This window comes from Terrabacter sp. FW104-15G4B (assembly GCF_058790095.1).
Window position 1 is genome coordinate 1 of record NZ_JBYTCI010000014.1, and the last position, 115,343, is coordinate 115,343.

The following is a 115,343-nucleotide window of genomic DNA, read 5'->3' on the forward strand; positions in this document are numbered from 1 at the left end:
CCCGTACCCTCACCGGAGCCGGTCCCCACGCCGGAGCCCGGCCCCGGACCGGTCGAGCCGATGCCCCCGGTCGAGCCGATGCCCCCGGTGGACCCATCCGACCCGGCGCCGGTCGACCCCGACCTGCCAGGCGGCCCTGGCCCGTCGGAGATCCCGCCCGCCGGTGGCCCCGCGGGCGAGCAGGACCTTCCGGGCGTGCCGAACCCCGACCTGCCGGCTGGCGAAGGCGACGGCGACATCACGCTCGGCGACCCGCCGCCGAAGCAGGGCTGACCCGGTCCGCCGTTCACGACCACGCACGAGGTACGACGAAGGCCGCCCCGCCAGCTGGCGGGCCGGCCCTCGTTCGTTGAGTGCCGCCGCGAGAACTCAGCCCTCGGCGGCGTCCGTGATCTCGGCGAGCACCGCGCCCGACGTGACGGTCTCACCGATCCTGGCCGTGAGGCCGGACACGACACCGGCCTTGTGGGCGGTGATGGGCTGCTCCATCTTCATCGCCTCGAGGACGATGACGAGGTCCCCGGCGGCGACGGTGGCGCCCTCCTCGACGGCGATCTTGACGATCGTGCCCTGCATCGGCGCCGTCAACGAGTCGCCGGAGGCCGCGCCCCCGGATCTGCCGCCACCGGACCTCTTCGGCGCCTTCTTCTTCGACGCCGCGCCACCGTTGCCGCCGCCGAGCGAGAGGCCGCCCGGCAAAGAGACCTCGAGGCGCTTGCCGCCGACCTCGACGACGACCGTCTGGCGCTCCTCGGCCTCGGCCGCCTCGGCCGAGCCCCCGGCATACGGCTCGATCGTGTTGTCGAACTCGGTCTCGATCCAGCGGGTGTGGATGGTGAACGGCGCCCCGTCGGCCGGCGCGAACGCCGGGTCGGACACGACCGCGCGGTGGAAGGGCACCACGGTCGGCATGCCCTCGATGACGAGCTCGGCCAGGGCCCGCCGCGAGCGCTCGATCGCCTGCTCGCGGGTGCGGCCGGTGACGATGAGCTTGGCGATCATCGAGTCGAACGCGCCCGCGACGGTGTCGCCCTCGACGAGGCCGGAGTCCCAGCGAACGCCCGGGCCGTGGGGCACGACCATGCGGCTCACGGTGCCGGGGGCCGGGAGGAAGCCACGGCCGGCGTCCTCGCCGTTGATGCGGAACTCGATCGAGTGGGCGTGCGGCTCGGGGTCGTCGTAGCCGAGTGCCTCGCCGTTGGCGATGCGGAACTGCTCACGCACGAGGTCGATCCCGGTGACCTCCTCGGACACCGGGTGCTCGACCTGCAGGCGGGTGTTGACCTCGAGGAAGCTGATGTCACCGGCCGGGCCGACGAGGAACTCGCACGTGCCCGCGCCGACGTAGCCGGCCTCCTTCAGGATCGCCTTCGAGGCCCGCAGCAGCTCGGTGTGCTGCTCCTCGGTGAGGAACGGCGCAGGCGCCTCCTCCACGAGCTTCTGGTTGCGACGCTGCAACGAGCAGTCGCGGGTCGAGACGACGACGACGTTGCCGTGCTGGTCGGCCAGGCACTGCGTCTCGACGTGGCGCGGGTGGTCCAGGAAGCGCTCGACGAAGCACTCGCCGCGGCCGAACGCCGTGACGGCCTCGCGCACGGCGGACTCGTAGAGGTTGGGGATCTCCTCGATGTCGCGGGCCACCTTGAGCCCGCGTCCACCGCCGCCGTAGGCCGCCTTGATCGCGACCGGGAGCCCGTGCTCCTTGGCGAACTCCACCACCTCGTCGGCGCCGGAGACGGGGTCCTTCGTCCCGGGCACCAGGGGAGCGCCGGCCTTGGTCGCGATGTGACGCGCCTTGACCTTGTCGCCGAGCGAGTCGATCGCCTCGGGGCCAGGGCCGATCCAGACGAGACCGGCATCGATGACTGCCTGGGCGAAGGACGCGTTCTCGGCGAGGAAGCCGTAGCCGGGGTGCACCGCGTCGGCGCCGGCCTGGCGGGCGATGTCGAGCAGCTTCTCCTGGACGAGGTAGCTCTCGCCGGGGGTGGAGCCGCCGAGCGCGTACGCCTCGTCGGCGACCTTGACGTGCAGGGCATCCCGGTCCGGGTCGGCGTAGACCGCCACCGAGGCGATCCCGCTGTCCGTGCACGCCCGCGCGATGCGGACGGCGATCTCACCACGGTTTGCGATCAGGACCTTCTTGATGGATGCCATGGCTCGGACTCTATCGGGATGGGCTCAGGCCGATTCGGCGTCCTCGGTTCTATTCCCGACTGTCTCGCAGTGAGGTCCGGCACACCGGCTGGTCGGGCCTCGACCTAGCGTGGCCGCATGACGACAGACCAGTCAGTGCCCCGTCTCGACCTCGGCCATGCCTCGACCCCCGGCCTGGCCATCCCGCAGATCGGCTTCGGCGTCTGGGAGGTGCCGGACGCCGAGGTGGACGGCGCATTCGGCCGTGCCCTCGACATCGGCTACCGCCACATCGACACGGCCCGGATCTACGGCAACGAGGACGGCGTCGGTCGCGTGCTCGCCAAGGGCGACGTCGAGCGTGACGACGTCTTCGTCACGACGAAGGTCTGGAACGACGACCACGAGAACGTGCCGGCTGCCTTCGACGCCTCGATGCAGCGGCTGGGGCTCGACGTCCTCGACCTCTACCTGATCCACTGGCCGGCCCCGGCGCAGGACGCCTACGTCGACGCCTGGAAGGCCATGCTCGACCTGCAGCGCGAGGGCCGGGTGCGCTCCGTCGGCGTCTGCAACTTCCAGGTTCCCCACCTGCAGCGCCTGCTTGACGAGACCGGCGTGCTGCCGTCGATCAACCAGATCGAGCTCAGCCCCTACCTCCAGCAGCGTGAGCTGCGGGCCTTCCACGCCGAGCACGGCATCCTCACCGAGGCCTGGAGCCCGCTTGCGGTGCGCGCCGGGCTGCTCGAGGACCCGGTCGTGGTGGACCTGGCCACCAAGCACGGCGTGAGTGCCGCGCAGGTCGTCCTGCGCTGGCACGTCGAGCTCGGCAACGTGGTGCTCACCCGGTCGGTGACCCCGGCGCGCATCGCCGAGAACTTCGAGATCTTCGGCTTCGCGCTCGGCGAGGACGACCTGCGGGCGCTGGAGCCACTGGACCGGGGAACCCGCACCGGCCCCGACCCGGACACCTTCAGCTGACCTGCTCTGGTCGCGTCCGAGCCACTACATTGGCGGCCATGGGACTGTTCTCGCGCAAGAGCAAGGACGACACCGCTGAGCTGACGGACGCGACCCCAGCGGTCGAGGGGGAGAGTGACGAGGCCCTGTCGTCCGACTTCACCGGACGACCCGTCGCCAAGCCGCTGGGCGACGACGAGCGCTCCCGCATCGCCGCGGCTCTCGAGCGGGCGGCCGCGGAGGGGGTGGACGTCGACGACCTGCAGTCCATCGGCGCCCGCTACGATGCGGCCTTTCGTCGGTGGGCGGAGGAGGGCGGTGACGGGCAGGGTCCCGACGTCATCGTGGAGACGTTTGCCGTCGCGATCGGCGAGTACCTCGCTCGCCACAGTGCGCGGGAGTGGGCCGTGGTGACCGACGTCTTCGGCACCGACCTCGGGCTCGTCGCGGCTCGCGCCGACACGGTCGTGGTGCCGCACAACCTGGTCGGGGCGCGCTGGATGCGCGGCGAGACGGGTTGGGTGCCGCCCGTCGTCTCGCACCTCGTGAGCATCCGGCCGCGGGGCGACTGAACCGGAGCCTAGGATCGCCGGCATGGACAGTGCCGCCCGCAATGGGCTCGACAAGCGGAGCAAGCGCAACCTGGAGGAGGGCATCCAGCGCGATTTCACGCGGAAGATGTCCTACGGCGACTACCTGCGCCTCGACACGCTGCTGAGCGCGCAGCAGCCGCTCAGCGATCCACCTCAGCACGACGAGCTGCTGTTCATCATCCAGCACCAGACCTCGGAGCTCTGGCTCAAACTGATGATCCACGAGCTGCGTTCTGCGAGAACGCTGCTGCGTGACGACGAGCTGGCGCCGGCACTCAAGCGGCTGGCCCGCGTCAAGCACATCCAGCACACGCTGACCGACCAGTGGTCGGTGCTCGCCACCCTGACGCCGAGCGAGTACGCCCAGATCCGCCCCTTCCTCGCCGCCAGCTCGGGCTTCCAGTCGGCGCAGTACCGCGAGGTCGAGTTCCTCCTCGGCAACAAGAACGTCGACATGGTGGCGGTCTTCTCCCACGACGAAGGCGCGCGTGCCGCCCTCGATGGGCTGCTGCGCGAGCCGAGCCTCTACGACGAGTTCCTCGGCTACCTCTCCAGGCGCGGGTATGCCGTCCCTCCGGCCCTGCTCGACCGCGACTGGACGCAGCCCTACCGCCTCGACCAGGGCCTTGTCGACGTCTTCGCCGGGGTGTACGCCGAGCCCAACGAGCACTGGGGTGTCTACGAGACGTGCGAGGAGCTCGTCGACCTCGAGGACAACTTCCAGCAGTGGCGCTTCCGTCACCTGCAGGTCGTCCAGCGCACCATCGGCCAGAAGACCGGGACCGGCGGGTCGACCGGCGTGGACTTCCTTCGCCGCGCCCTCGACCTGACCTTCTTCCCGGAGCTCTACGAGGTCCGCACCCGCATCGGGGGCTGACCGGCGCGAGGGGAGGTCAACCAGCGCCTGCCGAGGGAAAGCGTCGCCCGAAGCGGTCGACCCAAGGCTCGCACTGGCACGGGCACTGTGCCACGCAGACCTCCTCGAAGCAGGTGTCCAGGCAGCTGCACACCACATCGGGCGCAGGCCGTGCGTCCACGCGCGGCTGTCGTCCGCGCATGAGTCGGCGTCGGGCTGCCAGCTCGGCCTCGGTCGGATGGTCCGCTGGGCGGTCACGGTGCGGCAGCTGCTCGGCGAGCCCATCCCGCGTGGCTCGATGCCGAAACCACCCCTGAGCGTCCGGCCGGTCGTAGCGAGGGAAGGCCCAGCGCTCTAACGGCACCTCGTCGGGCGGAGCCACGTCCAGGTGTGCCGGAAACCGCCGCCCCTGGTTGTCACGGACCGTGTCGGGCGGCACCGGCGACACCTCGTTGCCCTCTCGGTCCACGACCACGAGCCGCAGGTCAGCCTGTCCGAGAATCGCGGCGAAGAGGCCGAGACCGGTGCCGGAGCGTCCCTGCTCGATCCGCCCGACAGCGGACTGGGACGATCCGACGCGATCGGCCAGATCACGCTGGCTCAAGTCCGCCAGGCGTCGAGCTCTCATGACGTACCGGCCCGTGACCGAGCCGTCAGACCAGTCGAGGGGCGGGTGCGCTGAGGACATGCGGCAAGGTTCGCAGGGGCCACCGACACCACCGGACGGCGCGGCGCACAAGATTGCCAGTCGTAGACACGATGGGCACAAGGACCCACGCGTGACTACGTCACTGACCCGCCTGATGGGTCACTGACGTAGGGGTCCGCGCCGGCGGGGGGCCGGACGCTACGTCAGTGACCCATTGACCGGGTCAGTGCCGCAGAAGGGTTGGGGCGACGGGTTCAGGTTGCGGTCTTGGCGCGGACCTGGCGCTTGATGCGGCCGAGCATGGCGACCATGCCGCGCATGCGCAGCGGCGAGACCGCCTCGGCGAGGCCGAAGCGCATCGGGGCGTCGTCGGGCACGGCGAGGACCTCGGCAGCCGAGAGGCCGTCGAGGCCCTCGTGGAGGATGCCGGCGAAGCCTCGCGTCGTCGGGGCCTCGGCGGGGGCGTCGAAGAAGAGGCTGACTGGACGGTCGTCGAGCGAGCTGCCGTCGGCGACCTCGACGGTCAGGAACAGGGGCGACTGGCACTCGTCGACGCGTTCGAGCTGGTCGAGGCGGCCGGCATACCGCTGGGGGAGCCCCGGCAGCTCGTCGCTGAACTCGAGGAGCAGCTGCAGCTTCAGGTCGTTGCTCGCCGAACGGAAGTCCTCGGCGATCTCGGCGAGGGTGGCCGGCAGGGGAGTGTCACTCACGAAAGGCTCCTGGGTGGATCCGTGTCACTTCTCGATCGGGACGCGCACCGAGTTGCCCCACTCGGTCCACGAGCCGTCGTAGTTGCGCACCACCTCGAAGCCGAGCAGGTGCGTCAGCACGAACCACGTGTGCGAGGAGCGCTCGCCGATGCGGCAGTACGCGACGACGTCGTCCGACGGCGTGAGGCCCTGCTCCTGGACGTAGATCGCCTCGAGCTCCTCGCGCGACCGGAACGAACCGTCCTCGTTGGCCGCCCGCGCCCACGGCACCGACTTCGCGCCGGGAATGTGCCCGCCGCGCATGGCGCCCTCCTGGGGGTAGTCGGGCATGTGGAGCAGCTCGCCGGAGTACTCGCCGGGGGAGCGAACGTCCACGAGGGGCTGGCCGAGGTGGGTCAGGACGTCGTCCTTGAAGGCGCGGATCGGTGCGTCGTCACGCTCGGCGACGGGATAGTCGACCTTGGTCGTGGCGGGGACCTCGCGCGTCAGCTCACGGCCCTCGGCGACCCACTTCGCCCGGCCGCCGTCGAGCAGGCGCACGTCCTCGTGCCCGAACAGGCTGAAGACCCAGAGGGCGTACGCGGCCCACCAGTTGCTCTTGTCTCCGTAGATCACGACGGTCGTGTCGCGGCTGATGCCACGGGCGCCCATCACCTCGGCGAACCGGGCGCCGTCGACGTAGTCGCGCGTCACGGGGTCGTTGAGGTCGACGTGCCAGTCGATCTTGAGGGCGCCGGGGATGTGGCCCGTCTCGTAGAGCAGGACATCCTCGTCCGACTCCAGCACGGCGACGCCGTCCGGGCCCCCGACGCGCCCGGCCGCGACCTGCTCCGCGAGCCACTCGGTGGTGACGAGCCGCTCGGGGTGGGCGTAGGCGGAGATCTTCATGTCGTCAGCGCTCATGGCCCCATCGTGTCACGCGAGCCTGTCGAGATCCTCACGGCATCGTCTCTCGAACTCGCCCAGCTCTGCGATGGCGTCCTGGACGTCCCGCAGCCGCTGCTCGAGGTCCGCCCGGCGCTCGTCGATCTGGCTTACGACGTACTCGAGCTGCGTTCGCCGACCGCGCGGCGCGTCGAACAGGTCGATGATGGTCCGGATCTCCTCGAGCGGGAAACCCAGGCGCTTGCCGCGCAGGATCAGGCTCAGACGCGTGCGGTCACGCCGGTGGTAGACCCGCTGCGTTCCGCGGCGCTCGGGGGAGATCAGGCCGAGGTCCTCGTAGTGGCGCACGGTCCGGTGCGTGACATCGAACTCCTCCGCCACCTCGGCGATCGTCCACGTCGGCGCACTTGTCATGGTGTCGATGGTGCTTTACGTTTACGTCAACGTCAAGCACGCGTCACGAGCGCGTGATGGCGACCAGCCCTCAGGAGAACAGTGATGTTCGAGCTCAGCCAGGACCACGAGGACTTCCGCATGGTGGTCCGCGACTTCGCCGAGAAGGAGGTCGCACCCAACATCGCCAAGTGGGACGCCGCCGCCTACTTCCCGACCGATCTCGTGCCGAAGATGGGCGACCTCGGGCTCTTCGGTCTCGTCGTCCCGGAGGAGTACGGCGGTGCGGGGGAGGCGGGTGACTTCACGAGCCTCTGCGTCGCCATCGAGGAGCTCGGCCGGGTCGACCAGTCCATCGGCATCACCCTGTCCGCGGGGGTCGGCCTCGGCATCAACCCGATCCTGACCTACGGCACCGAGGAGCAGAAGCAGCGCTTCCTGCCTGACCTCGTCTCGGGTCGCGCGCTCGCCGGGTTCGGGCTCACCGAGCCCGAGGCGGGCTCCGACGCGGGCGCCACGCGCACCCGCGCCGAGCGCGACGGCGACGGGTGGGTGGTCAACGGTGCCAAGTCGTTCATCACCAACTCCGGGACCGACATCACGTCGGTCGTCACCGTGACCGCCCGCACCGGCACCGCGGAGGACGGTTCGCCCCAGATCTCGGCGATCATGGTGCCGGCCGGTACGCCGGGCTTCATCGTGGAGCCCGCCTACCACAAGCTCGGCTGGCACGTCTCCGACACCCACGGCCTCACCTTCGAGGACTGCAGGGTGCCCGCCGACCACCTGCTCGGGCAGGAGGGCCAGGGTTTCAAGCAGTTCCTCAAGACCCTCGACGACGGCCGCATCGCCATCTCGGCGCTAGCGGTCGGCTGCGCCCAGGCGTGCCTGGAGCTGGCCACCGACTACGCCAAGACGCGTACGGCCTTCGGTCGGCCGATCGGCGTGAACCAGGGCGTCTCCTTCCAGCTCGCCGACCTCGCCGTCATGGTCGAGGCGGCCCGGCTGCTGACCTACAAGGCGGCGTGGCTCAAGGACGAGCTGCACGCCGGCAAGCGCTCCGTCAAGGAGGTCAAGAACGCCGCAGCCATCGCCAAGCTCTACTCCACCGAGGCGGCTGTCACCGGCACTCGAATCGCGACCCAGGTCTTCGGTGGCAACGGCTTCATGGAGGAGTACCCCGTGGCGCGCTTCTACCGCGACGCCAAGATCCTCGAGATCGGTGAAGGAACCTCCGAGGTGCAGCGCATGCTCATCGCGCGTGGGCTGGGGCTGCCGGCATGACCGTGGCGCCACCCGAGGGTGACCCCCGCGTCGCCGACGTCCGCGCCCGGTTGGCGGACGCCCACGCGGCCTCTGCCAGCGCGCCCGAGAAGGCCCGGGCCAAGCTCGACGCGCAGGGCAAGATCTACGTCCGCGACCGCATCGCCCTGCTCTTCGACGACGGCTCGTTCGTCGAGGACGGCCGCTACGCCAACGCCCTGCAGCCGGGCCTCCCGGCCGACGGTGTCGTCACGGGCCGGGGCACCGTCGACGGCCGCCCGGCCATCGTCATCGCCAACGACCCGACCGTGAAGGCAGGCTCGTGGGGTTCGCGCACGGTCGAGAAGATCGTGCGGGCCACGGAGATGGCGCTGCGGGAGGAGCTGCCGGTCTTCTGGTTCGTCGACTCGGCCGGGGCGCGCATCACCGACCAGGTCGAGATGTTCCCGGGCCGGCGCGGCGCCGGGCGCATCTTCCACAACCAGGTGGCGCTGTCCGGCAAGGTGCCGCAGATCTGCTGCCTCTTCGGCCCGAGCGCCGCGGGTGGCGCGTACATCCCCAGCTTCTGCGACCTCATCATCATGGTCGAGGGCAACGCCTCGATGTACCTCGGCAGCCCGCGCATGGCCGAGATGGTCGTCGGCGAGAAGGTCTCGCTCGAGGAGATGGGCGGCGCCCGGATGCACTGCACCGTCTCCGGTGTCGGTGACCTGCTCGCCCACGACGACGCAGAGGCCATCGAGCTGGCCAAGCTCTACTTCTCCTACGTCCCCGGCAGCTGGCGCGACCACCCGCCGACGTATGCCGCCGAGCCCCCGGCCACGCCGCTGACCCGCGACACCGTGCCCGAACGCGAGTCCGTGCCCTTCGACGTCCACGACGTCGTCGAGGGTCTCGTCGACGACGACTCCTTCTTCGAGCTCAAGCCGCTGTGGGCGGCCGAGCTCGTCATCGGTTTCGGCCGCCTCGACGGACAGAGTGTCGGCATCGTCGCGAACAACTCGATGGTCAAGGGCGGGGTGCTGTTCACCGACAGCGCCGACAAGGCAGCCCGCTTCATCTGGCTCTGCGACGCCTTCAACATCCCGCTCGTCTACCTCGCCGACGTGCCCGGCTTCATGATCGGCTCCGAGGTCGAGCGCGGTGGCATCATCCGCCACGGGGCAAAGATGGTCAGCGCCGTCTCGTCCGCGACGGTGCCGCAGTTCTGCGTGGTCGTCCGCAAGGCGTACGGCGCCGGCCTCTACGCGATGGGCGGCCCCGGCTTCGGGCCTGACGCCACGATTGCGCTGCCGACTGCGCGGATCGCCGTCATGGGCCCCGAGGCCGCGGTCAACGCGGTCTACGCGAACAAGATCGCCGAGATCGCCGATCCGGACGAACGGGCGCAGTTCGTGGCAGACCGCCGCCGCGAGTACGAGCAGGACGTCGACATCGAGCGCCTCGCTGCCGATCTCGTGCTCGACTCGGTCATCGAGGCGGATGAACTGCGCTCGGAGCTCGTCCACCGTCTGGCCTATGCTTCCCGGCGTGACCGTCACTTCAGCGAGCGCCGACGCTCCGTCCCGCCGGTCTGAGCCGCGCCTGGGTCACAAGCTCGAGAGTCCCGACCGCGTCGCCGAGGGGGCCCAGCCGATCTGGCGACGGTTCCCGGTCTGGTTCCCGCTCGCCGTCTTCGCGGTCTCGCGCCTCTTCGTGTGGGTGGCCGCCACCTACCTCTCGCGCTACCAGATCCCACTGCCCATCGGCACGGCGAACATCCGCATCTTCTACCCCTCGCCCGCCGACCCCGGCTACCTGGCGGTCATGACGGGGTGGGACGGCCAGTGGTACCGGGTCATCGCCGAACAGGGCTACCCCGCGGTCCTGCCTCGTGTCGGGTGGGGCGGCATCGACATGAACCCGTGGGCCTTCTTCCCGGTGTTCCCGATGACGACCGGCCTGATCATGAAGGTCACCGGGCTGCCCTTCGCCGCCGCCGCACCGCTGTTGTCCACGGTCCTCGGGTTCGTCGCGATGTACATGCTCTTCAAGCTCGTGGACCAGGCGGTGGGCCGCTGGGAGGCCATCGTCGCCGTCGTCGCGACCTGCTTCTTCATCGCCTCGCCGGCCTTCTCCGCCTCCTACACGGAGTCCACGGCGCTGCTCGGGGTCGTCACCGTGCTCTGGCTGCTGCGCAAGCGGAAGTACTGGTGGGTGGCGCTCGCGCTGCTCGTCCTCTCGCTCAGCCGCAATGTCGTCATCGCCATGGTGCCGGTGATCATCGCCCACGCGGTGGTCCGCTGGCGCCAGGGCGACGAGGGCGAGCACCCGGTGCGGCTTCGCGTCGGGCTGGCGGCCCTCGCGGCATACGCGGGTGCCCTGACGTGGCTGTGGCCGACGATCGTCACCGTCGCTACCGACACGCCCAACGCGTACAACGACACGATGCTCGCCTGGAACATCGAGACGAAGATCAAGCTCTACCTCTGGTGGGACCTGCTCTACGACTACTGGGGTGTCCTCGGCCAGGTCGGCGGAGTCCTGGGCGTCGCGGCCTTCGCGTGGTTCATGCTGACGAAGAACTCCTGGCGCTGGGGCCCGGAGATCTGGGGCTGGGCCGGTGCCTACCCGGCCTACATCCTGCTGGTCACGAGCACGACGCCGAGCCGCCTGCGCTACGCGATGCTCGCCTTCCCGATGACGCTCGTCATGGCGTGGTTCCTCAAGCTGCGGTGGTGGCGCCGCTACCGCTACTGGCTGCTCGGGCTCATCGTGGTTGTCGGCGCCGCGCAGATGTGGTGGTGGACGGAGCACTACCTCGTCATCGAGAACCTCACCGATGACCTCTACCCCTGACGGATCAGTGACGCAGGCTGCCCACGACGTCGAACCACCCGATTCCGGCGTCGGCAAGCAGCTCGCGCAGCAGCGGTAGCGAGAGGCCGACGACGTTGTGGTGGTCCCCCTCGACGGCCGTGACGAACGCCCCGCCGAGCCCGTCGATGGTGAAGGCCCCGGCCACCGTGAGCGGCTCGCCCGTCGCGACGTAGGCCTCGATCTCCGCGTCGGAGAGCTTCGCGAAGTGGACGGTCGTCGAGGCCGTGGCCCCGAGCGTCGCTCCGCCGTCACCCCGGTCGTCGATGAGCCAGTGGCCCGTGTGCAGCACGCCAGAGCGACCTCGCATCAGGCGCCAGCGGGCGGCGGCCTCCTCCGCGTGGGCGGGCTTGCCGTGGACCTCGCCGTCGAGCTCGAGCACCGAGTCGCAGCCGAGCACGACCATGCCGGGCTCGACCCGGGCCGCGACGTCCTCGGCCTTGGCTCGCGCCAGCAGGAGCGCGACGTCGGCCGCCTCCAGCGGTCCGTAGCGTTCGGTCGCCTCGGCCACGGCCAGGTCCTCGTCGACCTTGCTCACCATGACGATCGCGTCGATGCCGGCGGCCCTGAGGGTGGAGCGCCTCGCCGGGGAGGCGGAGGCGAGGACGAGCTGCACGGCAGGCACCTGAGGGAGGGGGCTGGGTGGCATGCGGTCATGGTAGGCGGCGCGGGTACGCCGACGGCGCCGTCCCCGGGAGGAGCGGCGCCGTCGCGGAGCCGGTCGGTCAGATCTGCTGGAGGACCGCCGCCCGGAGGGTGTCGAGCCCGACGCCACCGATGTCGAGGGCGCGGCGGTGGAAGGCCTTGAGGTCGAACGCGTCGCCCTCCTGCTGCTTCACCTCGTCCCGCAGCTGCAGCCAGAGACGCTCGCCGATCTTGTAGCTGGGCGCCTGGCCCGGCCACCCGAGGTAGCGGTTGAGCTCGAAGCGCAGGATCTTCTCGTCCATGAAGCCGTAGCGGGTCAGGTAGGTCCACGCCTTGTCGTAGTCCCAGGCGCCGCCGCCGACCTCCTCGGGCGCGTCGAAACCGCAGTGCACGCCGATGTCGATGACGACGCGAGCGGCCCGAAGGGACTGTCCGGCAAGCCAACCCATCCTGTTGCCAGGGTCGTCCATGTATCCGAGCTCGGCCGTCAGCCGCTCGGCGTAGAGGGCCCAGCCCTCCCCGTGACCGGATGTCCACGCCTCCAGCCGGCGCCACTTGTTCAGCAGCTCGGAGCGGTAGACGGTCTGGGCCACCTGCAGGTGGTGGCCGGGGACGCCCTCGTGGTAGACGGTCGTGAGCTCGTTCCAGGTGCGGAACTCGGTGTTGCCCTTCGGCACCGACCACCACATTCGCCCCGGGCGGCTGAAGTCGTCGGACGGACCGGTGTAGTAGATGCCGCCCGTCTGTGTCGGCGCGATCATGCACTCGATGCGCTGCACCGGGCCGGGGATGTCGAAGTGCACGTCCTTGAGGTCGGCGATGACCTCGTCGGCACGCTCCTGCATCCAGGCCTTGAGCGCGTCGGTGCCGTGCAGGGCGTAGCGGTCGTCGGCGTCGAGGATCTCGACACCACGCCGGACGCTCGCACCCGGCTCGAGCCCCTCGGCGATCTCGCTCATCTGGGCGTGCAGGCTCGCGACCTCCGCCTGCCCCCAGCGGTAGGTCTCCTCGAGGTCGACGGTTGCCCCGAGGAAGTAGCGCGACTCGAGGCGGTACCGCTCGAGGCCACACGCGTCCGCCTCGGGGGCGTGCGGCAGCAGCTCCTGCTCCAGCCAGTCGGCCATCTGGGCGTATGCCGTCGCAGCCGCCTGTGCGGCGTCGACGAGCCGCTCCCTCGCCTCACCGGCGAGCGGGGCGTCGTCCACCTTCGCGTCGGCCACGACCTTGGCGAAGTAGCCGTCCTCGGCCACGAGCTCACGCGACTGCTCGGCGCAGGCCGTGACCTGTCGGCGCGGCGACACCTGTCCGCGCTCGCGCGCCGTCAGCAGCGACTGCTGGTAGCCCTCGAGCGCCGCGGGGATCTTGGCCATGCGGGAGGCGAAGGTGCGCCAGTGCTCCTCCGTGTCCTGGGGCATGAGGTCGAAGACGTCGCGGACCGACTGCAGCGGGGAGGCGAGCACGTTGAGCGACATCTCGTCGAGCCCGGCGGCATACCGGTCCTCGGCCAGCTGGAGGCGCTCTGTCATCGCATCGACGGTGACGCGGTCGACGTCGTCGGTCGGTGTCGCGGCGGCGAGCCGGTCGAGGGTTGCGCGGCGCAGCTCGGAGGCGGCGGCGTTCCCCGCGGGGGAGAGGTCGTCGAGGTCCTCCTCGCGGCCCGGGACGCCGAGGAAGGTGGCGTTGATGGGGCTGAGGGCGACGGCGGCCTCGAAGTAGGCCTCTGCGATGTGGTCGACGTCGGTCTGCGGTCGCGCGGTCTGCGTGTTGGCGGTCACCCGGCGAAGGTAGACCAGCCCGGTGCCCGGTGCCAGTGCATTGCGGTGAGCACCGCGGCGCGGCGCGGCGACGCGCCGCCCCTCAGTCGTCCTTGGGGGAGGAGCCGCCCTTGTCTGCACCGCCGACCACCAGCACCACGACCCCGTCGGCCGTCGACGTGCCGGCAGAGGGCCAGGTGGTGATGACCCGTCCGCCGTCACCGGGCGCCGGGACGGTGACGCGCGTGACCCGGACGTCCTTGCCGCCGAGGCCCTTGGCCGCGTCCTGGGCGCTCGCGCCGACGAGACCGTCGGGCACGACGAAGGAGGAGTTGACGGAGTCGGGTGCGTGGCCCCGGCTCACGACGAGGGCCACGGTCTGGCCCTTCGTCATCGGCTCGCCCGGTGCCGGGAAGCTGCCCAGCACCGCGCCGTCCGGCTGCGTGGAGCGCACGAGGACCCAGCGCACGTCGACCCCGAGGCCGATGAGCTGCGCGACCGCGTCCTTGCGCTGCTGGCCCACCAGGTCGGCTGGCACGGAGCTGCCGTCGGACGGCGGTGCAGTCGTGGCTGGCGCAGAGGAGGGCGCCGATGCGCTGGACGACGTTGACGCCGCGGTCGCCGGGGTGGTCGCCGGGTCCCCGCCGGACAGCAGGACGAAGCCCAGCGTCGCCGCGAGTGCGACGACCACAGCCGCGAGCGCCCACACGACGGCACCCGGGCGGGAGCGGCGGCGCTCGTCGGCGACCGAGCGCCGCGTCCTCGCGGTGGGCGCGGTGTCCGCGCGCGAGGCGTCCCCGCGAGCCATGGCGGGGCGAGCCACGGCGGGACGGGATGCGGCGGGACGGGATGCGGCGGGGCGCTCGGGCGCCGGAGCCGTGGGCAGGACCGAGGTGCTGGTGGCAGGAGCGAGCACGGAGGTCGCCTCGGCGGTCGGCAGGGCCGCGGTGGCGTCGTCGGCCCGGCTCTCGTGCGCGCGCAGGGCGGCGCTCAGGGCTTCGGCGTCGGGGTAGCGGTCGGCCGGCGCCTTGGCCGTGGCCCGGACCACGACGTCGTCGAGGTCGGCGGGCAGGTCGGCGACGCGCGAGCTCGGCAGCGGTACCGGCTCGTCGAGGTGGCGCATCGCGATGGCCACCGGGGTGTCGCCCTCGAACGGGACGGCGCCCGTCAGCATCTGGAAGAGCAGGATGCCCACCGAGTAGAGGTCCGACGACGGGGTCGTCGCCTCGCCCCGGGCCTGCTCGGGCGCGATGTAGGCGGCAGTCCCCATCACCATGCCGGTGTCGGTCAGGGATGCCTGACCGAGAGCCCGGGCGATGCCGAAGTCGGTGACCTTCACGGTGCCGTCGGCCCGGACGATGACGTTGCCGGGCTTGATGTCGCGGTGCACGACGCCGGCGCGGTGGGCGGCGGCGAGCGCGGCACACACCTGCTCGGCCAAGCGAACGGCATCGGAGGGGGTGAGGCGGCCCCGCTCCCGGATCACGTGCGCGAGGTCGTGGCCCTCGGCATACTCCATGACGATGAAGTGGGAGGCCCCGTCGACGCCGTAGTCGTAGACCTGCGCGATGTTCGGGTGCGAGAGCGCGGCGGCGGTGAGCGCCTCACGGCGGAAGCGCTCGACGAAGTCGGGGGAGTCGGCATAGCCGGCAGCGAGGACCTTGACGGCGACCAGCCGGCCGAGCCGCTCGTCCGTCGCCAGGTGGACCTCGCCCATGCCGCCGACGGCGATGTGCCGGCGCAGCGTGTAGCGCTGGGCGATCCGGACGGCGGAGGACGACTCGACAGACATGGGCAAAAAGCCTAGGGCAGCAGGTGGGGTGTCGGCCAACCGGCGTCCGTCACCGACGCTTGGCGGAGGTCCTTCCGGCGTCAGCGCGGCAGGCCGGTGCGGCGCCAGCCGCCATGCCGGGCCGACGGCCCCACGAGGCGCCACGAGGGGTCGGACCACGCGGACCGGGGGTGCTCCGGCGCCGGCTCGTCGCCTCCGAGAGCCGAGAGCACGGTGACGAGTGCCGCCAGCTCCTCCGGGGTGGGGTTGCCGGACACGCGCAGGACGGGTACGGCGCCCCCGTCGGGGCTCGTCGGGCCGGTCACAGCGGGATGTTCCCGTGCTTCTTGGGCGGCAGCGTCTCGCGCTTGTTCTGCAGCGCCCGCAGCGCCCGCGTGACGTTCATCCGCGTGTTGGAGGGGCTGATCACGGTGTCGATGTAGCCGCGCTCCGCTGCGACGTACGGGTTGGCGAGGGTCTCCTCGTAGTGCGTGATGAGCTCCTGGCGCTGGGCCTCCACGTCGCCACCGCTCTCCGCCGTGTGCTTGAGCTCCTTGCGGTAGAGGATGTTGACCGCGCCCTGGGCGCCCATGACGGCGATCTGGCCGGTCGGCCAGGCCAGGTTGATGTCGGCGCCGAGGTGCTTGGAGCCCATGACGTCGTAGGCGCCGCCGTAGGCCTTGCGGGTGATCACGGTGATCTTGGGGACGGTGGCCTCGGCATACGCGTAGATCAGCTTGGCCCCGCGCCGGATGATGCCGTCCCACTCCTGGCTGGTGCCGGGCAGGAAGCCGGGGACGTCGACGAAGGTCAGGACCGGGACGTTGAAGCAGTCGCAGGTGCGCACGAACCGGGCGGCCTTCTCCGAGGCGTCGATGTCGAGGCAGCCGGCGAACTGCAGCGGCTGGTTGGCCACGATGCCGACGGACATGCCGTCGATTCGGGCGAAGCCGGTGAGGATGTTGGGCGCGAAGAGCGGCTGCACCTCGAGGAACTCGCCGTCGTCGACGACGTGCTCGATGACCTGCTTCATGTCGTACGGCACGTTGGGTGAGTCCGGGATGCACGTGTCGAGCCAGCGGTCGTCGTCGGTGACCGACAGGTCGGCGTCCCCCTCGCCGTACACGGGCGGGGTCTCCAGGTTGTTGCTCGGCAGGTAGGACAGCAGCGCCTTGACGTAGTCGATGGCGTCCTGCTCGTCGCTGCCCATGTAGTGCGCGACACCGGACTTGCTGTTGTGCGTCAGGGCGCCGCCGAGCTCCTCGAAACCGACGTCCTCGCCCGTCACCGTCTTGATGACGTCGGGGCCGGTGATGAACATGTGCGAGGTCTGGTCGACCATGACGGTGAAGTCGGTGATCGCGGGGGAGTAGACCGCCCCGCCGGCGCAGGGCCCCATGACGAGCGAGATCTGCGGGATGACCCCCGAGGCGCGCACGTTGCGGAAGAAGATCTCGCCGTAGAGCCCGAGCGAGACGACGCCCTCCTGGATGCGGGCACCACCGGAGTCGTTGAGCCCGATGACCGGGCAGCCGATCTTCATGGCGAAGTCCATGACCTTGACGATCTTCTCCCCGAAGACCTCGCCGAGCGAGCCGCCGAAGACGGTGAAGTCCTGGGCGAAGACGGCGACCTGCCGGCCGTCGACCATGCCGTAGCCGGTGACGACGCCGTCGCCGTAGGGCCGGTTCTTGTCCTGGCCGAAGTTGTTGCTGCGGTGTCGGGCGTACTTGTCCATCTCGATGAAGGTGCCCTCGTCGAGCAGCATCGCGATGCGCTCACGGGCCGTCTTCTTGCCCCGGGCGTGCTGCTTCTCGACGGCACGCTGCGATCCGGCGTTCGCGACCTCGGCGACGCGTCGCTTGAGGTCGGCGAGCTTGCCGGCGGTCGTGCTGAGGTCGGGAGCCGGGGCGACAGCCGCGTCCGGCGTTCTGCTCTGCTCCGCGGTGCTGGGAGGCTGCTCTGCCACGGCGTGATCGGTTGCCATGCTCGGCACTCTAGCCTTGACCCCGTGCGCGATTCGCTCGACTCGGAGACTGTCCGTGCGGCCTTGGTCACGTCCGGCCGGCCGTGGCGCGGCGTGGAGCTGCACCCTTCCCTGGGCTCGACGAACACCCGGCTGCGCGAGCTGCTGACCGGGGCGCCCCGGGCGCTGACGACGTGTGCCGTGGGCGCGCCGCCCGACGAGCGGGGCCTCTGGTGGGTGGTGCTGACGGACCACCAGACCGGCGGCCGGGGCCGTCTCGGTCGGGCCTGGACGGTGCCGGACAAGGCCTCCCTGGCGGTCAGCGTCGCCGTACCGGTCGCCGACCGGTTGCAGGCCGGGTGGATGCCGCTGCTCGCCGGGTTGGCGCTGGCCCGGGCGGTCGGCGAGGTGACCGAGGCCTCGGGGCGGCGACTGACCGCACGTCTCAAGTGGCCCAACGACGTCCTGCTCGCCGACGACGGCGACCGCAAGGTGAGCGGGATCCTCTGCGAGCTCGTCGGGACCGGCACCGATCCCACCTGGGCGGCCGTCGTCGTCGGGACGGGGGTCAACGTGGACCAGACCCGCGAGGAGCTGCCCGTCGACACCGCCACCTCCCTGGTCCTCGCCGGCGCGCCCGTGCGGCGCGAGGACCTGCTGACGGCCTACCTGGACCACCTCGTCGCCGTGCTTCCCGGCGCGGGCGTGCATGTCGGGCCGGATCCGGTGCGACCGGGCGACGTCGCAGCGGTGCGGGCGGCCTACCGCGAGGCGTGCTCGACCCTCGGGCTCGAGGTCCGGGTGCAGCTGCCCACCGGCGACGCGGCCACGGGGACCGCCGTGGACGTGGACGACGACGGCGCCCTCGTCGTGCGCACCGCGCACGGCCCGCGCAGCTTCGCCGCCGGTGACGTCGTCCACGTGAGGCCCGCCGCAGGCGGGCTGGCATGATCGGTCCATGACCGAGCCGGGCACCCCGGGCACCCCGGGCACTCCGGGCACTCCGGGCACCGAGCCTGCCGGGCGGGCGAGCGAGGACTTCACCGAGCAGCTGCTCGGCCGTCCCCTCGAGCTGCGCCGGCGCGATGTGAGCCGTGGCGCCGAGGTGTCCCTGCTGTCGGCGCGCAAGTTCTGGCACGCCCTTGGCTTCCCCGTCGTCGACACCGACGACGAGCTGTTCACCGAGGCGGACCTGAAGGCCCTGGCCGCCGTGGCCGGGATCGTGCGCGACGGCCTGCTCGACGAGCCGACGGCGCTCGCCATGACGCGCGCCTTCGCGAGGTCGGCCGACCGTCTCGCCGGCTGGCAGTCCCAGCTGATCGCCGAGGCCGTCGAGACCCACATGACGGCAGCCCTCGGCGGCGACGGCGAGCCGGACGAGGGCGAGACGCGGGCCGTGCCGAGCCTCGAGACGGCGACGGAGACGGCCAAGCGCCTCTCGGCGCTCACCGACCGCCTCGAGCCGCTGCTGGTCTACGCGTGGCGCCGGCACCTGTCCGCGACGGTCGCCCGCATGCTTGCCGACGCAGACCCCGAGTCCTACGGCATGACGAAGATGCGGTCCGTCGGCTTCGCGGACCTCGTCAACTTCACGGCGCTCGTGCGGCGCATGTCGGAGCGAGACCTGGCGCGCCTGGTCTCACGCTTCGAGGCACTGTCGGCCGACGTCATCACCGCCCACGGCGGCCGCCTCATCAAGACGGTCGGCGACGAGGTCCTCTTCACGACGGTGGGCGCCGCGCCGTCGGCCGCCATCGCCCTCGACCTCGTCGAGGCCATGGCGCAGGACGACCTGCTGCCCGACGTGCGCTGTGGCATGGCCCGCGGGCCGATCGTCTCGCGCCTCGGTGACGTCTTCGGAACGACCGTCAACCGGGCCTCCCGCCTCACCGCCGTCGCGCAGGCCGGCACCGTGCTCGTCGATGCCACGATGGCTCGCGAGCTGGCGAGCCTGTCAGGTTTCGAGCTGACCGGTCAGCGCCGGCGCATCCTGCGCGGGGTCGGGCCCGTGACTCCCTCGCTGCTGCGCCGCGCGACGTCGGCGGCCCGCCGATCCACCTCGCCCGAGGGTGAGCCCGCAGACCACCGACCACCGACCCGCGCCGACGCGTGAGCCCCGAAGGAGACCGACGTATGCCGTCAACGCCGACCGCAGCCGACGCCACCCCCAGCGACGGGTCGGCACCGCCTGTCCTCGTCCGTGTCGAGCGCTTCACCGAGCCCGAGCTGGCGCACGTCGCCGAGATCGTGCTCGACCGGCCCACGGCGCTGAACGCCGTGTCGACGGCCATGGCCCAGGCGATCGCGAAGGCGACAGCCGAGGTGGCCGCGGACGAGTCGGTGCGGTGCGTCGTGCTGACCTCCAGCCACGAGAAGGCGTTCTGCGTCGGTGCCGACCTCAAGGAGCGCAACACGCTCACCGACGCGGAGCTCATGGAGCAGCGCCCGGTGGCGCGGGCGGCATACGGTGGGGTACTCGGCCTGCCCATGCCCGCCGTCGCAGCGGTCGACGGCTTCGCCCTCGGCGGCGGCTTCGAGCTCGCCCTGTCGTGCGACGTGATCGTCGCGGGCGAGGACGCGCTCGTCGGACTGCCCGAGGTCGGCGTCGGCGTCATCCCCGGTGGTGGCGGCACGCAGCTGCTCGTGCGCCGGGTCGGGTGGTCGCGCGCCGCGAAGGCCATCTTCACGGCGGCCAGGATGCGGGCCCACGAGGCTCTCGAGCTCGGTGCCGTCGACGAGGTCGTGCCGGCCGGGACGGCGCGGGGGCGTGCGCTGGAGCTGGCTGCCACCATCGCGGCGAACTCTCCCGTCGGGCTGCGGAACGCCAAGCGGGCCATGCGCCTGGGAGCCGACGTCGGCCTGGACGCGGGCCTGGAGATCGAGGACGGCTGCTGGCGGGCCACGGCGTTCTCGGGCGACCGCCGCGAGGGCGTGGCCGCCTTTGCCGAGAAGCGCCGGCCCGTCTGGCCGGGACGCTGACGCGGTCCACGAGCCACGACGCCCCGCGGCCGCGGCGACGATCTCCCGTGTCGCGGGCCGGTCAAGGTGCATATCGGTCCGTAGTGGATAGGCTCACCACGGTCGGCGCGCCCCGGGCCGGCAGATCCTGAGGACGGTGACATGACCCGAGTGCTCCTGGCGGAGGACGACACAGCCATCTCCGAGCCGCTCGCGCGCGCGCTGCGGCGGGAGGGCTACGACGTCGACGTGCGCGAGGACGGTCTCGCCGCCCTCGACGGTGCCAAGGAGAACCCCGACCTGGTGCTGCTCGACCTCGGGCTGCCGAAGATCGACGGCCTCGAGGTGTGCCGCCGCATCCGGGCCGAGGGGCGCACCATCCCGGTGCTGATCCTCACGGCGCGCGCGGACGAGGTCGACACGGTCGTCGGGCTCGACGCCGGCGCCGACGACTACGTCACCAAGCCGTTCCGCCTGGCCGAGCTGCTGGCCCGCGTCCGTGCGCTGCTGCGGCGCACCCCGACCGAGGTGGCCGCCTCGGGCGAGCTGGTACGGATCGACTCCGAGGGGCGCCGCGCCTGGTTCAAGGGCGAGGAGCTGCAGCTGACCGCCAAGGAGTTCGACCTGCTCCGGGTGCTGGTTCGCGAGCAGGGCAAGGTCGTCTCCCGCGAGCAGCTGATGCGCGAGATCTGGGACACCGCGTGGTTCGGCTCCACCAAGACTCTCGACATGCACATCTCGGTGCTGCGTCGGAAGCTCGGCGACGACGCCACGTCACCGCAGTACATCGCCACCGTCCGTGGCGTGGGCTTCCGCTTCGAGCGACCCCAGGCCGACTGACCGTGCGGCGGGTCCTGGACCGGATGGCTCTGGTCGCAGCAGTCGTCTGCGGGGGGCTCTTCGTGCTGCTCTCGACCGCGGTCGTGACCTGGGCCGTCACGCAGCGACCCGCCTCGCTCACCGCCTGGGTGATGTCCGACCCGTCCGTCGGCATCGCGCGGTTTGCCGGTGCCATGCTCGCCGTGGGCGCCCTGAGCGCCGGAGCCGCCTACCTCGCCACCGCGCGTGCCCGGGCGGGGGTCCAGGCGAGCTCGACCGAGCTCGTCGCGCTCGCCACCCGGTTCGCGGCGGGCGAGGCACGCCTGACTCCCGTGCGCTCCGGCATCGAGGAGATCGACCAGGTGTCCGGCGTCATGACGCGCCGGGCCCACGACATGACCAAGTCGCTGGCCGCCGAGCGCGACTTCGCCGCCGACGCCTCCCACCAGCTCCGCACCCCCCTGACCGCCCTGCTGATGCGGCTCGAGGAGATCTCCGAGACCGACGACGCCGACGTCGTCAAGGAGGAGGCGACCATCGCGATCGCTCAGGTCGAACGGTTGACGCGCGTCGTGGACGATCTGCTCGGCCGCACGCGCGGGGCCGGCGGGCCCTCACCGGCTGTCTCCCTAGACTCCGTCATCGCCGCGCTCCAGCGAGAGTGGCAGCCGGCCTTCGAGCAGGCCCGCCGCTCGGTCCGGGTGCGCGGGGAGCGGGGCCTGTTCGTGCGCTCGACGCCGGTCGCGCTCTCCCAGGTGCTCTCGACGCTGCTCGAGAACTCCCTCGTCCACGGACGCGGCACCGTCGACGTGCACGCCCGACGGTCCGGCCCGTCCGTCATCGTCGAGGTGAGCGACCAGGGCGACGGCGTGCCGGCAGCGATGGCCCCACACATCTTCGAGCGTTCCGTCAGCAGCGGCGCCGGCGGCAGCACCGGCCTCGGCCTTGCGCTGGCTCGTGACCTGGCGGAGTCCAACGGTGGCCGGCTCGACCTCGTGCAGGCCCAGCCGGCCCGGTTCGCGCTGTTCCTCTCCGAGGCCGAGACCGACTGAGCCGAAGCTGCGCCGAGCCCGCGAAGGACGAGGCGCTGCCTGCCCAGCGGGGTAGGGTGCCCCGGTGAGGCGCCTGCACCAGTTCCTGTTCGTGCGCCATCGCCACAACTGGCTCCTGCTGTTCCGGTTCGCGGTGGTGGGCGCCTCGGGCGTGCTCGTCAACCTCCTGACCCTGGTCGTCGTCAAGAAGCTCGGTCCCGGTTTCAACCAGGCGATCGTCGGGCTGCCCGGCACGGACTTCAACGTCCGCTGGTACCACGTCTACTCGACGATCGCCTTCCTCGTCGCCAACCTCTGGAACTTCCAGCTCAACCGCACCTGGACCTTCCGCACCGGCACGCACGCGCCATGGTGGCGGGAGTACTGGCCCTTCCTCGCGGTCGGGCTGCTCGGCCAGGTGATCGGGCTCGTGCTGCTGACGATGCTCATGCACCTGAACTCCCCGATCCACCTCTCGCCCACCGTGCTCGACGACTCCACGGGCTTCCGGACCCGCCTCTACTGGGCGCAGCTCATCGTCATCGCCGTGGTCACGCCGCTCTCCTTCGTGCTCAACAAGCTGTGGACCTTCGCTGCCGTCCGCACCCACCACCCGGACCTCGCCGACCCGAGCCACGTCGAGGCCGTCCTGTCGGAGGACGCTCAGGCTCAGGCCGGGCTCACCGGTCCGGACCAGCCGGCCGCCGCCGCCCCGGGCCGCCCCGACCGCCTCGGCTGACCCCGACTAGATTGGCCGTCGTGAGCCAGCCCAAGCGCGCCCCCGGAGGATTCCCCGTCGTCGGCGTCGTCGGCGGCGGGCAGCTCGCCCGCATGATGCAGGGCCCGGCCGTCGAGCTGGGCGTGCAGCTGTCCGTGCTGGCCGAGAGCGACACCGCGGCCGCGGCCCTCGTCGTGCCGAGCTCGCCCGTGGGCGAGCACACCGACCTCGAGACGGTCCGCGCCTTCGCGCAGCACTGCGACGTCGTCACCTTCGACCACGAGCACGTGCCACCGGCCGTCCTCGAGGCCCTCGAGGCCGACGGGGCGGCGCTGCACCCGACGCGCTCCGCGCTGCACTTCGCCCAGGACAAGCTCGCCATGCGCGAGCGGCTCACCGCGCTGGGGATCGCCTGCCCTCGCTGGACCCGCGCCACGACCGCCGAAGACGTGACGGCCTTCGGTGACGACGTCGGGTGGCCGGTGATCGCCAAGACACCGCGCGGCGGCTACGACGGCAAGGGCGTCGCCGTGGCGCACTCCGCGGACGGTCTCACCGACTGGATCGCGCGCATCGGCGAGCCGGGCCCCCTCGAGGGTGGCCTGCTGCTCGAGGAGAAGGTCGACTTCGTGCGGGAGCTGGCGGTGCTCATCGCCCGGAGCCCGTCCGGTCAGGCCGCGGCGTGGCCGGTCGTCGAGACGGTCCAGACGGATGGTGTCTGCACCGAGGTGCTGGCGCCTGCGCCGGCGCTCGACCCCGACCTCGCCTCTGTCGCGACCGAGGCTGCCCTGCGCATCGCCGGCGAGCTCGAGGTGACCGGCGTGCTGGCCGTCGAGATGTTCGAGGTGCGACCCGGCACCGGCGGGCCTGCGGCCTACGTCGTCAACGAGCTCGCGATGCGCCCGCACAACAGCGGGCACTGGTCGATGGACGGCGCCGTCACCGGCCAGTTCGAGCAGCACCTGCGGGCGGTGCTCGACCTGCCGCTCGGCGATCCCCGCCCCCGGGCGCCGTGGACCGTCATGGCCAACGTGCTGGGCGGCGACTACGAGCACCTCTACCCGGCCTACCGCCACATCATGGCCCGGGACCCCGGCGCCAAGGTGCACGTCTACGGCAAGGGCGTGCGCCCTGGCCGCAAGATCGGGCACGTCAACGTCAGCGGAGCCGACCTCGGCGACGCCCGCGAGCGGGCAGGGCATGCCGCCGACTACCTCCGAGGAGTGATCACCGAGTGAGCGAGACCAATCCCGCCGTGCCCGTCGTACCCATCGTGCCCGTCGTCGGCATCGTGATGGGCAGCGACAGCGACTGGCCCGTCATGCGCGAGGCCGCCCGGGCGCTCGGGGAGTTCGGCATCCCCTACGAGGCCGACGTCGTCTCGGCCCACCGGATGCCCGACGAGATGATCGCCTACGGCCAGGGCGCCGCCGCGCGCGGGCTCCGCGTCGTCATCGCCGGCGCCGGGGGAGCCGCGCACCTGCCCGGCATGCTCGCGTCCGTGACCACCCTCCCGGTCGTCGGCGTCCCGGTGCCGCTGAAGTACCTCGACGGCATGGACTCGCTGCTCTCGATCGTCCAGATGCCGGCCGGGGTGCCGGTCGCGACCGTGTCGATCGGCGGCGCGCGCAACGCCGGCCTGCTGGCGGCCCGGATCGTCAGCACCGGCAGCGACGACCTCGCCGCCGACGTGCGCGAGCAGATGGTCGCCTTCCAGGCGGAGCTGCGAGACCAGGCGCACGCCAAGGGGGCGTCGCTGCGCGAGCACGTCGCCCGCGGGCTCACCGACTGAGCCGCCGCTCGTCTCGAGGGGCACGGCGGACCGCGCAGCCTGCATACGCCCCTCGATCAGCCGGGCAGCGCCAGGAAGCCGCGCACGGCCGCTGTGAACACGTCGGGCTGCCGGGCGTGCACGAGGTGCCCGGCGTCGATGCGCACGAGGCGACCGTCGGCAACGGTCTCGGCCATCTCCGTGACGTGCTCGGGCGGCATCGGGCTGCTCGGGCCACCCCACACCACGAGCGTCGGGGCCGTGACGGCGGCGACCACCTGCCGCCACTGCGGGTCCGGGTCGTCGATCTGTGCTCGCACCTGGAGCACCGCCTCCCAGTCGTAGGGGAGGTCTCCGTCGGGACGTTGCAGAGGGCGTGGCTCGCGCGCATGCGGTACGGGCACGTCCTCGAGGACGAGCCGCCGCACGAGGTCCGGCCGACGGCTCGCGAGCAGGCAAGCGACGAGGCCGCCGAGCGAGTGGGCGACGACGTCGGGCGGCCTGCCGTGCTCGGCTGCCAGGGCGGCGGCGACCACGACCAGGTCATCCGCTAGCTCGGCCAGCGCGTAGCTGCCGGGCCGGGGGCTCGCGCCGTGGCCGCGCAGGTCGACGGCGACGACGAGCCGGTCGGCCGCCAGACCGGCTGCCACCTCGGCCCAGTCCGCCGAGGTGTCCCCCGTGGCATGGACCAGCAGGACGGGCGGCAGCTCGCCCGGGCTGCCCCAGAAGCGGGCGTGGAGGTCGACCGCGGTCACGGTCGGGTCAGTCGGTGACGGCGTCTGCGCCGTCGCCGGGCCGGATCCGGGGGTACTCGATCTTCGGGCAGGTGTCCATGACGACGGCGAGCCCGGCCTCCTCCGCCCGCGCCGCAGCCTCCTCGTCGATCACGCCGAGCTGCAGCCACAGCGCCTCGATGCCCAGCCGCTCGCGCTCGGCGATGGCTTCGTCGACGACCGCGCCGACCCGCTCGCTGTTGACGAAGCAGTCGACGACCTTCACGACGGTGCCGTCGGGGATGTCGGAGAGGGTCTTGTAGCCCTGCGAGCCGTGGACCTTCGCCGCGCTCGGATGGACGGGCACGATGCGGATGCCCAGCTCGTGCTGCAACCACGAGGAGACCCGGTATGCCGTGCGGTCGGGGTTGTCGCCGAGGCCGACGACGGCCCACGTGGCCGGGGTGTGCAGCAGGTCCCGGATGACGTCGGCGCTGTTGCGGTGCTGGCTCATGCCGCCATCCTCACACGCCCGGAAACCCCGGACAGTGCCCATGCTGCTCCCATTCGGCCGTGGTTGGATGGATGGATGCGATTCGGAATGTTTGTTCCCCAGGGCTGGCGGATGGATCTCGTCGGCATCGAGCCGGCCCACCAGTGGGAAGCCATGGTCAACCTCGCCAAGCACGCCGACGACGGTGACGTCTTCGAGTCCATCTGGGTCTACGACCACTTCCACACCGTGCCGCAGCCCTCGGGCGAGGCGACCCACGAGGCGTGGTCGCTGATGGCGGGCTTCGGCGCCGCCACCTCCCGGGTGCGGCTCGGCCAGATGTGCACGTGCATGGCCTACCGCAACCCCGCCTACCTCGCGAAGGTGGCCGCGACGGTCGACGTCATCTCCGGTGGCCGCACCGAGATGGGCATCGGCGCCGGCTGGTACGAGCACGAGTGGCGCGCCTACGGCTACGGCTTCCCCAAGGCCGCCGACCGTCTGGGCGCGCTGCGTGAGGGCGTCCAGGTCTTCCGCGACATGTGGATGAAGGGCTCGGCAACCCTCGACGGGAAGTACTACCAGGTCGACGGCGCCATCTGCGCGCCGCGGCCGCTGCAGGGCACGTCCTCGCTGGGCAGCCCGCTCAACGGCATCCCCATGTGGATCGCCGGTGGAGGCGAGAAGGTGACCCTCAAGATCGCCGCCCAGTACGCCGACTACACGAACTTCGACGGCACGCCCGAGGGCTTCGACCACAAGAGCGAGATCCTCAGGGGCCACTGCGACAGCGAGGGCCGCGACTTCGGCGAGATCGTCCGCTCGGCGAACTACAACGTCGTCATCGGCGAGACCGACGCCGATGTCGAGGACCGCCTGAAGTTCTACGGCGAGCTGCTGCGCAAGGGCGGCGTGGCCGACGACAAGGCGGCAGCGGCGGTCGAGGACCTCCGCAAGCAGCCCGCGGTCGGCACCCCCGACAAGATCGTTTCCATGCTCAAGGACATGGAGGGGCGTGGCATGACGTACGCCATCACGTACTTCGCCGAGGCGGCCTACGACCGCTCGGGTATCGAGCTCTTCGAGCAGACGGTCGCCCCGGAACTCAAGGGCTGAGGACGCACGGCTGGACGGCCTGTCACCAGGCCGTCCAGCCGCCGTCGACGGCGACGACCTGGCCGGTGACGTAGGCCGAGGCGTCTGACGCGAGCCACGAGACGACCCCGCGGAAGTCGTCCTCGGTGCCCATCCGGCCCAGCGGCGTCAGGCGCTCGTAGCGCTGCACGAACGCGTCGTCCTGCCCGCGCGCGATGCCGCCGGGGGCGAACGCGTTGACCCGCACCTCGGGTGCGAGCACCGTCGAGAGGTAGCGGGTCAGTTGGGCGATGCCGCCCTTGCTCGCGGCGTAGGCGGCCGGGTTGCCCATCCGGGTGCCCTCGTAAAGGCCCATGTTCGGGCCGACGAGGCCGTAGATGCTCGACACGTTGACGACGCTGCCGTGGCCCGAGGCACGCAGGAGCGGTGCGAGCCGGCGCGTCAGGGAGAACGGCGCGGTGAGGTTGAGGGCCAGCGCCATCGCGAAGGCGTCGTCGGTCTGCTCGTCGAACGGCACGGCATACCCGGGGACGCCGGAGGTGCCGGTGAAAGCGGCGTTGTTGACGAGGACGTCGCAGGCGCCGAGCTCGGTGACGGCTGCGACGACTCGCGAGATGCCCTGCGGGTCAAGCAGGTCGGCGCCGAGAGGTAGGTGGCCCGTGCCCGGGAGTGCGCCGGCCGCAGCGGCGCAGGCCGACTCGTCGAGGTCGACCACGACGACGCGCGCGCCCGCCGTGGCCAGCGCGTCGGCGAGCACCGAGCCGAGTGGACCCGCGCCGCCGGTCACGACCGCCGTGCGACCGGCGAGGGATGTGAACTGGTCGGTCGTCACTGGAGCTCCTGGGTCGGGACGGCGGTCGGGGGCTGAGCCGGGTCGAGCCACGGCAGCGTGATGAGGCCGGCGCCGATGAGCGCCTCGATGAGCCGGAACTCGTAGTCGTCGTCGATGGAGAAGGCCTGTGCCTCGGGGATCTCCAGGCCGTCGTGGGTGCCCTCGTCGAACCACGACGCCTGGAGCCGCCGCACGAAGCCGGCACGCCACAGGTAGAAGTTGCCGTTGATCCGCAGGAAGCGGCCGACGTCCTGGCGCCGGGTGACGCCCGTGCCGGCCTCGAAGAACCGGGTGAGCGCGCCGCCGCGATCGTCGTCGGGGCGCACACCGACCCACACCGGGTTGAAGGTCGGCTCCGAGACGCTGATGACCCCGTCGAGCGTCGGTGTCGCGGTCAGTCGGCCTACCGCCTCGGTCAGCTGCGGCGGCACGCGAGCCGGGCTCGTCGGGTCGAGCAGCAGCACGGCGTCGTATGCGGCGCCCTCGTCGCGCTCGACCCACTCCAGGGCGTGCCGGACGACGGGCGCCATCGGGGTGTCGTCGGCGGCGAGCTCGGCCGGCCTGAGGAAGGGAGCCTCGCCGCCGTGCGCGCGCGCGACCTCGGCGATCTGCGCCGAGTCGGTGGTGACGATGCAGCGCGTCACCTCGGGCGTCAGGGCTGCGGCGCGGATGCTGTGCGCGATGAGGGGCAGTCCCCACAGGGGGCGGACGTTCTTGCCGGGCAGCCCCTTGGAGCCACCACGCGCGGGGATGACCGCGAGGACGCGGGGTGGGTGCTGGTCGCTCACAAGGGGTCCTCGGTGTCGGTGTCGGTCGTCAGCGCCCCCATGGCGCGGGCCTCGTCGCACAGGCGCACCGCGTCGATGCCCTCGGCGAGCGAGGCCGGGGCGCCGCGGGCGATGCGCTGCGTCGCCGGGGACCACGGCTTCAGGTCGAGTGCTGCGCGTGCCTGCGTGCCCATGACGATGTCGCGGTCGAGGTCGTGCTCGAAGACCTGCTCGCTGACGTCTCCGTCGGGCGTCGTGTGGCGCACGACGGCTCGCACGACGTCCCACTCGAGCAGGCCGTGCGGCGAGTGCACGACGACACCGCGCGACGTCGGTCGCGAGACGTAGTCGAGGCGCGCCGTGACGGTGAACGGGTGGTCGGTGACCCACAGCAGGGTGGCTGCCTGCTCGGCCTTGATGTCGAGCGGGCCCTCGATCTCGACGCCGGCGCCGAGGAGCGTGGCACGACCGAAGAGCACTGCGGCGTAGTCGATCTCGTGGACCATGTCGCGCAGCACCCCGCCCTCGTCGGGCCGGGCGGAGTAGGACTCGCGGTAGTCGCGGTCGGGCCGCCAGTCGGGCAGCCACGACTGCGACCACAGGTGTGCCGAGGCGGCCCCCTCGATGCGGCCCACGAGGCGGCGCAGGTGGCGGAAGGCCTCGTGCGCTCGCAGAGGAGCGGCGACCCAGACGTCCTGGGCCCGCGGGTGCTCGCGCAGCGCGATCGCGTCGCGGGCCGTCACGGCGACCGGCTTCTCGACGAGGACGGCGGTCGCCCCCGCGTCGAGTGCCTCGACGGCGTCGGCGACGTGGCGGGCCGTGTCGGTCGCGATGACGACGAGCGTGCCCGGCAGCGCCGACGCGGCGGTCTCGTCACCGAGGAGGCGCGCGCCGGTGACCTCGTCGACGGCGTCGGTCCCCAGACCACGGTCGCGCACCGGCCACAGGGAGACCTGGGCGCCCACCTGCCGGAAGACCCGGGCGTGGCGTTGCCCGATCGAGCCGGAGCCACGCACGACGACGTTGCCGCTCACGTCGCGCTCACCCGGCCCTCCCTTGCCCTAGTAGGTTTCCCATCGTGGCAGATCATCCCGACTCTCCCGTGCCCGAGGCGCCCGAGGCACGCGACATGCCCGGTGGGAGCGGCGCCCCCGCAGCCGGCTCGCTCGGTGCGCACTCGGTGGTCTACCTCGTCGGGACCGCGCTGCAGGGCCTCGGCGTCCTGCTCGTGCTCCCCTTCGCGACCCGCGTGCTCGGACCGGTCCAGTTCGGCCGCGTGGCCACCGGCCTTGTCATTGTCCAGATGGTCGGCACGATCGCGGCAGCCGGCCTGCCGCAGGTCGTCCTCCGGGAGCACCACCGCGGCGCCGAAGGCCCCCGGGTCGCGCGGGCGCTCGCCGGGATGATGACGCTCCTGGCTCTGGGGCTCGGCGCCGTCTGCCTCGTGCTGGCCCTGGTGCTGTCTGCAGCCGGGCATGCCGACCTGAGCCAGTGGGTGCCCCTCGTCGTGGCGGCGGTGGCGCTGACGACCGTCGTGGCCGGCCAGACCCTGATGCGTGCACGCCTGCAGCCCTGGGGCTTCCTCGCGCTCGCCGTGCTCGCCACCGTGGGGGCACAGCTCGCGGGACTCCACGCCGCGCGAGGGGAGCCCACGGCTGGGACGTACCTCACGGCATACGCGGTCGTCGTCGTCCTCGCTGCCGTCGTCGCGCTGGTGCTCGGGCGCCCGCTGCCGCCCACCGTCGAGCGAGATCGGGTCCGGGCGGGCCTGCGTCTGGCAGCACCGCTGCTGCCGCAGGCGGCCGCGATGCTCGGGCTGCTCTCCGGCGACGTGCTGCTCGCGCGGGTCCTCGTCGGTGAGGCGGGGGCGGGCAGCTACCAGGTGGCGCTCCAGCTCGGGAACATGCCCTTCGTCCTCGCCGTCGCGCTCTTCAACGCCTGGGGGCCGCTCGTCCTCTCGCACCCCCTCGAGCGCCGGTGGGTCTGGACGGCGCGCACCGGCACCGCACTGACGACCGTCGTCGCCGCAGGGGCGGCGGGCGTCGCGCTCCTCGGACCGTGGCTGGTCGCCGTCATGGCCGACCCCGGCTTCGACCGCGCCGCCATGGTCGGTGCCCTCGGTGTCATCTGCACCGTGTCGGTGTCGTACATGCTCTACCAGGGCTCCTCGCTCGCCGTCCTCGACGCCGAGCGCACCGGCCGGCTCGCGTGGGCCGCCCTCGTGGCCCTCACGGTGGTCGTGCTCGTCGCGCTGCTGCTCGCACCGGGCACCGGGGCGACAGGCGGGATCGTCGGGGTCGCCATCGCCAAGGCGCTCGGCTACGTGGTCCTCATGGCCCTCACGACGTGGTTCGCGCGCACCCACTCACCGCTGCGGTGGCCGCCACGGGTCGCCGCGGTGGCCCTGGCAGGCGTCGTGCTCGCGCTCGTCGGTGCGGTGCTGCCCCTCCACGGGCCGGCCGCGTGGGCCCGCCTCGTCCTCGCTGCGCTCGTCGCCGCAGGGGCCGTCGCCGTCGCGCCGCGGATCCTGCGCACCCTGCGCGGATAGGATGAGGCGCTCGCCCGGCCTGACCTGTGCCGGCCCGCACCGACATGCAGGAGACACGCTTCCGTGGTGACACCGCTCGTCCACATGGGCCTGGGCTACGACGACCTCCTCGTACCGGCTCTCGTGCACGCCGGCTTCGAGACGAAGGACCTCGTCCTCGTCGTGCGGACGGACGCCAACCTCGCCTGGGTGCGCAAGCACGCTCCGCGCGCCACGACCGTCCGGCTGCCGTATGCCGCCGCGCGCAAGGCGAACGTCGTCAGCGGCCTCGCGCCCCACGCAGCCCTCAAACGCGCCTGCGCCGGCGTGGGCCTCGAGCCGCTCGACCTGCTCGTCTCGGAGCGTGCGCTGCGCCGCAACCGCGTCGACACCGCGATGAACTTCCTCAACCTGGCCGCCGAGGAGCTCGAGGCCGCCATCGCGGGCCGCGGACCCGTGCTCGCCCTCGTCGAGTTCACCGTCACCTCCGAGCTGCTCACGGCCGGCCTCGTCACGCACCACGGCGGCCTCGCGACGTGGCCACGCGGCATACGCCTCCCGTCCGACCGCTTCGGCCTCATCGGCGCGCCCAAGGGGATCACCCTGTGGGAGCGGCAGGTCGAGGACCCGACGGCCGTCGCCGCGGGGCAGGCGTTCATCGACACGTGGCGGGCCGAGCACGGGCGCCCGATGGGCTTCGCACGCAACCTCAAGGTGGAGACCGGCCAGGAGATCTGGCGCCTCGCGAGCGACCGCATCAAGGAGTTCGCCGTCGACCGCGGGGCCAACCTGCAGCTGCCTCGCCCGTCCGACTACGCCCGGCTGCCGTGGCTCAACCCCGTCAAGGCGCGGCTCAACCTGCGCGAGTACCAGGACCGCCGCTGGGACCCCGTGCCCGAGAAGTTCGTCTTCCTGCCGCTGCAGGTGCAGCCCGAGTCGAGCGCCGACGTCATGGGGCAGGAGTGGCGCGACCAGGCCTACACCGCCCGCGTGCTCGCCGAGGCCCTCGCGCCGCTGGACATCGGTGTCGCCGTCAAGGAGCACGCGCACTTCATGTGGCGCCGGGACCCCGACTACTGGCCCCAGTTCGACGCCCACCCCAACATCGCGACGATCGACCCCTTCGCCGACTCCCGCGAGCTGATGAAGCAGGCCGTCTTCACCGTCACCGCGACCGGCACGGTCGGCCTCGAGGCCGGCCTGCTCGGTCTCCCCGTGGTCACCGGCGCCGAGATGCCGTGGAGCGGCCTCGGCAACGTCGCACGCCTCGACTCGCCCGACGACCTGACGCAGTTCGTCGCCGAACGCGGCTGGGAGTCGCTGCGCGCCGACCAGGCCGCCATCGACGAGTGGTTCGTCCACGACTACGTGCGCAACTCGTGGGAGGGCCTCGTGCTCGACCCGCCGCGGGTGCCGGCCGTGCTCGAGCCCGACAACATCCGCAAGGTCGGCGGCGCGCTCGGCGAGGCCGCCGGCTCCCTCGGTCACCAGCCGCCGGGTGCCGTCGGCCCGCGCGCGACCAGTGTCACCGGGACGGCCTGACGTGACGTCAGGGCCGGCCCCCGGCGCCGGGTGGGTGGTGCTCGGTGCGGGCGGGCACGCCCGGTCCGTCGTCGACGTCCTCGAGCGCGCCGGGCAGACCGTCGTCGCCGTGTCGGGCGAAGTTCCCGAGGGCGACGTGTGGCACGTCGACGTGCTCGCCGACGACCGCGCGGCCTTCGAGCTGATCGAGGCACAGGGGTTGCAGGCAGCCGTCGCCATCGGCGCCAATGCCGCCCGCGTGCGCGTCGTCCACGAGCTCACCCTCCGCGGGCTCTCCGTCCCGTCGCTGGTCGCCGCGACCGCCACCGTCGCGTCCCGCAGCGTCCTCGGGGCCGGCTGTGTGGTGCTGGAGCACGCCCACGTCGGGCCCGCCAGCCGGCTCGGTGACGCTGTCATCGTCAACACCGCTGCCGTCGTCGAGCACGACTGCAGCGTCCGTGCCGGCGCCCACATCGCTCCTGGCGCCGTTCTCCTCGGCGGCGCGTCGGTCGGTGAGGTATCGCTGGTCGGCAGCGGCGCGCGCGTCCTGCCCCTCGTGACGGTCGGTTCGGGGGCCACCGTCGGTGCCGGCGCCGTCGTCACGCGCCACGTGGCCGACGGCGAGACCGTCGTCGGGACGCCGGCAACGCCAGCCGCCGCGCCCGCCGCCCCACGAGACACTCGAAATACCCGAGACACCCGAGAGACCCGAAGCATGCGCACGCCTGGAGGTACCCCATGAGCGACCACCTGAACGCCGTCACCCCGGTCGCCATCGGCGCCGTCCAGGTGCCCACGCCGGGCGACGTCTACGTCATCGCCGAGGCGGGCGTCAACCACAACGGGGACGTCGCGCTCGCACACCGACTCGTCGACGTCGCGGCCGCGTCGGGCGCCGACGCCGTGAAGTTCCAGACCTTCTCGCCGGAGAAGCTCGTCTCGTCGACCGCGGCGACGACCCCCTACCAGCGCGACCGCGGCGGCAGTTCCGACCAGCGCAGCCTCCTCGAGGCGCTGACCCTGCCCAAGGAGGCGTGGGTCGAGCTGCGCGACCACGCCACCGAGGCGGGTACGACGTTCCTGTCGACGCCGTTCGACCTCGACAGTGCCGAGATGCTCGTCGACCTCGGGCTGCCGGCGCTGAAGGTGAGCTCCGGCGAGCTGACGAACCTGCCCTACCTGCGGGAGATGTCGCAGCTCGGCGTCGTGCTGCTCGTCTCGACCGGGATGGGCACCGAGGACGAGGTCGAGGCCGCCGTCGAGGCGTGCGCCGACGCGCCCGGACTCGTGCTCTTCCACTGCGTCTCGGCCTATCCGGCCCCGGTGGAGGAGTGCAACCTGCGGGTCATCCCACGCCTCACCGAGCTGCACGGCATACCCGTGGGGTGGTCGGACCACACGCCCGGCCTCACGACGGCGCTCGGTGCGGTGGCGCTCGGGGCGCCCATCCTCGAGAAGCACTTCACGAGCGACCGCACCCTCCCCGGCCCGGACCACCTCGCCAGCCTCGAGCCCGACGCCCTCACGGAGTACGTCGCGACGACCAAGCAGCTGGCCCGCGCCCTCGGCGACGGCGTCAAGGTGCGGATGCCGTCCGAGGAGGACAACGCCGTTCTCGTACGCCGCTCGTGGCACGCGGCGCGGGCCCTGCCCGCCGGCACGCAGCTCGCCGGTGACGACCTGCAGCTGCTGCGCCCCGAGGGCGGTGTCAGCCCGGCCGTCGACATCCGTGGACGGGTCCTGGCCCGCGCCGTCGAGGCCGGGGCACCGGTCACCGACGCCGACCTCGCAGGCTGAGACCCGCCGTGACCCCGCTGACGGTCGCCGTCTTCGTCGGCACGCGCGCCGACCTCGGCCCGCTGTCGCCGGTCCTCGAGGGTATGCAGGCGGCCGACGACGTGACGCTGCGCGTCCTCACCGGCGTGATGTATGCCGTCGACGACCTCGCGGCGGCCCTGCCCCCGGCCGCCACCCCCGAGGCGTGGCGGGCGGTGGTGGTGCCGCTGGCCGAGCCGATGACCGGCGTGAGCGTCGACGCCCAGCTCGAGCACGGCCCCGTGCTGGCGCGCGGCGCCGGCCGGGCGCTGCGCGACGAGCACGTCGACGTCCTGGTCGTGCTCGGTGACCGGTGGGAGCTGCTCTACGTCGTGCCCGCCGCCGTCCTGCTCGGCATCCCCATCGTGCACCTGCACGGGGGAGAGGTGACCGAGGGGGCGCTCGACGAGAGGGTGCGCCACGCGGTGACGAAGCTGGCCGACCAGCACTGCGTCGCGTCCGAGGACGCCGCTGCGCGGCTGCGCCAGCTGGGCGAGCCGGAGGACCGCATCCACGTGACCGGCGCCCCGGGCCTCGACCGGCTCGCGGCAGCAGCGCCCATGAGCGACGCCGACCTCGGCGACCTGCTGGACACCACCGTCGAGCGACCGCTCGGGCTCTTCACCTACCACCCGCCGACCGCCCACCGCGGCGCCCCGGTGGCGCAGTGGGCGCGCGAGGCGGCCGAGGCGACCCTGGCGGCGTGCGGGACCGTCGTCGCCACCCACCCGGGCATGGACGACGGTCGGGACGAGGTCCTCGCGGCCCTGACCGGGCTCGCGGACCAGGAGCCGCGGCTGCGCCTCGTCGCCGCCCTCGGGCACGACTACCCGCGCGTGCTCGCGGCGGCCGACGTCGTCATCGGCAACTCAAGCTCGGGAGTCATCGAGGCGGCCACCCTGCACGTGCCGGCCGTCGACATCGGCGAGCGCCAGCGTGGCCGACTCCGGGGGGAGAACGTCGTGCACGCAGCGGAGGGCCGCGCCGCCGTCGCGGCGGCGCTCCGCACCGCCTTGAGCCCCCGCTGGCGCGAGCACTCCGCCCACGTCAGCAACCCCTACGGCACCGGGGCGGCCAGCGCCCGCATCCTCGATATCGTTCGGACGGCGGCGCTCGCCCCGCGGGCCAAACGGTTCGTGGACCAGGGGCCGCCTGCACGTCCGTCCGGGGCGCGCGAGACGAAGGAGGAGCAGTGACGGCGCGAGACCTGCGCGCGGCGTGCGCGCCGACCACCGCGACGATCCGCGACGTCCTGGAGGTCGTCGACCGCACCGGCAACCTCGTGTGCCTCCTCGTCGACGAGGAGAGCCGCCTCACCGGCCTGCTCACCGACGGAGACCTGCGCCGGGCGTTCCTCAAGGGCACGAGCCTCGACAGCCCGGCGCTCGACCACGCCACCCGCGCGCCTCACTTCGTCGCTGCAGGCTCCCCGCGCGCCCTCGTGCTCGACCTCATGCAGGCGCTGCGCATCTCCGCGGTGCCCGAGCTCGCCGAGGACCGGACGCTGGTCGGGCTCCACACCCTCTCCGACGTCGTCGGTTCGGCGCCGCTGCCCAACGTCGCGGTCGTCATGGCGGGCGGGCGCGGCACGCGCCTCGGCCACCTGACCAGGGACACGCCCAAGCCGCTCATGACCGTGGCGGGCCGCTCGATCCTCGAGTGGATCGTGCTCGGACTCGTCGGTGACGGTATCCGCGAGATCTACGTCAGCGTCAACTACCTCGCCGAGCGGATCGAGGAGCACCTCGGGGACGGCACACGCCTCGGCTGCACGATCCGCTACCTGCGCGAGGACCCGGAGCTGCCCCTCGGCACGGCTGGCTCGCTCGCGCTGCTGCGCGAGGAGCGCCCCGACCTCGAGCACCCGGTCCTCGTCATGAACGGCGACCTCATGGTCGAGTTCGACGCGAGCGACCTGCTCGACGCCCACCGGCGCACCGGCGCAGCCCTCACGGTGGCCACGCGCACCTACCAGCACGAGGTGCCCTTCGGCGTCGTGGAGAGCACCGACGGCAGGGTCACCGGCGTCACCGAGAAGCCGACGCTGAGCTTCGACATCAACGCAGCCGTGTATGCCGTCGAGCCGAGGGCGCTCGCCTGGCTCCCGAGCGGCCGGGCGAGCACGATGCCGGAGCTCGTGCAGACGTGCCTCGAGCGTGGCGAGCCGGTGACGGCGTGGCCGATCCAGAGCGAGTGGATCGACGTCGGCACCCCGAAGGATCTCGCCCGCGCCAAGGGTGAGGCGTGATCCCGGCCGGTCCAGAGAGACTCGTAATCAGATGAAGACGACGAAAAGGCAATTGTGACAATAGAACTCACGCCCGTGCCGATGGCCGGGTCGATCGCCGGGAAGACGGTGCTCGTCACCGGCTCCGACGGCTTCATCGGCTCGCACGTCGTGGAGCGGCTCGTCGGGGACGGCGCGCACGTGCGGGCCTTCTGCCTCTACAACTCGAACGGCTCCACCGGTTGGCTCGACGAGTCAGAGACGTTCCGCACGGCGGTGCGCGACGGGCAGGCCGAGGTGGTCCTCGGCGACATCCGCGACCCCGAGCACGTCATGGCCTCGACCGAGGGCGTCGACGTCGTGCTCCACCTCGCGGCGCTCATCGCCATCCCGTTCTCCTACGTCGCGCCGCGCTCCTACGTCGAGACCAACGTCATCGGCACGCTCAACGTGCTGGAGGCCGTCCGCCGCCACGGCACCCCGCGGATGGTCAACACGTCGACGTCCGAGGTCTACGGCACGCCGGAGGAGGTGCCCATCACAGAGGCGCACCCGCTGCGCGGTCAGTCGCCCTACTCGGCCACGAAGATCTCGGCCGACAAGATGTGCGAGTCGTATGCGTTGTCATTCGAGACGCCGGTGACGACCCTCCGCCCGTTCAACACCTTCGGGCCCCGCCAGTCCACGCGCGCGGTCATCCCGACCGTCCTGTCGCAGCTGCTCGCCGGCGCCGCCGCGCTCAAGCTCGGCGACGTGACGCCCAAGCGCGACTTCACCTTCGTCACCGACACAGCCGACGGCTTCGTGCGCGCAGCGCTGGCCGACGTCGCCCCCGGCACGACGATCCAGCTCGGCACCGGCCGCACCGTCTCGGTCGGCGACGTCGTGCAGCTGTGCCGCAAGGTGACCGGCAGCGACGCCGAGATCGTCACCGAGAGCGACCGCATCCGGCCCGAGGGCTCCGAGGTGCAGATCCTGCTCTCCGACCCGACCCGCGCGAACGAGGTGCTCGGCTGGGCGCCGACCGTCTCGCTCGAGGAGGGCCTGGCGGCGACGGCCGAGTGGCTGCGGCCCCGAGTCGAGCCCGAGACCGCCGGGCGGTACCACCGATGACGGCGACCGGCGAGGCGCACGCGCCCGGAGCCCGCGGGCCCGAGGGCACCATCCCGCTCGCGGTGCCCAACATCGGCGAGCTCGAGCGCCGCTACGTCCTCGAGGCCGTCGAGTCCGGCTTCGTCTCGTCTGTCGGTCCCTTCGTCTCGGACTTCGAGCGCCGCTTCGCCGAGCGCGTCGGCTCCAAGCACGCGATCGCCTGCGCCACCGGCACGGCCGCCATCCACGTCGGCCTGCTCCTGCTCGGGGTCCGGCGGGGCGACGACGTCGCCTGCTCCGACTTCACCTTCGTCGGCTCGGTCAACCCGATCGCCTACTGCGGCGCCCGTCCCGTCCTGGTCGACTCCGAGACGACGACCTGGAACCTGGACCCCGCCCTGCTCGCCGCTGAGCTGGACCGGCGCGCAGCCGCCGGCGAGGCACAGCCCACGGTCGTCGAGATCGTCCACGTGCTCGGGCAGCCCGCCGACATGGAACCGCTCATGGACGCCTGCGACCGGCACGGCATACCCGTGCTCGAGGACGCCGCCGAGTCGTTGGGAGCGACCTGGACGGCGGGCCGGTACGCCGGGCGGCACACCGGCACGGTCGGCCGCATCGGCTGCTTCTCGTTCAACGGCAACAAGATCACGACGACCGGCGGCGGCGGCATGATCGTCACCGACGACGACGACCTCGCTGCACGGGCGCGGCACCTCACGACCCAGGCCAAGGTCCCCGACGTCGGCTACCTCCACGACGAGGTCGGCTACAACTACCGGCTCACCAACCTCGCCGCGGGGCTCGGCCTCGCCCAGCTCGAGCGCCTGGACGAGTTCGTCGCCGCCAAGCACCGCATCGCGGCCCGCTACGACGAGGCACTCGCCGACCTCCCGCTCGCCCTGCCGCCGCGGGTCGACGGCCTCGGCGCGACCTACTGGCTCTACTCGGTGCTCGTGCCGGAGACCGACGGCCGCGGCCGCGACGAGTTCCTCGAGCACCTCAACGGTCTCGGCGTCGGGGCGCGGGCGCTGTGGCGACCGCTGCACGCCCAGCCGCCGTTCCTCAGCGCGCCCGTGCTCGGGGGAGCGGTCGGCGACGGGCTCTTCGCCCGGGGGCTGTCGCTGCCCTGCGCGACCGAGCTGACCGACGCCGACCAGGACCGCGTCATCGCGGCGGTGCGCTCCTTCTTCGACTAGCCCGCCCAGGTCGGCGCGGCCCGGACGCCGCCCCCGGCCGCGGGCGGTCGAGACGTCGGTGTTCCCTGTGCGGCAGGATGTCGTCGTGGAGATCGCCATCGGGCTGCTCGCGATCGCGGCCGCTGTTCTCGGGGGGTCGTGGGTCGCCGACCGTTTCGACCTGCCCCCGCCGCTCGTCCTCATCGTCCTGGGCATCCTCGGGTCCTACGTGCCGTTCGTGCCCGAGGTGGCGCTCGGCCCGGAGATCGTCCTGCTCGGCATCCTCCCGCCCCTGCTGTATGCCGCCGCCATCCAGACCTCGCTGGTCGACTTCCGCAACAACCGTGGCGTCATCCTCAGCCTGTCGGTCGGGCTCGTCCTCTTCACGGCCCTCGGGGTGGCGATCTTCCTCCAGTGGGTGCTCGGCCTCCAGTTCGCGGTCGCCTTCGCGATCGGTGCCGTCGTCGCGCCACCGGACGCCGTCGCCGCCACCGCGGTCGGCCGTCGCATCGGGCTGCCGCGCCGTCTCGTGTCCATCCTCGAGGGTGAGTCGCTCGTCAATGACGCGACCGCGCTCGTATCGCTGCGCACGGCGCTGGCCGCCGCTGGACTCGCCACCGCGGTGTCGTCGGGCGGCGTCAGCTTCGGCGGGGTGGTGCTCGACTTCGCGTGGGCGTCCGTCGGTGGCGTCGCCGTCGGCTTCGCCGTCGCCCTGCTCGTGTCCGTGCTGCGCCGGTACTTCTCGACCGAGCCGGCCTTCGACACCGTGCTGTCGTTCATGGTCCCGTTCGCGGCCTACGTGCCAGCCGAGGAGCTGCACGCCTCGGGGGTCATCGCGGTCGTGACGGCGGGCCTGGTGCTGGGGCACAAGTCCCCGCGCACGCAGATGGGCGCCTCGCGCCTCAGCGAGCGGATCAACTGGTCCTCGATCCAGTTCCTCCTCGAGAACGCCGTCTTCCTCCTCATCGGGCTCCAGGTCTTCTACGTGCTCGACCGAGTCCGCAGCTCGCCTCTGTCGGCGGGCCAGATCGCGTTCGCGGCCGTGGGCACGCTCCTGGCGGTCCTGGTACTGCGACCGCTGTGGATCGTGCCCTTCCGTTTCATCAGCACGCGCGTCCTGCGCATCGAGGCGCAGGCGCCGTGGACGCACACGGTCGTCCTCTCATGGGCGGGCATGCGTGGCGTGGTGACTCTTGCGGCGGCGCTGCTGCTGCCTCCGCAGACGCCGTACCGGGACGTGCTCGTCCTCATCGCCGTGGTCGTCACCGTGGGTACGCTGCTCCTCCAGGGGACGACGCTGCCGGGCCTCGCCCGCCGGCTCGGGGTGCGCGGGCCCGACCCCCGGGAGGACGCGCTCCAGGCAGCCACGGTGCTGCAGGCCGCGACACGCTCGGGCCTCGACGTGCTCGACCGGATGGACGACGTCGACCAGACGACCCGCGAGGTCCTCCGCTCCCGCTCGGAGGACCGGCTGAACCAGATGTGGGAGCGGCTCGGTGCGCGCGGCGGCGACGTCGACGAGACGCCCAGCGCGCGGTACCGGCGGGCGCGCATGCAGATGCTGCAGGCGGAGCGCGAGGAGGTGCTTCGGCTGCGTGACGAGGGTCGGGCCGACCACGCCGTGCTCCGGGTGGTGCTGGGCTCGCTCGACCTCGAGGAGACCATGCTGGACCGGATCGACGACCAGGACAGCCGCCTGGCGGAGAGTGAGGTGTTGCCCGTGGACACGATCGAGGCTCCCTGCGAGCACCTGGAGCAGAGCGACTCGTGCGTCGCACCACGCACCCCCGAGGGGTGCGAGGAGTGCCTCCGCGACGGCACGACGTGGGTGCACCTGCGCCTCTGCCTCCGGTGCGGGCACGTCGGCTGCTGCGACTCCTCCGAGATGAGGCACGCGACCGGCCACTTCCACTTGACGCAGCACCCGGTGATGCGCTCGATCGAGCCGGGCGAGGCCTGGCGGTGGTGCTTCGTCGACGAGGTGGTCGGCTGAGCGCTCTCAGTCCAGGCGCTGCGTGATCGAATGCGTGTCGCCGTCGTGGACCACCGTCGTCGACGCTCCCTGGACGAGCGCGAGGAAGGGCTGCACGTGCCCGCACTCGACGTCGGCGACGACCGGCACGCCGAGCAGGCCGAGGGCGTCGACCACCGCCGCGTGCTGCGTGAATCCCTGGGGCTCCGGTGCGTGTGTGCGTGATACGAGCACCCCGTTCGCTGCGTCGAACCATCCGCGTAGCCGCATCGCGTGCAGGGCCCGGCAGATGTCGTAGGCGCCCCATTCGGCGATGTCGAGCAGCACGACGACGCCCTCGCGCGCATGGTCGCCCGCGAAGGCGCCGATGTCGGCGAACCGCCCACCGGCCAGGAAGCTCACCGTCTCGACGCACCCGCCGACGAGACGCCCGGAGAAGGTGACCGGCTCGTCCTCGTGGCCGGGGTCGAGGCGTGTCCACGTGCCGCGCCCGTCGAGGGTCATCTCGGAGACGCTGGGGTTGCCGGCGTAGTCGTCCCAGCCGCCACTGCGGAAACGGCCGGGGGAGTGCTGGCGCAGCTCGTCACCCACCGTGGCGCCGGCCACGTCGACCCAGTGGAGTATGCCGTCCGGCACGGCGTACGGGGTGTCCATGAGGTTCTGCCCGTGGATCGTCGCGATCCCCGTGGTGAGTGTGAGCGGCGTCAGCCAGGTCGAGGTGTCGGAGAAGCCGACGCACCAGGTGGGCTCGGCGGCGCCCACCGCGTCGAGGTCGAGCAGGTCGAGCAGGTCGATGGCGGTCTCGCCACCCCACGGCGGCACGACGGCGCGGATGCTCGGGTCGAGCAGCATCCCCATCAGCTCGGCGGCGCGTGCCTCGCGCGGCCCGCTGACGTGGCTCGGGGCGTGGTTGAGCTCGCCGACGACGACCTCGAAGCCGCGGTCTCGCAGGCACTGGACGGCATACGAGAACCGTCCCCAGAGTGCGTCGGAGACGCCCGAGCTCGGCGAGGTGACGCCGATCCGGTCGCCGGGGCGAAGGGGAGCGGGGTAGCGGATCGGCATGGCTGCCATCGTGCCAGCCATGCCGATCCCCGTTCACCCGCTTTGTGCCTCGAGGTCAGGCCTTCGCGGCGGTGAAGCCCTGCTCGAGGTCGGCCAGGATGTCGTCGATGTGCTCGAGGCCGACCGACAGGCGGACGAGCCCCGGCGTCACGCCGGCGGCGAGCCGGTCCTCGTCCGGGCCCTGCGAGTGCGTCGTCGAGGCGGGGTGGATCACGAGCGAGCGCACGTCGCCGATGTTGGCGACGTGGCTGTGCAGCGAGAGCCCCTCGACGAACTTCTTGCCCGCCTCGAGGCCGCCCGCGATCTCGAACGACAGCACCGCACCGGCCCCACGGGGGGCGTACTTCTGCGCCGTCGCGTACGACGGGCTGCCCGGTAGGGAGGCCCACACGACCCGTTCGACCTGCGCGTGGTCCTGGAGGTAGGCGGCCACCTTCGCGGCGTTCTCGAGGTGCCGCTCGATGCGCAGCGACAGCGTCTCCAGGCCCTGCGCGACGAGGAAGGCGTTGAACGGCGCGGCCGAGGGCCCGAGGTCGCGCAGCAGCTGGACGCGCGCCTTGAGGATGTAGGCGAGGTTCGCCCCGAGCGGGCTGCCGACGCCGAGGTCTCGGGCGAACACCAGGCCGTGGTAGCTCTCCTCCGGCGTGTTGTAGTTCGGGAACTTCTCGGGGTCCCGGGCGTAGTCGAAGTTGCCCGAGTCGACGATCACGCCGGCGATCGAGGTGCCGTGGCCACCGAGGTACTTCGTCGCCGAGTGCACCACGACGTCCGCGCCCCACTCGATGGGCCGGATCACGTACGGCGTGGCGATCGTGTTGTCGACGACGAGCGGGACGCCGTGCTCGTGAGCCAGCGCCGCGACGGCCTCGATGTCGAGCACCTCGGCCTTGGGGTTGGCGATGGTCTCACCGAAGAACGCCTTGGTGTTCGGCCGGACCGCGGCTCGCCAGGACTCGACCGAGGTCGGGTCCTCGACGAAGCTGACCTCGATGCCGAGCTTGGGGAAGGTGAACTTCAGGAGGTTGACGGTGCCGCCGTAGAGGCTCGGAGAGGCGACGATGTGGTCGCCCGCCTCTGCGATGTTGAGCAGTGCGAGCGTCGTCGCGGACTGCCCGGAGGCGACGAGGAGCGCGCCGACCCCGCCCTCGAGCGCGGCGATGCGCTGCTCGACCACGTCGGTGGTCGGGTTCATCAAGCGGGTGTAGATGTTGCCGAACTCCTTGAGCCCGAAGAGGTTCGCGGCCTGCTCGGTGTCGCTGAAGACGCAGCTCGTCGTCTGGTAGATCGGCAGCGCGCGGGCTCCCGTCGCGCTGTCGGCGCTCTGTCCGGCGTGGATCTGCTTGGTCTCGAAGGACCAGTTGGGCTCGGTCATCGGTCGTCCTGCTTCTGGGTCGAGTCGGTGACCGCGACCTCCGCGGGGAAGGCCGGCTGCACCGACGGGTCGGTGCGGGAGAGTGACTCTCCGCGCTTGCCCGCGCGCCGGATGGCGCCGACGGGCCAGGTCTTCACCCGGGGCACCCCACCGCGGTTGGAGGGTTGCCGGCCAGCGAGCCGGGGCTTGTCGCTGGCGCTCATGACCTACCGGTGAGTGTACGTATGCCGTTCGGTGCCTCGGGAGCAGGTGTCCTCATCGTGGGACGCGCCTTCGCGCTCGGCTGTTTCGGGGTGTGCACGGGCTGCGCCGACGAGTCGACTGATCCGGTGGGCGAGCCCTTCCTGAGGCACGGCCACGGAGGGCGCCAAAGTGCCGTGGCCTCGATCACTAGGACGTCCTAGTAATCCGAACTGGCGAGTAGGATCACTGTTCGTGAGCACGAACCCCGACTTCGACCTGTTCCGGACCAGCGAGGACCACGAGGCCCTCAGGGAGGCCGTCCGAGCGGTCGCCGAGGACAAGATCGCCCCGTACGCCGCTGCCGTCGACGCCGAGGCGCGCTACCCGCAGGAGGCGCACGACGCGCTCGTCGCCTCGGACTTCTTCGCCCCCCACGTGCCCGAGGAGTACGACGGCGTCGGTGCCGACGCGCTCGCCACCTGCATCGTCATCGAGGAGGTCGCTCGCGTCGACGCTTCGGCCTCCCTGATCCCCGCCGTCAACAAGCTCGGCTCGCTCCCGCTCATCCTCGACGGCAGCGACGAGGTGAAGGGCCGCTACCTGCCGCCACTGGCCAAGGGTGAGACGACCTTCTCCTACGGGCTCTCCGAGCGCGAGGCGGGCTCTGACACCGCGTCCCTGAAATGCCGGGCACGTCAGGACGGCGACGGCTGGGTGCTCTCCGGGCAGAAGTCATGGATCACGAACGCCGGCGTCTCGGAGTACTACACCGTCCTCGCCGTCACCGACCCGGACGGTCCTCGCGGCGCCAACGTGACCGCCTTCGTCGTCGAGAAGTCCGACGAGGGCTTCACCTTCGGCGAGAAGGAGCGCAAGCTCGGCATCAAGGGCAGCCCCACCCGCGAGCTGCACTTCGACAACGTCCGTCTCCCCGGCGACCGAGTCGTCGGGCAGGTCGGCGACGGGCTCAAGATCGCTCTGCGCACCCTTGACCACACGCGGGTCACCATCGGTGCTCAGGCGGTGGGCATCGCCCAGGGCGCCCTCGACCAGGCCGTCGCCTACGTCAAGGAACGCAAGCAGTTCGGCCAGCGCATCGCCGACTTCCAGGGCATCCAGTTCATGCTCGCCGACATGGCGATGGAGCTCGAGGCAGCGCGCCAGATGGTCTACGTCGCGGCCGCCAAGTCCGAGCGCGGCGACAAGGACCTCACCTTCTTCGGGGCGGCGGCCAAGTGCTACGCCTCCGACGTCGCGATGAAGGTCACGACCGACGCGGTGCAGCTGCTGGGTGGCGCCGGCTACACGAGCGACTTCCCGCTCGAGCGGATGATGCGCGACGCCAAGATCACCCAGATCTACGAGGGCACCAACCAGGTCCAGCGCCTCGTCATGGCCCGTCAGCTCCTCAAGTAGGCTGGGCGCCGCTCGAAGGGGGACGTCGGGCCGCCCCAGCCCGACAGCCTGACGACGACAAGGACCTTGCAGTGGATCTGACCCGTGACGCCCGGCCGGCGGTCAGCGTCATCATGCCGATCCTCAACGAGGAGAGGCACCTGCGTGACGCTGTCGCGATGATCCTGGCGCAGGACTACCCCGGCCGGCTCGAGGTGGTCCTCGCCCTGGGTCCTTCGACCGACCGCACCGACGAGGTCGCGGGACAGGTTGCCGCCGCCGACCCGCGCGTCCGGCTCGTGGCCAACCCGAGCGGGCGCACGCCGGACGGCCTCAACGCCGCGATCGGTGCCAGCAGCGGCGAGGTCATCGTGCGCGTCGACGGGCACGCGGAGATCCCCGACGACTACATCCGCGTCGCGGTGGACGAGCTGCTCCGCGTCGGCGCCGACAACGTCGGCGGCATCATGGACGCCCGCGGCACGACCGACTTCGAGCGCGCTGTCGCGGCCGCGATGCGCAGCCCCCTCGGCGTGGGCAGCTCCCGCTTCCACACGGGGGGCGAGGCCGGTGACGCCGACACCGTCTACCTCGGCGTGTTCCGTCGCGCCGCTCTGGAACGGGTAGGCGGCTACGACTCCCACTTCGCGCGCGCCCAGGACTGGGAGATGAACCACCGCATCCGCGAAACGGGCGGCAAGGTGTGGTTCACCCCGGCCCTCAGGGTCACCTATCGCCCCCGTGCCTCGGTGAAGGCCCTCGCCAAGCAGTACTTCCACTACGGCAGGTGGCGCCGGGTCGTCGCGCGACACCACGAGGGCACCATCAACCCGCGCTACCTCGCGCCTCCGACGATGGTCATCGTCACGACGGCCGCCACGGTGGCCGGGTTCTTCTGGCGCCCGGCCTGGGCCGTTCCCGCCGCGTATGCCGCCGGCATCGTCGCGGGGGGAGCCGCTATCTCCCGCGGTGAGTCCGCACGCAGCCGCGCCGTGACGCCGGTCGTCCTGGCGACGATGCACTGGGCATGGGGCGTCGGCTTCCTCACCAGCCCGCGACGACTGACCCGCTGAGCCGGACTCGTCGCGAGCGCTCACTCGGCTTGCGCGCAGCCGACCATCTCGTACAGCGTGTAGGGGGCCGCGGATGTCACCTCACGCCACGCCGGCGAGCTGCCGACACGGTCGATGCCGGCGTACTGCGCCACGCGGTTGCCGGCCCACGAGAACGGCAGTCCCCCGGTGATGGCGTAGGACACGCCCTGCCGCGTGGCCGCCTCGCACACCTTCGGATCGGTTCCTGCGCGGTCGAGGCCCGCGGCGAGCAGCTGACGGTCACCGGAAGTGTTGGTCTTCTCGGTCGGGATGAGCAGCTGTCGGCCGCTGACGACATACAGGTACGTGCCGCCGTTCCACGGGTTGGCGGCGACGACCGCATCCTCGGGCAGATGCGTCGACAGCCGCCGCAGCGCCTGCAGGTCCGGCCCGCTCGCCCACGAGTCGGCGGCCTGGGGGTGGAAGTAGCGGTGCAGGATGTGGCGGTGCGCCCCGGACTGAGCCCCGGCGTCGAGCAGCATGATCCCCAGCGCAACGCAAACCCCGAGCCCCACGCCGCGGGTGGCACCCCAGCGTTGCGGGGCCAGTCGGGTGACCAGGTCGCTGATCGCGAGCAGGCCGGCGGTCGCGGCGACGACGGCCGGGAGGATGGCTGCCGTGTGCAGCCGGACGGCGTTGTTGTACCAGGGCCAGGTGAACCACCGCACGACATCGGTGTCGACGGCGATGTTGAACCAGAAGAGCGCGAGCATTGCGACCAGAGCAGGGACGACCCACCGGGCGCCACGGTGGCGCACGAGCAGGGCGACCACGCCGACCGCGACCACGGCCGCGAGCACCGGCAGCGGTCGGGTCAGGCGCGGTGCGAAGTTGACCAGATCATGCCAGGCGAGGCCCGGCTCCCGCTCGGGACCGGCCGCACCAGTGGCGAACATGGAGGGCGACCGCAGGACGACCGACGCGGCTGCGACTGTCGCGACCGCCAGCACCGTTCCGGTCAGCACTGCGGCACGTCGGGGCCACGAGGGTTGTCGGACGGTGAGACCGATGACGCGCCCGAGGACGAGCAGCCCACCGAAGAGGCACAGGGTGACGAAGGCGTTGGGGTGGGCCATGACGACGCCCGGTAGCGCGGCGAGAAGGACCACGGCGGAGCGCAGACGGTCGGCGACGGCATACGGCGGTCGCCCGAGGGGACGGAAGAGCCCGGCGACGGCGGCGACGGCGGCCGGAACCAGGGCTTGGCCCAGCAGGTTGGGCCACAGCACACCGAAGCCCATGAGCATGTAGGGGTACGTCGTGAAGGCGATGCTCAGGAAGGCGGCTGAGAGGACGACGACCACGCGTCGCCCCAGCAGAGCCAGGGACAGCACGATGCACCCGAGCGGCCAGACCACTGCGACGAGCACGACGACGTAGACCGACGAGCAGACGACGACCGACGCACCCGTGAGCAGCGACGCAGTCGCCGTGAAGGCGTAGAAGGCTGCCGGGTAGAAGCCTGTCCACGTGGGGAAGTTGAAGCGCCCGATGTCGAACGAGGAGAGCGTCCCGTTCGCCAGGCCCCACTGGGGCGCAGCCACGTGGAAGATGGTGTCCGATCCCTGCGGCAGGGCCTCCGGTGTCCGCACCTCGGTGCGGATGGTGACGAGGACCACGGCGAGGGTCACGAACACGCTGGCGACGGTCCACCACGACACCGCGTCGAAGCGGACCCGGTCGCCGTGCTCGAGCCGGCGGGCCCACTCCGGCCGGCGGGCCGCCAGGTGGGTGTTGGCCCGAGTCGTGAGCACGCCGGCGCCGAGGGCGAGCGCGCACATGACGAGCGTGCCCACGACGAGCGGTGCGACTCCCCAGCGCACTCCGAGCGCAGCCGCTGCGACGGCAGTGACCGCCAGGCAGCTCGTCGACAGCAGCGGCGCCAGAGCGAGGGCGGCGAGCGGCCTCAGCCCGAGCAGGATCCCGGCACCGAGGCCGGGAAGGAAGGTGAGGGAGAGCACCACCAGGAAGACGGGGAGCGTGTCGCTCCACGAGGCGGTGTTGGGTATGAGCACCGCGCACATCCTCTCGCTCGACCGCTGTCAACTGCCCGGCAGAGCGTACTGAAGGGTGGCGGCCGGAACGCACGCGGGCCGGGTCCCATGCAGGCTGACGTCTCGGTCCCACGAGCGGTCACTACGATGGCGGGGCCACCGGGTACCGCCGGGACGCTGCACCCCGGAGACCAAGGAGTGAAGAGGTACATGTCACCGCGCCTTCCCTCGACGCGTATCGCCCGGCGCTTCGCCCGCAAGCTGGTCGGCGCCGGACCCCACGAGCTCAAGGCAGCTTTCGCATCGCTCCCGGTCCGCAAGGACCTGGTGGTCTACGAGTCGTTCGCCGGCAACGGCATGCTGTGCAACCCCGAGGCGATCTTCCGCGCCCTGCTCGAGGATCCCGACCAGCAGCACCTGCACCACGTGTGGGTCCTCGCCGACCTCCGGGCCTACGCCTCGACGGTGGCGGAGTTCTCGGACGACGACAGGGTGCGCTTCGTGCGGCGCGGGTCGCTCGCGTACCACCGGGCGCTGGCCACCGCGGGCCTGCTCGTCAACAACGCGACCTTCCCGCCGGACTGGGGGAAGCGACCTGGCCAGACCTACCTCAACACCTGGCACGGCACGCCCCTCAAGGCCATGGGCTACGACGAGTCGCAAGGCGGCTGGGGCGCCCGCAACGTGCTGCGCAACTTCATGATGGCGGACTACCTGCTGTCCACCAGCACGTTCATGAGCGAGCAGATGTACGAGCACGCCTACCGCCTCGTCAACGTCGCGCCGGGCGAGATCGTCGAGGTCGGCTACCCACGCACCGACCTGCAGCTCACGGCTGAGCGGGCGCGCGAGAACACGCTCACCCGGCTCCGGGCGGCCGGCGTGCGCGTTAGCGCGGACGACACACTCGTGCTCGTCGCGCCCACGTGGAAGGGCGAGTCCTTCCACAGCCCTCGCAACGACGCCGCGGATCTCGCCGCGCTCGCCCACGAGCTCGAACGCCGTCTCCCGCCCGGCCATCGGGTGCTGCTGAAGGTGCACCAGCAGGTCTACCGCTTCGCCGGCCGCGAGCCCCTGCTGGCAGGCCGGCTCGTGCCCAACGACGTGCCGACGAACGCGGTGCTCGGCGCCACCGACGTGCTCGTCACCGACTACTCCAGCATCTTCTTCGACTTCCTCTCCACCAGCCGCCCCATCCTCTTCCACGCCCCCGACCGGGACGAGTACGACGGCTACCGCGGGTGCTACCTGACGGTCGACGAGCTGCCCGGGCCCCAGACCGACTCCGCCCACGAGCTCGCCGAGAGGATCGCGGCCATCGGCACCGGCTCGGCGGACGACCCGCTGGTCACGCACGGCGCTCGGCGGGAAGCCGCCCGGGCCCGTTTCGCGCCCCACGACGACGGGGGCTCCACCCAGCGCGTGCTCGACGTGGTCGTGAGGGGTCAGCGCGACGGTCACACCGTGCGGCACACGCGACGGGACGGCCGACGCACGCTCCTGCTCTACCTGGGCGGGATGATGTCCAACGGCATCACGAGCTCGGCGCTCAACCTGCTGCGCACCATCGACCACACGCGATGGGACGTCTCGGTGGTCATGGGAGCCATCAACAACGACGACCGTCGCGCCAACGCTGCGTCGATCGACCCGCGGGTGCGCCAGTTCGTGCGCAGCAGCAACCCGTTGGTGAGCAAGACCCTGTGGCGCAGCCGGCGCCGGCTCATGCGCGGACAGATCGACCGTCTGGCCCCGGGCGCCCTCCAGCGCCTCGACGCTGCCCTCGCCCAGGACTGGCGGCGTCTCGTCGGCTCGGCCCGCTTCGACCACGTCGTGGACTTCAGCGGCTACTCACCGGCCTGGACCTTCCTTCTCGGGCACGCCCCCGCAGGCAGCCGGTCCGTGTGGCAGCACAACGACCTGCTGGCCGACCAGATGCGGGAGATCGCGGGGAAGCAGCCGCACGCCGCCAACCTCAGGGGCGTCTTCACCAGCTACGCGCGCTTCGACCACATCGTCTCGGTGTCCGAGGCGCTGCGTGACGTCAATGCCCGCTGCCTCGCCGCCTGGGCGCCGGCCGAGAAGTTCGTCTCCGCACGCAACACCATCGACAGCCAGCGGGTCGTCAGCGGCGCGGGCGACCCGCCGCCCCCCGAGGTGTTCGGTGCGCTGCGGCCGACGGATGACGGCGCCGACCCCTTCGTCTTCGTCGCCGTCGGACGGCTGTCCCCGGAGAAGAACCACCAGCGTCTCCTCGAGGCCTTTCGGATCGCCCGCCGCGCCCATCCGCAGATCCGGCTGCTCGTGGTGGGGGACGGGCCGCTGCGCGCCGACCTCGCAGCCCGCGCCGACCGGCTCGGGCTGTCCGGGATCGTCGTCTTCACCGGCCTCCAGCGCAACCCGTGGGCGATCATGGCGCACAGCCACTGCTTCGTGCTGTCCAGCGACTACGAGGGCCAGCCGATGGTGATCCTCGAGGCGCGGACCCTGGGCCTGCCCGTCGTCGCCACGTCGTTCGACTCGGTCGGCTCGGCGCTCGGCCCGGGCGAAGGGCTCGTGGTGGACCGGTCGGTGGACGCCGTCGCGGCCGGCCTCGTCGCGGCGGTCGAGGCGCGCGTCCCCTGGGCGCCCTTCGACCCCGACGTCTACAACAAGGTCGTGCTCGAGGAGTTCGAGCGCGCCGTGGGTGCCACCCCGTAGCGAGCGCTCGGGGTCACCTGGCCGACCGGTCTGCTCGGCCCGTCACCGTCCCCATACGGCGTCGACGACCCGAGCAGCCGCCTTGCCGTCGTCGCGCGGCGCGAACTGCTCCCGGAAGTCGTCGTAGCGCTCCCGGTACGTCTCGCCGACGGCGGGGAGCGAGCCGAGGGCCTGCAGCACGCTGTCGGTGGACGAGAGCAGCGGCCCGGGCGCGATCTCCGCGAAGTCAAGGTAGAAGCCTCGAGTCGAACCGGCGTACTCCGACACGTCGGGCGTCAGGAACAGCATCGGGGACCCGGTGCTGACGAAGTCGAACATGACCGACGAGTAGTCCGTGATGAGCACGTCGGCGACGAGCATCAGCTCGGTGATGTCGGGGTAGCGCGAGACGTCCACGATGTTCGGCGCCGAGCTGTCGCCCAGCCCGGGCGTGTTGCTGTGCCCGCGCACGAGCAGCACCGAGCCGGACCCGAAGGCGCGCGAGACCAGGTCGAGCTCGAGGTGGTTGACCATGGCGTAGCCACCCGAGGCCGTGCGCACGTTGTCGCGCCACGTCGGCGCGTAGAGCACGAGCCGGGCGTCGGCCGGGACCCCGAGCCGCGCCCGGACGCGGGCGCGGTCGGCCTCGGAGCCGGTGCTCAGCAGGTCGTTGCGGGGGTACCCGAGGTTGAGCACCTCGCCCTCGAAACCGAGGGCATCGGCCAGGACGGAACTGGCGAAGTCGTTCTGGGCCAGCAGCATGTCCCAGGCCCGGGCCTCCCGGCTCATCAGGTCTCGGTAGGACAGCGAGAGGTTCGCCGCGGGCACGTGCCGCCCGATCTTCTTCAGCGGGGTCCCGTGCCAGGTCTGCAGGTAGGTCTGGTCCGGGTGCTTGGAGTAGTAGAACGGGAAGTTGTTGTTCGCCACCAGCTGACGCGACGTGTGCAGCGCGTGCAGGTGCTCCCGGGTTCCGATGACCACCTTCTCGGCGCCCTCGGGCACGACGGAGGTGCCGTCCGCGACCTCCCACACGAGACGGTGGGGGTAGTCGCGCCGCACCAGCTCGTCGTAGACGGCGAGGGGCGAGTCGGCGGACGAGCGTCCCCCGAACGTCGAGAAGAGCACGGCCTCCTCGACCGGTGAGCTCAGCAACGCAGGTATGCCGCGTCGCTCCGCCCACTGGCCGGCGCGGGTCCAGTCCTCCTCCGGCACCGAGGACCGGGTGTTGACCCAGAGCGCCCGTGCCCGCGAGGTGACCGTGAAGCGGAAGGAGACCTCGTCGGTGCGGTGCCAGTGCAGGAACCGGGGGCTCACGTCCTCGACGGCGTGCGGCGCCACCGGCACCCACACGCTGCGCTCGACGACCCCCGGGCCGCGCAGCAGCCTCAGCGAGTAGCCGCCGGTGGCCTGGGCGACGGAGCTGCCCCAGCGCTGCCGCACGAGGTCGAAGTCGGCCTCGAAGCTCCCGGACGCCCGGTCGTGGCGCACGTCGGAGGGCGGCCAGGTCTCTTGGTCGGACACGAGCGCGAGGTGCAGCGCGACGCCGGCCGCGGCACACCCCTTGACGGTGAACGACCGGCGGTCGTCGGCCACCTCGACGGCGTGGATGGCGGCGTGCAGCTTCCGGTCGAGCATCCGCAGCCGGCCCGAGCCCACGAGCCGGAGTCGCAGGCCGCCGGTGTGGGGAGACCCGCCCGTCAGCTCCCCGGAGGAGCCACCGTAGACGACGGGGCGCGTGCCGCTCGACACCACGGCCCGAAGTCCCCAGCGGTGGTCGGTCGTCGGCGATGCGCCCGAGGGCAGCGGCGGGACGGTCACGGTCGCGGCATAGCCGCCCTCGACGGACCGCGCGGGGAAGCTGCGCTGGATGCCCACGGCGCCACACGAGATGGTGAACGCCGAGATCGGCTCCCCGTCGGTGGAGGCCACGAGGTCCAGCTCGCGCCCGACCAGCTGCGCCCGGGAGGCGACGACCCGGGGGGCGAACAGGTGGAAGTGCAGTCCACGCGCGGCCGAGTAGACCGGGACCACCCGCTTGCCGTCGTGCAGGGGCGAGACCTCGAGCTCGTTGCCGGTCCAGCGGCGGTCCCAGGAGGTGACCGGCGTACGCCACGAGCGGGCAAGCGTGCCGTCGCGATGCAGCTCCAGCGCGAGCTCGAGGTGCCAGCCCGGGTGCGACTCGACGACGTCGTCGACGGCCGGGTGCCGGGCCTCGAGGGCGGCGGCGAGGTCAGCGAGGTCGATGCGGACACGGAAGCCCGACGCGGCCTGGCTGGGTGAGGCCTGACCGGCCAGCTCGTCCAGGACCGCGTCCTCGAAGCGCTGGACGGACAGCACGAGGTCGGAGTCGGGCGTCGGCGGCCCCTGCACCGACTCGTCGACCAGGTGAGCCGTCAGCGTCGTGTCGCTGGCTCCGAGGTCGAGCCCCGGCACCCACGCCATGCCGGTGACGACGAGGTCGTCGTCCTCCACCTCGTAGCCGAAGACGGTCACGCGCATCCGGGCGTCGACCTCGGTCAGCGCGAGGTCGGCCGCCGTCGGACGGTAGGTCTGGAGGTCCTCGAGGTAGAGCGGACGGGCCTGGGGCGGCTCGACCGAGTAGTCGGCCACCCATGCGTCGCCGACCTCGCTGCGCCGGCGCAGGGCGACGCGGATGTCGTCGCGGTGTCCCTGCTCCACCATGCGGGCGAGAAGGCGGTCGTGCAGCCCCACCATCCCCCAGGTGTGGTCGTCCATGCCCTGGGCCACGGCCGCGACACCGGAGGCCAGCGCCTCCCAGTAGTCCTCGCCGATGCGCGGGACCTCGTTGTAGTAGGAGCGCAGGTCGAGGCCCAGCGACTTCGCCTGCCACCGGTGCAGCACGTCCCGGCTGGCCCGCTCGCGCAGCACGTCAGCCACGTTGGACATGACCGTGAGACGGTCGGTGAGGTCGGCGATGTTCGACTTCTGCTGCGTGATGGAGGTGCCGTCACCACGGACGTACCAGGAGTAGACGACCTCGTGCAGCACGTCGAACGCGTCGGCGCTGGAGTACGCCTTGGCGGACGGTTCCTGGTCCTCGTAGCGGATGCCCTCCGGGAAGGAGCCCACGGCGCGGTCGAAGAAGTCACGACGGAAGAGCTTGTTCCAGGCGAAGACGTCGGCCAGCACCTCCGGGAAGTCGTCGAGGCGCAGGCCGATACGGTCGCGGCGATGGACCTCCTGGGCCCAGACTGGCACCCAGGACCGGGCTTCGTTGCGACGCTCGAGGTTGCCCACGACGAAGTCCGAGCCGGACTCGGTCAGACACGACACCATCGTCTCGATCGCCTTGGCGGGCAGGGTGTCATCGGAGTCGACGAACGCGATGAACTCGCCCGTCGCGGAGCGAATTCCGGTGTTGCGGGCCGCCCCGAGGCCGGCGTTCGGCTGTTCGAGGACGCGGATCCGACGGTCCCACCGGGCGAAGCCGCGGGCGATGTCCACGCTGTGGTCGGGGCTGCCGTCGATGACGACGATGATCTCGAGGTCGCGGTACCTCTGGCGCACGATGCTCTGGAGGCAGTCGGCGAGGTACTCCTCGACGTTGTAGCAGGGGACGACCACCGAGACCCGTCCGAGGCTGGCTGGCGAGGGGCTGACGGCCGAGACGATCGTCTGGCGCAGGGCCGGGTGCACACGGTCGCGCAGGACCTCCCAGCGGTGGTGCGGGATGGAGCGACGCACCGCCTTCATCGCCCGGCTCGCCCGTCGCTTCAGTTCTGATCGGCCCAGCACGTAACAGCCCCTCGAATTCCCTGGTGGTCGGAGTGGACGACAGGCCCGCTCGCGCGTCCCGGAGTGCCAGCCTCCTCGTCGTCGGTGCCCCATTGTGGCATCGAGGAGGCAGGGAGGGGTCCCCGGCGACGCCCAGCACGGCGTGCGCCCGCACGAAGGGGCGGGGCCTAGACTGCCCCTCGGCGGCGACCGGAACGGTCACCGCCGGCCGCTCCGGAACGAGAAGGTAGGACCCGCTCGCATGATCCTGTTGCCCCAGGCACGAGGCGTCGTCGCGCGCAGGCAGGTGCTCGCCACCCTGGTGCGCCGCGACCTGCGGGTGCGCTACGCCGGCAGCCCCATCGGCTACCTCTGGACCATCATCGACCCGCTGGCCATGGCGCTCATCTACTTCGTGGTCTTCACCTTCATCTTCAAGGCGCGCAGCGTCGGCTACCAGCCGTACGTGCTGTTCATCGTCGTGGGCGTGCTGGCGTGGCAGTGGTTCTCGCAGTGCGCGACGGAGACCTCCCGCGCCCTGCTCGCCGAGGCGCGGCTGGTCCGCTCGACCAACCTTCCCCGCGAGCTGTGGGTGGTGCGCATCGTCGTGGCCAAGGGCATCGAGTTCCTGCTCTCCCTGCCGGTACTCGCCGGTTTCGCGATCTTCTTCATCGCGGCAGGCCAGACGACCCTGCACTACCGCATCCTGCTGTTCCCGTTCGCGATCGTGCTGCAGTTCCTCCTCTCGGTCGGTCTCGGCCTCATCCTCGCGTCCGTCACCGTGCTCTTCACCGACATGCCGAGGATCGTGCGCATCGCCCTGCGGATGGGCTTCTACGCCACGCCGATCATCTACGGCGTCCACGCCGCGCCGGCGTTCCTGCGCGACCTGCTGCTGCTCAACCCGATGGCCGGGATCCTGGAGATGTACCGTGCCGGCTTCTTCCCGCAGGAGCTGAACCTCCTTGCGATCCTGTCGTCCGTCGTCATCACGTTCGCCACCCTCGTCGTCGGGACCATCGTGTTCAAGCGGCTCGAGGCCTCCGTGCTGAAGGAAATCTGATGCGTCCCGTCATCGAGGCCCACGACCTGGGCATCGAGTTCTACCGGAGCAGGCGGCGCAAGATGTCGCTGCGCGAGATCGTCTTCAAGGGACGCAACAGCGCCCCCAAGGACACCTTCTGGGCACTGCGCAACGTCTCCTTCACCGTCAGGCAGGGCGAGGCGGTCGGTCTCGTCGGCGGCAACGGCAGCGGCAAGAGCACCCTGCTGAAGATGATCGCGGGCGTGATGATCCCCGACGAGGGCGGCGTCCGCGTCCGAGGCGGGGTGGCGCCGCTCATCGAGCTGACGGGAGGCTTCCTCGGGGAGCTCACCGCGCGCGACAACCTCTACCTGGCCGGCGGCCTGCACGGCCTCAACAAGGCGCAGATGGACGAGCGCTACGACGAGATCGTCGACTTCGCCGGGCCCCAGGTCAGGGCCGGCATGGACATGGCCTACCGGCACTTCTCGTCCGGTATGCAGGTGCGCCTCGCCTTCGCCCTGATCACCACGCTCGACGAGCCTGTCGTCCTCGTGGACGAGGTGCTCGCCGTCGGCGACCGCGCCTTCCGCGAGAAGTGCTACCAGCGCATGGAGAACATGCTGGCGGGCGGCAAGACGCTCTTCATGGTCTCGCACAGCGAGGCCGACCTGCGGCGCTTCGCCGAGCGGGGGCTCTACCTGCAGCAGGGCACCCTCGTGGGTGACGGGCCCATCGAGACGATCATCGACCAGTACAACTTCGACGTGGACGCCACGAGGTGACCTGGGGCGAGCCTCCCCTCGTCGGCAGCGCCCGCGCCCGGTCCCTGAAGGGGACCTCGGCGGGCGGCACGCTCCTGGTCCTTCCGGGAAACCACGAGCCGGCTCCCGGTGACGCCGCCACGCTGGCCGAGGCGTACGACCTGCACGCGCAGGCGGTGGGCGGGGACCTGGCCGACATGCTCGAGCACGTCGCCTCGCTCGCCGGGTCGGACGACGCCGCGCCGCTCGTTCTCATGGCGTCCGACCTGCGGGTGAGCCCCGTCGCCCTGCTCGACGTGCTTGACGGCTCCGACACGACCGGTGCGCTGGTCGTCGACGCAGCGGCCGTCGCAGACCGCACTGGCGCACCGGCCGCCGTGCGCGTGTCGCAGGCCCGCCGGGCCGTGGTCGGGGTCGCCGCCGCAGGGCGCCCGGTGGGGCGACCGACAGGGTATGCCGTGGGCGTCCTCCGCGTACGGGCTGCCGACCGTGCGGCGCTCGCCGGAGCCGTCATGGCAGTCTCTGACTCCGTGCGCAGGGGCGATGCCGGGGAGGAAGGCGCGGCAGTGGCCGATGCCTTCGACCTCGTGCTGCTCGCGCTCGTCCGGGCCGGCGTGGCGGTGCGGGCCGTCATCGTTGCCCACCAGCAGGTCCGGCGCGGCGCGTGGCAGGCGCCCGGCGTCCCCGGCTCTGCGTGGCAGCAGCGTCTGCGTGCGGCGTCCCGCGGCAACGACGGAGTCTTCTCCACGCTGGCGATCCGTCCGCTCTCGCGGCGGCTGACGGCATACGGGCTCGGGCGTGACTGGTCTCCCAACGCGGTCACGGCGGTCAGCCTCGGGCTGGGCCTGGCCGCCTGTGCGGCGGTGGCCACGGGACTGTGGTGGGCCTGGCTGCTCGCCGCGGTGCTGCTGCAGGCCTCGCTCGTCGTCGACTGCGTCGACGGCGAGATCGCCCGCTTCACGCGCGCCTCCAGCCCCCTGGGCGCGTGGCTCGATGCCGTCAGCGACCGCGTCAAGGAGTTCACGCTCCTCGCGGCGGTCGCCTGGGTCGCCGCCCGGCGGGGGAGTGACCTGTGGTGGCTCGCGATCGTCGTGCTCGCGATCTTCGCGGTGCGCCACGTCGAGGACCACGCGTACGCCATGCGCACCCGGGCGCAGCTGCTCGGGCGGCCGGGCTGGCCCGAGCACCCCACGCCGGGTCCGGTGCTGGGCCCGGATGCCGTCGACGACCGCCCCGCAGGCGTGCCGACCGAGCCGCCGTTGCCGCTGGCCCGGCGGGCACGCCTCGCCCGCGACGTCAAGCAGGTGGTGCACCTGCCGGTCGCGGAGCGCTACCTGATCATGTCGCTCGGCCTGCTCACGCTGAGCCCGTCCCTCGTGCTGTGGGCGCTCGGTGTCGCCTCGGCGCTCGCCCTCGGGTGGACGCAGACCGGGCGGCTGCTGCGGGCCGTCCGCGGGAGCGACAGCTTCTCCCCGGACCGCGCCGACCGACTGCTCGGCGCCCTGTGCGACCTCGCAGTGCTGCCGAGGCCCACCGGCCGGGCCCGTCTGGCCTGGCAGCTGCCCGGCCTGCTGCTCGCCGTCGAGACCGCCGCCCTCCTCGTCGCCGCCGGTGACGACACGGTCGCCCGCGCCGCCGCCTACGCGTGGCTCGCCGTCGTCTGCTGGCGCGCCTACGACAACGTCTACCGCCTGCGCGAGACCGGCCGAGGTGCAGCCGCCTGGCTGCGCCGCAGCAGCGGCCTCGAGGTGCGGGTCGTCGTGCTCGCCGTCATCGGAGGCGGCCTGCCTGCGCCGGCAACGGCCATCCTCGTCGGAGCGGTCGTGCTGGCTGCCCTGTCCATCGGCGAGTCCGGCGCCTACTGGCGTGCCAACCCAGAGGCGAAGGACCCTCGCCGATGAACACGATGTCCAGACTGCTGGAGCGTCGCCCGGCTCGGCCCGCCACCGCCCGGTCGTGGCGCGAGATCGTGTTCGCCTGGAGCGCGGCGCTCTCGGTAGCCGGGCTCTACGTCCTCAACGCGGGCGTGCACGGGGCGCTGGGCGCCGCCCGCAACGACGACTGGGTCTACTACCGCCTCGCCTTCGAGCTGCACCGCTCCGGCCAGCTCGAGGTCGACCCCTACACGAGCACCCTGATCGTCGGGCAGATCATCGCCGCGCAGCCGGTCATCGCCGCTTTCGGCGAGTCCATCGTGGCGCTGCAGATCGCGGTCGCGCTCCTGTCGGCCGTGACCCTGGCCGCCTCCTACCTCTTCCTGAGACACTTCCTGCCCGTCCTCTGGTCCGTCGTGTGCGTCCTCTGCCTGGCGGTGGGACCGCTCTGGGGCGGCTTGAGCGTCTCCTTCATGTCCGAGGTGCCGGCCCTGGCCCTGCAGGTGCTGAGCCTGTGCGCCGCGGTGCCCGCACTGCGCGGTCCCCGGATCCGGTGGGGGTGGCTCGCTGCCTCGTTCACGCTGGCGCTGGCGGCGTTCAGCGTGCGCGAGTACGCCCTCGCGGCGACGGCGGCCGTGCTCTACACCGCATACCGCGTGTACGGCCCGTCGGGGTTGCCCTGGCGCCACCTCGGGGATGCTCGGGTCCGTCGGACACTGCTCGGCCTGGCAGCCATGGGCCTCGTGTGGGCGGTGGTCGCGGGGGCGCTCGTGCACTGGCGCTCCACCCTGGTCGCGGAGCCGCGGGCCCTGGCGGCGCAGATCGAGCTCGGCCAGCGCGTGGCCTACGTCGGGGTCGGGCTGCTCACGACGACCTGCTTCATGATCTTCCCGGTGGCGGTGGCCGTGTGGCGCGGGGGCAACTGGCGCGTCCTGCGTCGATGGTGGCCGCTCCCGGTGGCGCTCGTCGCGCTGTTGACGGTGACCTCCAGCGTCCTCAACTACCCGCTGCTGGTCGGCAACTACCTGCGGCTCGGCGGCTCCTACTCCGGCACCCTGGCCGGCGACGCACCTCGGGTCTTCTCGGAGCCGGTGTGGTGGTGCGTCATGGCGGTCGCCAACGTCTCGACCGCCCTGCTCGTCACGTTCGCGGTGATCCACGCGGTGCGACGGTTCAGACGAGCGGAACCGAAAGGGCCCGGCACGTCGCGGCTGCCTGCGCCGACCCCGGAGGGGGGACGGCGTCCTCGGGCGCTGGATCCCACGCCTCGCCTGGCGCTCGCCTTCGGCGTCGCCGGGGTGGCCCTCACCGTGGTCGTCTGCCTCATCACCCACGCTCGCCCGTTCGACCGCTACGTCATCGGATCGGTCCCCTTCCTGGCGGCCGCGGCCCTGCACGCGTCGCGATCGAGGCGACCGCAGCGGGCCGGGACCGTCTCAGCGGTGGTCGCTCTGGTCCTCCTGGGCGCCATCGGCGTCACCCAGGTGGATGCCTCGGCCACCTTCGACGGCACCAAGTGGAGCCTGGGGGAGAAGGCCGTACAGGCCGGCTACGCCGCGGGGACGGTCGACGCCGGCTATGAGTGGTTCGGCCTGCACCAGGCCGAGCCGGTCGTCTACCACGCCCGCCGCGAAGTGGGGTACTCGTCGTGGGTGACGACGTTGTTCCAGGACGCGAGCGTCTGCGTGATCGGGCAGTACGCGCCCCGGCCGACGCACCGCGCTCCTTACCCCGGCGAGGTCGTGCGGGTCTCCCGGCGCACCCTCACAGGACTGACCTACACCCTCATCGGCCGCGGGGCGGACCGCGGCTGCGTGCGGCCGTGAGCGGCGAGGCGCGGCGACCGCGTCCCCTCGAGTGCGTCGGGGTGGATGACGTGGTGGGGGTCCGGACAGGGCAGGATGGCTGCTCGTGAACCACGACCCGTCGAACGACCACCCGAGCCTCGAAGAGCTGCGGGCCGTGGCCCAACCGCCGGAGCACATCGCGCGCTACAACGCCGAGCACTGGGCCGGGGCCCTCTACATCCGGCACCTGTCCATCTACGCGACCCGGGCGCTCCTGCCGACGCGGATCACGCCCAACGGCGTGACGTGGCTGATGATCGTCGTCGGGGTCCTGGGTGCGGCGGCGATCCCGTTCGGAGGCCTCGTCGGCCCGGTGGTCGCGGTGCTCGCGATGCAGCTGCAGATCCTGCTCGACTGCTCGGACGGCGAGGTCGCGCGGTGGAGGCAGCGGTTCTCCCCGGCCGGCATCTACCTCGACCGGATCGGTCACTACCTGACTGAGGCGGCGATCCCCATCGCGATCGGCCTGCGGGCCGGCGAGTGGTCCCCCTCCCGTCCGCTCGAGGTGGGAGCCGGCGCCGTGGCGGGACTGCTGGTGGCGGTCATCGTGCTGCTCAACAAGGCGTTCACCGACCTCGTCGTCGTGGCGCGCGCCAAGACCGGCCGGCCACTGCTCGACGACTTCGCGCAGACGGCCACCTCCAGGGTCTCCGGCATCGCCCGCGTACGCCGCGCCGCGGGTCACCTGCCGTTCTTCAGGGCCTTCGTCGCCGTGGAGGCGAGCCTGCTGGCCCTGCTCGCCGCCGTGGTGGACACCGTGCGCGGTGACGTGGTCGGCACCCAGGTCCTCGTGGTCCTGATGATCCCGCTGGCGGTGCTCACGGCAGTGGGCCACCTCGTGGGCGTGCTCACGAGCTCGAGGCTCGAGTGACGGGCGCAGTGACGGGCGCACCGAAAGGAGCGGCAGGCGGCCGGGAGCCGCGGGTGCGCGCCCGGGTCGTCCAGTGGGCGCAGGAGCACGGGGAGCTCGGGGGCGTCATGACCAGCCACAGCCAGATGACCGAGGTGCTGAGGGCGTCGGGCCACGAGGTGAGCTACCTCGACACCGGCTCGGCCCGGCGCGCGGCGCGCGGTGTGCCGTCACTGCTCAGGCGCGGCTCCCTGCACGTCCTGCACATCACCAAGCTGCGCCGCGCGGCCCTGCTCGCGCCGGTGTTCGCGGTCCTGCCGGGACGCACTGCACTGGTGCTGCACTCGGGCTCGACCGCGAGCCAGCTCTCGGCGATGACGAACCGTCGCCGCCGGCTCGTGCTGCAGGCGCTGCGGGCCTTCGACGAGATCTGGGCCGTCAGCGACGCCATCCGGGACGCCCTCCCGGCCGGCCTGGCTGCACGCACCACCGTGGTGACGCCGTTCGACCCGCGTGCCGTCGCCGCAGGGGAGACCGGACCGCGGGACCCGCACGCCCTGGTCCTGGCCACCAACTCCGGCCTGGCGCACTACAACGCCCAGCTCGGGGTCGAGGCCTCGCGCCTCGTCCGAGAGCAGTGGCCGGACGCCACCCTGCGTCTGCTCGCCTACGGACACCAGGGACCCGAGCTGGCGAGGCTCCGGGCCGACGTGGCCGGCATCGAGTGGGTCGACCTGCGGTTCGACCGTCCGGCCGAGGAGGTCACCGGCCTGCTGGCCGCCGCCGGCATCCTGCTGCGGCCGACGAGCTGGGACGGCGACTCGATCATCGTGCGCGAGGCCCTCGCGATGGGCGCCCGCGTCGTCGCGAGCGGCACGTCACCGCGACCACGAGGTGTCGAGCTCTCGGGCCTCGATGCCCGCGAGATCGCGGACGCCGTCCTGCACGGCGGTGTCGTCAGCGATGGGGAGGGACTGGTCGACACCACCTTGGCGGACGCTGCCACCCGAGCCCTCTGCGCCTCCGACTCGGTCGCCCACCGCTGAGGCGGTAGCCTCTGAGCCGGTCGGCGCACACCTCGGCCAACGCCCGGCCCACCCCTCAGGAGGAGACTCGTGTCCCAACGGACCGTCATCACGTTCGGCACCTTCGACGTCTTCCACGTCGGGCACGTCCGGGTGCTGCAACGCGCGGCGGAGCTTGGCGACCGCCTCGTCGTGGGGGTGTCCTCGGACGCGCTCAACCTCTCCAAGAAGGGGCGCGCACCGGTCTTCAACGAGGACGAGCGACGCGAGATCATCGGCAGCCTCCGGGTCGTCGACGAGGTCTTCCTCGAGGAGTCGCTGGAGAAGAAGCGCGACTACATCGTCGAGCACCGCGCCGACGTCCTCGTGATGGGTGACGACTGGGCCGGACGGTTCGACTGGGTCAAGGACGTCTGCGACGTGATCTACCTCCCGCGCACCCCCTCGGTCTCCACGACCGGCCTGATCGAGCACATCTCCGGGCTCTCCTGACCGCTGGACACGCGCCGCGACCCACGGATTGGGTCGCGTGCAGGCGCTGCCAGTAGCATCGTCGGATGCCCAAGGTCCCGGATCAGCACCGCGCCGCCAGCGTCGCAGGTGACCCCGGGACCCGAAGCGGCGAGGCTCCTCCCGGTGTCAGCGGTGAGGACGGCCTCCTGCTGCGGGTGATCAAGGACAGGCGGGTGGCCTTCCTCTTCGTCGGCGGCCTCAACACGGCCATCGGCACCCTCTGGTTCCTGCTCTTCGACTCGCTGCTCGGCACGAAGTGGAACGGCTACGGGCACTACCCGGCGCTCGTCATCACCTACGTCTTCTCGATCCTCTGCGCCTTCGTCCTCTACCGCAGGATCGTCTTCAAGGTCCACGGCAACGTCTCGCGCGACCTCGCTCGCTTCAGCACGGTCTACCTCAGCGCGTTCGCCGTCAACCTCGTGCTGCTCTGGGTGATGGTGCACCTGTTCCACTGGCCGGCGTTCCCGTCCCAGTGCCTCATCACGTTGGTCACGACGCTGTTCAGCTGGGTCGGGCACAACCGCTACTCGTTCCGCCGACCCCAGCCGTCCGAGCTTGTTACGCCGAGCGAGCCCGCAACGCCGACCGAGCCGTCCACCCCAGCCAAGGAGAAGTGAGCAGTGCCCCCGACCGTGTCCGTCGTCGTTCCCGCCTACAACAACGCCGACTTCATCGAGGCCACCCTCGACTCGATCCTGGCCCAGACCTTCACCGACTTCGAGCTGCTCGTCGCCGACCACTCCAGCACCGACGACACCTGGCAGCGGATCCAGCGTTACGCCGACGACCCCCGCGTCCGCCTCATGCAGACCCCCGCCGGGGGTGGCGCGCCCGCCAACTGGTCGCGGGTGACCCGCGAGGCCACCGGTGAGTTCATCAAGCTCGTCTGCGGTGACGACCTCATCGACCCGCGCTGCCTCGAGCTGCAGGTCGCCGCGATGGTGGCCAGTCCCCAGGTCGTGCTCTCCTCCTGCCGGCGCACCCTCATCGACGCCCACGGCAGCACCGTCGCCCAGGCGCGCGGCCTCGCCGGCCTGACAGGCGTCCAGCCGGGCCGTGTCGCGGCCCGTCGTGCGGTCATCGTCGGCTCGAACATCTTCGGTGAGCCGGCGTGCGTTCTCCTGCGGCGCGACGCCTTCGAGCGTGCCGGTGGCTGGGCCGACACCGAGCCCTACGTCATCGACCAGCAGACGTTCTGCAACGTCCTCATGCTCGGGGACTTCTTCGCCGTTCCCGAGTCGCTCGCCAGCTTCCGGCTCAGCGCCTCGCAGTGGAGCGTGGACCTCGCTCGCCAGCAGTCCGACCAGGTCGTGCGCTTCCACCACCGCCTGGCCGCCGACAACCCGGGGCTCCTCTCGCGGGCCGACCTGCTGCGCGGTGACAACCTGGCCCGGGCGATGGCATACGTCCGTCGTCTCGCCTACATCTGGCTCGGTCACAAGATGACGCCGCCCACCCCGACGCGCGACCAGGTCGGGGCCTGAGTCAGCCACTGTCGGCCGATCCCTTAGTCTCGTAGCGTGTCAGACCCCACGCCTGCTCTGCAGTCCGATCGCCTGCACCGGATCTCGGTGGTCACACCGGTCTACAAGGGTGAGCTGACGCTTCCCGGCCTGGCCAAGGAGATGCTGGCGCTCGGCGGCGAGCAGGTGAGTCCCGACGGCCACCGCTGGGAGCTCACCGAGTGGCTACTCGTCCACGACAACGGCCCCGACGCATCCGCGGACACCATCGCGGCGCTCGCGGCAGAGCACCCCTTCGTGCGCCCGATCTGGTTGAGCCGCAACTACGGCCAGCACCCGGCGACGCTGGCCGGCATGGCCTCGAGCAGCGGGGACTGGATCGTCACCCTCGACGAGGACGGCCAGCACGACCCCGCCGACATCGGGCGCTTCCTCGACGTGGCCCTCCGCGAGAACGCCCACCTGGTCTATGCCGAGCCCACCAACGAGCCGCCGCACGGGGTCGTGCGCAACCTCGCCTCCAGGGGGGCCAAGTGGGTCTTCGCCAGCTTCCTGGCCGGTGGCGCCGTGCAGACCTTCCAGAGCTACCGGCTCGTGCTGGGTGAGCTGGGACGCAGCGTGGCGGCGTATGCCGGAGCGGGCGTCTACCTCGACGTGGCGCTGGGCTGGGTCGTGGGCCGCATCTCGCACGTCGACATCGAGCTGCGCGAGGAGGGCGGCCGCCCTTCCGGCTACAGCATGCGTCGCCTGCTCTCGCACTTCTGGCGACTGGTCCTCTCGAGCGGTACGCGAGGACTGCGGGTGGTCAGCGCGCTGGGGGTCGTCTTCGGGCTCGCGGGCGTGCTCTTCGCGCTCTACCTCGTGCTGTCCTCGACCATGGGCCGTCCCACCCCCGAGGGGTGGACCTCCAACATGGTGGCCGTCCTGCTGAGCACCGGCGCGATCCTCTTCTCCCTCGGCATCATCGCCGAGTACATCGGGGTGGCCGTGGGGATGGCCATGGGCAAGCCGCCGTACCTCATCATCAGCGACCCGAAGAGCGGCCCGCTGGGCCGTCGACCCGGGTCCCGATGACCAGCAGGCGATGAGCGACGACTCGGCTCCGCTCACCTGGGTCGTCGGGGCTGGTGGGCTCCTCGGTCAGCACGTGGTGGCCGCCCTCCGGGGCCGTGCGCTCCGCTTCGACGCTCCGACGATCCCCTGGGCCGACCCGGTCGAGGCCGATCGCGTGCTGCTCGAGACGGCTGCCCGGCTGCTGCGCACTGCCGGCGACCGCCCGTGGCAGGTGGTGTGGTGCGCAGGGGCCGGAGTCACCGGCACCTCGGCGGAGTCCTTCGAGACCGAGCACGGCCTGTTGGTCGCTGCCCTGCGCGGGCTCGAGGGGCCACGTGCCCAGATGGCACGAGGCGCCTTCTTCCTCGCGTCGTCGGCCGGTGGCGTGTATGCCGGGGCCGCGGCCTCGCCATACGACGAGTTCTCGCCGACGCGGCCGTTGGCGGACTACGGCTGGGCCAAGCTGCGCGCCGAGGCGACCGTCGCGAGGTGGGCCGGGCGGGGAACGCCGGTCGTCATCGGACGCATCGCCAACCTCTACGGTCCCGGGCAGAACCTCGCCAAGCCGCAGGGGCTCGTGTCCCAGCTGTGTGCGGCCCACCTCGAGCGTCGACCCCTGTCGATCTGGGTGTCGCTCGACACGCTGCGCGACTACATCTACGCACCCGACTGCGCCCAGATGGTGCTGGACTGCCTTGACCGCGCCCGGTCGGAACGGGGCCGCCAGGGCATCGACGAAGAGCTGGTCGTCACCAAGGTCCTTGCGACGCAACGGGCGATCACGATCGGGGCGGTGATCGCCGAGCTCCGACGGATCTTCCGCCGTCGCCCGACGATCGTGCTCGGTGCCTCGCCGGTCTCCGCGCTGCAGTCACGCGACCTCAGTCTCACCTCGCACGTCTGGCCCGAGATCGACCGGCGGACGTTGACGACGTTCCCTGCCGGGGTCTCGGCGACGCTGCAGGATCTGCAGGCCCGGTTACAGCACCGCGTCGACTGAGCGGTCGTCCTTGCCCGTGGGGCGCTGGTCCGGCTCGAGCCCGGCCTCTGGTTCCGGCTCCGGTTCCGGCGCGCCCGGGAGTGCCGCGGCAGCGGATGCGCGACGTCGCCGCAGGGCCGCGACCACGAGCCAGGCGACCGCCAGCACCGCTGCAACGAGGAGGCACCCCAGCTCGACGGGCCAGCCGGGCGGGCTGAACGACACCGTCACCTCATGGCCGGCAGCCGTCGGCGGCACCGAGACGGTCAGCAGGTAGCCGTCGGTCGGGTCGGCCAGCGTGGCGCCTGCGATGGTGTAGCCCGGCCACTGGAGACGGCTCAGCACGACGCGACCTCCGCCGGCCGGGACCCGGTCCACCGTGAAGGTGACGGAGCGCTCGTCCCGGCTGTTCTGGGTGACCGCGACACCATCCGAGGTCCAGGTGACCCCACCCGCCGGGGGCAGGACCCGGTCGCGGACCCACGTGACGGCGTACTGGCTGCGGTAGGCGACGCGCCAGCCGACCGGGGGGTTGTCAAGGCGGTTGGCGCTGAAGTCCTTGCGCAGCAGCTGCACGGTGCTGACGGAGAGCAGGTCGGCGCGGACGGCACCGGTGCCGGGGTCGGTCTGGAACAGCGCGGCAAGGCCGCGGGGGCACAGGTTGCCGCTGTACAGCACGCAGAAGCGCTTGGTGTACGTCTCGTAGCCGATGGTCGTGTAGGTGCTCTGGACGGGGCGGGGGCTGAGGTACCAGGAGTTGGCCATCAGGAAGTCGTGACTGGCGGCCGGCTCCGCGACGAGCACCTTCTCGATGTTGCCGACGACGACGGTGTCACCCTGCGCCGCCGAGGCGGGCCGCGCATAGGCACTGACGGCAGCGGGCATGTGCCGGTCCGCCGACGACGGCGCCGGGAACTGCTGGTGCTGGACGGCGAGGACCACGACGCTCCAGACGGCGACGAAGGCCAGCGCGGTGGTGGTGCGCCGGTCGGGGCGCAGCAGGGGGCTCCGGCTGCGCACGCGCAGGACGGCCCAGGTCGCGACCAGGCCGACGACGACGAGGGCCGTACCGAGCGCGATGACCGACCGGGACTCCCACGAGCGCGAGACGGTCAGGTAGCCGGCGACCAGCGCGACCCCGACGGCGGTCACCAGCCGGCCCACGGAGGGTCGGCTCACGCCGGCTCGGGACAGCACGATCATCACGCTGAGGACCATGACGAGGGTGACGATGGGCAGGACTCGCATCGGCCAACGGATGGGTCCGACCTGGTTGGGGCCGAGCAGCCACATCAGCATGACGAGCAGCACGAGGAGCAGCCCGACGAGCTCGCGGGCGACGGCGCGCAGCCGGTCGAGCCTGACCCACAGCAGCAGCGGCAGGAACCACGCGATGTAGGCGGTGGGCTGGGTGTCGTCGGTGAAGGGCAGCATCGAGGTGAGGACGCCGGACACGGTGCCCTGCAGCCGGCCGTCGCTGATGATCTCGAAGCCGAGCCGCGTCGTCACCGGCGCGGTGAGCACACCGGGGAGGTAGACGGTCACCGCGAGCAGCCCGCAGATCGCGCCGACCAGCACGACACGCCGCACCCCTGCCCACTGTCGGGCGAGGCCACCGTCGATGATCGTCGCCACGCCGACCAGCACGATGTAGAGGGTGCCGTAGACGTAACCGACCGCCACGATGAGCCACCCGAGAGTCAGCACCGCGGCAGGGCTCGCCCAGCGCAGCACGCCGTCGGGGCGCTCCGCGAGGGGAACGGCCACCCGTCGCAGCTGCCACCAGAAGAGCGGCAGCAGGGCCCACACCATCTGGCCGGTCACCCACGAGGGCGACTCGAGGTAGAGCGTGGCGCCCCCGAGGCCCGAGGCGGCGCCCGCCACGAACGCGGCCGGTGGGCTGGCCCGGTAGGAGCGGGCGAGCGCGTAGGTGCCGACCGACCCGGCGGCCAGCAGGGCGATCTTGACGGCCGTCGCGAAGACGACGGCGTTCGGCGTCACGGTGGCGAGCAGGCCGATGACCGCGGTCAGCGGGCTGAACAGTCCCCACTGGCCCTCGGCCACGAAGTTGCCGGCCGCCCAGACCTGGGGGTCGAAGAGCGGCCAGTGCCCGGAGCGGAGCTGCTGGCCCAGGTGGTACCACTGGCCGAAGGCGCCGATCTGGGTGTCACCGAAGAAGTAGTAGCGCCGTTCGTGGACGAGCGGGACGAGCGCTGCCACGACGGCGGTGACGAGCGTCAGCAGGGCCCACAGGCGGCCTCTGGATCGATCGCCGGTCGTCGTCCGGGGCACGTCCCACCCACTCCTTGGCTGTCGGTCGTCGGTTCGGCCGGGATCGCCGTGACGCCGAGCACCACGACCGCCCGAGGGCGCCGACCACCCGGTCAGCGTAGTGCGTCGGCGGGGGAGCGGCGATCACCGGGAAGACATATGGTGATGAACCGGACACGTCCATCGTTGCAAGAGGATCCCGTATGCCGTCGCTCGCGCCCGACCCGTCCACACGTCGACCTGCGAGCCCGGGGCGCCCGGACACGCGGCGGCTCAGGGGGTGGGGCAGCACGGTGGGCCTGGTCATCGTCGCGCTCGGGTCGCTCGTCCCCGGCGCGGCCGCGGCGGCCGGGACTGCGGTCCCGGGCAGCGCGACCCCGTCGGCCTCCGCACCGGCGTCGTCGAGCCACCTGACCCGCCTGGCGATCCCTGCTGTGCCCGCCGGCAAACGTGCCGGGGTCTCGTCCTCCGGCGACCCGATCGCTGCGGCCACCACGGAGGTGGGCATCCCCTTCGACGTCGCGGGGGTCACCTTCTCGGGGCCGGCGCCTGACGGCATGGGCGTGGAGGTGCGCACCCGCACCTCCGGGGGTTGGGGCCCGTGGCTCCCGCTCGAGCTCGACTCCGACGACGGCCCCGACCCCGGCTCCAGCGAGGCACGCCGCCAGAAGCCCGGCTCGGTGCCCCTCACGGCGGCGGGATCCGACGGCGTGGACGTCCGGGTCTCCACCCGTGACGGCTCCGTGCCGCCGGACCTCGCCGTGACCGTCGTCGACGCCGCCCGCGCCGCGACGACCACGTCCAGGGCCGACGCCGCGGCCACCGAGAGCTCCACAGCGTCCGTCGGTGCTCCCTCCGTCGTGCCGCGCAGCGCCTGGGGCGCCGACGAGAGCCTGATGCCGTGCCAGCCCGACCGGCTCGCAGGGTTCAAGGCGGCCGTGGTGCACCACACCGTCAACGCCAACGACTACACGTCCGCGCAGGCGCCGGCACTGATGCGGGGCATCTTCGCCTTCCACACCCAGAGCCGCGGCTGGTGCGACATCGGGTACAACTTCCTCGTCGACCGGTTCGGGCGCATCTACGAGGGTCGCAAGGGCAGCATCAGTGGCTTCACCATGGGCGCCCAGGCGGGCGGCTTCAACCAGCAGACGTTCGGGGTCTCCGTCATCGGCGACTTCACCTCCTCGGCCTTCCCCAGCGCGGTCCGCACGTCGCTGGCGCGGGTCATCGCCTGGCAGGCGGACCGCAGCGCCTTCAACCCCTCCGCGTCGGTCACCCTGACCTCGGCCGGCAGCACCCGCTACGACGCAGGGGTACGCGTGAGCAAGCCCCGGGTCATGGGGCATCTCGACCTCGCCCTCACCTCGTGCCCCGGCGACGCGGCATACCCCCAGGTGTCGGGGATCCGCTCCTCGGCGGCGTCGCAGTGGGCCACGAGCCAGTACGTCGGCCGGCCCGGGAAGTACACACCGGTGACGGCCCGCCGCTTCCTCGACACTCGGAGCGGCCTGGGTGCCCCGCGCACGCCCGTCGGTCCCGGTGGGTCCCTCACCTTCCGGCCGCCCGGCCTGCCCTCCGACGCCACGGCGGTGACCCTCAACGTGACCACGACGGGGGCCACGCGCCCGACGTCCGTCGCCGCGTTCCCGGCCGGGCAGACACCGGGCAGCTCCTCCATGCTCAACACCGGGCCCGGTATCACCACAGCGGCCGCGGTCACGGTCGGAGTAGGCTCCGGCGGCTCGCTGACGCTGCGCAACGCCTCCGGCGACGTCCATCTCGTCGCGGACCTCGCCGGCTACTACTCGACGGGGGCCTCGGCCGGGCTGGTGGGCAGCTTCCGGCGGGTGCTCGACACGCGATCGGGGGTGGGCGCGCCGGCCCGGCGGGTCGAGCCCGCCCGTCCACTGACGCTCGCCCTCCCCGGACTGCCCGCCGGCACCCGGGCCGTCAACCTCACCCTCACCGCGACCGGGACCCAGGGAGCGGGCTACCTGACCGCCTACGCGGGGTCGGCGGCGCGGCCGTCCACCTCGAACGTCAACTTCGTCAGCGGGCAGAACGTCGCCAACCTCGCGACGGTGCCGGTGGGGCCCGGGGGCACCGTCACGATCTACGCCTCGGCCCCGACCCACGTCGTCGCCGACCTCGCAGGCGCCTTCGTCTCGGGGAGCGGCTCGCGCTTCACGCCTGTCAGCCCCCGACGGGTGCTCGACACGAGGTACGGCTGGTCCGCGCCCTACGGGCCGCTGAAGGCCGGTCGGGCCCTCGCGGTGCCGGTGGACGGGGTGCCATCCTCCGCGAGCGGTGTCGCGCTGTCGCTGTCCGGCACGGGCGCCACCCTGCCGACGGCGGTCACGGTCTACCCGACCGGGTCACCGCAACCGGCCACCTCCAACCTCAACGTCACCCCCGGTCGAGCCGTCTCGGGCCTCGCCGTCACGGGGATCCGGGCCGCGAGCGTCTCGATGGTCAGCACCTCGGGCGCGGTCCACGTCATCGCCGACCTGATGGGCCACTACGGGGGCTGAACCGGTCCGGCCCGAAGGAAGGTTCAGATGCCGACGGTCAGATCTGGCTCGGTGCGGTCGCGGACCTCGTTCACGGTGACGCCCGGCGCGAGTTCGCGCAGCACGAGACCCGACTCCGTGACGTCGAGGACGCACAGGTCGGTGATGATGCGCTGCACGACGCCCCGGCCGGTGTAGGGCAGGGAGCACTCCTTGACGATCTTGTAGGCGCCGTCCCTGGCGTTGTGCTCCATCAGGACGATGACCTTCTTGGCACCGTGCACGAGGTCCATGGCCCCGCCCATGCCCTTGACCATCTTGCCGGGGATCATCCAGTTGGCGATGTCGCCGCCCTGCGACACCTGCATGGCGCCGAGAATGGCGGCGTCCACCTTGCCGCCGCGGATCATCCCGAAGCTCGTGGCCGAGTCGAAGAACGCCGCTCCCTTGCGCAGGGTGACGGTCTCCTTGCCGGCGTTGATGAGGTCGGGGTCCTCGTCGCCGTCGAAGGGGTAGGCGCCCACACCGAGGATCCCGTTCTCGGACTGCAGCACGATCTCGACGTCGTCGGGCACGTAGTTGGGCACGAGGGTCGGCAGGCCGATGCCGAGGTTGACGTAGGAGCCGTCGGACAGCTCCGCCGCGGCGCGCGCGGCCATCTGCTCACGGGTCAGGGCCATGCTCAGGCCTCCTTGTCGGTCGTCGGGCGAGGGCGCACGGTGCGGCGCTCGATGCGCTTCTCGGCTGCCTGCTCCGGCGTGAGCGGGAGCACGCGTTGCACGAAGATGCCGGGCAGGTGGATCTCGTCGGGGTCGAGGTCGCCGGGTTCGACGAGCTGCTCGACCTCGGCGACTGTGGTGCGGCCGGCCATGGCGCACAGTGGGTTGAAGTTGCGGGCAGACCGGTTGAAGACGAGGTTCCCGTGGCGGTCGCCCTTGGCGGCGCGCACGAGCCCGAAGTCCGTGGTGATGGCCTGCTCGAGGACGAACGTGTGCCGCTCGCCCATCCACTCGAAGTCCTGGGTCTGCTTGGGCGGGGACGCGACGGCCACGCCGCCTGAGGCGTCGTAGCGCCAGGGCAGCCCGCCCTCGGCGATCTGGGTGCCGACCCCGGTCATGGTGAAGAACGCCGCGATGCCGGAGCCTCCGGCTCGCAGCCGTTCGGCCAGGGTGCCCTGGGGTGTCAGCTCCACCTCGAGCTCGCCGGAGAGGTACTGCCGCTCGAACTCCTTGTTCTCGCCGACGTAGGAGCTGACCATGCGGCGGATCCTTCTGTCCCGCAAGAGGACACCGAGCCCCCAGTCGTCGACGCCGCAGTTGTTGGAGACGGCCTCGAGGTCGGTCAGGCCGGCGTCGTGGATCGCCGCGATGAGAACGGAGGGGATGCCGCAGAGGCCGAAACCACCGACCGAGAGCGACATTCCGTCGCGGATCCCGGCGATGGCCTCCTGTGGTGTGGAGACGACTTTGTCCATGGGGCGGACTCTATCCGCGCCTGGGGCGCCCCGTGCCGTGGGGCCGCGCCACAGGATCGCCGCTTCCATGGTCGCCGAGCACGTATGCCGGGGGCTGAGCGGAGGACCGACGCCTCGTCCGGTGGTCCCTCGCGAAGAACAGGTTTGTAATTCAACCGACTGGCTTGTGATGGCTGTGACTGGAGTGCATAAATGGTGCGGGAGTAAACATCGACCCACGCTGACCAGAGGAACACCCATGGCCCTGCGCCGACGCCCGCTGGGCCTCGTCCTCGCTCTTCCCGCCCTCACCGTGCCGCTCGCGGTCGCACCGGCCGCGGCCGTGCAGGCGCCGCCGACCCGGACGCTGCCGAGCGGGCTCGACGTCTACGTGCCCTACCAGGCGCAGACGATCTGCGACCCCGTGGCGCGGCCGGGCGTGCTCTCCTTTGCCCGTCTGATGACCTCGCACTACGGGATGGGATCGACGGGACTGATCGGTCGCACCTGCGGCAGCGGCCCGTCGGAGCACTACGACGGGCGAGCCTGGGACTGGATGCTCAACGTCGACAACCCGTCGCAGGAGGCGGTGGCGCAGTCGGTGCTGCCGTGGCTGACGGGCCCGGACGAGAACGGCGTGAAGGGCGCCATGGCGCGCCGGTTCGGGATCATGTACATCATCCACAACCGGAAGATGTGGCGGTCCTACGCCACGGAGCGCGGCTGGGCGCCGTACTACGGCAGCTCGCCCCACACCGACCACATCCACTTCAGCTTCAACTACGACGGTGCCGCGGGCCGCACGTCCTGGTGGACCGGGGTACCGACGAAGACCTACCTCACCTCGCTCCCTCGGGCCGGCTCGACGCTGCCCACCACGCCGCCGACGACGCCCTCCACGCCCACGACACCCGTGCCGGCCAAGCCGGTCGTGCTCTCCTTCGGCATGCGGTCCGAGGCCGTGCGCCAGCTGCAGGTCAGGCTCTCCAACCTGCCGGCCACCGGCTACTTCGGCGACCAGACCAAGGCCCGCGTGGTCGCCTACCAGGCCTTCGTCGGACTGCCGCGCACCGGCGCGGCTGACCTGCGCACGCAGGAGATCCTCGCCGGGCGCGGCTGGAAGAGCGTCACCGCCGCGTACCCGACACTGGGCTACGGCACGACGTGGGCCGCGGTCAAGACGCTCCAGGCCAAGCTGGGCTCGCTGCCGACCACGGGCTACTACGGCACTCTGACCAAGGCCCGCGTGGCGGCATACCAGAAATTCGTGGGGCTGCCGCAGACGGGAGTGGCCGACCCCGTGACGCAGGCGCGGCTCTGGGTGCGCGGCTGGACCGGCACCGCGGCCGGGCCCTCCACGACGACCTACCCGACCCTGACCTTCGGCATGACCTCGGCCGCGGTGAAGACGCTGCAGGCCAGGCTGGGCTCGTTGCCGACCACCGGCTACTACGGCACGCTGACCCAAGCCCGCGTGGTCGCCTACCAGCGCTTCGCCGGGCTCGCGCAGACGGGCGTCGCCGACTCGAGGACCCAGCAGGCGCTCTACATGCGCGGCTGGTCGGCCACCGCCAGCGTCACCGCGACCGCCGGCAAGGCCTCGTTTCCCACCGGGAAGGACCAACCCATGACCGCCTACGCGAGCACGTCGTCACGCACCAGCCCTGCGGTGGCCAGCGTCGACGTCGGGACGAGCTATACCGCGTACAAGAGCCTGACGCTCGGGGACGGCTCACGGGGCGCGGCCGTGCGGGTGCTGCAGCGGGCGCTGGGCGGCGTCGCCGTCGACGGCGTCTTCGGCGCGGTCACGCGCGACAAGGTCGTGTCGCTGCAGCGCTCGCTGGCGCTGCCGCAGACCGGAGTCGTGACGCCGGAGCTGTGGGACGTGCTCGAGGCGCGTGACTTCCCGTTCGTCACCGACCGCTCGACCGTGCTGCGCGCCGGCGACACCGGCGCCCAGGTGCTCGCGGTCCAGCGGCTGCTGGGGGTGCGCCAGACGGGCGTCTTCGACCTCGCAACCCGCGAGGCCGTCAAGGCGGCTCAGGCCCGCGCCGGTCTGGCGAGCACCGGCGTGGTCGCCTCGCGCACGTGGTCGCTCTTCGACCGGCTGTCGGCCTGAGGCCTCAGGCGGGCAGGGAGTCGGTCTCGTCGCGGGCGTCCACCGTGACGCCCTCGGAGTCGAACCGCTGGACGAGGTCGCCGCGCGGACCTCGGAGCAGGACAACCGAGCCGTCGGCGGCCCACGCCGAGAGGGCCCGACGCAGCACCGTCTCGAGAGGGCCCTGCAGCGCCACCCGGGGGCTCGCACCCCACGCCGGCTGGCTCACGACGACGTCGCCGTATGCCGTGTCGCGGCCGGTCCCCGCCACCGCCACGTCGCCCGGCTCCGGGTCGGACATCGGCGAGAAGATGTCGCCGTGGGTCGCCAGCTCGCGGGCCTCGTCGACGGCGCCCGGCGCCGAGGCCGCCTCGGGGTGGCTGCGGGCCAGCGCGGGCAGCGACACGAGGACGGCGTCGCCCCCGTGGCCGGCCGCAGCTACGGGGGAGTCGGTCACGAGCACGTCAGCCCCGGCGGCAGCGTCCCCGACGACGACAGAGCCGCCCACCGACCACGTTGCGAGCGCCCAGTAGAGCGAGCGCCAGTGCGCGGGCAGGTCGAGCCCCACCGTCGTGCCCGGCCCGGCGGCTGCGTCGTCCTGCAGCAGGTTCGCTGCCTTGGACACCCAGTTGGCGAGGACGCGGGCGCTCAGCTCGATCCGTTCGCCGGCGGTCGGACCGGGCTCGTCGTCGTACCACGTGAGCCGGGGGCGTCCCGGATCCGAGGCAACCATGCGAGCCAGGACGTCGCGGGGCAGCAAGGAGGCGGTCACGGGGGGCCTCCGGTGGTTCGGCGTCGCATCAGCTGTTCTTCGCTCCCTCGACGGTGGTGCCGGGCGGGGGCTCCGTGAGCGGCTCGTCGTTCTTGAGCGCCGTGAAGAGGGCCTTGGCCCGCACGGTGTCCCACTTGACCGCCAGGGCGCCGGCGCTCGTGCGGTAGGAGAGGTCGGCGGTGGGCACCGAGAGCGAGAGGCCCTCGTCGTTGCTGACCGCGCGCATCGCCTGCAGGACGCGGACGGCGTCCATGATGCCGGTCTGGGTGCCGACGGCCAGCCCGGCCGCCGAGGCGTCGGCGAAGCTCTTGTAGCGCCACGGAACCAGCACGGTCGAGGGCGTCGCGGCCTTCTTCATGAGCGCCCCGAGGAACTGGCGCTGGCGCGCGGCGCGGCCGATGTCACCGAGCGGGTCCTCGTAGCGGGACCGGACGTAGCCGAGGGCGTTGCCACCGTTGAGCGTCTGGCAGCCCTTCTTCAGGTCGATGCCCGCCTTCTTGTCGACCATGTCGCGAGGCACGCACAGGTTGACGCCGTCGACGCTGTCGACGACCGCGGCGAAGCCACCGAGCCCGATCTCGACGTAGCCGTCCACGTGGATGCCGGTGGCCTGCTCGACCGTCTCGGTCAGCAGCTTGGGACCGCCGATGGAGTAGGCGGCGTTGATCTTGTTGGAGCCGTGCCCGGGGACGGGGACGTAGGAGTCGCGGGGGAGGGAGACCATGACCGGCTTGCCGCCGCTCTCCGAGACGTGCACGAGCATGATCGTGTCGGTGCGGTTGCCCGCGGCGTTGCCGGTGGCGTACTTCTTGCGCTGCGCCTTGGTCAGGCCCTCGCGGCTGTCGGACCCCACGAGCAGGTAGTTGTAGCCCGAGGTGTCGGTGGGCCGGTTGCCGTCCGGGATGTTGTCGACCTTGTTGACCGAGCCCCAGGCCTGCAGGGGCACCCAGACCAGGAACCCGACCCACACCAGCAGCAGGACGAGCAGGGCGACCAGCGCGACACGTCCTCGGCGCCAGCGGCGGCGCGGCTTTCGGGGTGGGACCTCGGCCGGGCGAGCGGACCCCGCCGGTGCGCCCCGCCGGTCGCGAGTGTCCACGAGGACGGCGTCGGCGGCGTCGTCGAGAGCTGACCCACGGCCCCGAACCTCCTGCCGCGAGGCGACGACGGGGCCGCCGGCCCGCTTGGGGCGGCGCCGGGTGTCGACGACGTACGCGTCGTCGCGTCCGGGGCGGCGGGGAGTGCTCGGATCAGTCGGCATCGGCTGCCTTCACGCTCGGGTGCGGGGTCACATCGGCCGACAGTCTCTCAGGTGTCGCTGTCGACCGCCTGTGCTGCGTGGCCGGCATCGCCTCGTCGAGGGCGATCCGGCGCGCCAACCTCGTGTAGCGCGTCTCCATCGCCCGGAAGCGCTTGTACGTCGTGACGACGAAGCCGAGGAAGGCGACGACGAGCCCGTAGAGGATGAGGTCGGCCCCACGCCCGATCCCGAGCGCCTTGGCGAGGTTGGTCCACGTCTTGCTCGGGTCGATGATCGAGTAGATGACCAGTCCGAGCAGCAGCAGCAGCCCGAGCCGTCGGAGCGCCTGCGTGCGCTGCCCCGAGCCGATCAGCAGCCGCCAGGCGATCGTGAGGACCGCTGCGATGAGCAGGATCTGGATGACGCTCTGCCGACTCATCGCCAGATCAGCTCCGCGAGGATGTTCACGGCGTTCCAGATCGACTGGCCCTTGGCCCTCGAGTAGTCGGTGTAGAGAATGTGCACGGGTTCCTCCGCGTAGGCGACCGGGGCGCCCTCGAAGCGCATCGAGCCGATCTGGGCGACGATCTCGGAGGCATGGGCCATCCGGTTCTGCGTGATGTCGAGGCGCTCCACGACGTCGCGGTGCAGGACGCGCAGCCCGTTGTGGGCGTCCGTCAGGCGCGTTCCGGTGGTGACGTTCGTGTAGGCCACGGCCGCACGCAGGACCAGCCGCTTGGACGTGGTCGCCTCGGTGCGCTCGTCCAGGAAGCGCGAGCCGAACACGACGCGCACGTCGCCGCGCCGGATGCGCTCGACCATCACCTCCACGTCGTGGATCTGGTGCTGGCCGTCGGCGTCGTAGGTGACCACGTAGCGCATGGCCGGGTCCCCGAGCGCGTACGCGAAACCGGTCTGCAGGGCCGCGCCCTGACCCAGGTTGACCGGGTGGCGCACCACGGCCGCCCCCGCCTGCGCGGCGCGTTCGGATGAGTCGTCCCGGGAGCCGTCGTCGACGCAGACGATGTTGGGGAAGACGTTGCGGGCCTCGTGCACGACGTCGGCGACGACGGCCGCCTCGTTGTAGAGGGGCACCACCAGCCACACGTCCTCGTTCTGCATCTGCCCAGCGTAGAGCCGCCGAGAGTCTCGCCCGGCCACGCGCCACGGCGGTGGGACGACGACACGCGAGGCGCCGACCGGAGGCCGCCCGACGGCATACGCCGGGAACTAGAGTCGTCCCACCATGACGGACGCGTTGTCACAGGACTCCCGGTCGCCGGGCCAGCACTCTTCCGGGGCCCCGGCAGCAGCCCCGGGCGGCGAGGTCTCGGCCCGGCCGGACGCCTCGACGGGCTCGTCCGCGCTCCGGATCGCGATCGTGGGACCGACGCACCCGCACCAGGGCGGCATCGCGGCGCACACGACGATGCTGGCCCACCACCTGGCGGACGCGGGGCACGACGTCACGCTCGTGTCGTGGGCCCACCTCTACCCCTCGAGGCTGCACCAGGCGGACGCGACGGTGGCCGACGGCGGACCCGAGGTGCCTCCGTTCCCGCGGACGATCCGCGCGCTCAGCTGGGCCCGACCCGACACGTGGGTACGCACCGGGCGACGGCTGCGCGACGTCGACACGATCCTCGTCGTCCACCTCATGCCGGCCGTCGTCCCGGCCCACCTGGCGCTGCTGCGGGCGGCCGGTGCGACGCCCGGCGCTGTGCCCGGTACGGCCGGCCCACGCCCGCAGTCGGTCGTGGTGTGCCACAACGTCCTGCCGCACGAGCCGCACGTCGGCGACACCCGGCTGATGTCCCTGCTCTTCTCCCGCGTGGACTCTGTGCTCGTCCACAGCGCGGACCAGGCGCGGGTGGCCCACGACCTCGGCGCGCGCCGGGTCTCGGAGGCCGAGCTGCCGCCGCACCTGCCCGGTGGCGACCCCGTCCACCGGGGCCCCCGCCCTGGACCGACCCGGCTGCTCGCCGTCGGTCTCGCGCGCGAGCACAAGGGCATCGACGTGCTGCTGCGGGCGATGCGCGCGGTCCCCGACGTGACCCTGACCATCGCGGGCGAGATCTGGGGAGCCAACCGCGATGTCATCCCGCGGCTGGCCGCCGACCCCGCGCTCGCCGGCCGCGTGGAGATCCGTGACGGCCACGTCCCCGCCGACGCCCTCGCCGCGCTGCTGGCCGACCATGACGTCCTCGCCCTGCCGTGCCGTTCGGCGACGGCGTCCCAGAACGTCGTCCTCGGGCACGCGCACGGGCTACCCGTCCTTGCCACCGACATCGTGCCCTTCTCCCAGCAGGTGGTCGACGGCGTCAACGGGCTCCTCGTGCCGCCTGACGACGAGCGCGCGCTCGTCGGCGCGCTGCGTCGCCTGGGCGACCCGGACGTGCGCCGTCGCCTCGCGGAGGGCGTCCAGACGCCGGACCTCTCCGGGCCGTGGGCGCACTACCTCGGCACCGTCGAGGCGCTGTCCGTCGCCGACAGCGTGCTGTTCGCCGCGAGCGGGCCTGACGACCCCGAGGACAGCGGGGACAGCAGCGCAGATTTCGGGGACGCAACTCGCGCCGACCCTGTGACCGAGGGGCACGGGCCGGTCCAAGCCTTCGAACGCGTGGGTCGGGTCGTGGGTGCGGAGGCTCGCGCCGTCGCAGGCCGGGCCCGGCGCGCAGTGACCCGGGCCGTCGCCTCCCGGCGGCCCCTCGTCTCGCTGCGCCCCGACGATCTTCCCGACTGGGTCCTCGCCACCGATGTGCTGGGGGAGCCAGACGAGGCCGACGACGCCCGCCGGCTGTCCCGCATCCTCGGTCTGCCCCGGTCGCTCGACAGCGTGTCGGCGTGGGCGGCGCTCGGAGCCCTGGCCGCCATCCTGCGCGTGCGCGACGACGGGCGCCGCAGCGCGGTCATCGTCGACGAGGGCGGCACCCGTTCCGTGCTGTCGCGGTGGGCCCGGGCCGTCGGCTTCGTGCCGGTCGAGATCGACTTCACCGGGTCGCACCCCAGCGTGGCGGCGCTCGACGTCGACACCGGCTCCCTCGACGTCATCGTGCGCATCCACCCGAACGGCTGCGACGCCGACGACGTCGACCACGTGCTGGAGCAGGCGTCCTGGGCGCTGCGCTCGGGCGGGCTGCTCGTCGTCACCGTGCCCATCGGCCCCCGCGCCGCCGAGGGCGCGGTCGGCCCCGCCGACGTGCGAGGCCTCCTGGCGCGGGCGCACGACCTCGGCTTCGTGCTCGTCGGAGACCTGGACGGCGACGTCACCGCTCGGATGCGGGAGGCGGCGTCGCGCGCCCGCGCCGACGATGCCGCATACGGCCTCGTGCGGTTGAGCCTGCGGCGGCGCTGATCACGGGGCCGGCACTGCGATGATGGTGCGGACATGACCCGCTCGAAGATCCTCACCGTCCTCCGCGTCGCCATCGCGGTCATCACGCTCGCCGCCGTCGTCTACGCGGTGGTGCGCAACTGGGCGGACGTGTCGGCGTACCTCGACCAGATCTCGTGGGTCACCTTCCTGTGGTCGAGCCTCGCCGCGGCCATCGGCACCTGGCTGACCATGATCGGGTGGAAGGTCCTCCTGCGCGACCTCGGCTCCGACCTGCACCCGGCTCCTGCCTCGGGGGTCTACTTCGTCGGTCAGCTCGGCAAGTACCTTCCCGGCTCGCTGTGGTCGGTGCTCGTGCAGGCCGACATCGCCAGCCACCTCAAGGTCCCGCGCCGGCGCACCGCGGTGACAGGGCTGCTCGCCCTAGGGCTGGCGCTGCTGACCGGGCTTCTGGTCGGGCTGCCGGCGGCGTCCTTGCTCCTGACCCGCAACTCGTCGGGCTTCGACTGGTGGCTGCTGCTCGGCGTCCCGATCCTCGTGGTGCTGTGCGTGCCGCAGCTGCTCAACGCCGTCATCAACCGGATGCTGCGCACCCTCAGGCGTGAGCCGCTCGAGCAGAACCTGTCGACCGGGGCGGTGCTGCGCGCTGTCGGCATCTTCCTGCTGGTGTGGGTCGCCTTCGGCGTCCACACGCTGCTGCTGGCTCGCGCTGTCTCGGCCGACGGCACGGCCCACCCCGACCTCACCAGCGCCGCGATGACCGGCTATGCACTGTCGGTGTCGCTCGGCATGCTCACCATCGTGCTCCCGGCGGGTCTGGGCGCGCGCGAGGGGCTGCTCACGCTCATCCTCTCGACGGCGATCCCGACCCCGGCCGCCGCCGCCGTCGCGATCATGTCGCGGTTCATCGTCACGATCGTCGACGTCGTCGCCGCACTCGGGGGCTGGCTCTATGCCCGAAGCCACCACCTCGTCACCGAGAGGCACGCCGCCGAGGAGCGTGAGCTGAGCCGTTGACCGGCACGGCTCAGCGACGGCTCAGCGACGGCTCAGCGGCGGCTCAGCGGGGCTCGAGGACGAAGACCGGGATGAGGCGGTCGGTCTTGGTCTGGTACTCCGCATAGGACGGGAAGGCGGCGACGCACCGCTCCCACCACTGCTCCCGCTCCTCGCCCTTGAGCTCGCGGGCGAGGACCGGGAACGTCTCGGTGCCGGCCTGCAGGTCGATGTCGGGGTGCGCGAGGAGGTTGTGGTACCACTTCGGGTGGGTCGGGGCGCCGCCCTGGCTGGCCACGGCTGCGAAGGAGCCGCCGTGCTCGACGCGCATGAGCGGCACCTTGCGGATCGCGCCGGTCCGCGCGCCGCGCATGGTCAGGAGCACCACGGGCAGGCCCATGATGTCGACCGAGTCGGTGGTGCCGGTGCGCTCGATGGTGTCGACCTGCTGGCGCACCCACTCGCTGGGGCTGGGGACGTACTCGTTCATGATCGCCATGACTGCAGACTAACTCGGGCATTCACCGCAACCGGGCCCCGGGCGGGGCGTTGTGGAAGCGTGCTGCGGTCAGGCGGCGCCGGGCTCTGGAGCGGAGCTCCACGGGTGCTGCGTGACGAAGTCCTCGACGACGGCTGTGTTCAGGCCGCCGCACAGCTGGCGGTGGCCCATCTGCTTGCCGACCTTGCCGGTGGCCGGGTCGACGTCCGCCGACCAGTGCGACAGGGCGTACTTCTTGCCGGCCGGGAAGGCGCCGTAGGAGGGGTCCCACGGGCTGATCAGGAACTTGTTGGCCGACTCCTTCATGGCGTTCACCTTCGTGGCGAGCGCCTCGAAGGCGGCGGCCTGCTCCTTCTCGACGGAGCGGTCGTACCAGAGGATCGTGTAGCCGTGCTCGAGGTTGTGCACGAGGGTCTCGATCTGCGGAGCGTCGGCGACGGTGTAGACGCGGCGGGAGTCGACGGCCGGGACGGCGAAGTGCTTGCCGCTCGACGGCGGGACGGTGGAGTACTCGATCTTCGAGACGTCGGGCTGGTTGGTGCCCGGGCCGACGTGGTCGCTCGAGCCGCTCGCGGGGTCGTTGGTGACGGGGTCGCACGAGGCGGCGGCGACGTCGCCGCTGATGTTGGCCATCGCCTCGTCCTTCTTGCCCTGCTCCCCGATGATCGCCCAGGCGACGGCCCCGGCGATGATGGCGATGACGGCCACGCAGGCGCCGATGACGACGAGGAGGCGCCGGCGTTCGGCCTTCTTCTGGTCGGCCTGCATCTGCGCCACTCGCTCGCGTCGGTCTCGGCTCGTCTCGCGGGCCATCGTTCCTCGTTCCTGTCGTGCTGTGACGGGGAATGTCGTCGCGTTCAACGACCGTGCCGAGTGTAGGCGAGGATGGTGTGGTGTCCGAACCGTCGACCCGCGTCTGGCGCAGCGGCCGGGAGATCTCGCTGCGCGCCCAGCTCGGGGTCTTCCGACGGGGGGCGGGGGACCCGACGTCGTGGTTCGGACGCGACGGCTCGGTGACCCGGGCGGCCCGCACTCCTGCGGGCGTCGGCACCCTCCACCTGGCCTGTCTGGCGGAAGGGGCGGAGGTGCACGCGCAGGCGTGGGGCCCGGGCGCCGAGTGGCTGCTCGAGTCGGTCCCGGCCCTGCTCGGCGACGAGGACGACCCGTCAGGGTTTGTGCCGCACCACGACGTCGTCGCCGACGCCTGGCGCCGCTTCTCGCACTGGCGGGTGCCGCGCTCCGGGCTGGTGCTGGACGCGCTCGTGCCTGCCGTGATCGAGCAGAAGGTGACGGGTCAGGAGGCGTTCGCCGGCTACCGCCGGCTCGTGAGGCGGTTCGGCACTCCCGCGCCGGGCCCGTTCCCCGGGCTCATGGCCCCGCCGACCCCGGCCGGGTGGGCGGCGATCCCGTCGTGGGCGTGGTTGCAGGCGTCCGTCGACGGCGCCCGCTCGACGACCGTCGTGCGCGCGGCGCGGTATGCCGGCCGGCTGGAGGAGGGCGCGTCCATGTCGGTCGCCGAGGCTCACCGTCGGCTGCGTGCCCTTCCCGGGGTGGGCGTGTGGACGGCCGCCGAGGTCGCGCAGCGGGCCCTGGGGGACCCTGACTCCGTCTCGTTCGGCGACTACCACGTCGCCAAGGACATCGGCTGGGCCCTCACCGGGACACCGGTCGATGACGCAGGGCTCGCCGAGCTGCTCGAGCCGTACCGTGGCCACCGCTACCGGGTGCAGCTGCTGCTCGGCCTGGCCGGTCAACGCCGCCCGCGCCGGGGGGCCCGGATGCCTGCGCGGACGCACTTGCCCACGCGCCGCCGCTGAACGGCATACGTCTCGAGACGCCAGACGGCCGGCCACCGGTGGAACGCCGGCCCCGGCGTCAGCGCAGAAGTCCGTGGCGTCGGTGCTCCCGCGTTGATCACCGGGTGCACACCGGGCGGCAGCTCACCGGCTCGGGTGCTGAGCCGGTGCCGGAAACGGGGCCTCGTGCGCTGTCCCCAGCGTGAGCTGTGCGATCTGGACCGGCAGGGCCAGACCCTGTACCGCCAGGTGGCCGCGCCCCGGCCTCCGAACGCCCCCCACCTCGAGCCGCACCCCCAGGACGTCACCGTCGGTCGGGGACGTCGCCCCGAGTAGCACGCCACACCCGTCCCGGGCCACCTCGGGGACGAGGCCCCGGAAGGCGCCGTTGGCCCGGGCCAGCTCGGCCGCGACGACGATGATGCCCTCCGTGTCGTCCACGAGACGGGCAGTCTCAAGCAGCGCCGCCTCGACCGGGCTGCCGTCCACGAGCTCCAGGTCGTCGACGAGGACACAGAGGTCCGGGTCGGCCGGCCGAGCGGCGATGAGCTCGTCGGCGTCCTGCTGGGTGAGCAACGGGCGGCAGCGGGTCTCGGCCCAGCTCGTGAGGCAGGAGCGGCGGGGGCTGACGACCAGGACGGGGCGCCCTTGGCGGACGAGGCCCTCGCCGATCGTCACGAGCGTCGTGGAGCGCCCCGAGCGATGAGGACCGGCCACGAGGATGCGGCGGGCACCCGGCGCCGGCGTGAGCGCAACCGCCTCGGCGGCGTCCCCTCCTACCCCGAGGAGGAGCTCGTCCGGGCGGGACGGGCGGTCGTCGAGCTCGTAGAGGTCGGCAAGGTCGACCTGCCCTGGGAGCGCCCGGATGCGCCACGGGTGGTGCACGAGCGACAGGTCCTTCCTGGGCGACTCGCCGCCCGACTCCGCGCCCCCGTCCGCAGCCAGTCGTCGCAGCGCGAGGGCGAACGCCTCGGCGGAGGCGTCCGCGGCGGCCACGGCCAGCTGTAGCTCGAGGCCGGTGCGCAGTTCGATGGCCCTTCCGGGTGGTCGCCGGACCGCCGCGAGAGTGGGTGGGATGCCGGCGAGAGTGAGGTCGAGGGCATCCGGCATGTCCAGGACCAGTCGGCGCTGCAGCACGCCGGGCAGCCGGCCGGAGAGGATGCCCCGGCCACCGGTCACGACGAACCACACTCCAGCGGAGGGCCCGTCGCGCAGGAGACGGTGCAGGTCGTCGACCGTGGCGCCGTGGTCGAGGCCTGCCAACGACTCCTCGAGCGACTCCCACCCGTCGACGAGCACCACGGTCAGCGGGGGGCCCGGCTCATCGCCGTCGACGATGCGGAGCAGGCGCGAGACCAGCCGTCTGCACAATGCGGGATCGGAGGCGTCGGCCACGGTGCCGACGTGCGGGAGGGCCTCGAGCTGACCGCCGGGCCCGGCGACGCCCTGCAGCACGTGGAGGTGGAGGGTCCGCGGGGCGTGCTGCCGGGCCAGCTCCAGCCCGATCGAGATCGCGGCGGTGGTCCGACCACTTCCAGGACCGCCGGCGATACCGAGGTGCCCGTCCCCGTCGGGCCGCCACCTCAGCGCCTCCTGGCGCTGCTCACGAGGGACGTCGAGCAGACCCAGACGCACACCCCGGTCGCTCGCGCCTGTCAGCCCCGGTCCGGCCTGCCCTGCGGAGTCGTCCTCGAGGGCGGCGGTCGTCAGCAAGGTCGGGAGCGGAGGAAGCCACGGCGGCGGCGCGGCGTGGGCGCCGAGCGCTGTCGCGGCGGCGTTGGCCGCGTCGACGACGACGTCGAGCTCGCTTCGGAACGACCTGACCCGTTGCTCGGGATCCCCGCCGGCGACGGTGTCGCGCGGCGGTCCGAGGAGATCGCACCTCGAGACCCGCGTCGAGAGGGCCGTCGAGGCATCGGCGAGCGGGCGTCCGAGGTAGGCGGTCTGGACGGTGCTCAGCCCCCCGTCGCCGGCTCGGAGGCAGGCCCGCCCGGGCGTACGCGGATCCAGGGACGCGGCATCGGCGCACTCCACGACGTCCTCGCTGTCGGCGCGGTCGCGCACCCTGAGTGCGATCCGCAGGGCCACGTTGGCGCGCATATCGGCGGACACGATCCCGGCGGGACGCTGCGTCGCGAGCACGAGGTGCAGCCCCAGCGAGCGGCCCAGCGCCGCGACGCGAACGAGGCCGGCGACGAAGTCGGGCAGCTCGTCGGCGAGGGCCTTGAACTCGTCCACGACGATGACGAGCCGGGTCAGCGGGGGAAGCTCGGCGCATACGGCAGCGGCCTGCTGGTAGTCATCGAGATCTCGCGCCGAGGCGCGCGCCAGCAGGCGCTCGCGACGCTTCATCTCGGCCTCGAGCGAGACGAGCGCGCGTGACGTCAGGTGCGCGTCGAGGTCGGTGACGAGACCGACGGTGTGGGGCAGCCGAGCGCACGCGCGAAAGGCCGAGCCGCCCTTGTAGTCGACGAGGACGAAGTTGATCTCGTCAGGGCGGTTGCTGACGGCGAGACCGGCCACGAGCGCTTGGAGCAGCTCCGACTTGCCGGAGCCGGTGGTGCCGCCGACCAGCAGGTGCGGGCCGTCGGCCGCCAGGTCGACCGACAGGGGCCCTTCGGTGGTCCGTCCGAGGAGCGCCGTCGGCCGACCTCGCCCGGTCGACCAGGACTGCGCCATGCCCTCCGCGGTCGCAGGGTCGGTGCCCGACTCGCGCTGCACCTCGACGAACGACACCTGTCGGGGGAGTGCCGCCCGGCCACCGGCTTCCGGGGTGGCGTCGACGAAGGGCGACATGGCGCGGCTCGTCACCTCCAGCCAGCCGCGCGACGGCAGGTCGGGCACGACGGCGGCGAGGACTCGGCCGTCCTCGCGGATGGTGGCCGTCAGACCGGTCTCGTCGAGGTGGACGGACGCGCGCGCCTCCACCGGGAGCGAGGTGACGTCGGCGTCGAGGCAGAGGACGGCGACTCCGGCCTGTCGACCGTCGCGGAGCAGCTCGGCGACGCCGGGGACGGCGCGCAGGGCGCTCGCGCCGTCGAGCACGACGACGATGTCCGGGGGCGGCGGTCCTTCAGCTCGGGACCACGTGGACTCGATGGCGGTCCGGCGGCCGTCCACGAGCGCCCGCAGCTCCGCCACGTGACGGCCGACCGATGCGCCGCCGGTGATGCGCGCCGGCAGCTCGCCGCGGTCGCGCAGGTGCGGCAGGTGAGCGGCCCACTCCCAGTCCCGGGTGTGCCTCTCGGTGTCGGCGAGCACCGTGAGCCCCACGTCACGCGGGGTGTGCCACGTGGCGATCTGTTCGACGAGGGCGCCCGCCAGTGACAGCGTGTGCGATCGGCGTCCGGCGACGCCGACGACCTGGCAGCGTGCCAGGTCGACGAGGGCGGGGAGGTCGGGCACCTCGGGCGCTCCGGGCGCGGGTCCGGACAGCTGAACCTGCGCGGGCTGTCGGGCCGTGCCGACGCGCAACACGAGGTGGTCGGGGTCGGACGGGCGCCGTTCCCAGAGCCGGGTTCCACGGCGCTGGACGACCGCCTTTAGGTAGGCGAGGTCGGGCTGCTCCTCCCGCCTCCGGATCGCGTCGCTGCGTGCCGCAGCGGCCAGGTCCTGCTGCGCCTGCGTGAGCAGGACCTGGTGGTCGCGCACCTGCCGCCGGTAGGACGTGCGACCCGCACGGCGGTCGCTCCACCACTGACCGAGGAGCAGCACCGGCGACATGAGGGCGAAGAGGAGCAGGGCCGGTGACGAGAGCACCGTGGCCAGCACGGCAGAGAGCACGAGTGGTGCGAGGGAGGCCAGCAGCGGCACCCGACCATGCGCAGGACGGCTCGGTGGTTCCGGGAAGACGACGTGGGGACTCGCCGGGGCGTCCATGAACCGTGGCGGGCGGTGGACCCTGACCTCGCCGGCCACGGTGTCGTGGTGTCCGGGGCGCACGTCCGGCTGCCCCAGCACGAGGGTCGTCGAGCCCACCGTGAGGTGACTTCCCGCCTCGAGGACAGCTCCCTCAGGGGGCAGCCTCTCGCCGTCCAGGCGCGACCGGTTCGTCGGCTGCAGGTCCCGTACGCGGATCTCTTCGGCAGAGACGGCCACCACGGCGTGCGACCGGGACACCCCGGGATCCTCGAGGCGCACCTGGGCCGAGGCCGCCCGGCCGATGACGTGCTCGCCGCGACCCAGGGCAACGGAACGGCCGGCGCCCATGCCGCTGACGATGCGAAGCTCGACGGCGCCGGGGCCCGCGCCTCGCTCCGGCGCTCCTGCGTCGTTGGTTCGCGCCACCGCGAGGAGGGCGCCACGCAGCAGCGGTGGCCGGCCGAGGACGTCGTCGTCGGCGAGGAGGCGGCCTCCGGCCCGGAACCGCACCTCCAGGTTGGCGGACACGCCGGCGAGCTCGGCGACGTCGACGACCTCAACCAGACGGGCACGCACCTCACCGAAGGTCGTGCCCGCGGCAGCCTCGACCAGCACGTGCCGTGGCGGCTCCTCGGGACAGCCGGGGTCGATGACGGTCAGGTTCAGGCGCACCCGGTCCTCCTCTTCGTGGGTATCCCATCAGAGCGCCCGGACGCCGGGAGCGACGCGCTGAGTGCACAGGTGTGGAGCACGGCGGCGGGCGCGGGCGAGGAGCCAGTAGGGTGCCCCGGACCTCGGGGCAGGGGACCGCCGGCAGCCCCGGTCCGCGTCAGGAGTCACCTGTGGATGGCGCGCCCCGGTCGCCGCGGACCTGTCCTAGCTTGGACGCGACAGATCCGGCCGAGCCGGGCACGATGTCCCGCGTAGCAACTCACAGTGTTCAGGGGAACGCATGTCGACACAGGAAGCGGTGCGCCACGTCGAGGGCGAGGTCCGCGAGCTGATCCGCCGCTCGGGACTGGACCCTGCGAGCGACACCAAGGCCGTGCGCCGGCTGGTGCAGGACGCCGTCCAGGACTACGACGAACGATCGCTCCACGGCGGCCTCCCGTCGCTCGGCGACCAACGCCTCGCTGTCCACTCGATCCTCGCCGTCGTGGCCGGCTATGGCCCGCTCCAGCAGTACTTCGACGACCCTGCAGTGGAGGAGATTTGGATCAACGAGCCCTCCAAGATCTTCGTGGCGCGAGGCGGGATCGCCGAGCTCACGCCGACGATCCTGTCGGCCGAGGACGTCCGCGACCTCGTCGAGCGGATGCTCCGGAGCAGCGGCCGCCGGGTCGACCTGAGCAGCCCGTTCGTCGACGCCACCCTCGCTGACGGCTCTCGCCTGCATGTCGTCATCCCGGACATCAGCCGGACGCACTGGCAGGTCAACATCCGCAAGTTCGTCGTGAAGGCCGACCACCTGGACGACCTCGTCCGGTTGGGCACCATGCCGCGGCAGGCGGCGACGTTCCTCGAAGCTGCCGTGGCGAGCGGCCTCAACGTCCTCGTCGCCGGGGGCACGCAGGCCGGCAAGACGACGTTGCTCAACTGCCTCGCAGCCGCCATCCCTCCCCGTGAGCGCATCGTCACGTGCGAGGAGGTCTTCGAGCTCAAGATCCCGCAGCGCGACGTCGCCGCGATGCAGTGTCGCCAGCCCAGCCTCGAGGGCACCGGAGAGGTCCCGCTGCGCCGCCTCGTCAAGGAGGCGCTGCGGATGCGTCCTTCGCGGATCATCGTCGGAGAGGTCCGGCAGGAGGAGAGCCTCGACCTGCTCATCGCACTCAACAGTGGAGTGCCCGGAATGTGCACGGTGCACGCCAACAGCGCCCGCGAAGCCGTCACGAAGATGTGCACGTTGCCCCTGCTGGCCGGGGAGAACGTCGCGAGCCGGTTCGTCGTGCCGACCGTCGCCGCTGCGGTCGACGTCGTGGTGCACGTCGCTCTCGAGCGCGACGGAGTCCGGCGGGTCCGCGAGATCGTCGCCGTCCCCGGGCGGGCGGAGGGCGACGTCATCGAGATCGCCGACCTCTTCGTCACGCGGGGAGGCGTCCTGCGGCGCGCCGACGGCTTCCCGCCGCACCGCGAGGCGTTCGAGCGTGCCGGCTATGACGTGACCGCCCTGCTCGGACGAGTGGACCCATGATCTCGCCGCTCGTCATCGGGATCATCTTCGGAGCCGGTGCCTTCTTCCTCTACTGGTCATGCTGGCCGCAGGAGCCGCAGCAGGAGAGGGAGGACCGGACAGGCTTCATGGTGGAGCTGCGCGACCACCTCAACCAGGCCGGCTATGCCTCGCTCACGCCGGGCAACGTCCTGCTCATCTCGGTCGTGCTGTTCGTGATGGCCTTCCTGCTCGTGCTGGCGCTGACCCGCGTCATCCCGATCGCCTTGTGCTTCAGCCTCATGGCCGGCGCCCTGCCGCTGTCCCTCGTGAGGGTGCGAGCGCGCAAGCGGCGCAACAAGCTGCGCGACCTGTGGCCGGACGTCGTCGACAACATCTCCTCGGGCGTGCGCGCTGGTCTGGCGCTCCCCGAGGCGCTCTCCCAACTGGCGGTGCGCGGCCCGGTTGACCTGCGGCCGGCCTTCCAGGCGTTCGCGGAGGACTACCGGACGAGCGGGCGTTTCCACGACTGCCTCGATCGGCTCAAGGACCGGCTGAGCGACCCGGTCGGTGATCGGATCGTCGAGTCGCTGCGCATCGCGAGGGAGGTCGGCGGCAGCGACCTCGGCAAGCTGCTTCGCACCCTGTCGTCGTTCCTCCGCGAGGACGCCCGCACCCGTGCCGAGCTCGAGACCAGGCAGAGCTGGACGGTCAACGCGGCGCGCCTGGCCGCTGGTGCGCCCTGGGTCATCCTCGGTCTGCTCGCGCTCAACGGCAGCTCGCTCGCGGCCTACTCGTCGCCGACCGGCTGGGTCGTGCTCGCCGTCGGGGCGGCCCTCTGCCTGGTGGCCTACCGGGCGATGGTCTGGATCGGGCGGCTCCCCGAGGAAGAGCGGGTGTTGCGGTGAACGGGCTGGCCGACCGCCTGGGAGGCCTGCTCTTCGATGGCTGGTCGTGGGCGGGGGCGTTTGCCGGCGTGCTGCTGCTCGCCGGGGCTGCTCTCGTCGTCGCAGGCCTGCCCGCAAGTCGTCGACCGACGCTCGTTGACCGTCTCGAGCCCTACCTGCGTGACACGCCGCGCCCCTCGACCCTGCTCTCCCGCCCGGCGCCGGCGCGGGGACTCTTCGGCTTCGGCGAGCTGTTCGCCCCGTACCTCGCACGCGTCGGCGCGGGGGTCGGCTCCGTGCTCGGCGGCGCGGAGTCGGTCGCCCGACGACAGCTGAGGGCGGGCCAGGCCGCCGACGTGGAACGCTTCCGCGCGGAACAGGTCATGGCGGGGGCCGCTGGTGGCCTCGCAGGCCTCGTCTTCACCGCTGTCGTCGCGGTCGCCCAACGACGCTTTCCCGTGCCCGTCCTGGTGTCCATGGTCGTCGTCGGCATCTTCGGCGGGGTTGCGGCCCGCGACTACCTGTTGAGCCGCGCTGCGGCGCGTCGTGAGGCCCGCATGCTCACCGAGTTCCCCACGGTCGCAGAACTGCTCGCGTTGGCTGTCAGTGCCGGCGAGGGAGCCGTGGGAGCCCTGGAACGTGTCTGCCGCCTCTCCCACGGCGAGCTGTCCGACGAGCTGCGGCGGTGTCTCGCCGACGCCCGCGCCGGAGCGAACCTTCCGACGGCACTGCAGGGACTCGCCGACCGCACAGGCCTGATGAGCCTCACCCGGTTTGTCGACGGGATCGTCGTCGCGGTCGAGCGAGGCACCCCGCTGGCCGAGGTGCTTCGCGCCCAGGCGCAGGACGTTCGCGAGGACGGCCGGCGCACGCTCATGGAGCAGGGCGGCAAGAAGGAGATCTACATGATGGTGCCGATCGTCTTCCTGACGCTGCCGGTCACCGTGCTGTTCGCCCTCTATCCGGGACTCAGCTTCCTGCACCTCAAGCTCTGAACACCCGGTCATCGGGTCCGACACCAAGGCACATCCACAGGGAGAAAGAGAATGAAACTCATCAACACCGCCCACGTCCGCGCTACAGGGGCTGCCGTCGACTCCATGCGCCGGCGCATCACCGGTCCCCGTGACCGCGGCGACGTCCCCGGCTGGGTCCTGATCACGATCATGACCGCAGGCCTCGTCACCGCCCTCTGGGCCATCGCCGGACCCCAACTCGGCCAGCTCTTCAGCGACGCCATCTCGGACGTCAAGGGCCCGTGAGGCGAGGGCGTCCCGAGCTGGAGGCGCTGCACCTCGGGCGGCTGCTCGGGCGCCTCGAGCTGCGCTCCAGTTTCAAGGGACAGCGGCAGGCAGGCTCGTGCGGGGTTCATGACGACGGTTGCCACGGCGAGCGCGGTTCTGCCGTGGCGGAGTTCGTGATGGTCGCCGCGCTCCTGCTGTTCGTGGCGATGGGCGTCTTCCAGGTGGGGCTCGCGCTCTACGTCCGCAACACCCTGATCTCCGCCGCGTCCGAGGGTGCCCGTTTCGGCGCTCGTGCGGACGCCCAGCCGGGAGACGGGGTGGCTCGTACGCAGGCGCTCATCGCGTCGTCCCTGAGCGCTGCGTTCGCACAGGACGTCTCGGCCGCCCGCGCCGTCACGGCCTCGGGTGTGCGCGTCGTCGAGGTGCGGGTCTCGGCGCCCCTGCCCGTCATCGGACCCATCGGACCGTCCGGCAGCCTCCGGGTGTCCGGCCGGGCGTTCAGCGAGGAGCAGGTCGTGGCCGGTGGAGGGCAGCAGTGAACACCCCTCGACGGCTGCTGGCCCGGCTTGCCGCTCGACGGAGGGCCGCGCCCGGCGCGGGGGACGACGGCCGCGCCATCATCGAGTTCATCGTCCTGGGCATGCTGCTCCTGCTGCCGTTGACCTACCTCGTGCTCACCGCGGCCCGCTTGCAGGCGGCGTCCTTCTCGGCGTCCCTTGCCGGCCGTGAGGCCGGACGGGCCTTCGTCACGGCCGCGTCCGATGACGAGGGCTATGCCCGTGCGCGTGCCGCGGCGTCCTTGGCGTTCTCGGACTTCGACTTCGGGGACAGCTCCTCCGTCGCCGTGACGTGCGACGCGGCGCCGTGCCTGCGCCCGGACGGGGCGGTCACCTCGACCGCGACGATCACCGTGCAGCTGCCCCTCGTGCCCGACTTCATCGCGGCGCACCTGCCCAGCTCCGTGACGATCTCCTCGACGCACGTCGCCTCCGTCGACCGGTTCGTGGCGCGATGAGGACGTATGCCGCCCGGCTGGCTGCCCTCGGCGCCGGACCCCGGCGCGCGCACGTGTCGCTGCCTCGGCGGGACGAGGGTCAGATCGGGGTCCTGGCCCTCGGCCTGTTCGTCCTCGCTGCCCTGCTCGTGCTGGGCACCATCGACGTGACGGCCGCGCAGCTGGCCCGGATGCGCCTGCTCGACGCGGCCGACTCCGCCGCACTCGACGCCGCCGACGCGCTCGACGAACGAACGGCATACGAAAAGGGTGTGCTCGACCGGCTGGCCATCACCGACGCGTCCGTCGCCGAAGCGGCGTGGGCGCATCTGGCCCGCACCCCGCTGCCTCCGGGCATCACCTCGTGGTCGGTCGTCCCCGACACGGGCAGCGCGGACGGCGCGACCGCGGTCGTCACCCTCCAGGGCACCGCGACCCTGCCGATGAGTGGGTGGGTGCTCGAGTCGCTGGGCGGCAGCGTCACCATCACCGTGACCTCCCGGGCCCGCGCGCCGCTTGGGTGAGCAAGATCTGCGCAGATTCCCCATAACGGGCACACCAGGACCGGTGGGGCACTAGCGTCCGTCGTCGACGCCCCACGCCGTCCAGCACGTCCGAGCGCGGCGGCGTGGTGCGTCGCGTCAGGAAGACATGGCGCCGTCCGACGGGCGGCGCCATCCGCACGTGCCGCGGCCGCCGGGCCGCGACGAAAGACAAGGAACCGATGCGCACCCTCTTCACCAAGGCCCTCGTGGCCACCGCCGGCCTCGGACTCGCCGTGGCCGCCCCCATCGCTGCGGCGAGCTCCGCCCAGGCGCTGCCGGCGATCATGGTCTACAAGGTCCAGTACGACTCGCCCGGAGCCGACAGGGGCGGCAACACCAGCCTCAACGCGGAGTACGTCGTCATCAAGAACACCACGCGCAGCAACCGCGTGCTGACCGGGTGGACGCTGCGCGACAAGACCGGCTACACGTACCGCTTCCCGACCTTCACGCTCAAGGCCGGGGCGAGCGTCACCGTCCACACCGGCAAGGGCTCCGCCACGTCGACCAACCGCTACTACAACAGGGCCTGGTACGTCTGGAACAACACCGGCGACACGGCATACCTGAAGAACGCCTCCGGCACGACGGTCGACACGTGCACCTGGAAGGGCTCCGGCACGGTCAAGTACTGCTGATTCTCGTGTCCGACCCCAACCGGGGGAGCCTGCAGCGCAATCGGATCGGGCCCATGGCGTATGCCGTGGGCCCGATCCGCGTCCCGGCCACCTCCGCCGGTGGCGGCCGGGCATCGCGACCAGCGCTTCGACCGGCGCTTCGACCGGCGCAGACCGCGTGCGCGCTGCCGTAGGCTGTCCGATCGTGGCTGTTGACTTCACGCAAGAGATCAAGGACCTGCGCGCGACGATGGAATCCGTGCGCGGGGTCACGGACCTCGACGAGCTCGCCCGCACCATCAGCGAGCTCGAGGAGCAGGCCTCAGCCCCCGACCTGTGGGACAACCCCGACCAGGCGCAGCAGGTGACGAGCGCGCTGAGCCGCGCCAACTCCGAGCGGGACCGTGTCATGGGGATGGATGCGCGCATCGACGACCTCGAGACGCTCGTCGAGATGGGCCAGGAGGAGCACGACGCCGCCACCCTCGAGGAGGCCGAGCGAGACCTCGCCACCCTCAGGAATGACGTCGGCGAGCTGGAGGTCCGCACGCTGCTGTCGGGGGAGTACGACGAGCGCGAGGCCGTCGTCACGATCCGCTCGGGCGCGGGCGGCGTCGACGCCGCGGACTTCGCCGAGATGCTCATGCGCATGTATCTGCGCTGGGCCGAGCGCCATGGCTACCCGACAAAGGTCATGGACACCTCCTACGCCGAGGAGGCCGGCCTGAAGTCGGCCACCTTCGAGGTCAACGTGCCGTACGCGTTCGGCCACCTCTCCGTCGAGGCGGGCACGCACCGCCTCGTGAGGATCAGCCCCTTCGACAACCAGGGCCGTCGGCAGACGAGCTTCGCCGCGGTGGAGGTCATCCCGCTCATCGAGTCCGACGACTCGATCGAGATCCCCGAGAACGAGCTCAAGATCGACGTCTTCCGCTCCAGCGGCCCCGGCGGCCAGAGCGTCAACACGACCGACTCCGCAGTGCGCATGACGCACCTGCCGACCGGCATCGTCGTGTCGATGCAGAACGAGAAGAGCCAGATCCAGAACCGCGCCGCCGCGCTGCGCGTCCTGCAGTCACGCCTGCTGCTGCAGCGCAAGGCCGAGGAGGCCGCCGTCAAGAAGGAGATGGCGGGCGACGTCAAGGCGAGCTGGGGCGACCAGATGCGCTCCTACGTGCTCAACCCGTACCAGATGGTCAAGGACCTGCGCACCGAGTACGAGACGGGCAACCCGAGCGCGGTCTTCGACGGCGACATCGACGGTTTCATCGAGTCCGGCATCCGCTGGCAGATCGGCCAGAACCGACAGCAGGACTGAGTCCTCGGACGGCCCAGGGTCCCGCACGCCAGTGGCGCCACGCCGGTGCTGTCGCTGGCAGCCGCCACGCCGGAGCGGCCTCGTTCCCGGGCGAAGCGCCCAGCGCCACGTAGCCTCGTAGGCGGTTCCGTGCACGCTCAGCCGACGTATGCCGGCGCGTGCCGTTCCGTGGCCACAGTCCCGCCGATCCGCCATCCCGCTGAAGTCCAGTACGAGTCGAGGCCCGACGCATGATCCTCTTCGAGAACGTCACGAAGACCTACCCGCGGACCACTCGTCCGGCGCTCGACGACGTCAGCCTCGAGATCCCGCGCGGTGAGTTCGCCTTCGTCGTGGGCACGTCCGGTTCGGGCAAGTCCACGATGATGCAGGTCGTCATGAAAGAGCAGGACGTCACTCGCGGCCGCATCCTCGTGGCCGGGCGCGATCTCGACCGCCTTCCCGAGCGCAAGGTGCCGGCGCTGCGCCGCGAGATCGGTTGCGTGTTCCAGGACTTCCGGCTGCTGCCGAACAAGACGGTGTTCCAGAACGTCGCCTACGCGCTGCAGGTCCTCGGAAGCGGCCGTGCGCGGATCCGCCAGACCGTGCCGGAGACCCTCGAGCTGGTGGGACTGGCCGGCATGGAGAAGCGCCTGCCGCACCAGCTCTCCGGTGGCGAGCAGCAGCGCGTCGCGATCGCCCGCGCCTTCGTCAACCGGCCGCCGATCCTGCTCGCCGACGAGCCCACGGGCAACCTGGACCCCGACACCAGCCTCGGCATCGTGCAGCTGCTCGACCGCATCAACCGCACGGGCACAACGGTGGTCATGGCCACCCACGACACCGTCACGGTCAACGCGATGCGCAAGCGCGTCATCCGCCTGGACAACGGCGTGCTCGTCAGCGACATGCAGGCCGGTGACTACACGACCGGCTCCATCCCGCGCATCCGGCTCGACGAGGAGTCCGGTGCGCCGCGGCGCACCGACGTGCCGGAGGTGGCCGACGGCTACGACGACGCCGACCCCACGGCCTACGGCGCCGAGGGGGACGAGTCGGACGGTGTGCGGCCCATCGGTCGCGACGCGGACGAGCCGCGGCCCCGGGCCGGGCTCTTCCGCCGCCACAAGAGCGTCCAGACGAGCGACCGCTGAGCGCGGGACGGAGCGAGACACGACATGCGATTCCAGTTCCTCCTCGGCGAGATCGGCAACGGCCTCCGGCGCAACCTCTCGATGGCCGTCTCGGTCGTCATCGTCACGATGATCTCGATGTACCTGCTCGGCCTCGGCCTGATGGGGCAGCGGCAGGTCGACACCATGAAGGACTACTGGTACGACCGCGTCCAGGTGACGGTCCTGCTCTGCGCGGAGAAGACCCGCTTCACCAACTGTGCGGGTGAGGCGACCACCGACGCGCAGCGCACGGCCATCAAGGCCGAGCTCGACTCCCTCCGCCCCACCGTCAAGGACGTCTTCTACGAGTCGCGCGACGAGGCGTACGACCGCTTCAAGCAGACCTACAAGAACTCCCCGCTGGCACGCGCGGGGGAGTCGTACTTTGCCGACTCCTACCGGGTGAACCTCAACGACGCCGGCAAGTTCGACGTCGTCGCGAGCTCGATCAAGGGCATGCCGGGGGTGGCGGACGTCCAGGACCAGAAGAAGCTCCTGGAGAAGTTCTTCACCTTCATGAACACCGTCTCGTGGGCGGCCATCGCGCTGTCCTCGCTCATGGTGCTCGCCGCGGTCATGCTCATCTCGACCACGATCCGTCAGACGGCGTTCAGCCGCAGGCGCGAGACGGGCATCATGCGTCTCGTGGGTGCCTCCAACTTCACGATCCGCTTCCCCTTCGTGATGGAGACGGTGCTGGCGAGCGTGTTCGGCGCGGTCCTGGCGATGGGCATGCTGTGGGCGACGGTGCGCTACGGCGTCGTCGGCTTCCTCAGCCAGACCCTGACCGACACGGCCTTCATCGGCGTGGCCGACGTCTTCTACGTCGCGCCCTTCGTCGTCGTCGGGGTGGTCGGGCTGTCGAGTCTCACCTCGTGGGTGACGTTGCGGCGCTACCTGCGCGTCTGAACCACCCGGAAACTGCAAGATTTTCCGGTTTCGCCCACGTGCACCGCGCCGCCGACGCATCCTGTTCCCGGTCCCGTCGAGCGCTGCAGCCCCGGGTGTCGGGCCCGCCTTCCCAGCCGCGAGGCACGACGACGCAAAGGCCACCATCATGCCGAACTCTCCCCAACCAGAGTGACCTGTGGTACCAATGGTCCATATGTGGCTGAAGAGGCGTTCCATGCTGAGCGGGCCGGCGACCAGGCTGACGGCCGCCGGGCTCGTCCTGGCGTGCACGGCCTCGGTCGGCACGGCCTTCGTCGCGCACGCCGACTCGGTCTCTGACCAGAAGAAGCGCAACGACCAGAAGATCGCGGCGCTCGGCCAGCAGCTCGAGGGCACCAACGCCTCCCTCGCGCGCGCCTACGTCAACCTCCAGCGCACCAACGCCGCCCTCCCGGTCGCCCAGCAGCGGGTCACCTCGGCCCAGGCCGCGCAGGTGCGAGCCCAGGCGGCCCAGGTGGCCGCCGAGGCCACGGAGGCGCGCGCCATCGCCGCGGAGGCCAAGGCCCGCGCCCACAACGAGGACGTCGCCCAGAAGCTGGCGGTGGCCCAGGCCAACGAGCAGCGCGCCAAGGAGCAGCTGGCCAAGAGCGGGGCCGACCTCGTCACCAGCCAGGATGCCCTCGACTCGTATGCCGCCGAGGTGTTCCAGGGCTCCGACCAGCAGTCCCAGCTCGGGATGGTGTTCGGCTCGACGTCCCCCGAGGACTTCGCCGACCGCCTCGTCATGGCCGACACCGCCAGCGCAGTCGCCAGCGACACGATCGACAAGCTCGCGGCGATGACGGCCGACAACACCTCCACCCGCTCCTACCTCACCTCGGTACGCGGCGAGATCGCGGAGCTCAAGCGTCAGGCCGAGGCGGCGTTGCGCAGCGCCGAGAGCGCGGCAGCCGCTGCGACGCAGGCGAAGAACCAGGCGATCGTGGCCAAGAACAACGCGATCACGGCCGCCCAGAACGCGACCGCCGCCAAGAACCAGCTCGACCAGCTGAAGTCGAAGCAGTCGTCCTACGCCGCCGACCTCGCCGAGCAGCGCAAGAGCGAGGCGGCCGACCTCGCCTCGGCGCGCGCCGAGTCCTCTCGCCTGCAGGCGGTCCTCGTCGAGCGCGCGCGCCAGGCCCGCATCGCGGAGCAGAAGCGCGTCGCGGCACTTCGGGCCAAGCTCGAACGCGCCCGGCAGGCCCAGATCCGCGCCGAGCGGGCCAAGGCGGCCGCCGCGGCGAGGGGCGGGAAGAAGTACACCCCGAAGCCACCGCCCCCGGTCTCCGTCCCGTCCGACAGCACGCCCTCGAACTACCTGAGCTACCCGGCCGTCGGCCCGACCACCTCCGGCTTCGGCATGCGCTGGCACCCGGTCCTGCAGAAGTGGATGCTGCACGATGGCCTCGACTGGGGCATCGCCTGCGGCACGCCGGTGTATGCCGCGGCCCCAGGTGACATCATCCGCGCCGGCTGGCGTGCGAGCGGGTGGGGCAACCAGGTGGTCATCGACCACGGGATCCACCGCGGGATCGACCTCGTCACGACCTACAACCACCTGACGAGCATCGTGAAGTTCAGCGGGAAGGTGAACCGGGGCCAGCTCATCGGCTACTCCGGCACCACGGGCTACTCCACCGGCTGCCACCTGCACTTCGGCGTCTACGAGGACGGGACCCCCGTCGACCCTCGCAAGTGGCTCTGAGCTTCCCCCGAGCGCAATACCGACTCTGAACGGCGCCGCCCTTCGGGGTAGCGTTGGCTCGCCGACCGCAGCGCGGTCGGCCAACGACCCACCCGGCGCCATTCCGTGCGCCGGCGAGCAGCAGCCGAGTCGGAAGGACGTCCGGTGCCCAAGGAGAAGGGGCGGTCGCTCATCGCGAGCAACCGCAAGGCCCGACACGACTACCTCATCGACGACACGTTCGAGGCCGGCATCGTGCTGTCCGGCACGGAGGTCAAGGCGCTGCGGATGGGGCGGGCGTCCCTGGTGGACGGCTTCGCGATGTTCACCGGCGACGAGCTCTACCTCGAGAACGTGCACATCCCCGAGTACCTCAACGGCACCTGGAACAACCACGCCCCGCGCCGCAAGCGCAAGCTGCTCCTGCACCGCTCCGAGCTCGAGAAGATCGCCCACAAGACGCGCGAGAGCGGACGCACGATCGTGCCGCTGTCGCTGTACTTCAAGGACGGACGCGCCAAGGTGGAGATCGCGATCGCGACCGGCAAGAAGGAGTACGACAAGCGCCACGCCCTGCGCGAGCGCCAGGACAACCGTGAGGCGGAGCGCGCCCTGAGCGCGGCGCACCGCCGACGCTGACGTCACCGAGCGGCACGACGACCCGTGGCGCGGAACCACGCGCCCTTCGGCAGCGTCCGGTGTCAGGATGCAAGGGACCAACGACGCGGAGGGCACCCCGATGGCTGGATCGACGCGATCGACCGTGATGCGCGGCCGGCGACTCGGCGTGCTCGGCCTGCTGCTCGCGGCGGCCCTGCTGGTCGTCGGCCCGGTCGGCGCCGCGCGAGCGGCTGGCGGGGAGGGCATGGACTCCTTCGTGGCAGTCTACGACGTGCAGGCCGACGGCAGCATGAAGGTCACCGAGACGATCACGTGGCGGTTCCCCAGCGGAGAGCAGCGCCACGGCATCTTCCGCGACATCGTCGTGCGGATGGGCTACAACAACGAGCCGAACCGGTTCCGCTACTACGACCTGACCGACGTCGCCGTGAGCAGCCCGAGCGGGGCGCCCGACAGCTTCCGGGTCAGCGACAACGGCGCTGCCCAGGAGATCCGCATCGGGTCGGCGAGCGAGTACACCAGCGGCACGCAGATCTACGAAGTCAGCTACACGCTGCACAACGTGCTCAACCCCATCTCGGCCGACGGCAAGCCGGTCACGGGCAACGTTCCGGCCGACACGGTCGAGCTGAACTACAACGTCTTCGGCACCAACGAGGCCACCGCGCGTGACCGCGTCTCGGTCACCGTCAACGCGCCGGCCGCCTCGACCAAGGTGCTCTGCTTCACGGGTGCGTCGGGGTCGACCACGCCCTGCCAGGGCAGTCCCGGCGAGCCGTCCCGCTTCTCGGCGCAGGGTCTCGGCTCCGGCGATGCCATGACCGTCATCGCCTCCTATCCCGCCTCCGCCTTCCACGACGTGCGACCCGACGTCCGCAACGGCGATGCGGGCTCCTCGGTCGGGTCCGCGGCGGCACCCGCCGCCAATGCCGCCGCGTGGATCGGCGGCGTCGGTGCCCCGGTTCTCGCCCTCGCGCTGATGGGCGCCCTGGTGTGGACCCGAGGCCGCGACGAGCACTATGCAGACCTCACGCCGGGACTCTCCCCGGCCGGCGGCACGGGGGCCATGGGCGACGGCACGCCGACCGCCCGCGACGGCACGCCGACCGCGGCGACGGTCCGAGGCGGCCGCTCGACGATCGCGGTCCAGTTCCAGCCGCCCAAGGGCGTGCAGCCCGGCATGGTGGGGACGATCATCGACGAGACGGCGAACCCCATCGACGTGTCGGCCACGGTCATCGACCTCGCCGTCCGGGGGTTCCTGCGCATCGAGGAGAACGGCGGCGAGGGCATGTTCAGCCGCACCGACTGGACCCTGACCCGCCTGCCCTACCCGCAGGGCGAGCGACTGATCTCCTACGAGCGCCAGCTCCTCGACGGCATCTTCTCGAGCCGTGGCGACGTCGTGCGCCTCTCGGAGCTGAAGAACACCTTCGCGAGCACCCTGAAGCGCATCCAGGCCCAGATGTACCAAGAGGTCGTGACGCGCGGGTGGTTCCGATCCTCGCCGCAGAAGCAGCGCGGCGCCTGGCAGGGGCTGGGCCTGGTCATCGCGGTGCTCGGCGCCCTGGTTCTCTTCTACGGCAGGCCGGCCATAGGAGCGATCCTCGGCGGCAGCTTCACCGGCGGGGCGGCACTCGGCGTCGGCCTGATCGTGGCGGGGATCATCGTCTGGGTCCTCGGCGGCCGCATGGCGGCCAAGACGGCCGAGGGGTCGGCGGTGCTGGCGCAGTCGCTCGGCTTCAAGGAGTACCTCACGACGGCCGAGGCCGGCCAGATCGAGTTCGACGAGGCGTCGAACATCTTCAGCCGCTACCTGCCGTATGCCGTCGTCTTCGGTGTCGCCGACCGGTGGGCCCGGACGTTCGCCGACGTGGCGAAGGCGGCAGAGGCCGCGAACCGGCCCCTGATCATGCCGACGTGGTATGTCTGGAGCGGCAGCGTCTTCCCGGACTTCACGAGCATCGCCAACGGCGTCGACTCCTTCTCGACGACCTCGACCGGCACCTTCACCTCGACGCCCGGGTCCTCGGGCTCGTCCGGCTTCTCCGGGGGCGGCTTCTCCGGTGGTGGGGGTGGCGGCTCGTCGTCGGGCTCGTGGTGAGTCGAGCGCCCATCCCTGCTGGGTAAGGAGCCGGCATGGGCACGCCGGCAGCCGTCGATCTGCTCGCGACCTATCGGCACAAGCGTGACTTCTCCCGCACGAGCGAGCCGGCCGGGGGCGTTGCGCCTGTCCGGCCGGACGATGACGGGCCCCGGCGCTTCGTCGTCCAGCGCCACCGCGCCCGCCGGCTGCACTACGACTTCCGGCTGCAGGTCGACGGCGTCCTCGTCAGCTGGGCCGTGCCCAAGGGCCCGACGCTCGACCCGGAGGCCCGCCGACTCGCCGTCCACGTCGAGGACCACCCGATCGAGTACGAGCTCTTCGAGGGGGTCATCCCCGCCGGTGAGTACGGCGGCGGCGACGTCATCGTCTGGGACCGGGGCACGTGGGAGCCGCACGGCACCGACGACCCCGCTCAAGCCGTCCGGGACGGTGAGCTGCACGTGGACCTGGCGGGGGAGCGACTCCGCGGGCGCTTCGCCCTCGTCCGGCGCGGGAGCGGGTCCGCCGATGGCGGCGGCGGCAAGGAGCAGTGGCTCCTGGTCCACAAGCACGACGCCTTCGCCGAGCCGGGCTGGAACCCGGAGGAGCACCCCACATCGGTGCTCAGCGGTCGCACCAACGACGAGGTCAAGGCCGATCCGGACCTGCTGTGGCGCTCCGACCTGCCGGCCTCCGTCGCCGCCGTGCCGGTCGGCAGCAACCCCGGCCCACAGCTGTCGGAGGACGAGCTGGCCGGGCTCGCCGACCTGGGCGGCGAGGGCCGGTGGACGGTCTTCGGCCGGAACCTGCGCGTCACCAACCTCGACAAGGTGCTCTTTCCCGGCCGTGACGGCGAACCTCCGGTGACCAAGCGTGAGCTGCTGGCGTATGCCGCCCGCATCGCGCCCGTGCTGCTGCCCTACCTGCGCGGCCGGGCCCTCAACCTGCACCGCTACCCCGACGGGGCGGGATCGAAGGGCTTCTGGCACAAGGAGGTTCCCGAGCGAGCTCCGGGCTGGCTGCCTCGCTGGGACAACCCGGACGCCGACCCGGGGGAGACCCGCACCTACCTCGTGGTCGACGAGCCGGCCGCGCTGGTGTGGGCGGCTGGCTTCGGGGCGCTGGAGTGGCACCCGTGGACGTCCTCGACCGCCGCGCCGGAACGGCCGGACTACGCCCTCTTCGACATCGACCCCGGCGAACGCACCACCTGGCCGCAGGTGCTCGAGCTGGCGCGGCTGCACCGCACGGCGTTCGAGCACCTGCACGTGCACGCCTACCCCAAGGTGACCGGTCGCCGGGGTATCCAGGTCTGGGTGCCGATCAGCCGGGGCCCGACCTTCCAGGAGACGAGGGAGTGGGTGGAGCAGGTGTCACGGACGGTCGGCGCGGTGCTGCCGGACCTGGTGAGCTGGAAGTGGCAGAAGCGTGACCGCGCTGGGCTGGCACGCCTCGACTACACGCAGAACGCGGTCAACAAGACGCTCGTGGCGCCGTACAGCCCGCGCCCCGCCGCCGGAGCCCCGGTGTCGGCGCCGATCACCTGGGACGAGCTGGAGGATCCGGACCTGCGCCCGGACCGCTTCACCATCCGCACGGTCCTCGACCGCCTCGACGAGCGCGGCGACCTCTTCCGGGGCGCCCTGGACCACAGCCGGTCGCTCCCCAGGATCACCTGAGGCCCTTGCGCCCGGCGCAGAGCGCGAGGAGGGCCCCGATCCCCGCCACGACGCCACGCAGCAGTCACAGCAGGCCCCGCGCTGCGGCATACGGCATCCCCGAGGCGCGCCGAGAGGGTCGTGCCGCTCGTGGCGGCGCCGGTGTCGAGCCCGGCGCCAGGCCCTCGTCGTCGACCGTGACCGCGATTGGCGCGCCACGCTCTTCCCGATCCTCGACGCGGCGGGGTCGGTCGAGCGGGCGCTGCGGCTGGTGCGCGAGGTCGTGAAAGCCGCCTGACGTCCCGAGGGCAGGCGTCCTCTCTCGAGGCGGCGGCCGCCTCAGCCGCCTCAATCGCGTCAGCGCCTCAGCCGCGTCAGCCGCGTCAGCCGCGTCAGTCGATGACGAGGAGCAGGTCACCGCCCTCCACCTGTTGGTGCGCCTTGATCGCGACCCGGGAGACGGTGCCGGCCGCCGGGCTCGTGATGCTGGCCTCCATCTTCATCGCCTCGATCGTCGCCACCACACTTCCCGCCTCGACCGGGTCGCCCTGGTCCACCGCGAGCGTCACGACGCCGGCGAAGGGGGCGGCGACTTGGCCAGTCGCTCCGGGAACGGCCTTCTCAGCGGCCTTCACGTCCGCCTCGACGGAGCGGTCGCGCACGGTGATCGGACGGAACTGGCCGTTCAGGGTGCACATGACGGTGCGCATCCCCTTGGAGTCGACCTCGCCGATGGACTGCACGCCGATGATGAGGCGCTTGCCCGGCTCGATCTCCACCTCGTACTCCTCGCCCGCCTCCAGCCCGTGCAGGAACTCCACGGTGCCGAGGACCGACAGGTCGCCGTAGGACTCGCGGGAGGACTCGTACTCGCTCGACGGCCCGGGGAAGAGCAGCTGGTTGAGCGTGCGCCGTGGCGCGTCGGCCAAGGCCTTCTCCTGCTCGGGAGTCAGCTCCGTCAGCCGTGGGCGGGAGCGGCGGCCGGCCAGGGCCTTGGTGCGGAAGGGCTCGGGCCAGCCACCGGGCGGGTCGCCGAGCTCGCCGTTGAGGAAACCGATGACGGAGTCGGGGATGTCGTACTTCTGCGGGTCCTGCTCGAAGTCCTTCGGGTCTGCTCCGGCACCGACCAACGCCAGCGCGAGGTCGCCGACGACCTTGGAGCTGGGCGTCACCTTCACGACGTTGCCGAGGATCCGGTTGGCCGCGGCATACATGTCCTCGATCGCCTCGAAACGGTCGCCCAGGCCCAGCGCGATGGCCTGCTGGCGCAGGTTGCTCAGCTGGCCGCCGGGGATCTCGTGGAAGTAGACGCGGCCGGTGGGGGAGGCCAGCCCCGACTCGAAGGGCCGGTAGAGGTGACGCACCGCCTCCCAGTACGGCTCGAGCGCGAAGACGTTCTCGATGTCGAGCCCGGTCGGCCGGTCGGTGTCGTCGGTCGCAGCCACGAGGGCCGAGAGCGAGGGCTGGCTCGTGGTGCCGGCCATCGTCGCGGTCGCGGCGTCGACGGCGTCCACCCCGGCGTCGATGGCCGCGAGCAGCGTGCCGACCTGGCCACCGGCCGTGTCGTGGGTGTGCAGGTGGACCGGCAGGTCGAAGCGTTCGCGCAGGGCCCTCACGAGACGGGCGGCGGCGGGAGCGCGCAACAGGCCGGCCATGTCCTTGATGGCCAGGACGTGGGCGCCGGTGTCGACGATCTGCTCGGCGAGGCGCAGGTAGTAGTCGAGCGTGTAGAGCTTCTCGCCGGGCGACATGAGGTTGCCGGTGTAGCAGAGCGCGACCTCGGCCACCGCCGTGCCGCTCTCGAGCACCGCCTCGACCGCCGGTCGCATCTGGGACACGTCGTTGAGCGAGTCGAAGATGCGGAAGATGTCGAGCCCGGTGGAGGCCGCCTCGCGCACGAAGGCGTCGGTGACGGCCGTCGGGTAGGGCGTGTAGCCGACCGTGTTGCGCCCGCGCAGGAGCATCTGGAGAGGGATGTTCGGCATCGCCTCGCGCAGGGCCGCGAGCCGCTCCCACGGGTCCTCGGCAAGGAAGCGCAGGGCGACGTCGTAGGTCGCGCCGCCCCACGCCTCCATCGACAGCAGCTGCGGCGTCAGGTGGGAGACATGCCTCGCGACGTGGAGCAGGTCGCGGGTGCGCATCCTGGTGGCGAGCAGCGACTGGTGCGCGTCACGGAAGGTCGTGTCGGTCACGGCGACGTCGTTCGCCTCGCGCAGGGACCGCGCGAAGGCGGCGGGTCCGTCGGCGACGAGCCGGTCGCGCGCGCCCGGTGGCACGGGCGCGTCCGGCAGCTCGGGCAGCTTGCTGCGCGGGCGCACCCTCGTGGTGACCGGGCCGTTGGGCTGGTTCACCGTGACGTCAGCAAGGTAGGTCAGCAGCTTCGTCGCGCGGTCGGCGCCCACTCGCGCGGAGAGCAGCTCGGGCCGTTGGTCGATGAAGGACGTCGTGGCCAGGCCCTGCTGGAAGACCGGGTCGCTCAGCACCGCCTCGAGGAAGGGGATGTTCGTCGACACGCCGCGGATGCGGAACTCGGCGAGGGCGCGCTGGGCCCGTCGCACCGCGATCGGGAACGTCATCCCGCGACACGTCAGCTTGACGAGCATCGAGTCGAAGTGGGCGCTGACCTCGGCGCCGACGAAGACGGTGCCGCCGTCGAGGCGCACGCCGCTGCCACCGGCCGACCGGTAGACGGTGATCATGCCGGCGTCCGGACGGAAGCCGTTGGCGGGGTCCTCGGTGGTGATGCGGCACTGCAGTGCGAATCCCTTGGTGCGGATGTCCTCCTGCCGCAGGCCCATCGACGCGAACGTGTCGCCGGCCGCGATCTGCAGCTGCATGACGACGAGGTCGATGTCGGTGACCTCCTCGGTCACGGTGTGCTCGACCTGGATGCGCGGGTTCATCTCGATGAAGACGTAGCGGCCGTCCTCGCCGAGCAGGAACTCGACGGTGCCGGCGTTGACGTAGCCGATGGAGCGCGCGAAGGCGACCGCGTCTTCGCACATGCTCTTGCGCGTGGCTGGGTCGAGGTTGGGCGCTGGGGCAATCTCGACGACCTTCTGGTGGCGGCGCTGCAGGGAGCAGTCGCGCTCGTAGAGGTGCACCACCTCGCCGGTGCCGTCGGCGAGCACCTGGACCTCGATGTGGCGCGGGTTGACCACGGCCTCCTCGAGGTAGACGGTCGGGTCGCCGAACGCCGACTCGGCCTCCCGCTGGGCGGCCTCGAGGGCGTCGCGCAGTCCCTCACGGCTCTCCACCCGTCGCATACCGCGGCCACCACCGCCGCTGACCGCCTTGACGAAGACGGGGAAGCCGATCTCGTCGGCGGCCTCCACGAGGGAGTCGAGGTCGGTGCCGGGTTCGGAGCCGCGCAGGGTCGGCAGGCCGGCGTCGCGCGCGGCCGCGATGGCGCGGGCCTTGTTGCCCGTCAGGTGCAGCACCGACGCCGGGGGCCCCACGAAGGTGATGCCGGCGGCGTCGCACGCCTCGGCCAGCAGGGGGTTCTCGGAGAGGAACCCGTAGCCGGGGTAGATCGCGTCGGCGCCCGCCTCGACGGCCTTGGCGACGATCGCCTGGTGGTCGAGGTAGGCGCGGACCGGGTGGCCCTGCTCGCCGATCTGGTAGGCCTCGTCCGCCTTGAGCCGGTGCTCGCTCTTGCGATCCTCCCACGGGAACACGGCCACCGTCCTGGCGCCCAGCTCGGTCGCGGCCCGGAAGGCTCGAACGGCGATCTCGCCTCGGTTGGCGACGAGAACCTTGCGGAACATCGGACCTCCAGGGTGCGGGAGCGAGAGGTGTGGTCCTCGTCGACCACGGTGGGCAGCCTAGTGGCGTGGCCGCCGACCCGCGGCGCGGCTGCCTGCGACCGCCCCACGCCAGGGAATGACATGGACCGCCCGAGCGTTCCTCCTGCATACTGTTCCCTCCACCCCGGTGGAGCGCAGGGCAGCTTGACAAGTCAACAGCGTGACGTGGACACCCTCACGGGGGTGATCGGTTTCGACGGTGGTCGATACGCCAGGGGAAGCGGGTCGAGGATGCAGGGTTATCTCGTAAACGCTCCTTGCAAAACAATAGGTGCCAATTCCAAGCGCACCGACTTCGCCCTCGCCGCCTGAGCGAGCCTCGAAGTCTGTCAGCCTGAGCTAGTTTCCGACTCAGTGTCTGGCATCAGCTAGGAAACTTGCTGCGCAGTCATGTTGGGGGGCTGCGCGGGACTCTTACTCAACTGGGCCTGTCAGGGGACGTGTGCGTGCGAGCCCTGGGGCCGAGAAAAGCCATAGCGCACTGCACCCGGAGAAGCCCTGGTTTCTCGTCATCGGACGCGGGTTCAATTCCCGCCACCTCCACCACTTTCGTGGTGGCCACGTCACGCTGTCGCTGTCATGGCAAAGAGGGCGTCCCGTTTCGCGGGACGCCCTCTTGCGTATGCCGTCGCGCCGGACTGCGGGATCAGCGCAGCCGCAGGTCCTCGTTGCCGGCCGTGCGCCCCGGGCCGATGAGGTCGGGCCCGAAGGCCGACCACGACCCGCCGTCGACGCGGACGATCCGCTTGCCCAGCGGGAAGAGCGAGACCGGGATGAGCTTGAGGTTGCCGAGCGCCAGCGGGATACCGACGATGGTCACCGCCTGGGCGATGGCCGTCGTGATGTGCCCGAGCGCCAGCCACCAGCCGAAGAAGATGACCCAGAGCACGTTGCCGAGCGTCGAGGCGGCGCCGGCCCCCGGGTGCTCGACCACGGTGCGGCCGAAGGGCCACAGGGCGAACCACCCGATCCGGAAGGCGGCCAGTCCCAACGGGATGCCGACGATGGTCACGCACGCCAAGACCCCGGCCAGCACGTAGAGCAGCCAGAGCCAGAAGCCGCCGAAGACGACCCAGACGACGTTGAGGACCAGCCGCACGGGCCTCAGGCCTGCTCGGCCTGCTCGGCCTGCTGGCTCGGGGCTGAGCCTGCAGCGGCCTCGGCCGCGATCTGCTCCTTGATCGGCGCCATGTCGAGGTTCTTGACCTGCTCGATGACGTCCTGCAGCGCGGACTGCGGCAGCGCGCCGGGCTGGGCAAAGACGAGCACGCCCTCCTTGAAGGCCATGAGCGTCGGGATGGAGGTGATGTTCGCCGCCGAGGCGAGGCCCTGCTCGGCCTCGGTGTCGACCTTGCCGAACACGATGCCCTCGTTGTCACTGCTCTGCGAGGCGGCGTCGTACACCGGGGCGAACTGGCGGCACGGGCCGCACCAGGACGCCCAGAAGTCGACCAGGACGATGTCGTTGTCGAGGACGGTCTGCTCGAAGGACTGCGCGGTCAGCTCTGTGGTAGCCATGCCCTTGGCAACGGATGGTGCTCAGGACCTATTCCGGCGGGTGCGGCTCAGGCCAGCTCCCAGGTGACGGTGACGCTGGCCCGCAGGTCGAGGTCGCCGCCCTCGACGGGCATGCCGCCCGCGTCCCTGGATGCTGCCATCGCCATCATCTGCCGCCCCTGGACCGGGAAGGCTCCCGCCTCGGCCACCCCGAGGACCGCGCCGAGCCGCGCGCCGGACAGGCCGGCATACTGCCGCGCCTTGTCGTGGGCGTCGGCGAAGGCCGCATCGCGGGCGCGCCGCAACCCGTCGCTGCGGTCGGAGACGTCCAGCCGCACCTGGTCGACGAGGAGCGCGTTGCCGACGGCCGATGCCGCGTGCTCGAGGATCTCGCCCACCGACTCGAGGCGGCGCACCGTGACCGCGATCCGCTGCTGCGCGGTGAAACCGACGGCCGTGCCGGTGTTGTCCCAGCGCTGGTTGACGCCGGCGTCGAGGGTGCGGATGTCGGCGTCCGCGACGTCGTGCTCGCGGACCACCGCCCCCACCGTCGTGATGCCCTCGGCGGCACCGGCGAGCGCCTCGGCGACGTCGTCACCGTCGTGCCCCACCCGTAGGTCGAGCCGCACGACGTCGGGGGAGACCGCGGCCGTGCCGCTGCCCGTGACGGTGACCGTGCGCTTGCCCATGGGGTTCCTCTCGTCGCGGCCCCGGGAGCGGTCAAGGCCCTCGTCGCAACCTACCTAGACTGCAGTGCCATGACGAGCGTTCCGCGACGGTTCACCCCCTGCTCGCGGCTGGCCGCCGCGGCCGCCGTCGGCTCGGTGGTGGCGCAGCTGCTCGTCCTCTACTGGCCCGTCGTGACGGTCGAGGGCCCGGTCAGCTGGACCGACAAGGTCGTCCACCTGCTCGTCTTCGCCGTGCCCACGTATGCCGTGGGGCGGGCCTTGGGCTCCGTGCGGATCCCCGTGATCGCCTTCGCGATCCACGCCCCCGTGAGCGAGCTGGTGCAGCACTTCCTGCTGCCGGGGCGCACCGGCGACGTCTGGGACGCGGTGGTCGACCTGGTCGGCGTCGCGATCGGCGCGGCGGCGCTGGTGGTCGGGAGGCGGCTGCGCCGCTGGTAGACTTTGGGACATCCGACTCCGAGGTCTCCTCGGATCACGACGGAAGAGATGGCGCCGGGGATGCCCGGCGGGCAGGCTCGTCCGACGGGGTGGCCCCCTCCGGCAGATCGCGCCAGACGGCGCGGCCCGGCACCGACGCGGAGCGGATCCGAAAACCGGACGGCACAGATGCCGGGCACCGGTACACATGGGGCGCGGAGATTGCTGCGCCTGAGGCTCGTCTGCATGGTCGTGGTGTGACTCACGGCTCGAGGCGAAGTCTGCTCGAGTCAAGAGAGTTGAATACGCAATGCCCAAGCACACCTCCTCCGGCGCGCCCAAGAAGGCCCGCTGGTCCGCCGAGAAGAAGTCCGCCGCGACCAAGAAGCCGCACCGCGGCCAGGCCGGCAAGCCTGCCGGTTCCTTCTCCGGCCCGAAGACCTCCCGCCCGGCCTCGTCGGGCTCCTCGCACGTCGGCGGCCGCGAGTGGCGCGCCCCGCGTGACGAGCACCGCTCCACCGACCGTCGCGATGACCGCGGCGGCGACCGTGCGGGCTACCAGCGTCGTGACGACCGTGGTGACCGTGGTTTCCAGCGCCGTGAGGACCGCCCGTCCTTCGAGCGTCGCGATGACCGCGGCGGCGACCGTGGGGGCTACCAGCCTCGTGACGACCGTGGTGACCGTGGTTTCCAGCGCCGTGAGGACCGCCCGTCGTTCGAGCGTCGCGATGACCGCGGCGGTTACCAGCGCCGCGACGACCGTGGCTTCCCGCGTCGCGAGGACCGCCCTTCGTTCGAGCGTCGCGATGACCGCGGCGGCGACCGTGGAGGCTACCAGCGTCGTGACGACCGCGGTGACCGTGGTTTCCAGCGCCGTGAGGACCGCCCGTCCTTCGAGCGTCGCGATGACCGCGGCGGTTACCAGCGCCGTGACGACCGTGGCTTCCCGCGTCGCGAGGACCGCCCTTCGTTCGAGCGTCGCGATGACCGCGGCGGCGACCAGCGCCGTGACGACCGTGGCTTCCCGCGCCGCGAGGACCGCCCGTCGTTCGAGCGTCGCGATGACCGCGGTGGCTACCAGCGCCGTGACGACCGTCCGTCGTTCGATCGCCGCGGCGACCACCGCGGCGACCGTTTCGCCGACCGCGCTCCCGTGACCTTCGAGGACGCCGAGGCCGAGCGCATGGACGCCGACAGCTGGACCAAGTCGACGCGCGCCGACGTGTCCGACGGCCCTGTCGACGTCGCCGAGGACAACGGCTTTGCTGCCCTCGGCCTGCCCGAGCGCATCGTCGAGCGCCTGGCCCGCGAGGGCATCACCTCGCCGTTCCCGATCCAGACGGCGACGATCCCCGACGCGCTCGCGGGTCGTGACGTCCTCGGCCGCGGACAGACCGGCTCAGGCAAGACGCTCGCCTTCGGCCTGCCGCTCATCACCCGCCTGCTCCAGGCGGAGACGCCGCGCCGCCCGCGCAAGCCGCACGCGCTGATCCTCACGCCGACGCGTGAGCTCGCGATGCAGATCTCCGACGCGCTCGAGCCGCTCGTGCACGTCGCCGGCCTGCGCCACAAGCTCGTCGCCGGTGGCCTGAGCTACACGACGCAGATCAACGCCCTCAACAAGGGCGTCGACATCCTCATCGCGACGCCCGGTCGCCTGAACGACCTGCTCGAGCGAGGTGCAGTCGAGATGGACGACGTCTCGATCACCGTGCTCGACGAGGCCGACCACATGGCCGAGATGGGCTTCATGGCCGAGATCACGACGAGCCTCGACAAGATCCCGTCCGACGGCCAGCGCCTGCTGTTCTCGGCGACGCTCGACCGCGGCATCGACGCCCTCGTGGAGAAGTACCTCACCGACCCGGTGACGCACTCGACCAACGACGCCACGGCGTCGGTCGAGGGCATGGACCACCACGTCCTGCTCATCGACCCGCAGCACAAGAAGGTCATCACGGCCGAGGTCGCCAACCGCGAGGGTCGCACCGTCGTCTTCTGCCGCACGAAGCTCGGCGCCGACCGCATCGCGCTGCAGCTGCGCGAGCAGGGCGTCATGGCGGCCGCGCTGCACGGTGGCCTCAACCAGGGTCAGCGCAACCGCGTCCTCGGGGCGTTCCGTGACGGCACCCTCCCGGTGCTCGTCGCGACCGACGTGGCGGCCCGCGGCATCCACGTCGACGACGTCTCGGTCGTCCTGCAGGTCGACCCGCCGGCCGACCACAAGGACTACCTGCACCGCTCGGGCCGCACGGCCCGCGCCGGCGACAAGGGCACCGTTGTGACCCTGGCGCTGCCGCACCAGCGCCGCACGATGGAGCGCCAGCTCAAGGACGCCGGTCTCGAGATCTCGCCGGTCCGGGCCACGCCCGGCGACGCGACGATCGCGGCCACCGGTGCCACGACGCCCAGTGGCGTCGCAATCGCCGAGGACGAGTTCCAGCGCCTCATCGCCGGCCCCAAGCAGCACCGTCGTGGCCCGGCCGGGCCGCGCGGTCCGCGCCAGGGGCAGCGGGGTGGCTTCCGTCCCAACCACGGACGCGACGACCGCCGTGACGACCGACGGGGCCAGCGCGGCGACCGCGGCGACTCGCTCGTGTCCCGCTGGGGCGACGACCAGCGCGCCGGCCGCCGCGGCGCACGCTTCTGACGGGTCGCCGGTGTGGAAGGCTGGGCCCGTGAGCTCGCCGTTCCACACCGGCCGCCTCCTCGTGGCGACGCCGTCCGTCGGGGGTGACGTCTTCCATCGGTCCGTCATCCTCCTGCTCCACCACGACGACGACGGCGCCCAGGGTGTCGTGCTGAACAAGCCGCTGTCGGCCGAGGTCGACTCGGTCCTCCCGGGCTGGCAGCGTGTCGTCACCGCCCCGCACGTGCTCTTCCAGGGTGGACCGGTGTCCACGTCGTCGGCGCTGGGCCTCGTCACCGTCCCGGGTGACGAGCCGGAGCCGTTGGGGGTCAAGCGCCTCTTCGGGTCCATCGGCCTCGTCGACCTCGACGTGCCGACCCCGGTGGTCGCGGCCGAGCTCGCCGGCCTGCGCATCTTCGCCGGCTACTCCGGCTGGGAGGCAGGGCAGCTGGAGAGCGAGATCCTGCGCGGGGACTGGTACGTCGTCGACGCGGAGGTGGGGGACGCGTTCACCCCGGAGCCGGACCGGCTCTGGCGCGAGGTCCTGCGGCGCCAGCGCGACAGCCTGGCCTACGTCGCGAACTTCCCCGACGACCCGTCGATGAACTGACGCGCCGGTGACCACCGAAGCCACGGACCCCGACGGGACGCAGCCCGAGACCCCCAGATCGACCAGGCGAGTTGCCTTCGTCGACAGCGGGCTCGGGCTCCTCGGGTATGCCGACGCCCTCCACACGCTGCGCCCCGACCTCGGGCTCGTGCTGTCCCTCGACCCGGACAACATGCCGTACGGGCCCCGCACCCCTGACGAGGTGCGCCGGCTCGTCCTCGCGTCCGCGCGGGCGACGCTGCCCTACGCCCCGGACGCCGTCGTCGTGGCCTGCAACACCGCCTCGGTGCACGGCCTCGAGACCCTCCGCGCCGAGCTCGAACCCGAGGTCCCCGTCATCGGCACGGTGCCGGCCATCCGTCCCGCTGCGGCCGCGGGCTGGCCGGTGGCGGTGTGGGCGACCGCCGCGACGACGTCGAGCGACTACCTGCGCGGTCTCGTCGACGCCTTCGCCGCCGACGTCGAGACGCATGCCGTCGCCGCCTTCGGTCTGGCCGAGGCGATCGAGTCGGGCGACTCCGACGCGGTCGACGACTGCATCGCGTATGCCGTGTCGCAGACCCCCACGGACACGCGCTCGCTCGTGCTGGGCTGCACCCACTACGGCCTCGTGGTGGACCGCATCGTCGCCGCCCTCGGGTCGGGGGTGGCCATCCACGACTCACCCGTGGCGGTCGCCCGCCAGACGCTGCGCCGCATCCGGCTGGAGCCCGACCCGACGGCGGCGCACGCGGGGGTGGAGGCGGTGCTCCTGAGCGGCCGAGCCGGCCCGGTCCCTGCGTCGTGGAGCGCCTACCCGGCAGGTGCCCGCCTCCTCGACCTGGCGGTCCCCGGGCCAACCGGCCGGAACCACCGGCCGGAACTGCCGCAGGCGCCCCGAGAGCAGCAGTCGTTCCGGCCGCTCGACCCGCGGCCGTAGAATTCCGGCATGACCACGATGCCTCCCGACCCGTTCGAGCCCGAGCCCCAGCCGCTGCGCGGCACGAGCACGGCCACGATCGAGCGCGAGGAGGTCCGCGAGGAGCTGCAGGAGCCCGGCGACCACGAGCGGTTCTCGCACTACGTCCGCAAGGAGAAGATCCTCGAGAGCGCCCTGTCGGGCGAGCCCGTCGTCGCCCTCTGCGGCAAGATCTGGGTCCCCGGCCGCGACCCCCAGAAGTTCCCGGTGTGCCCCGTCTGCAAGGAGATCTACGACGGCCTGCGTGATCCGCAGGACGGCGGCGACGGCGACAACAGCGGTGGTGGCGGGGACTCCTGACCCGGGACCCCTGACTGCACCCCTGACCGCACCCCTGACCGGACTCCCGACGCGCGCACCGAGGCCCAGCCCCGCGCGCTGCTTTCCTTACGGGTTCTTGACCCACGCTGGCTCCGCCGCCGGCCTGCGGGTGCCTAGTCTCGATGGATCGACGCCCGATCGGGCCTCGTGTCGGACGAGAAAGGTCACTCCATGAAGCTTCGCTCCCTGATGCTCGCGGCACCCCTCGCACTCGCCGCGGTGTCGCTCGGCGCGCCGGCCCACGCCGCCCCCGTGCTCGAAGGCCACAGCGGTCGCACGTGCCTCGACCCCCAGACCGTCGGCGCGGTCGGGGCCCGTGGCGACCACGGCACGGCCAAGGACCCGCACGAGCTGTCCGACGCCCAGGTGCGCGCCAACGAGGCAGCCCTGACCAAGGCCCTCGAGGCCAAGGGGCTGACCCGCGACTCGTCGGGCAAGGTCGTCAAGGAGGGGCAGAGCGGGAAGCCCGGCAGCGGCGGCGGCGCCTTCGCGCGGGCGACGGTCAAGGTCTACTGGCACACCATCACCAACGGCACCCAGGGCGCGGTGAGCAGCAGCAGGATCAGCAGCCAGATCAGCGTCCTCAACAACGCCTACGCCAGCACCGGCCTCAGCTTCAGCCTCGCCGGGTCCGACTCGACGAGCAACTCGTCCTGGTACACCGTGACGCCCGGCTCGTCGGCCGAGAAGAGCATGAAGACGACCCTGCGCAAGGGCACGATGGCCGACCTCAACCTCTACTCGGCCAACATCGGCCAGGGGCTGCTCGGGTGGGCGACCTTCCCCAAGAACACCTACGACGCGATGGACGGCGTCGTCGTGCTGACCGGGTCCCTCCCGGGCGGCAACGCGACCAACTACAACCAGGGTGACACCGCCACCCACGAGGTCGGCCACTGGGTCGGGCTCTACCACACCTTCCAGGGCGGCTGCAACGGCAACGGCGACTACGTCGACGACACGCCCGCCGAGGCCAGCGCCGCCTACCAGTGCCCGACGGGCCGCGACACGTGCACCAGCCCCGGGCTCGACCCGATCAAGAACTTCATGGACTACACCTACGACTCCTGCATGAACACCTTCACCACCGGCCAGGTGTCGCGCATGCAGGCCCAGTGGACGGCATACCGCGCCGGCCGGTGACGGCCAGCACGCCTGCCGCACCTGTCCGCGAAAGCGACTGAGCGGCATACCATCCGGTCCGAGGCCCCGCTCGCAAGGCGGGGCCTCGGCATGTCGTCCCGGACGATTCGTTACGGTGGTCCCTCTATGAGTTCCGGCGCCGCCTTCCACCTCCCACCCGCCTTCCCCGAGCGGGCTGCGTGGGGTACCGCGAGCAAGCTGCGCGCCTGGCAGCAGGAGGCGCTCGACCTCTACCTCGAGAAGGCGCCGCGCGACTTCCTCGCGGTCGCGACGCCGGGCGCCGGCAAGACGACGTACGCGCTGCGGGTGGCCACCGAGCTTCTGAACGCCGGGATCGTGCACCGCATCACGGTCGTCGCCCCCACCGAGCACCTGAAGACCCAGTGGGCCGACGCCGCCGCCCGCGTCGGCATCAGCCTCGACCCGAAGTTCAGCAACAGCATCGGCCGGCACAGCGACGACTACCACGGCGTCGCGGTGACCTACGCGCAGGTGGCATCGCGCCCGTCGCTGCACCGCGAGCTGACGACCTCCCGCTCGACGCTCGTGATTCTCGACGAGGTGCACCACGGCGGTGACGCCAAGAGCTGGGGCGACGGCATACGCGAGGCGTTCGATCCGGCCACCCGACGCCTGTCGCTGACCGGCACGCCGTTCCGCTCGGACACCTCGCCGATC

General features: G+C 71.8%; 98 protein-coding genes, 1 other RNA gene, 1 pseudogene and 1 riboswitch (1 of these 101 running past the window's edge). Of the genes and pseudogenes, 67 read left to right on the forward strand and 33 right to left on the reverse strand.

Translation table 11 applies throughout. The features are described 5' to 3' along the window. Positions 1-273 (forward strand): annotated as a pseudogene (locus tag AC3WRT_RS12280) (hypothetical protein); the annotation flags it as partial. Positions 274-369: 96 nt separating this feature from the next. Here the strand turns inward: AC3WRT_RS12280 and AC3WRT_RS12285 are convergent. Beyond that, positions 370-2,154: an acetyl/propionyl/methylcrotonyl-CoA carboxylase subunit alpha gene (locus AC3WRT_RS12285; protein WP_492722251.1), complete on the reverse strand. Its 1,785-nt coding sequence runs from the start codon at positions 2,152-2,154 to the stop codon at positions 370-372. A gap of 117 nt (positions 2,155-2,271) precedes the next feature. Between AC3WRT_RS12285 and AC3WRT_RS12290 the strand changes: the two genes are divergently transcribed. The 3 genes from AC3WRT_RS12290 to AC3WRT_RS12300 are packed head-to-tail and all read left to right on the forward strand — an operon-like array spanning position 2,272 to position 4,563. Beyond that, positions 2,272-3,114 carry an aldo/keto reductase gene (locus tag AC3WRT_RS12290; protein WP_492722253.1) on the forward strand — a complete coding sequence of 281 codons (843 nt, stop codon included), beginning with the start codon at positions 2,272-2,274 and terminating at the stop codon, positions 3,112-3,114. Positions 3,115-3,152: 38 nt separating this feature from the next. Next, positions 3,153-3,665 (forward strand): DUF3806 domain-containing protein, encoded by a 513-nt coding sequence (locus AC3WRT_RS12295; RefSeq protein ID WP_492722255.1) that lies wholly within the window; start codon positions 3,153-3,155, stop codon positions 3,663-3,665. Positions 3,666-3,687: 22 nt separating this feature from the next. After that, positions 3,688-4,563 (forward strand): tryptophan 2,3-dioxygenase, encoded by an 876-nt coding sequence (locus tag AC3WRT_RS12300; protein WP_492722257.1) that lies wholly within the window; start codon positions 3,688-3,690, stop codon positions 4,561-4,563. 16 nt (positions 4,564-4,579) lie between these two features. Here the strand turns inward: AC3WRT_RS12300 and AC3WRT_RS12305 are convergent, their stop codons facing one another. The 4 genes from AC3WRT_RS12305 to AC3WRT_RS12320 form a co-directional block, all read right to left on the reverse strand. Continuing rightward, on the reverse strand, positions 4,580-5,230 hold the full coding sequence (locus AC3WRT_RS12305; RefSeq protein WP_492722258.1) for a helix-turn-helix domain-containing protein: 651 nt from the start codon (positions 5,228-5,230) through the stop codon (positions 4,580-4,582). 215 nt (positions 5,231-5,445) lie between these two features. Beyond that, on the reverse strand, positions 5,446-5,901 hold the full coding sequence (locus tag AC3WRT_RS12310) for a SufE family protein (RefSeq protein ID WP_492722260.1): 456 nt from the start codon (positions 5,899-5,901) through the stop codon (positions 5,446-5,448). A 24-nt stretch (positions 5,902-5,925) separates the two neighbouring features. Beyond that, positions 5,926-6,804 (reverse strand): sulfurtransferase, encoded by an 879-nt coding sequence (locus AC3WRT_RS12315; RefSeq protein WP_492722261.1) that lies wholly within the window; start codon positions 6,802-6,804, stop codon positions 5,926-5,928. A gap of 12 nt (positions 6,805-6,816) precedes the next feature. Then, positions 6,817-7,200 carry a MerR family transcriptional regulator gene (locus AC3WRT_RS12320; protein WP_492722262.1) on the reverse strand — a complete coding sequence of 128 codons (384 nt, stop codon included), beginning with the start codon at positions 7,198-7,200 and terminating at the stop codon, positions 6,817-6,819. Positions 7,201-7,284: 84 nt separating this feature from the next. Here AC3WRT_RS12320 and AC3WRT_RS12325 point away from each other — a divergent pair, with 84 nt between their 5' ends. Genes AC3WRT_RS12325 through AC3WRT_RS12335 form a run of 3 tightly spaced genes read left to right on the forward strand, consistent with a single transcriptional unit; the run spans position 7,285 to position 11,280 of the window. Further along, positions 7,285-8,463 carry an acyl-CoA dehydrogenase family protein gene (locus tag AC3WRT_RS12325; protein WP_492722264.1) on the forward strand — a complete coding sequence of 393 codons (1,179 nt, stop codon included), beginning with the start codon at positions 7,285-7,287 and terminating at the stop codon, positions 8,461-8,463. Next, positions 8,460-10,019, forward strand: coding sequence for an acyl-CoA carboxylase subunit beta (locus AC3WRT_RS12330; protein WP_492722265.1), 1,560 nt, complete (start codon positions 8,460-8,462; stop codon positions 10,017-10,019). Before AC3WRT_RS12325 ends, AC3WRT_RS12330 begins: the two co-directional genes overlap by 4 nt. Beyond that, positions 9,973-11,280: a hypothetical protein gene (locus AC3WRT_RS12335; protein ID WP_492722266.1), complete on the forward strand. Its 1,308-nt coding sequence runs from the start codon at positions 9,973-9,975 to the stop codon at positions 11,278-11,280. The genes AC3WRT_RS12330 and AC3WRT_RS12335 overlap by 47 nt, the downstream gene beginning before the upstream one ends. A gap of 4 nt (positions 11,281-11,284) precedes the next feature. Here AC3WRT_RS12335 and AC3WRT_RS12340 read toward each other — a convergent pair whose 3' ends face one another. The 5 genes from AC3WRT_RS12340 to AC3WRT_RS12360 all read right to left on the reverse strand — a co-directional run bounded on the left by AC3WRT_RS12340 (position 11,285) and on the right by AC3WRT_RS12360 (position 17,455). Then, the gene (locus AC3WRT_RS12340) at positions 11,285-11,947 is read right to left on the reverse strand and encodes a Maf family protein (RefSeq protein WP_492722268.1); all 663 of its coding nucleotides are present in this window, start codon (positions 11,945-11,947) and stop codon (positions 11,285-11,287) included. A 76-nt stretch (positions 11,948-12,023) separates the two neighbouring features. After that, positions 12,024-13,718 carry a DUF885 domain-containing protein gene (locus AC3WRT_RS12345; protein ID WP_492722269.1) on the reverse strand — a complete coding sequence of 565 codons (1,695 nt, stop codon included), beginning with the start codon at positions 13,716-13,718 and terminating at the stop codon, positions 12,024-12,026. Positions 13,719-13,800: 82 nt separating this feature from the next. Further along, entirely contained in the window at positions 13,801-15,489 is a 1,689-nt protein-coding gene (pknB, locus tag AC3WRT_RS12350) for a Stk1 family PASTA domain-containing Ser/Thr kinase (protein WP_492722270.1), read from the reverse strand. Positions 15,490-15,569: 80 nt separating this feature from the next. Next, a complete protein-coding gene (locus AC3WRT_RS12355) occupies positions 15,570-15,794 on the reverse strand; it encodes an acyl-CoA carboxylase subunit epsilon (protein WP_492722272.1) in 225 nt (74 codons plus the stop codon). After that, entirely contained in the window at positions 15,791-17,455 is a 1,665-nt protein-coding gene (locus AC3WRT_RS12360; RefSeq protein WP_492722274.1) for an acyl-CoA carboxylase subunit beta, read from the reverse strand. Before AC3WRT_RS12360 ends, AC3WRT_RS12355 begins: the two co-directional genes overlap by 4 nt. A gap of 24 nt (positions 17,456-17,479) precedes the next feature. Between AC3WRT_RS12360 and AC3WRT_RS12365 the strand changes: the two genes are divergently transcribed. The 8 genes from AC3WRT_RS12365 to purE all read left to right on the forward strand — a co-directional run bounded on the left by AC3WRT_RS12365 (position 17,480) and on the right by purE (position 24,752). Continuing rightward, a complete protein-coding gene (locus tag AC3WRT_RS12365; RefSeq protein WP_492722276.1) occupies positions 17,480-18,385 on the forward strand; it encodes a biotin--[acetyl-CoA-carboxylase] ligase in 906 nt (301 codons plus the stop codon). Positions 18,386-18,392: 7 nt separating this feature from the next. Continuing rightward, positions 18,393-19,547 (forward strand): adenylate/guanylate cyclase domain-containing protein, encoded by a 1,155-nt coding sequence (locus tag AC3WRT_RS12370; protein WP_492722278.1) that lies wholly within the window; start codon positions 18,393-18,395, stop codon positions 19,545-19,547. Between the two features lie 20 nt (positions 19,548-19,567). Further along, the gene (locus tag AC3WRT_RS12375) at positions 19,568-20,413 is read left to right on the forward strand and encodes an enoyl-CoA hydratase/isomerase family protein (RefSeq protein WP_492722280.1); all 846 of its coding nucleotides are present in this window, start codon (positions 19,568-19,570) and stop codon (positions 20,411-20,413) included. A gap of 141 nt (positions 20,414-20,554) precedes the next feature. Beyond that, entirely contained in the window at positions 20,555-21,232 is a 678-nt protein-coding gene (locus AC3WRT_RS12380; protein WP_492722282.1) for a response regulator transcription factor, read from the forward strand. Between the two features lie 23 nt (positions 21,233-21,255). Then, on the forward strand, positions 21,256-22,263 hold the full coding sequence (locus AC3WRT_RS12385) for a sensor histidine kinase (RefSeq protein WP_492722284.1): 1,008 nt from the start codon (positions 21,256-21,258) through the stop codon (positions 22,261-22,263). A gap of 64 nt (positions 22,264-22,327) precedes the next feature. Next, complete coding sequence (locus AC3WRT_RS12390; protein WP_492722286.1) at positions 22,328-22,981, forward strand: GtrA family protein; 654 nt, start codon at positions 22,328-22,330, stop codon at positions 22,979-22,981. 20 nt (positions 22,982-23,001) lie between these two features. Further along, entirely contained in the window at positions 23,002-24,198 is a 1,197-nt protein-coding gene (locus AC3WRT_RS12395) for a 5-(carboxyamino)imidazole ribonucleotide synthase (RefSeq protein WP_492722288.1), read from the forward strand. A gap of 56 nt (positions 24,199-24,254) precedes the next feature. Then, positions 24,255-24,752, forward strand: coding sequence for a 5-(carboxyamino)imidazole ribonucleotide mutase (gene purE, locus AC3WRT_RS12400; RefSeq protein ID WP_492722426.1), 498 nt, complete (start codon positions 24,255-24,257; stop codon positions 24,750-24,752). 56 nt (positions 24,753-24,808) lie between these two features. Here the strand turns inward: purE and AC3WRT_RS12405 are convergent, their stop codons facing one another. Further along, positions 24,809-25,486, reverse strand: coding sequence for an alpha/beta fold hydrolase (locus tag AC3WRT_RS12405; RefSeq protein ID WP_492722290.1), 678 nt, complete (start codon positions 25,484-25,486; stop codon positions 24,809-24,811). Between the two features lie 7 nt (positions 25,487-25,493). Beyond that, on the reverse strand, positions 25,494-25,958 hold the full coding sequence (locus tag AC3WRT_RS12410) for a CoA-binding protein (protein ID WP_492722292.1): 465 nt from the start codon (positions 25,956-25,958) through the stop codon (positions 25,494-25,496). 75 nt (positions 25,959-26,033) lie between these two features. Between AC3WRT_RS12410 and AC3WRT_RS12415 the strand changes: the two genes are divergently transcribed. Then, positions 26,034-27,053 (forward strand): LLM class F420-dependent oxidoreductase, encoded by a 1,020-nt coding sequence (locus AC3WRT_RS12415; RefSeq protein ID WP_492722294.1) that lies wholly within the window; start codon positions 26,034-26,036, stop codon positions 27,051-27,053. 22 nt (positions 27,054-27,075) lie between these two features. Here AC3WRT_RS12415 and AC3WRT_RS12420 read toward each other — a convergent pair whose 3' ends face one another. The 3 genes from AC3WRT_RS12420 to AC3WRT_RS12430 are packed head-to-tail and all read right to left on the reverse strand — an operon-like array spanning position 27,076 to position 29,665. After that, the gene (locus AC3WRT_RS12420; protein WP_492722296.1) at positions 27,076-27,864 is read right to left on the reverse strand and encodes an SDR family oxidoreductase; all 789 of its coding nucleotides are present in this window, start codon (positions 27,862-27,864) and stop codon (positions 27,076-27,078) included. Next, positions 27,861-28,652 carry an acylneuraminate cytidylyltransferase family protein gene (locus tag AC3WRT_RS12425; protein WP_492722297.1) on the reverse strand — a complete coding sequence of 264 codons (792 nt, stop codon included), beginning with the start codon at positions 28,650-28,652 and terminating at the stop codon, positions 27,861-27,863. Before AC3WRT_RS12425 ends, AC3WRT_RS12420 begins: the two co-directional genes overlap by 4 nt. After that, positions 28,649-29,665, reverse strand: coding sequence for a Gfo/Idh/MocA family protein (locus AC3WRT_RS12430; RefSeq protein ID WP_492722299.1), 1,017 nt, complete (start codon positions 29,663-29,665; stop codon positions 28,649-28,651). Before AC3WRT_RS12430 ends, AC3WRT_RS12425 begins: the two co-directional genes overlap by 4 nt. A gap of 44 nt (positions 29,666-29,709) precedes the next feature. On the opposite strand from AC3WRT_RS12430, the gene AC3WRT_RS12435 reads away from it, so the two are divergent. From AC3WRT_RS12435 to AC3WRT_RS12475, 9 genes are all read left to right on the forward strand, one after another. Then, a complete protein-coding gene (locus tag AC3WRT_RS12435) occupies positions 29,710-31,179 on the forward strand; it encodes a lipopolysaccharide biosynthesis protein (RefSeq protein ID WP_492722301.1) in 1,470 nt (489 codons plus the stop codon). A gap of 66 nt (positions 31,180-31,245) precedes the next feature. Continuing rightward, on the forward strand, positions 31,246-32,700 hold the full coding sequence (locus AC3WRT_RS12440; protein WP_492722303.1) for a hypothetical protein: 1,455 nt from the start codon (positions 31,246-31,248) through the stop codon (positions 32,698-32,700). Between the two features lies 1 nt (position 32,701). Next, positions 32,702-33,421 (forward strand): NeuD/PglB/VioB family sugar acetyltransferase, encoded by a 720-nt coding sequence (locus tag AC3WRT_RS12445; protein WP_492722304.1) that lies wholly within the window; start codon positions 32,702-32,704, stop codon positions 33,419-33,421. Further along, the gene (locus tag AC3WRT_RS12450; RefSeq protein WP_492722305.1) at positions 33,418-34,476 is read left to right on the forward strand and encodes an N-acetylneuraminate synthase family protein; all 1,059 of its coding nucleotides are present in this window, start codon (positions 33,418-33,420) and stop codon (positions 34,474-34,476) included. The genes AC3WRT_RS12445 and AC3WRT_RS12450 overlap by 4 nt, the downstream gene beginning before the upstream one ends. Positions 34,477-34,484: 8 nt before the next feature. Next, positions 34,485-35,690, forward strand: a complete 1,206-nt coding sequence (gene neuC / locus AC3WRT_RS12455) for a UDP-N-acetylglucosamine 2-epimerase (RefSeq protein ID WP_492722307.1) — start codon at positions 34,485-34,487, stop codon at positions 35,688-35,690. After that, positions 35,687-36,742 carry a nucleotidyltransferase family protein gene (locus AC3WRT_RS12460; protein WP_492722309.1) on the forward strand — a complete coding sequence of 352 codons (1,056 nt, stop codon included), beginning with the start codon at positions 35,687-35,689 and terminating at the stop codon, positions 36,740-36,742. Before neuC ends, AC3WRT_RS12460 begins: the two co-directional genes overlap by 4 nt. A 54-nt stretch (positions 36,743-36,796) precedes the next feature. After that, entirely contained in the window at positions 36,797-37,834 is a 1,038-nt protein-coding gene (locus AC3WRT_RS12465) for an SDR family NAD(P)-dependent oxidoreductase (RefSeq protein ID WP_492722310.1), read from the forward strand. Continuing rightward, positions 37,831-39,012: a DegT/DnrJ/EryC1/StrS family aminotransferase gene (locus AC3WRT_RS12470; RefSeq protein WP_492722311.1), complete on the forward strand. Its 1,182-nt coding sequence runs from the start codon at positions 37,831-37,833 to the stop codon at positions 39,010-39,012. Before AC3WRT_RS12465 ends, AC3WRT_RS12470 begins: the two co-directional genes overlap by 4 nt. Before the next feature lie 85 nt (positions 39,013-39,097). Further along, positions 39,098-40,984 carry a Na+/H+ antiporter gene (locus tag AC3WRT_RS12475; protein WP_492722313.1) on the forward strand — a complete coding sequence of 629 codons (1,887 nt, stop codon included), beginning with the start codon at positions 39,098-39,100 and terminating at the stop codon, positions 40,982-40,984. Positions 40,985-40,990: 6 nt separating this feature from the next. Here the strand turns inward: AC3WRT_RS12475 and AC3WRT_RS12480 are convergent, their stop codons facing one another. Further along, positions 40,991-42,049 carry an LD-carboxypeptidase gene (locus AC3WRT_RS12480; protein WP_492722315.1) on the reverse strand — a complete coding sequence of 353 codons (1,059 nt, stop codon included), beginning with the start codon at positions 42,047-42,049 and terminating at the stop codon, positions 40,991-40,993. Between the two features lie 34 nt (positions 42,050-42,083). Continuing rightward, positions 42,084-43,400 carry a bifunctional o-acetylhomoserine/o-acetylserine sulfhydrylase gene (locus tag AC3WRT_RS12485; protein WP_492722317.1) on the reverse strand — a complete coding sequence of 439 codons (1,317 nt, stop codon included), beginning with the start codon at positions 43,398-43,400 and terminating at the stop codon, positions 42,084-42,086. 87 nt (positions 43,401-43,487) lie between these two features. Next, positions 43,488-43,607, reverse strand: a riboswitch (SAM riboswitch). A gap of 228 nt (positions 43,608-43,835) precedes the next feature. Between AC3WRT_RS12485 and AC3WRT_RS12490 the strand changes: the two genes are divergently transcribed. Together AC3WRT_RS12490 and AC3WRT_RS12495 are read left to right on the forward strand one after the other, a co-directional pair. Next, positions 43,836-44,999, forward strand: a complete 1,164-nt coding sequence (locus AC3WRT_RS12490; RefSeq protein WP_492722319.1) for an acyl-CoA dehydrogenase family protein — start codon at positions 43,836-43,838, stop codon at positions 44,997-44,999. A gap of 113 nt (positions 45,000-45,112) precedes the next feature. Then, a complete protein-coding gene (locus AC3WRT_RS12495) occupies positions 45,113-46,051 on the forward strand; it encodes a glycosyltransferase family 2 protein (RefSeq protein ID WP_492722428.1) in 939 nt (312 codons plus the stop codon). 20 nt (positions 46,052-46,071) lie between these two features. Here the strand turns inward: AC3WRT_RS12495 and AC3WRT_RS12500 are convergent, their stop codons facing one another. After that, positions 46,072-48,087, reverse strand: a complete 2,016-nt coding sequence (locus tag AC3WRT_RS12500; protein WP_492722321.1) for a DUF6541 family protein — start codon at positions 48,085-48,087, stop codon at positions 46,072-46,074. A gap of 189 nt (positions 48,088-48,276) precedes the next feature. On the opposite strand from AC3WRT_RS12500, the gene AC3WRT_RS12505 reads away from it, so the two are divergent. Then, positions 48,277-50,766, forward strand: a complete 2,490-nt coding sequence (locus tag AC3WRT_RS12505; RefSeq protein ID WP_492722323.1) for a CDP-glycerol glycerophosphotransferase family protein — start codon at positions 48,277-48,279, stop codon at positions 50,764-50,766. A gap of 42 nt (positions 50,767-50,808) precedes the next feature. On the opposite strand, the gene AC3WRT_RS12510 is transcribed toward AC3WRT_RS12505, so the two are convergent. Continuing rightward, positions 50,809-54,459 (reverse strand): bifunctional glycosyltransferase/CDP-glycerol:glycerophosphate glycerophosphotransferase, encoded by a 3,651-nt coding sequence (locus AC3WRT_RS12510; RefSeq protein WP_492722325.1) that lies wholly within the window; start codon positions 54,457-54,459, stop codon positions 50,809-50,811. A 283-nt stretch (positions 54,460-54,742) separates the two neighbouring features. Here AC3WRT_RS12510 and AC3WRT_RS12515 point away from each other — a divergent pair, with 283 nt between their 5' ends. The 11 genes from AC3WRT_RS12515 to AC3WRT_RS12565 all read left to right on the forward strand — a co-directional run bounded on the left by AC3WRT_RS12515 (position 54,743) and on the right by AC3WRT_RS12565 (position 65,896). Beyond that, positions 54,743-55,543, forward strand: coding sequence for an ABC transporter permease (locus AC3WRT_RS12515; protein WP_492722327.1), 801 nt, complete (start codon positions 54,743-54,745; stop codon positions 55,541-55,543). Beyond that, complete coding sequence (locus AC3WRT_RS12520; protein WP_492722329.1) at positions 55,543-56,289, forward strand: ABC transporter ATP-binding protein; 747 nt, start codon at positions 55,543-55,545, stop codon at positions 56,287-56,289. Before AC3WRT_RS12515 ends, AC3WRT_RS12520 begins: the two co-directional genes overlap by 1 nt. Further along, on the forward strand, positions 56,286-58,169 hold the full coding sequence (locus AC3WRT_RS12525) for a CDP-alcohol phosphatidyltransferase family protein (RefSeq protein WP_492722331.1): 1,884 nt from the start codon (positions 56,286-56,288) through the stop codon (positions 58,167-58,169). Before AC3WRT_RS12520 ends, AC3WRT_RS12525 begins: the two co-directional genes overlap by 4 nt. Beyond that, positions 58,166-59,968 carry an ArnT family glycosyltransferase gene (locus AC3WRT_RS12530; RefSeq protein WP_492722333.1) on the forward strand — a complete coding sequence of 601 codons (1,803 nt, stop codon included), beginning with the start codon at positions 58,166-58,168 and terminating at the stop codon, positions 59,966-59,968. The genes AC3WRT_RS12525 and AC3WRT_RS12530 overlap by 4 nt, the downstream gene beginning before the upstream one ends. An 85-nt stretch (positions 59,969-60,053) precedes the next feature. Then, entirely contained in the window at positions 60,054-60,860 is an 807-nt protein-coding gene (locus AC3WRT_RS12535) for a CDP-alcohol phosphatidyltransferase family protein (RefSeq protein WP_492722335.1), read from the forward strand. A gap of 53 nt (positions 60,861-60,913) precedes the next feature. After that, positions 60,914-61,885, forward strand: a complete 972-nt coding sequence (locus AC3WRT_RS12540) for a glycosyltransferase (RefSeq protein WP_492722337.1) — start codon at positions 60,914-60,916, stop codon at positions 61,883-61,885. 69 nt (positions 61,886-61,954) lie between these two features. Then, positions 61,955-62,356: an FAD synthase family protein gene (locus AC3WRT_RS12545; protein ID WP_492722338.1), complete on the forward strand. Its 402-nt coding sequence runs from the start codon at positions 61,955-61,957 to the stop codon at positions 62,354-62,356. Between the two features lie 65 nt (positions 62,357-62,421). Continuing rightward, on the forward strand, positions 62,422-62,997 hold the full coding sequence (locus AC3WRT_RS12550) for a GtrA family protein (protein ID WP_492722340.1): 576 nt from the start codon (positions 62,422-62,424) through the stop codon (positions 62,995-62,997). Positions 62,998-63,000: 3 nt separating this feature from the next. Further along, positions 63,001-63,864: a glycosyltransferase family 2 protein gene (locus tag AC3WRT_RS12555; RefSeq protein WP_492722342.1), complete on the forward strand. Its 864-nt coding sequence runs from the start codon at positions 63,001-63,003 to the stop codon at positions 63,862-63,864. 36 nt (positions 63,865-63,900) lie between these two features. Then, entirely contained in the window at positions 63,901-64,917 is a 1,017-nt protein-coding gene (locus AC3WRT_RS12560; protein ID WP_492722344.1) for a glycosyltransferase, read from the forward strand. Positions 64,918-64,927: 10 nt separating this feature from the next. Continuing rightward, positions 64,928-65,896, forward strand: coding sequence for an NAD-dependent epimerase/dehydratase family protein (locus tag AC3WRT_RS12565; protein ID WP_492722346.1), 969 nt, complete (start codon positions 64,928-64,930; stop codon positions 65,894-65,896). Here AC3WRT_RS12565 and AC3WRT_RS12570 read toward each other — a convergent pair. Next, complete coding sequence (locus AC3WRT_RS12570; RefSeq protein WP_492722348.1) at positions 65,876-68,167, reverse strand: hypothetical protein; 2,292 nt, start codon at positions 68,165-68,167, stop codon at positions 65,876-65,878. The genes AC3WRT_RS12565 and AC3WRT_RS12570 overlap by 21 nt on opposite strands. A 182-nt stretch (positions 68,168-68,349) precedes the next feature. Here AC3WRT_RS12570 and AC3WRT_RS12575 point away from each other — a divergent pair, with 182 nt between their 5' ends. Then, positions 68,350-70,680: an N-acetylmuramoyl-L-alanine amidase gene (locus AC3WRT_RS12575; protein WP_492722349.1), complete on the forward strand. Its 2,331-nt coding sequence runs from the start codon at positions 68,350-68,352 to the stop codon at positions 70,678-70,680. 23 nt (positions 70,681-70,703) lie between these two features. Here the strand turns inward: AC3WRT_RS12575 and AC3WRT_RS12580 are convergent, their stop codons facing one another. Both AC3WRT_RS12580 and AC3WRT_RS12585 read right to left on the reverse strand, forming a co-directional pair. Continuing rightward, the gene (locus tag AC3WRT_RS12580) at positions 70,704-71,339 is read right to left on the reverse strand and encodes a CoA transferase subunit B (protein ID WP_492722351.1); all 636 of its coding nucleotides are present in this window, start codon (positions 71,337-71,339) and stop codon (positions 70,704-70,706) included. 2 nt (positions 71,340-71,341) lie between these two features. Next, entirely contained in the window at positions 71,342-72,133 is a 792-nt protein-coding gene (locus AC3WRT_RS12585; protein WP_492722352.1) for a CoA transferase subunit A, read from the reverse strand. Positions 72,134-72,371: 238 nt separating this feature from the next. Between AC3WRT_RS12585 and AC3WRT_RS12590 the strand changes: the two genes are divergently transcribed. Then, positions 72,372-74,231, forward strand: coding sequence for a peptidoglycan-binding domain-containing protein (locus AC3WRT_RS12590; protein WP_492722353.1), 1,860 nt, complete (start codon positions 72,372-72,374; stop codon positions 74,229-74,231). Positions 74,232-74,235: 4 nt separating this feature from the next. Here AC3WRT_RS12590 and AC3WRT_RS12595 read toward each other — a convergent pair whose 3' ends face one another. From AC3WRT_RS12595 to AC3WRT_RS12610, 4 genes are read right to left on the reverse strand one after another with little or no spacing between them, the layout of a single operon-like run. Then, positions 74,236-74,982, reverse strand: a complete 747-nt coding sequence (locus AC3WRT_RS12595) for a TIGR03089 family protein (protein WP_492722354.1) — start codon at positions 74,980-74,982, stop codon at positions 74,236-74,238. A 28-nt stretch (positions 74,983-75,010) separates the two neighbouring features. Then, positions 75,011-76,243, reverse strand: coding sequence for an LCP family protein (locus AC3WRT_RS12600; RefSeq protein ID WP_492722356.1), 1,233 nt, complete (start codon positions 76,241-76,243; stop codon positions 75,011-75,013). Continuing rightward, positions 76,233-76,661, reverse strand: a complete 429-nt coding sequence (locus AC3WRT_RS12605) for a DUF2304 domain-containing protein (RefSeq protein ID WP_492722357.1) — start codon at positions 76,659-76,661, stop codon at positions 76,233-76,235. Before AC3WRT_RS12605 ends, AC3WRT_RS12600 begins: the two co-directional genes overlap by 11 nt. Then, positions 76,658-77,344: a glycosyltransferase family 2 protein gene (locus AC3WRT_RS12610; RefSeq protein WP_492722358.1), complete on the reverse strand. Its 687-nt coding sequence runs from the start codon at positions 77,342-77,344 to the stop codon at positions 76,658-76,660. The genes AC3WRT_RS12605 and AC3WRT_RS12610 overlap by 4 nt, the downstream gene beginning before the upstream one ends. A gap of 124 nt (positions 77,345-77,468) precedes the next feature. On the opposite strand from AC3WRT_RS12610, the gene AC3WRT_RS12615 reads away from it, so the two are divergent. After that, on the forward strand, positions 77,469-79,577 hold the full coding sequence (locus tag AC3WRT_RS12615; protein WP_492722360.1) for a glycosyltransferase: 2,109 nt from the start codon (positions 77,469-77,471) through the stop codon (positions 79,575-79,577). 33 nt (positions 79,578-79,610) lie between these two features. Next, the gene (locus tag AC3WRT_RS12620) at positions 79,611-80,573 is read left to right on the forward strand and encodes a lysylphosphatidylglycerol synthase domain-containing protein (protein ID WP_492722362.1); all 963 of its coding nucleotides are present in this window, start codon (positions 79,611-79,613) and stop codon (positions 80,571-80,573) included. A 43-nt stretch (positions 80,574-80,616) separates the two neighbouring features. On the opposite strand, the gene AC3WRT_RS12625 is transcribed toward AC3WRT_RS12620, so the two are convergent. After that, positions 80,617-81,051: a nitroreductase family deazaflavin-dependent oxidoreductase gene (locus AC3WRT_RS12625; protein ID WP_492722364.1), complete on the reverse strand. Its 435-nt coding sequence runs from the start codon at positions 81,049-81,051 to the stop codon at positions 80,617-80,619. Between the two features lie 69 nt (positions 81,052-81,120). Continuing rightward, the gene (locus AC3WRT_RS12630) at positions 81,121-81,864 is read right to left on the reverse strand and encodes a DUF3105 domain-containing protein (protein ID WP_492722365.1); all 744 of its coding nucleotides are present in this window, start codon (positions 81,862-81,864) and stop codon (positions 81,121-81,123) included. 77 nt (positions 81,865-81,941) lie between these two features. Here AC3WRT_RS12630 and AC3WRT_RS12635 point away from each other — a divergent pair, with 77 nt between their 5' ends. After that, the gene (locus AC3WRT_RS12635; protein WP_492722367.1) at positions 81,942-82,868 is read left to right on the forward strand and encodes a DNA-3-methyladenine glycosylase family protein; all 927 of its coding nucleotides are present in this window, start codon (positions 81,942-81,944) and stop codon (positions 82,866-82,868) included. 123 nt (positions 82,869-82,991) lie between these two features. Here AC3WRT_RS12635 and AC3WRT_RS12640 read toward each other — a convergent pair whose 3' ends face one another. Beyond that, the gene (locus AC3WRT_RS12640) at positions 82,992-87,380 is read right to left on the reverse strand and encodes an FtsK/SpoIIIE domain-containing protein (protein WP_492722369.1); all 4,389 of its coding nucleotides are present in this window, start codon (positions 87,378-87,380) and stop codon (positions 82,992-82,994) included. A 280-nt stretch (positions 87,381-87,660) separates the two neighbouring features. Here AC3WRT_RS12640 and AC3WRT_RS12645 point away from each other — a divergent pair, with 280 nt between their 5' ends. From AC3WRT_RS12645 to ligD, 15 genes are all read left to right on the forward strand, one after another. Continuing rightward, entirely contained in the window at positions 87,661-88,899 is a 1,239-nt protein-coding gene (locus AC3WRT_RS12645; protein WP_492722370.1) for a TadA family conjugal transfer-associated ATPase, read from the forward strand. Beyond that, complete coding sequence (locus AC3WRT_RS12650; protein WP_492722372.1) at positions 88,896-89,765, forward strand: type II secretion system F family protein; 870 nt, start codon at positions 88,896-88,898, stop codon at positions 89,763-89,765. Before AC3WRT_RS12645 ends, AC3WRT_RS12650 begins: the two co-directional genes overlap by 4 nt. Continuing rightward, positions 89,762-90,739, forward strand: a complete 978-nt coding sequence (locus tag AC3WRT_RS12655) for a type II secretion system F family protein (RefSeq protein WP_492722374.1) — start codon at positions 89,762-89,764, stop codon at positions 90,737-90,739. Before AC3WRT_RS12650 ends, AC3WRT_RS12655 begins: the two co-directional genes overlap by 4 nt. A 51-nt stretch (positions 90,740-90,790) precedes the next feature. After that, positions 90,791-91,006, forward strand: coding sequence for a hypothetical protein (locus AC3WRT_RS12660; protein WP_492722430.1), 216 nt, complete (start codon positions 90,791-90,793; stop codon positions 91,004-91,006). Further along, complete coding sequence (locus tag AC3WRT_RS12665; RefSeq protein ID WP_492722375.1) at positions 91,003-91,527, forward strand: TadE/TadG family type IV pilus assembly protein; 525 nt, start codon at positions 91,003-91,005, stop codon at positions 91,525-91,527. The genes AC3WRT_RS12660 and AC3WRT_RS12665 overlap by 4 nt, the downstream gene beginning before the upstream one ends. Further along, complete coding sequence (locus AC3WRT_RS12670; RefSeq protein WP_492722376.1) at positions 91,524-92,003, forward strand: pilus assembly protein; 480 nt, start codon at positions 91,524-91,526, stop codon at positions 92,001-92,003. Before AC3WRT_RS12665 ends, AC3WRT_RS12670 begins: the two co-directional genes overlap by 4 nt. Then, entirely contained in the window at positions 92,000-92,506 is a 507-nt protein-coding gene (locus tag AC3WRT_RS12675) for a pilus assembly protein TadG-related protein (RefSeq protein ID WP_492722378.1), read from the forward strand. Before AC3WRT_RS12670 ends, AC3WRT_RS12675 begins: the two co-directional genes overlap by 4 nt. 200 nt (positions 92,507-92,706) lie before the next feature. Continuing rightward, positions 92,707-93,165 carry a lamin tail domain-containing protein gene (locus tag AC3WRT_RS12680; RefSeq protein ID WP_492722380.1) on the forward strand — a complete coding sequence of 153 codons (459 nt, stop codon included), beginning with the start codon at positions 92,707-92,709 and terminating at the stop codon, positions 93,163-93,165. A 184-nt stretch (positions 93,166-93,349) separates the two neighbouring features. After that, on the forward strand, positions 93,350-94,462 hold the full coding sequence (prfB, locus tag AC3WRT_RS12685; protein ID WP_492722382.1) for a peptide chain release factor 2: 1,113 nt from the start codon (positions 93,350-93,352) through the stop codon (positions 94,460-94,462). 230 nt (positions 94,463-94,692) lie between these two features. After that, entirely contained in the window at positions 94,693-95,595 is a 903-nt protein-coding gene (ftsE, locus tag AC3WRT_RS12690) for a cell division ATP-binding protein FtsE (RefSeq protein ID WP_492722383.1), read from the forward strand. Between the two features lie 24 nt (positions 95,596-95,619). Beyond that, positions 95,620-96,525 carry a permease-like cell division protein FtsX gene (ftsX, locus tag AC3WRT_RS12695; protein WP_492722385.1) on the forward strand — a complete coding sequence of 302 codons (906 nt, stop codon included), beginning with the start codon at positions 95,620-95,622 and terminating at the stop codon, positions 96,523-96,525. Positions 96,526-96,742: 217 nt separating this feature from the next. Continuing rightward, positions 96,743-98,251 carry a peptidoglycan DD-metalloendopeptidase family protein gene (locus AC3WRT_RS12700; RefSeq protein WP_492722387.1) on the forward strand — a complete coding sequence of 503 codons (1,509 nt, stop codon included), beginning with the start codon at positions 96,743-96,745 and terminating at the stop codon, positions 98,249-98,251. A gap of 144 nt (positions 98,252-98,395) precedes the next feature. Next, on the forward strand, positions 98,396-98,869 hold the full coding sequence (smpB, locus tag AC3WRT_RS12705; RefSeq protein WP_492722389.1) for an SsrA-binding protein SmpB: 474 nt from the start codon (positions 98,396-98,398) through the stop codon (positions 98,867-98,869). A gap of 67 nt (positions 98,870-98,936) precedes the next feature. After that, on the forward strand, positions 98,937-100,955 hold the full coding sequence (locus AC3WRT_RS12710; RefSeq protein WP_492722390.1) for a DUF2207 domain-containing protein: 2,019 nt from the start codon (positions 98,937-98,939) through the stop codon (positions 100,953-100,955). A gap of 35 nt (positions 100,956-100,990) precedes the next feature. Then, positions 100,991-102,616 (forward strand): non-homologous end-joining DNA ligase, encoded by a 1,626-nt coding sequence (gene ligD / locus AC3WRT_RS12715; protein WP_492722392.1) that lies wholly within the window; start codon positions 100,991-100,993, stop codon positions 102,614-102,616. Between the two features lie 371 nt (positions 102,617-102,987). Here ligD and AC3WRT_RS12720 read toward each other — a convergent pair whose 3' ends face one another. Continuing rightward, positions 102,988-106,362 carry a pyruvate carboxylase gene (locus tag AC3WRT_RS12720; protein ID WP_492722396.1) on the reverse strand — a complete coding sequence of 1,125 codons (3,375 nt, stop codon included), beginning with the start codon at positions 106,360-106,362 and terminating at the stop codon, positions 102,988-102,990. Positions 106,363-106,580: 218 nt separating this feature from the next. Between AC3WRT_RS12720 and ssrA the strand changes: the two genes are divergently transcribed. Further along, positions 106,581-106,947: a transfer-messenger RNA gene (gene ssrA, locus AC3WRT_RS12725) on the forward strand. 100 nt (positions 106,948-107,047) lie between these two features. On the opposite strand, the gene AC3WRT_RS12730 is transcribed toward ssrA, so the two are convergent. Genes AC3WRT_RS12730 through AC3WRT_RS12740 form a run of 3 tightly spaced genes read right to left on the reverse strand, consistent with a single transcriptional unit; the run spans position 107,048 to position 108,587 of the window. Further along, positions 107,048-107,500 carry a YccF domain-containing protein gene (locus AC3WRT_RS12730; protein WP_492722401.1) on the reverse strand — a complete coding sequence of 151 codons (453 nt, stop codon included), beginning with the start codon at positions 107,498-107,500 and terminating at the stop codon, positions 107,048-107,050. 5 nt (positions 107,501-107,505) lie between these two features. Beyond that, positions 107,506-107,919, reverse strand: coding sequence for a thioredoxin (gene trxA, locus AC3WRT_RS12735; RefSeq protein ID WP_492722403.1), 414 nt, complete (start codon positions 107,917-107,919; stop codon positions 107,506-107,508). A 47-nt stretch (positions 107,920-107,966) separates the two neighbouring features. Next, on the reverse strand, positions 107,967-108,587 hold the full coding sequence (locus AC3WRT_RS12740) for an SIMPL domain-containing protein (protein WP_492722406.1): 621 nt from the start codon (positions 108,585-108,587) through the stop codon (positions 107,967-107,969). A gap of 69 nt (positions 108,588-108,656) precedes the next feature. On the opposite strand from AC3WRT_RS12740, the gene AC3WRT_RS12745 reads away from it, so the two are divergent. The 7 genes from AC3WRT_RS12745 to AC3WRT_RS12775 all read left to right on the forward strand — a co-directional run. Next, entirely contained in the window at positions 108,657-109,025 is a 369-nt protein-coding gene (locus tag AC3WRT_RS12745) for a VanZ family protein (RefSeq protein WP_492722408.1), read from the forward strand. A gap of 289 nt (positions 109,026-109,314) precedes the next feature. Further along, positions 109,315-111,654: a DEAD/DEAH box helicase gene (locus AC3WRT_RS12750; RefSeq protein ID WP_492722410.1), complete on the forward strand. Its 2,340-nt coding sequence runs from the start codon at positions 109,315-109,317 to the stop codon at positions 111,652-111,654. Positions 111,655-111,682: 28 nt separating this feature from the next. Next, positions 111,683-112,243 carry a YqgE/AlgH family protein gene (locus AC3WRT_RS12755; RefSeq protein ID WP_492722412.1) on the forward strand — a complete coding sequence of 187 codons (561 nt, stop codon included), beginning with the start codon at positions 111,683-111,685 and terminating at the stop codon, positions 112,241-112,243. Between the two features lie 7 nt (positions 112,244-112,250). Then, entirely contained in the window at positions 112,251-113,162 is a 912-nt protein-coding gene (locus AC3WRT_RS12760; protein ID WP_492722414.1) for a glutamate racemase, read from the forward strand. A 9-nt stretch (positions 113,163-113,171) separates the two neighbouring features. Continuing rightward, positions 113,172-113,501, forward strand: coding sequence for a DUF3039 domain-containing protein (locus tag AC3WRT_RS12765; RefSeq protein ID WP_492722416.1), 330 nt, complete (start codon positions 113,172-113,174; stop codon positions 113,499-113,501). Between the two features lie 192 nt (positions 113,502-113,693). Next, positions 113,694-114,665, forward strand: a complete 972-nt coding sequence (locus AC3WRT_RS12770) for a zinc metalloprotease (protein WP_492722418.1) — start codon at positions 113,694-113,696, stop codon at positions 114,663-114,665. Between the two features lie 126 nt (positions 114,666-114,791). Next, positions 114,792-115,343 carry the start of a DEAD/DEAH box helicase gene (locus AC3WRT_RS12775; RefSeq protein ID WP_492722419.1) on the forward strand. It continues 1,209 nt past the right edge of the window, so only the first 552 of its 1,761 coding nucleotides appear in the window; its start codon is at positions 114,792-114,794; its stop codon lies off the right edge, out of view.

Coding starts and splice junctions, on each gene's coding strand:
- AC3WRT_RS12285 (WP_492722251.1), bottom strand. CDS start 2,154: ATGGCATCCATCAAGAAGGTCCTGATCGCAAACCGTGGTGAGATCGCC.
- AC3WRT_RS12290 (WP_492722253.1), top strand. CDS start 2,272: ATGACGACAGACCAGTCAGTGCCCCGTCTCGACCTCGGCCATGCCTCG.
- AC3WRT_RS12295 (WP_492722255.1), top strand. CDS start 3,153: ATGGGACTGTTCTCGCGCAAGAGCAAGGACGACACCGCTGAGCTGACG.
- AC3WRT_RS12300 (WP_492722257.1), top strand. CDS start 3,688: ATGGACAGTGCCGCCCGCAATGGGCTCGACAAGCGGAGCAAGCGCAAC.
- AC3WRT_RS12305 (WP_492722258.1), bottom strand. CDS start 5,230: ATGTCCTCAGCGCACCCGCCCCTCGACTGGTCTGACGGCTCGGTCACG.
- AC3WRT_RS12315 (WP_492722261.1), bottom strand. CDS start 6,804: ATGAGCGCTGACGACATGAAGATCTCCGCCTACGCCCACCCCGAGCGG.
- AC3WRT_RS12320 (WP_492722262.1), bottom strand. CDS start 7,200: ATGACAAGTGCGCCGACGTGGACGATCGCCGAGGTGGCGGAGGAGTTC.
- AC3WRT_RS12325 (WP_492722264.1), top strand. CDS start 7,285: ATGTTCGAGCTCAGCCAGGACCACGAGGACTTCCGCATGGTGGTCCGC.
- AC3WRT_RS12330 (WP_492722265.1), top strand. CDS start 8,460: ATGACCGTGGCGCCACCCGAGGGTGACCCCCGCGTCGCCGACGTCCGC.
- AC3WRT_RS12340 (WP_492722268.1), bottom strand. CDS start 11,947: ATGCCACCCAGCCCCCTCCCTCAGGTGCCTGCCGTGCAGCTCGTCCTC.
- pknB (WP_492722270.1), bottom strand. CDS start 15,489: ATGTCTGTCGAGTCGTCCTCCGCCGTCCGGATCGCCCAGCGCTACACG.
- AC3WRT_RS12360 (WP_492722274.1), bottom strand. CDS start 17,455: ATGGCAACCGATCACGCCGTGGCAGAGCAGCCTCCCAGCACCGCGGAG.
- AC3WRT_RS12370 (WP_492722278.1), top strand. CDS start 18,393: ATGACCGAGCCGGGCACCCCGGGCACCCCGGGCACTCCGGGCACTCCG.
- AC3WRT_RS12375 (WP_492722280.1), top strand. CDS start 19,568: ATGCCGTCAACGCCGACCGCAGCCGACGCCACCCCCAGCGACGGGTCG.
- AC3WRT_RS12380 (WP_492722282.1), top strand. CDS start 20,555: ATGACCCGAGTGCTCCTGGCGGAGGACGACACAGCCATCTCCGAGCCG.
- AC3WRT_RS12385 (WP_492722284.1), top strand. CDS start 21,256: ATGGCTCTGGTCGCAGCAGTCGTCTGCGGGGGGCTCTTCGTGCTGCTC.
- purE (WP_492722426.1), top strand. CDS start 24,255: ATGGGCAGCGACAGCGACTGGCCCGTCATGCGCGAGGCCGCCCGGGCG.
- AC3WRT_RS12410 (WP_492722292.1), bottom strand. CDS start 25,958: ATGAGCCAGCACCGCAACAGCGCCGACGTCATCCGGGACCTGCTGCAC.
- AC3WRT_RS12415 (WP_492722294.1), top strand. CDS start 26,034: ATGCGATTCGGAATGTTTGTTCCCCAGGGCTGGCGGATGGATCTCGTC.
- AC3WRT_RS12450 (WP_492722305.1), top strand. CDS start 33,418: ATGAGCGACCACCTGAACGCCGTCACCCCGGTCGCCATCGGCGCCGTC.
- AC3WRT_RS12470 (WP_492722311.1), top strand. CDS start 37,831: ATGACGGCGACCGGCGAGGCGCACGCGCCCGGAGCCCGCGGGCCCGAG.
- AC3WRT_RS12480 (WP_492722315.1), bottom strand. CDS start 42,049: ATGGCTGGCACGATGGCAGCCATGCCGATCCGCTACCCCGCTCCCCTT.
- AC3WRT_RS12485 (WP_492722317.1), bottom strand. CDS start 43,400: ATGACCGAGCCCAACTGGTCCTTCGAGACCAAGCAGATCCACGCCGGA.
- AC3WRT_RS12495 (WP_492722428.1), top strand. CDS start 45,113: ATGCCGATCCTCAACGAGGAGAGGCACCTGCGTGACGCTGTCGCGATG.
- AC3WRT_RS12505 (WP_492722323.1), top strand. CDS start 48,277: ATGTCACCGCGCCTTCCCTCGACGCGTATCGCCCGGCGCTTCGCCCGC.
- AC3WRT_RS12510 (WP_492722325.1), bottom strand. CDS start 54,459: ATGAAGGCGGTGCGTCGCTCCATCCCGCACCACCGCTGGGAGGTCCTG.
- AC3WRT_RS12515 (WP_492722327.1), top strand. CDS start 54,743: ATGATCCTGTTGCCCCAGGCACGAGGCGTCGTCGCGCGCAGGCAGGTG.
- AC3WRT_RS12520 (WP_492722329.1), top strand. CDS start 55,543: ATGCGTCCCGTCATCGAGGCCCACGACCTGGGCATCGAGTTCTACCGG.
- AC3WRT_RS12530 (WP_492722333.1), top strand. CDS start 58,166: ATGAACACGATGTCCAGACTGCTGGAGCGTCGCCCGGCTCGGCCCGCC.
- AC3WRT_RS12550 (WP_492722340.1), top strand. CDS start 62,422: ATGCCCAAGGTCCCGGATCAGCACCGCGCCGCCAGCGTCGCAGGTGAC.
- AC3WRT_RS12565 (WP_492722346.1), top strand. CDS start 64,928: ATGAGCGACGACTCGGCTCCGCTCACCTGGGTCGTCGGGGCTGGTGGG.
- AC3WRT_RS12575 (WP_492722349.1), top strand. CDS start 68,350: ATGCCGTCGCTCGCGCCCGACCCGTCCACACGTCGACCTGCGAGCCCG.
- AC3WRT_RS12580 (WP_492722351.1), bottom strand. CDS start 71,339: ATGGCCCTGACCCGTGAGCAGATGGCCGCGCGCGCCGCGGCGGAGCTG.
- AC3WRT_RS12585 (WP_492722352.1), bottom strand. CDS start 72,133: ATGGACAAAGTCGTCTCCACACCACAGGAGGCCATCGCCGGGATCCGC.
- AC3WRT_RS12590 (WP_492722353.1), top strand. CDS start 72,372: ATGGCCCTGCGCCGACGCCCGCTGGGCCTCGTCCTCGCTCTTCCCGCC.
- AC3WRT_RS12600 (WP_492722356.1), bottom strand. CDS start 76,243: ATGCCGACTGATCCGAGCACTCCCCGCCGCCCCGGACGCGACGACGCG.
- AC3WRT_RS12605 (WP_492722357.1), bottom strand. CDS start 76,661: ATGAGTCGGCAGAGCGTCATCCAGATCCTGCTCATCGCAGCGGTCCTC.
- AC3WRT_RS12610 (WP_492722358.1), bottom strand. CDS start 77,344: ATGCAGAACGAGGACGTGTGGCTGGTGGTGCCCCTCTACAACGAGGCG.
- AC3WRT_RS12615 (WP_492722360.1), top strand. CDS start 77,469: ATGACGGACGCGTTGTCACAGGACTCCCGGTCGCCGGGCCAGCACTCT.
- AC3WRT_RS12620 (WP_492722362.1), top strand. CDS start 79,611: ATGACCCGCTCGAAGATCCTCACCGTCCTCCGCGTCGCCATCGCGGTC.
- AC3WRT_RS12625 (WP_492722364.1), bottom strand. CDS start 81,051: ATGGCGATCATGAACGAGTACGTCCCCAGCCCCAGCGAGTGGGTGCGC.
- AC3WRT_RS12630 (WP_492722365.1), bottom strand. CDS start 81,864: ATGGCCCGCGAGACGAGCCGAGACCGACGCGAGCGAGTGGCGCAGATG.
- AC3WRT_RS12645 (WP_492722370.1), top strand. CDS start 87,661: ATGTCGACACAGGAAGCGGTGCGCCACGTCGAGGGCGAGGTCCGCGAG.
- AC3WRT_RS12650 (WP_492722372.1), top strand. CDS start 88,896: ATGATCTCGCCGCTCGTCATCGGGATCATCTTCGGAGCCGGTGCCTTC.
- AC3WRT_RS12660 (WP_492722430.1), top strand. CDS start 90,791: ATGAAACTCATCAACACCGCCCACGTCCGCGCTACAGGGGCTGCCGTC.
- AC3WRT_RS12675 (WP_492722378.1), top strand. CDS start 92,000: ATGAGGACGTATGCCGCCCGGCTGGCTGCCCTCGGCGCCGGACCCCGG.
- AC3WRT_RS12680 (WP_492722380.1), top strand. CDS start 92,707: ATGCGCACCCTCTTCACCAAGGCCCTCGTGGCCACCGCCGGCCTCGGA.
- ftsE (WP_492722383.1), top strand. CDS start 94,693: ATGATCCTCTTCGAGAACGTCACGAAGACCTACCCGCGGACCACTCGT.
- ftsX (WP_492722385.1), top strand. CDS start 95,620: ATGCGATTCCAGTTCCTCCTCGGCGAGATCGGCAACGGCCTCCGGCGC.
- AC3WRT_RS12700 (WP_492722387.1), top strand. CDS start 96,743: ATGCTGAGCGGGCCGGCGACCAGGCTGACGGCCGCCGGGCTCGTCCTG.
- AC3WRT_RS12710 (WP_492722390.1), top strand. CDS start 98,937: ATGCAAGGGACCAACGACGCGGAGGGCACCCCGATGGCTGGATCGACG.
- ligD (WP_492722392.1), top strand. CDS start 100,991: ATGGGCACGCCGGCAGCCGTCGATCTGCTCGCGACCTATCGGCACAAG.
- AC3WRT_RS12720 (WP_492722396.1), bottom strand. CDS start 106,362: ATGTTCCGCAAGGTTCTCGTCGCCAACCGAGGCGAGATCGCCGTTCGA.
- trxA (WP_492722403.1), bottom strand. CDS start 107,919: ATGGCTACCACAGAGCTGACCGCGCAGTCCTTCGAGCAGACCGTCCTC.
- AC3WRT_RS12740 (WP_492722406.1), bottom strand. CDS start 108,587: ATGGGCAAGCGCACGGTCACCGTCACGGGCAGCGGCACGGCCGCGGTC.
- AC3WRT_RS12745 (WP_492722408.1), top strand. CDS start 108,657: ATGACGAGCGTTCCGCGACGGTTCACCCCCTGCTCGCGGCTGGCCGCC.
- AC3WRT_RS12750 (WP_492722410.1), top strand. CDS start 109,315: ATGCCCAAGCACACCTCCTCCGGCGCGCCCAAGAAGGCCCGCTGGTCC.
- AC3WRT_RS12765 (WP_492722416.1), top strand. CDS start 113,172: ATGACCACGATGCCTCCCGACCCGTTCGAGCCCGAGCCCCAGCCGCTG.
- AC3WRT_RS12770 (WP_492722418.1), top strand. CDS start 113,694: ATGAAGCTTCGCTCCCTGATGCTCGCGGCACCCCTCGCACTCGCCGCG.